The sequence below is a fragment of the Streptosporangium sp. NPDC049078 genome (assembly GCF_040648855.1).
Taxonomy (GTDB): domain Bacteria; phylum Actinomycetota; class Actinomycetes; order Streptosporangiales; family Streptosporangiaceae; genus Streptosporangium.
Genome location: NZ_JBEZEL010000010.1, coordinates 209,399 through 317,431 on the forward strand (window position 1 = coordinate 209,399; position 108,033 = coordinate 317,431).

At 70.8% G+C, this 108,033-nt stretch carries 97 protein-coding genes, 3 pseudogenes and 1 riboswitch; of the genes and pseudogenes, 50 read left to right on the plus strand and 50 right to left on the minus strand.

Annotated elements, in window-relative coordinates; translation table 11 throughout:
• The first annotated feature begins 116 nt into the window (after positions 1-116).
• The gene (locus AB0B90_RS18985; RefSeq protein WP_362923718.1) at positions 117-701 is read left to right on the plus strand and encodes a TetR/AcrR family transcriptional regulator; all 585 of its coding nucleotides are present in this window, start codon (positions 117-119) and stop codon (positions 699-701) included.
• A 177-nt stretch (positions 702-878) separates the two neighbouring features.
• Complete coding sequence (locus tag AB0B90_RS18990; RefSeq protein ID WP_350949957.1) at positions 879-1,190, plus strand: helix-turn-helix domain-containing protein; 312 nt, start codon at positions 879-881, stop codon at positions 1,188-1,190.
• Between the two features lie 153 nt (positions 1,191-1,343).
• Here AB0B90_RS18990 and AB0B90_RS18995 read toward each other — a convergent pair whose 3' ends face one another.
• The 4 genes from AB0B90_RS18995 to AB0B90_RS19010 form a co-directional block, all read right to left on the minus strand.
• The gene (locus tag AB0B90_RS18995; protein WP_350949919.1) at positions 1,344-2,111 is read right to left on the minus strand and encodes a class I SAM-dependent methyltransferase; all 768 of its coding nucleotides are present in this window, start codon (positions 2,109-2,111) and stop codon (positions 1,344-1,346) included.
• A 133-nt stretch (positions 2,112-2,244) separates the two neighbouring features.
• The gene (locus tag AB0B90_RS19000) at positions 2,245-2,988 is read right to left on the minus strand and encodes an ABC transporter ATP-binding protein (RefSeq protein WP_362923720.1); all 744 of its coding nucleotides are present in this window, start codon (positions 2,986-2,988) and stop codon (positions 2,245-2,247) included.
• Positions 2,985-4,034, minus strand: coding sequence for an iron ABC transporter permease (locus AB0B90_RS19005; protein WP_350949917.1), 1,050 nt, complete (start codon positions 4,032-4,034; stop codon positions 2,985-2,987). The genes AB0B90_RS19000 and AB0B90_RS19005 overlap by 4 nt, the downstream gene beginning before the upstream one ends.
• Positions 4,035-4,090: 56 nt before the next feature.
• Positions 4,091-5,179: an ABC transporter substrate-binding protein gene (locus AB0B90_RS19010; protein ID WP_362923722.1), complete on the minus strand. Its 1,089-nt coding sequence runs from the start codon at positions 5,177-5,179 to the stop codon at positions 4,091-4,093.
• A 168-nt stretch (positions 5,180-5,347) separates the two neighbouring features.
• On the opposite strand from AB0B90_RS19010, the gene AB0B90_RS19015 reads away from it, so the two are divergent.
• Complete coding sequence (locus AB0B90_RS19015; protein WP_362923853.1) at positions 5,348-5,572, plus strand: Fe-Mn family superoxide dismutase; 225 nt, start codon at positions 5,348-5,350, stop codon at positions 5,570-5,572.
• 256 nt (positions 5,573-5,828) lie between these two features.
• Positions 5,829-6,626, plus strand: coding sequence for a hemerythrin domain-containing protein (locus tag AB0B90_RS19020; protein WP_350949915.1), 798 nt, complete (start codon positions 5,829-5,831; stop codon positions 6,624-6,626).
• Positions 6,627-6,722: 96 nt separating this feature from the next.
• Here AB0B90_RS19020 and metE read toward each other — a convergent pair whose 3' ends face one another.
• The 3 genes from metE to AB0B90_RS19035 form a co-directional block, all read right to left on the minus strand.
• Entirely contained in the window at positions 6,723-8,957 is a 2,235-nt protein-coding gene (metE, locus tag AB0B90_RS19025) for a 5-methyltetrahydropteroyltriglutamate--homocysteine S-methyltransferase (protein WP_362923724.1), read from the minus strand.
• Positions 8,958-9,075: 118 nt separating this feature from the next.
• Positions 9,076-9,267: riboswitch (cobalamin riboswitch) on the minus strand.
• 70 nt (positions 9,268-9,337) lie between these two features.
• A complete protein-coding gene (locus AB0B90_RS19030; protein ID WP_362923726.1) occupies positions 9,338-10,159 on the minus strand; it encodes a hypothetical protein in 822 nt (273 codons plus the stop codon).
• Positions 10,160-10,428: 269 nt separating this feature from the next.
• Positions 10,429-11,388 carry a 2-dehydropantoate 2-reductase N-terminal domain-containing protein gene (locus AB0B90_RS19035; RefSeq protein ID WP_362923728.1) on the minus strand — a complete coding sequence of 320 codons (960 nt, stop codon included), beginning with the start codon at positions 11,386-11,388 and terminating at the stop codon, positions 10,429-10,431.
• A gap of 92 nt (positions 11,389-11,480) precedes the next feature.
• Here AB0B90_RS19035 and AB0B90_RS19040 point away from each other — a divergent pair, with 92 nt between their 5' ends.
• Complete coding sequence (locus AB0B90_RS19040; protein WP_362923730.1) at positions 11,481-12,098, plus strand: TetR/AcrR family transcriptional regulator; 618 nt, start codon at positions 11,481-11,483, stop codon at positions 12,096-12,098.
• 50 nt (positions 12,099-12,148) lie between these two features.
• Here the strand turns inward: AB0B90_RS19040 and AB0B90_RS19045 are convergent, their stop codons facing one another.
• From AB0B90_RS19045 to AB0B90_RS19070, 6 genes are all read right to left on the minus strand, one after another.
• Entirely contained in the window at positions 12,149-13,360 is a 1,212-nt protein-coding gene (locus AB0B90_RS19045) for an MFS transporter (RefSeq protein WP_362923732.1), read from the minus strand.
• Positions 13,357-14,148, minus strand: coding sequence for an ATP-binding cassette domain-containing protein (locus AB0B90_RS19050; protein WP_362923734.1), 792 nt, complete (start codon positions 14,146-14,148; stop codon positions 13,357-13,359). The genes AB0B90_RS19045 and AB0B90_RS19050 overlap by 4 nt, the downstream gene beginning before the upstream one ends.
• Entirely contained in the window at positions 14,142-16,127 is a 1,986-nt protein-coding gene (locus AB0B90_RS19055; protein ID WP_350949667.1) for a dipeptide/oligopeptide/nickel ABC transporter permease/ATP-binding protein, read from the minus strand. The genes AB0B90_RS19050 and AB0B90_RS19055 overlap by 7 nt, the downstream gene beginning before the upstream one ends.
• Positions 16,124-17,176: an ABC transporter permease gene (locus AB0B90_RS19060; protein WP_362923736.1), complete on the minus strand. Its 1,053-nt coding sequence runs from the start codon at positions 17,174-17,176 to the stop codon at positions 16,124-16,126. The genes AB0B90_RS19055 and AB0B90_RS19060 overlap by 4 nt, the downstream gene beginning before the upstream one ends.
• Entirely contained in the window at positions 17,173-18,735 is a 1,563-nt protein-coding gene (locus tag AB0B90_RS19065) for an ABC transporter substrate-binding protein (protein WP_362923738.1), read from the minus strand. The genes AB0B90_RS19060 and AB0B90_RS19065 overlap by 4 nt, the downstream gene beginning before the upstream one ends.
• A gap of 261 nt (positions 18,736-18,996) precedes the next feature.
• Complete coding sequence (locus AB0B90_RS19070; protein ID WP_350949664.1) at positions 18,997-19,299, minus strand: helix-turn-helix transcriptional regulator; 303 nt, start codon at positions 19,297-19,299, stop codon at positions 18,997-18,999.
• Between the two features lie 297 nt (positions 19,300-19,596).
• On the opposite strand from AB0B90_RS19070, the gene map reads away from it, so the two are divergent.
• Entirely contained in the window at positions 19,597-20,367 is a 771-nt protein-coding gene (map, locus tag AB0B90_RS19075; protein WP_362923740.1) for a type I methionyl aminopeptidase, read from the plus strand.
• 44 nt (positions 20,368-20,411) lie between these two features.
• Here map and AB0B90_RS19080 read toward each other — a convergent pair whose 3' ends face one another.
• Entirely contained in the window at positions 20,412-21,386 is a 975-nt protein-coding gene (locus AB0B90_RS19080; RefSeq protein ID WP_362923742.1) for a WYL domain-containing protein, read from the minus strand.
• A gap of 135 nt (positions 21,387-21,521) precedes the next feature.
• Between AB0B90_RS19080 and AB0B90_RS19085 the strand changes: the two are divergent.
• Positions 21,522-21,620, plus strand: a pseudogene (locus AB0B90_RS19085) (RidA family protein); the annotation flags it as partial.
• Here AB0B90_RS19085 and AB0B90_RS19090 read toward each other — a convergent pair.
• From AB0B90_RS19090 to AB0B90_RS19100, 3 genes and pseudogenes are all read right to left on the minus strand, one after another.
• A pseudogene (locus tag AB0B90_RS19090) lies at positions 21,617-21,783 on the minus strand (IS5/IS1182 family transposase); the annotation flags it as partial. The pseudogenes AB0B90_RS19085 and AB0B90_RS19090 overlap by 4 nt on opposite strands.
• A gap of 294 nt (positions 21,784-22,077) precedes the next feature.
• Positions 22,078-22,443 (minus strand): darcynin family protein, encoded by a 366-nt coding sequence (locus AB0B90_RS19095; protein WP_350949661.1) that lies wholly within the window; start codon positions 22,441-22,443, stop codon positions 22,078-22,080.
• Positions 22,433-23,350 (minus strand): NAD(P)H-binding protein, encoded by a 918-nt coding sequence (locus tag AB0B90_RS19100; protein ID WP_362923744.1) that lies wholly within the window; start codon positions 23,348-23,350, stop codon positions 22,433-22,435. Before AB0B90_RS19100 ends, AB0B90_RS19095 begins: the two co-directional genes overlap by 11 nt.
• Positions 23,351-23,465: 115 nt before the next feature.
• On the opposite strand from AB0B90_RS19100, the gene AB0B90_RS19105 reads away from it, so the two are divergent.
• From AB0B90_RS19105 to AB0B90_RS19120, 4 genes are all read left to right on the plus strand, one after another.
• Entirely contained in the window at positions 23,466-24,407 is a 942-nt protein-coding gene (locus AB0B90_RS19105) for a LysR family transcriptional regulator (RefSeq protein ID WP_362923746.1), read from the plus strand.
• Between the two features lie 201 nt (positions 24,408-24,608).
• The gene (locus AB0B90_RS19110) at positions 24,609-24,917 is read left to right on the plus strand and encodes a RidA family protein (protein WP_362923855.1); all 309 of its coding nucleotides are present in this window, start codon (positions 24,609-24,611) and stop codon (positions 24,915-24,917) included.
• Between the two features lie 243 nt (positions 24,918-25,160).
• Positions 25,161-25,754 (plus strand): WHG domain-containing protein, encoded by a 594-nt coding sequence (locus tag AB0B90_RS19115; RefSeq protein ID WP_362923748.1) that lies wholly within the window; start codon positions 25,161-25,163, stop codon positions 25,752-25,754.
• Complete coding sequence (locus AB0B90_RS19120) at positions 25,751-26,593, plus strand: alpha/beta hydrolase (RefSeq protein ID WP_350949657.1); 843 nt, start codon at positions 25,751-25,753, stop codon at positions 26,591-26,593. Before AB0B90_RS19115 ends, AB0B90_RS19120 begins: the two co-directional genes overlap by 4 nt.
• 88 nt (positions 26,594-26,681) lie before the next feature.
• Here the strand turns inward: AB0B90_RS19120 and AB0B90_RS19125 are convergent, their stop codons facing one another.
• From AB0B90_RS19125 to AB0B90_RS19190, 14 genes are all read right to left on the minus strand, one after another.
• Positions 26,682-27,485 (minus strand): SDR family oxidoreductase, encoded by an 804-nt coding sequence (locus tag AB0B90_RS19125; protein WP_362923750.1) that lies wholly within the window; start codon positions 27,483-27,485, stop codon positions 26,682-26,684.
• Positions 27,486-27,507: 22 nt separating this feature from the next.
• The gene (locus AB0B90_RS19130; protein WP_362923752.1) at positions 27,508-28,935 is read right to left on the minus strand and encodes an NAD-dependent succinate-semialdehyde dehydrogenase; all 1,428 of its coding nucleotides are present in this window, start codon (positions 28,933-28,935) and stop codon (positions 27,508-27,510) included.
• The gene (locus tag AB0B90_RS19135; protein WP_350949654.1) at positions 28,932-30,017 is read right to left on the minus strand and encodes an NADH:flavin oxidoreductase/NADH oxidase; all 1,086 of its coding nucleotides are present in this window, start codon (positions 30,015-30,017) and stop codon (positions 28,932-28,934) included. Before AB0B90_RS19135 ends, AB0B90_RS19130 begins: the two co-directional genes overlap by 4 nt.
• Positions 30,014-31,045, minus strand: coding sequence for a medium chain dehydrogenase/reductase family protein (locus tag AB0B90_RS19140; protein ID WP_362923754.1), 1,032 nt, complete (start codon positions 31,043-31,045; stop codon positions 30,014-30,016). Before AB0B90_RS19140 ends, AB0B90_RS19135 begins: the two co-directional genes overlap by 4 nt.
• A gap of 3 nt (positions 31,046-31,048) precedes the next feature.
• Positions 31,049-31,768 (minus strand): glucose 1-dehydrogenase, encoded by a 720-nt coding sequence (locus tag AB0B90_RS19145; RefSeq protein ID WP_362923756.1) that lies wholly within the window; start codon positions 31,766-31,768, stop codon positions 31,049-31,051.
• Positions 31,769-31,771: 3 nt separating this feature from the next.
• The gene (locus tag AB0B90_RS19150) at positions 31,772-32,635 is read right to left on the minus strand and encodes a TIM barrel protein (RefSeq protein WP_362923758.1); all 864 of its coding nucleotides are present in this window, start codon (positions 32,633-32,635) and stop codon (positions 31,772-31,774) included.
• Between the two features lie 24 nt (positions 32,636-32,659).
• Positions 32,660-33,907, minus strand: a complete 1,248-nt coding sequence (locus tag AB0B90_RS19155) for a Xaa-Pro peptidase family protein (RefSeq protein WP_350949650.1) — start codon at positions 33,905-33,907, stop codon at positions 32,660-32,662.
• Entirely contained in the window at positions 33,904-34,788 is an 885-nt protein-coding gene (locus tag AB0B90_RS19160; RefSeq protein ID WP_362923760.1) for an NAD(P)-dependent oxidoreductase, read from the minus strand. Before AB0B90_RS19160 ends, AB0B90_RS19155 begins: the two co-directional genes overlap by 4 nt.
• Positions 34,785-35,849: an alcohol dehydrogenase catalytic domain-containing protein gene (locus tag AB0B90_RS19165; protein ID WP_362923762.1), complete on the minus strand. Its 1,065-nt coding sequence runs from the start codon at positions 35,847-35,849 to the stop codon at positions 34,785-34,787. Before AB0B90_RS19165 ends, AB0B90_RS19160 begins: the two co-directional genes overlap by 4 nt.
• On the minus strand, positions 35,846-36,913 hold the full coding sequence (locus AB0B90_RS19170) for an ABC transporter permease (RefSeq protein ID WP_350949647.1): 1,068 nt from the start codon (positions 36,911-36,913) through the stop codon (positions 35,846-35,848). Before AB0B90_RS19170 ends, AB0B90_RS19165 begins: the two co-directional genes overlap by 4 nt.
• Complete coding sequence (locus tag AB0B90_RS19175) at positions 36,910-38,460, minus strand: sugar ABC transporter ATP-binding protein (protein WP_350949646.1); 1,551 nt, start codon at positions 38,458-38,460, stop codon at positions 36,910-36,912. Before AB0B90_RS19175 ends, AB0B90_RS19170 begins: the two co-directional genes overlap by 4 nt.
• An 85-nt stretch (positions 38,461-38,545) precedes the next feature.
• Positions 38,546-39,607, minus strand: a complete 1,062-nt coding sequence (locus AB0B90_RS19180) for a sugar ABC transporter substrate-binding protein (protein ID WP_350949645.1) — start codon at positions 39,605-39,607, stop codon at positions 38,546-38,548.
• A 153-nt stretch (positions 39,608-39,760) separates the two neighbouring features.
• Positions 39,761-40,462, minus strand: coding sequence for a GntR family transcriptional regulator (locus AB0B90_RS19185; protein WP_350949644.1), 702 nt, complete (start codon positions 40,460-40,462; stop codon positions 39,761-39,763).
• On the minus strand, positions 40,459-40,989 hold the full coding sequence (locus AB0B90_RS19190) for a VOC family protein (protein WP_350949643.1): 531 nt from the start codon (positions 40,987-40,989) through the stop codon (positions 40,459-40,461). The genes AB0B90_RS19185 and AB0B90_RS19190 overlap by 4 nt, the downstream gene beginning before the upstream one ends.
• A 321-nt stretch (positions 40,990-41,310) precedes the next feature.
• Here AB0B90_RS19190 and AB0B90_RS19195 point away from each other — a divergent pair, with 321 nt between their 5' ends.
• Positions 41,311-43,515 carry a thiamine pyrophosphate-dependent enzyme gene (locus AB0B90_RS19195; protein WP_362923765.1) on the plus strand — a complete coding sequence of 735 codons (2,205 nt, stop codon included), beginning with the start codon at positions 41,311-41,313 and terminating at the stop codon, positions 43,513-43,515.
• A gap of 63 nt (positions 43,516-43,578) precedes the next feature.
• Positions 43,579-44,832: a dihydrolipoamide acetyltransferase family protein gene (locus AB0B90_RS19200; RefSeq protein WP_362923767.1), complete on the plus strand. Its 1,254-nt coding sequence runs from the start codon at positions 43,579-43,581 to the stop codon at positions 44,830-44,832.
• A gap of 101 nt (positions 44,833-44,933) precedes the next feature.
• On the opposite strand, the gene AB0B90_RS19205 is transcribed toward AB0B90_RS19200, so the two are convergent.
• On the minus strand, positions 44,934-45,938 hold the full coding sequence (locus AB0B90_RS19205; RefSeq protein WP_362923769.1) for a DMT family transporter: 1,005 nt from the start codon (positions 45,936-45,938) through the stop codon (positions 44,934-44,936).
• Between the two features lie 73 nt (positions 45,939-46,011).
• Between AB0B90_RS19205 and AB0B90_RS19210 the strand changes: the two genes are divergently transcribed.
• Positions 46,012-46,962: a LysR substrate-binding domain-containing protein gene (locus AB0B90_RS19210; protein ID WP_350949639.1), complete on the plus strand. Its 951-nt coding sequence runs from the start codon at positions 46,012-46,014 to the stop codon at positions 46,960-46,962.
• Positions 46,963-46,972: 10 nt separating this feature from the next.
• Here the strand turns inward: AB0B90_RS19210 and AB0B90_RS19215 are convergent, their stop codons facing one another.
• The 4 genes from AB0B90_RS19215 to AB0B90_RS19230 all read right to left on the minus strand — a co-directional run bounded on the left by AB0B90_RS19215 (position 46,973) and on the right by AB0B90_RS19230 (position 50,796).
• The gene (locus AB0B90_RS19215; RefSeq protein ID WP_350949638.1) at positions 46,973-48,214 is read right to left on the minus strand and encodes an MFS transporter; all 1,242 of its coding nucleotides are present in this window, start codon (positions 48,212-48,214) and stop codon (positions 46,973-46,975) included.
• A 104-nt stretch (positions 48,215-48,318) separates the two neighbouring features.
• The gene (hisG, locus tag AB0B90_RS19220; RefSeq protein ID WP_350949637.1) at positions 48,319-49,209 is read right to left on the minus strand and encodes an ATP phosphoribosyltransferase; all 891 of its coding nucleotides are present in this window, start codon (positions 49,207-49,209) and stop codon (positions 48,319-48,321) included.
• A gap of 17 nt (positions 49,210-49,226) precedes the next feature.
• On the minus strand, positions 49,227-49,931 hold the full coding sequence (locus tag AB0B90_RS19225) for an SDR family NAD(P)-dependent oxidoreductase (protein ID WP_350949636.1): 705 nt from the start codon (positions 49,929-49,931) through the stop codon (positions 49,227-49,229).
• Positions 49,918-50,796, minus strand: a complete 879-nt coding sequence (locus AB0B90_RS19230; RefSeq protein ID WP_362923772.1) for a phosphoribosylaminoimidazolesuccinocarboxamide synthase — start codon at positions 50,794-50,796, stop codon at positions 49,918-49,920. Before AB0B90_RS19230 ends, AB0B90_RS19225 begins: the two co-directional genes overlap by 14 nt.
• Before the next feature lie 23 nt (positions 50,797-50,819).
• Here AB0B90_RS19230 and AB0B90_RS19235 point away from each other — a divergent pair, with 23 nt between their 5' ends.
• The 18 genes from AB0B90_RS19235 (at position 50,820) to AB0B90_RS19320 (ending at position 71,473) form a co-directional block, all read left to right on the plus strand.
• Positions 50,820-52,082 carry an aminotransferase class III-fold pyridoxal phosphate-dependent enzyme gene (locus AB0B90_RS19235; protein ID WP_350949634.1) on the plus strand — a complete coding sequence of 421 codons (1,263 nt, stop codon included), beginning with the start codon at positions 50,820-50,822 and terminating at the stop codon, positions 52,080-52,082.
• Entirely contained in the window at positions 52,075-53,106 is a 1,032-nt protein-coding gene (locus AB0B90_RS19240) for a Gfo/Idh/MocA family oxidoreductase (RefSeq protein ID WP_350949633.1), read from the plus strand. Before AB0B90_RS19235 ends, AB0B90_RS19240 begins: the two co-directional genes overlap by 8 nt.
• Positions 53,107-53,132: 26 nt before the next feature.
• Entirely contained in the window at positions 53,133-54,887 is a 1,755-nt protein-coding gene (locus AB0B90_RS19245; RefSeq protein ID WP_362923774.1) for an ABC transporter ATP-binding protein, read from the plus strand.
• Complete coding sequence (locus AB0B90_RS19250) at positions 54,880-56,658, plus strand: ABC transporter ATP-binding protein (protein WP_362923776.1); 1,779 nt, start codon at positions 54,880-54,882, stop codon at positions 56,656-56,658. The genes AB0B90_RS19245 and AB0B90_RS19250 overlap by 8 nt, the downstream gene beginning before the upstream one ends.
• The gene (locus tag AB0B90_RS19255; RefSeq protein WP_350949630.1) at positions 56,655-57,188 is read left to right on the plus strand and encodes an NUDIX domain-containing protein; all 534 of its coding nucleotides are present in this window, start codon (positions 56,655-56,657) and stop codon (positions 57,186-57,188) included. Before AB0B90_RS19250 ends, AB0B90_RS19255 begins: the two co-directional genes overlap by 4 nt.
• A 4-nt stretch (positions 57,189-57,192) precedes the next feature.
• A complete protein-coding gene (gene hisG / locus AB0B90_RS19260; protein WP_350949629.1) occupies positions 57,193-58,089 on the plus strand; it encodes an ATP phosphoribosyltransferase in 897 nt (298 codons plus the stop codon).
• Between the two features lie 14 nt (positions 58,090-58,103).
• A complete protein-coding gene (locus AB0B90_RS19265) occupies positions 58,104-58,949 on the plus strand; it encodes an HAD family hydrolase (RefSeq protein ID WP_362923778.1) in 846 nt (281 codons plus the stop codon).
• A gap of 53 nt (positions 58,950-59,002) precedes the next feature.
• Positions 59,003-60,052, plus strand: coding sequence for a BMP family ABC transporter substrate-binding protein (locus AB0B90_RS19270; protein WP_362923780.1), 1,050 nt, complete (start codon positions 59,003-59,005; stop codon positions 60,050-60,052).
• Entirely contained in the window at positions 60,049-61,560 is a 1,512-nt protein-coding gene (locus AB0B90_RS19275) for an ABC transporter ATP-binding protein (RefSeq protein WP_362923782.1), read from the plus strand. Before AB0B90_RS19270 ends, AB0B90_RS19275 begins: the two co-directional genes overlap by 4 nt.
• Entirely contained in the window at positions 61,557-62,693 is a 1,137-nt protein-coding gene (locus tag AB0B90_RS19280) for an ABC transporter permease (protein WP_350949625.1), read from the plus strand. Before AB0B90_RS19275 ends, AB0B90_RS19280 begins: the two co-directional genes overlap by 4 nt.
• Positions 62,690-63,907, plus strand: a complete 1,218-nt coding sequence (locus AB0B90_RS19285) for an ABC transporter permease (RefSeq protein WP_362923785.1) — start codon at positions 62,690-62,692, stop codon at positions 63,905-63,907. The genes AB0B90_RS19280 and AB0B90_RS19285 overlap by 4 nt, the downstream gene beginning before the upstream one ends.
• Positions 63,908-63,909: 2 nt before the next feature.
• Positions 63,910-66,075: a N,N-dimethylformamidase beta subunit family domain-containing protein gene (locus AB0B90_RS19290; protein WP_362923787.1), complete on the plus strand. Its 2,166-nt coding sequence runs from the start codon at positions 63,910-63,912 to the stop codon at positions 66,073-66,075.
• Entirely contained in the window at positions 66,072-66,983 is a 912-nt protein-coding gene (locus tag AB0B90_RS19295; RefSeq protein WP_350949622.1) for a hypothetical protein, read from the plus strand. Before AB0B90_RS19290 ends, AB0B90_RS19295 begins: the two co-directional genes overlap by 4 nt.
• Before the next feature lie 61 nt (positions 66,984-67,044).
• Positions 67,045-67,977 (plus strand): PfkB family carbohydrate kinase, encoded by a 933-nt coding sequence (locus AB0B90_RS19300; protein ID WP_362923789.1) that lies wholly within the window; start codon positions 67,045-67,047, stop codon positions 67,975-67,977.
• Entirely contained in the window at positions 67,974-68,699 is a 726-nt protein-coding gene (locus AB0B90_RS19305) for a GntR family transcriptional regulator (RefSeq protein ID WP_362923791.1), read from the plus strand. The genes AB0B90_RS19300 and AB0B90_RS19305 overlap by 4 nt, the downstream gene beginning before the upstream one ends.
• Positions 68,692-69,690, plus strand: a complete 999-nt coding sequence (locus tag AB0B90_RS19310; RefSeq protein WP_362923793.1) for a nucleoside hydrolase — start codon at positions 68,692-68,694, stop codon at positions 69,688-69,690. The genes AB0B90_RS19305 and AB0B90_RS19310 overlap by 8 nt, the downstream gene beginning before the upstream one ends.
• 25 nt (positions 69,691-69,715) lie before the next feature.
• Positions 69,716-70,456, plus strand: coding sequence for a LuxR C-terminal-related transcriptional regulator (locus tag AB0B90_RS19315; RefSeq protein ID WP_362923795.1), 741 nt, complete (start codon positions 69,716-69,718; stop codon positions 70,454-70,456).
• 75 nt (positions 70,457-70,531) lie between these two features.
• A complete protein-coding gene (locus AB0B90_RS19320) occupies positions 70,532-71,473 on the plus strand; it encodes a hypothetical protein (protein WP_350949617.1) in 942 nt (313 codons plus the stop codon).
• Positions 71,474-71,620: 147 nt separating this feature from the next.
• Here AB0B90_RS19320 and AB0B90_RS19325 read toward each other — a convergent pair whose 3' ends face one another.
• Complete coding sequence (locus AB0B90_RS19325) at positions 71,621-72,274, minus strand: TetR/AcrR family transcriptional regulator (protein ID WP_350949616.1); 654 nt, start codon at positions 72,272-72,274, stop codon at positions 71,621-71,623.
• Between the two features lie 103 nt (positions 72,275-72,377).
• Between AB0B90_RS19325 and AB0B90_RS19330 the strand changes: the two genes are divergently transcribed.
• Positions 72,378-73,940: an FAD-dependent oxidoreductase gene (locus AB0B90_RS19330; protein WP_350949615.1), complete on the plus strand. Its 1,563-nt coding sequence runs from the start codon at positions 72,378-72,380 to the stop codon at positions 73,938-73,940.
• Positions 73,941-74,169: 229 nt separating this feature from the next.
• Here the strand turns inward: AB0B90_RS19330 and AB0B90_RS19335 are convergent, their stop codons facing one another.
• Positions 74,170-75,291 carry an epoxide hydrolase family protein gene (locus tag AB0B90_RS19335; protein WP_362923797.1) on the minus strand — a complete coding sequence of 374 codons (1,122 nt, stop codon included), beginning with the start codon at positions 75,289-75,291 and terminating at the stop codon, positions 74,170-74,172.
• Between the two features lie 262 nt (positions 75,292-75,553).
• Between AB0B90_RS19335 and AB0B90_RS19340 the strand changes: the two genes are divergently transcribed.
• Together AB0B90_RS19340 and AB0B90_RS19345 are read left to right on the plus strand one after the other, a co-directional pair.
• Positions 75,554-75,994 (plus strand): MarR family transcriptional regulator, encoded by a 441-nt coding sequence (locus AB0B90_RS19340; RefSeq protein WP_350949613.1) that lies wholly within the window; start codon positions 75,554-75,556, stop codon positions 75,992-75,994.
• Between the two features lie 117 nt (positions 75,995-76,111).
• On the plus strand, positions 76,112-76,843 hold the full coding sequence (locus tag AB0B90_RS19345) for a sulfite exporter TauE/SafE family protein (protein ID WP_362923799.1): 732 nt from the start codon (positions 76,112-76,114) through the stop codon (positions 76,841-76,843).
• Between the two features lie 134 nt (positions 76,844-76,977).
• On the opposite strand, the gene AB0B90_RS19350 is transcribed toward AB0B90_RS19345, so the two are convergent.
• Complete coding sequence (locus AB0B90_RS19350; RefSeq protein ID WP_362923801.1) at positions 76,978-77,832, minus strand: DUF998 domain-containing protein; 855 nt, start codon at positions 77,830-77,832, stop codon at positions 76,978-76,980.
• A gap of 122 nt (positions 77,833-77,954) precedes the next feature.
• Between AB0B90_RS19350 and AB0B90_RS19355 the strand changes: the two genes are divergently transcribed.
• Complete coding sequence (locus AB0B90_RS19355; RefSeq protein WP_350949610.1) at positions 77,955-78,545, plus strand: helix-turn-helix domain-containing protein; 591 nt, start codon at positions 77,955-77,957, stop codon at positions 78,543-78,545.
• A 170-nt stretch (positions 78,546-78,715) separates the two neighbouring features.
• On the opposite strand, the gene AB0B90_RS19360 is transcribed toward AB0B90_RS19355, so the two are convergent.
• The 3 genes from AB0B90_RS19360 to AB0B90_RS19370 form a co-directional block, all read right to left on the minus strand.
• Complete coding sequence (locus tag AB0B90_RS19360) at positions 78,716-80,185, minus strand: long-chain fatty acid--CoA ligase (protein WP_362923803.1); 1,470 nt, start codon at positions 80,183-80,185, stop codon at positions 78,716-78,718.
• Between the two features lie 37 nt (positions 80,186-80,222).
• Complete coding sequence (locus AB0B90_RS19365; protein ID WP_362923805.1) at positions 80,223-81,554, minus strand: MFS transporter; 1,332 nt, start codon at positions 81,552-81,554, stop codon at positions 80,223-80,225.
• A gap of 91 nt (positions 81,555-81,645) precedes the next feature.
• On the minus strand, positions 81,646-82,512 hold the full coding sequence (locus AB0B90_RS19370) for an amidohydrolase family protein (RefSeq protein WP_350949607.1): 867 nt from the start codon (positions 82,510-82,512) through the stop codon (positions 81,646-81,648).
• Between the two features lie 72 nt (positions 82,513-82,584).
• Between AB0B90_RS19370 and AB0B90_RS19375 the strand changes: the two genes are divergently transcribed.
• On the plus strand, positions 82,585-83,418 hold the full coding sequence (locus AB0B90_RS19375) for a PaaX family transcriptional regulator C-terminal domain-containing protein (protein WP_350949606.1): 834 nt from the start codon (positions 82,585-82,587) through the stop codon (positions 83,416-83,418).
• On the opposite strand, the pseudogene AB0B90_RS19380 reads toward AB0B90_RS19375, so the two are convergent.
• Positions 83,408-83,707: pseudogene (locus AB0B90_RS19380) on the minus strand (cellulose binding domain-containing protein); the annotation flags it as partial. The gene AB0B90_RS19375 and the pseudogene AB0B90_RS19380 sit on opposite strands and share 11 nt — an antisense overlap.
• A 196-nt stretch (positions 83,708-83,903) precedes the next feature.
• On the opposite strand from AB0B90_RS19380, the gene AB0B90_RS19385 reads away from it, so the two are divergent.
• The 3 genes from AB0B90_RS19385 to AB0B90_RS19395 are packed head-to-tail and all read left to right on the plus strand — an operon-like array spanning position 83,904 to position 86,169.
• On the plus strand, positions 83,904-84,419 hold the full coding sequence (locus AB0B90_RS19385; RefSeq protein WP_350949604.1) for a MarR family transcriptional regulator: 516 nt from the start codon (positions 83,904-83,906) through the stop codon (positions 84,417-84,419).
• A 57-nt stretch (positions 84,420-84,476) separates the two neighbouring features.
• A complete protein-coding gene (locus AB0B90_RS19390; protein ID WP_362923807.1) occupies positions 84,477-85,157 on the plus strand; it encodes a HEAT repeat domain-containing protein in 681 nt (226 codons plus the stop codon).
• A gap of 7 nt (positions 85,158-85,164) precedes the next feature.
• Positions 85,165-86,169 carry a HEAT repeat domain-containing protein gene (locus AB0B90_RS19395; RefSeq protein WP_350949602.1) on the plus strand — a complete coding sequence of 335 codons (1,005 nt, stop codon included), beginning with the start codon at positions 85,165-85,167 and terminating at the stop codon, positions 86,167-86,169.
• 149 nt (positions 86,170-86,318) lie between these two features.
• On the opposite strand, the gene ligA is transcribed toward AB0B90_RS19395, so the two are convergent.
• Positions 86,319-88,439, minus strand: coding sequence for an NAD-dependent DNA ligase LigA (ligA, locus tag AB0B90_RS19400; protein WP_362923810.1), 2,121 nt, complete (start codon positions 88,437-88,439; stop codon positions 86,319-86,321).
• On the opposite strand from ligA, the gene AB0B90_RS19405 reads away from it, so the two are divergent.
• Both AB0B90_RS19405 and AB0B90_RS19410 read left to right on the plus strand, forming a co-directional pair.
• Entirely contained in the window at positions 88,438-88,635 is a 198-nt protein-coding gene (locus AB0B90_RS19405; RefSeq protein WP_362923812.1) for a hypothetical protein, read from the plus strand. The genes ligA and AB0B90_RS19405 overlap by 2 nt on opposite strands.
• Before the next feature lie 682 nt (positions 88,636-89,317).
• Positions 89,318-90,334 (plus strand): LacI family DNA-binding transcriptional regulator, encoded by a 1,017-nt coding sequence (locus tag AB0B90_RS19410; RefSeq protein WP_350949600.1) that lies wholly within the window; start codon positions 89,318-89,320, stop codon positions 90,332-90,334.
• A 107-nt stretch (positions 90,335-90,441) separates the two neighbouring features.
• Here the strand turns inward: AB0B90_RS19410 and AB0B90_RS19415 are convergent, their stop codons facing one another.
• The gene (locus AB0B90_RS19415; RefSeq protein WP_350949599.1) at positions 90,442-90,915 is read right to left on the minus strand and encodes a MarR family transcriptional regulator; all 474 of its coding nucleotides are present in this window, start codon (positions 90,913-90,915) and stop codon (positions 90,442-90,444) included.
• Positions 90,916-90,972: 57 nt separating this feature from the next.
• Between AB0B90_RS19415 and AB0B90_RS19420 the strand changes: the two genes are divergently transcribed.
• Positions 90,973-91,749: an alpha/beta hydrolase gene (locus tag AB0B90_RS19420; RefSeq protein WP_350949598.1), complete on the plus strand. Its 777-nt coding sequence runs from the start codon at positions 90,973-90,975 to the stop codon at positions 91,747-91,749.
• A gap of 48 nt (positions 91,750-91,797) precedes the next feature.
• Here AB0B90_RS19420 and AB0B90_RS19425 read toward each other — a convergent pair whose 3' ends face one another.
• The 4 genes from AB0B90_RS19425 to AB0B90_RS19440 all read right to left on the minus strand — a co-directional run bounded on the left by AB0B90_RS19425 (position 91,798) and on the right by AB0B90_RS19440 (position 96,746).
• On the minus strand, positions 91,798-93,555 hold the full coding sequence (locus AB0B90_RS19425) for a trehalase family glycosidase (RefSeq protein ID WP_362923815.1): 1,758 nt from the start codon (positions 93,553-93,555) through the stop codon (positions 91,798-91,800).
• Between the two features lie 104 nt (positions 93,556-93,659).
• Positions 93,660-94,478, minus strand: a complete 819-nt coding sequence (locus tag AB0B90_RS19430) for a carbohydrate ABC transporter permease (RefSeq protein WP_350949596.1) — start codon at positions 94,476-94,478, stop codon at positions 93,660-93,662.
• On the minus strand, positions 94,475-95,452 hold the full coding sequence (locus tag AB0B90_RS19435; RefSeq protein ID WP_362923817.1) for a sugar ABC transporter permease: 978 nt from the start codon (positions 95,450-95,452) through the stop codon (positions 94,475-94,477). The genes AB0B90_RS19430 and AB0B90_RS19435 overlap by 4 nt, the downstream gene beginning before the upstream one ends.
• A gap of 28 nt (positions 95,453-95,480) precedes the next feature.
• Positions 95,481-96,746: an extracellular solute-binding protein gene (locus AB0B90_RS19440; protein ID WP_350950114.1), complete on the minus strand. Its 1,266-nt coding sequence runs from the start codon at positions 96,744-96,746 to the stop codon at positions 95,481-95,483.
• 291 nt (positions 96,747-97,037) lie between these two features.
• On the opposite strand from AB0B90_RS19440, the gene AB0B90_RS19445 reads away from it, so the two are divergent.
• The 3 genes from AB0B90_RS19445 to AB0B90_RS19455 all read left to right on the plus strand — a co-directional run bounded on the left by AB0B90_RS19445 (position 97,038) and on the right by AB0B90_RS19455 (position 101,065).
• Positions 97,038-98,072, plus strand: coding sequence for a LacI family DNA-binding transcriptional regulator (locus AB0B90_RS19445; protein ID WP_362923820.1), 1,035 nt, complete (start codon positions 97,038-97,040; stop codon positions 98,070-98,072).
• Between the two features lie 518 nt (positions 98,073-98,590).
• Positions 98,591-100,015, plus strand: a complete 1,425-nt coding sequence (rox, locus tag AB0B90_RS19450; protein ID WP_362923822.1) for a rifampin monooxygenase — start codon at positions 98,591-98,593, stop codon at positions 100,013-100,015.
• A gap of 291 nt (positions 100,016-100,306) precedes the next feature.
• Positions 100,307-101,065: an AfsR/SARP family transcriptional regulator gene (locus AB0B90_RS19455; RefSeq protein WP_350950117.1), complete on the plus strand. Its 759-nt coding sequence runs from the start codon at positions 100,307-100,309 to the stop codon at positions 101,063-101,065.
• Positions 101,066-101,116: 51 nt separating this feature from the next.
• Here the strand turns inward: AB0B90_RS19455 and AB0B90_RS19460 are convergent, their stop codons facing one another.
• Positions 101,117-102,538: an MFS transporter gene (locus AB0B90_RS19460; protein ID WP_362923824.1), complete on the minus strand. Its 1,422-nt coding sequence runs from the start codon at positions 102,536-102,538 to the stop codon at positions 101,117-101,119.
• A gap of 136 nt (positions 102,539-102,674) precedes the next feature.
• Between AB0B90_RS19460 and AB0B90_RS19465 the strand changes: the two genes are divergently transcribed.
• The 4 genes from AB0B90_RS19465 (at position 102,675) to AB0B90_RS19480 (ending at position 107,956) form a co-directional block, all read left to right on the plus strand.
• Positions 102,675-103,271, plus strand: coding sequence for a TetR/AcrR family transcriptional regulator (locus AB0B90_RS19465; protein WP_350950119.1), 597 nt, complete (start codon positions 102,675-102,677; stop codon positions 103,269-103,271).
• Between the two features lie 249 nt (positions 103,272-103,520).
• Complete coding sequence (locus AB0B90_RS19470; protein WP_362923827.1) at positions 103,521-106,304, plus strand: LuxR C-terminal-related transcriptional regulator; 2,784 nt, start codon at positions 103,521-103,523, stop codon at positions 106,302-106,304.
• Between the two features lie 87 nt (positions 106,305-106,391).
• The gene (locus tag AB0B90_RS19475) at positions 106,392-106,940 is read left to right on the plus strand and encodes a hypothetical protein (protein WP_350950121.1); all 549 of its coding nucleotides are present in this window, start codon (positions 106,392-106,394) and stop codon (positions 106,938-106,940) included.
• Between the two features lie 17 nt (positions 106,941-106,957).
• The gene (locus AB0B90_RS19480) at positions 106,958-107,956 is read left to right on the plus strand and encodes an aldo/keto reductase (RefSeq protein WP_362923829.1); all 999 of its coding nucleotides are present in this window, start codon (positions 106,958-106,960) and stop codon (positions 107,954-107,956) included.
• Positions 107,957-108,033 lie beyond the last annotated feature (77 nt).

The following is a 108,033-nucleotide window of genomic DNA, read 5'->3' on the forward strand; positions in this document are numbered from 1 at the left end:
TCGAACTCCGGGGACTCACCGCAGGTCCGGTGAGCCCTGGAAACATCGGAGAACGTTCGTTCTCTCAACTACTTGCTAGAGTAGAGAACGTCGGTTCTCCGCGCAAGGGGGCACAGATGGTGGATCGGGAAGCGGCACGGGAACGGGTGCTCGACGCAGCCCAGGAGCTGTTCTACAGCCGGGGCATCCAGGCGGTCGGGATGGATGCGGTACGCAACGCCTCCGGGGTGTCTCTCAAGCGCCTCTACCAGCTGTTCCCCTCCAAGGAAGCGCTCGTGCTGGAATTCCTGCAGCAGCGGGATTCACGGTGGCAGCGGGCTCTCGCCGACTACGTCGAGGCGCAGCCGACGCCCGAGGAGCGGATCGCCGCGGTGTTCGACTGGCTGCACAAGTGGTTCTGTGAGCCGGATTACCGCGGATGCGCCTTCATCAACTCCTTCGGCGAGTTGGGCGCCGTCTCGCCCGAGGTCGCCGAGCAGGCCCAGCAGCACAAGAGGGCCTTCCACGACTACCTCGCCCGGCTCGTGAAGGCATCTGGGCGGCCCGCCAAACTGGCCGATCAGCTCGCGCTCCTCGCCGAAGGAGCGATCACCACCGCAGCGATCTTCGGCACACCCGAAATCGCACACCAGGCACGAGACGCTGCGTGCCTCCTGATGCACACGCATCCCGGCCCTGATCTCCCAGAACTACGGCGATGACAAGTAGCGACAGATGATCACAACATGCCTCGTTGTTCGCTGAATCGCAACCAAGCCAGCGCAAATGGTCACCGACCATGCATCGATAGGGCCTCTGACCTGTGGTCTGCCCCTTTCTGGCTTACTTGGTCTGCCCCCACGTAGGCTCTCTTCGTGAGACAGCCACTCGATCCAGACATGTTCGCGGGGTGCCGCGCCTCGGAGGTCCCTCTCATCCGAATCGGCGATAAATGGACGGGGCGAATAATCCGGTGCCTTGAATCCGGACCTCGGCGTTTCTCGGAATTGCAGATCCCACTGCGTGGAATTACACCGAAGGTGCTTACGGAGACGCTCCGCGCGATCGAACGCACCGTCTACCCTGAGATGCCCCCGCGAGTCGAATACGAGCTGACCTCACTCGGCCGGACGCTTCACGAACCCATGGCCGCCTGCTGCGCCTGGTCACAGGCACACATGCCGGAAATATTAGATGCACGTGAAGCCTGACGCGCCGCAGGGAGAACCGACCGAATTCGGTTCTCCCCATTGGCCTGGCACTTCAGCTTTTCAAGCTGGATGACGCATCACCTGCGGCTCCACCGGTTGTCCTCACCGCCGATCATGATCTCTGCGCTTGGAATCGATCACCTCAGACTCCGGCTACGGTTCGTAGCGGCGGCGTGCGAGGTGAACGGTGACGTCGGCGGTGATCTCGACCGTCTCCGGTAGAACCCTCCTGATCTGGCGAAACACCTGCTCGCGCTCCGCGTCCGGCAGGACGAGATAGGCCGAGACGGTCGAGAGGTGGCCGATGTAAGCGTCGGCGGTCAGCGTGAAGCGGCGTTCGATCACGGCTTGCCGGACATCGGTGAACCATTCGGACCGTTGAAGCTCGGTGCCCGGCCACTGCATCTCCGCCTCCGGAGGTGTCCCATCCGGGGACGGGACATCATCTCTCGCCAGGAACGGTGCCCGTGCCGCGCGGACGGTGCGCGCCACGGCCGGGTCGGCCGGCTCGATCGGCCCGCCGAACGAGGCGACCACTCCGCCCGGCTCCACCAGCGAAGCCATCCGTGACCACCGATCCTCCGGGCTCGTCCAATGCAATGCCGCGGCCGCGTAGACCAGGTCGTACCTCTCCCCCGGCCGCAGATCCTCGAACGCGGCTCGCACGGTCCTGACATGTGCCGGTACGTGCTTGCGCAGCTCGGTGAGCATGGCCTCATCGGGCTCGGTCGCGGTCACCGCGACCCCTCGCTCGGCGAACAGGCGGGTCGCCTTGCCCGTGCCGGCACCGATTTCGAGGGCGGTCCTCAACGGCCGGGCGGCGTACGCCGCTACCGTGTCGAAAAGCTCCTCGGGATATCCCGGCCGGAACCGTTCGTAGGCTTGCGCCATCATTCCGAAGCTCAGCGCGCGATCGGACACGCTGAGCACGATAGTCCCCCGACGGCGCTCAAGCGATGTTGCTGGAGAGTCCCACGTAGATGGCCGTGCTGAACGGCGGCAAGGACACGCGGCGCCACCCGGATGAACGGCGACAGGGGCGGCGGTCAGGGAATCACCGCTCCTCCTTGAGCCGCTCGAAGACGAGCTGGGTTCGGTGTACGGCGCGCACGCCGTACACCTGACAGATCAGGTCCGGGGTGAGGACCTGCTCGGGCGGCCCGCCGGTCACGATGCGGCCGGCGTTCATCACGTAGAGGCGGTCACAGAAGGCGGCGGCCTGGTTGAGGTCGTGCAGCACGGCGAGGGTGGCGATGCCCAGCTCGCGCACCAGATGCAGGATCTCCAGCTGGTGGCGGATGTCGAGGTGGGAGGTGGGCTCGTCCAGCAGCAGCAGGCGGGTCTGCTGGGCCAGGGCGCGGGCGAGCAGGACGCGTTGTTTCTCCCCGCCGGACAGGGTGGCGAAGATCCGCTCGGTGGCGCCGGCCAGGCCGACGCGCTCCAGCGCCCGCGCGCACAGCTCCTCGTCGCCGGCGGCGTCGGCCCTGTAGGGGGTGCGGCCCATGAAGACGATCTCGGCCACCGTGAAGTCGAGGTCGGACGGGGTCTCCTGGGCGACCACGGCGGTGCGACGGGCGGCCTGGCGGGCGGGCAGCCGGTGCACGTCGTCACCGTCGACGGTGATGAGCCCGGCGGCGGGGCGCAGCGCCCGGTAGATCGAACGCAGCAGGGTGGACTTGCCGCAACCGTTCGGCCCGACCAGGCCGACGAACTCGCCGTCGTCCACCACCAGGTCGGCCTCGTGCACGATCGGGTGGCCGTCCAGTGTGACGGACACGCCGCGCAGATCGAGTTTCACGTGACGCTCACCGCCCGGTCCACGGAGCGGCGGCGCAGCAGCCACAGGAAGAACGGCACGCCGAACAGGGCGGTGACGATACTGAGCGCCAGTTCCTGCGGCGCGTTGACGGTGCGCGCGGCGATGTCCACGAACTGCAGGAACACCGCTCCGAGCAGGGCACTGACGGGCAACACGCGGCGGTGGTCGGCGCCCACCAGCAGCCGGGCGGCGTGCGGCACGATCAGGCCGACGAACGCGATCGCGCCGCTGGTGGCCACCAGCACGCCGACCAGCAGTGAGGTCAGCACGAACAGAATCAGGCGGAAGCGGTGCACGTTCACGCCGAGCGAGACGGCCGTCTCCTCTCCGGCGGCGAGCGCGTTCAGCGGACGGTGCTGCAGCAGCAGGTACGTCACCCCGGCGGCGAGGACGACGGCCGGCAACGGCAGCATGTGCCAGCGGGCGCCGCCGAGGCTCCCCATCAGCCAGAACAGCACCTGCTGTGCGGCCCGGCCGCTCTGGGCCAGCTGCAGGACGAAGCTGTAGGCGGCCTGGAACAGGTAGGCCAGCGCCACCCCGGCCAGCACGAGCCGGGACGGGGACAGGCGGCCGGACCGCTGCGCCAGCGTGTACACCAGGGCGAGCGAGAGCAGGGATCCGGCGAAGGCCGCAGCCGACAGTGACAGCCCGCCCAGCGCCGAGGCGCCCAGAATCAGCACGAGCACCGCGCCGAACGAGGCGCCGGAGGAGATGCCGAGCAGGAACGGGTCGGCCAGCGGGTTGCGTACCAGGGCCTGCAGCACCGCGCCGACCACAGAGAGCCCGGCCCCGACCAGGAGTGCCAGCAGCGCGCGTGGCAGCCGGAACTCCCACACGATCTGCTCCTGCACCGGGGTCCAGGTGCGCGCTCCCCCATCGGTCAGGACGCCGGGCAGGAGACGGTCGGCGACGATGCCCCAGGCTTGGGGCAGCGCGACGTGCACCGCGCCGATGCTCACCGCCAGCCAGGTCGAGGCGACGACGGCGACGGCGAGCACGGCGATGAGCAGGAGAAACCCGCTCACGCGGCGCCTCTTCGGCACGAGCCCGGTCTGTGCCGGGCTCTGCCGGGTCGCGCCGGTCACCGGGTGAAGGCGTCGGGGTGCAGGAAGCGGGCGATGTCGGCGATGGCCAGGATGTTGCGGTAGCCGGGGTGCTGGGCCGCCACGGGGAGTGCGAGGTAGCGCTGCTCCTTGGCCGCGGGGCTGTTCTTGGCGATGGCGAAGGCCTCGGCGGCCTTGGCCGGTGAGCTTGGCATGTCCTCGCCGCGCAGGGTGGAGTAGTCGCTGATCAGGACGGCCTCGGGCTGGGCGGCGCTGACCTTCTCGGCGCTGACCTCGGTGTAGTCGCCCTTGACGTCGGCCAGCACGTTCGTCCCGCCGGCGGCGGTGATCATCTGGTGGGTGATGCCCGAGCCGCCGTAGGCGTTGACCGGGCCCTTGCCGCCGTCGGTGGCCAGCACCTTGACCGGGCTACGGCCGGCGACGCGCTTCGTGACATCGGCGAGCCTGCCCTGAAGTTCGGCGATCAGCGCGTCGGCGCGGTCGGGGACACCGAAGATGGCGCCGAGATTGCGCAGGTCGGTGTAGGTGTCGTCGATGGTGAACTCGAGCACCTCCTCGGGGCTGCACCAGCCGCCCAGGATGTACACCGGGGAGCCGGCCGCGTCCAGCTCCTCCACGGTGGCGTAACCGCCGGCGGCGTCGAAGCCGGCCATCGCGTTGTCCAGGACGAAGTCCGCGCCCTGGGAGAGCATGACCTCTTTCTGCGGCAGCATGATCGTGCCGGAGATCTCCGGGATCTTGGCGTACTGCTCCTGCTGCCCCGGCAGGAACGGGCTCTCGGAAAAGTTCGTGCGCCCGGCGACCTGATCGCCCAGACCGAGCGCGAACAGAGTCTCCAGAGAGGGGTGGTAGCCGGTCACCACCTTGGCGGGCGGCTTGTCGAACGTGAGCTCGCGCCCGCAGTTCTCCACCGTGACCGGGAAACCGGCCTGCGGCGCCGCCGCCTGTTCGGCCTTCTGGCCGGTCCCTTGAGTGGCGGGAGCCGGTGAGCAGGCGGTCAGCGTCAGAGCGACTGCCAGGACGAGCAGTCTTCTCATGATCGGGGTACCGCCTTCGGTGGCGCGTCGCCGCCAGATGGTCGGGGTGATGCGGGGCGGGCGGCTCATGTGGTGAGTCTCCGGAGGTTCGAGATCAAACGATCGTTGTGCATCAAAGCACCACATTCTGCACATAAGTTGCAATTGCCAGCAAGTCGCACTAGGTCGGCGATGATCGGAGGGGCCTTCCGTGCGAGGTGGAGAACACGGCACACCCACAGGTAATCGGGCTGGGGCATCCTGGCCTGGGAACCGCTGAGCCGACGCCTGGTGGTGGGGCAGGTGTACGACCATCACGGCAACGTCGGTGTGAACACCACCCCGCTGCTGGTCTTCGACGCCTGGGAGCACGCCTACTACCTGCAGTACCGCAACGTGCGCCCCGACTACGTCGAGCAGCTGTGGTCACTGATCAACTGGAACGACGTCATCGCCCGCTTCGACGCGGCCAAGGGCGCCTGACCTCATGACCGCGGCGCCCGACCGTCCGTCCTTCCTTGGTGAATGGTCCAACAGGACGGCCGGGCGCCGCCCCCTGCACATCCAGATAGTCGCCTCCCACGTCATCACCCGGTTTCCTGGGAGCGTCATGGGGGCCACGAGAACACCGAGATGATGCGCCCCTGGCAGATCGTCCCCTGATCGGGGCCTTGATCAGGCATTACCCGATTCGTCGTATCGGATCGCCTGAACCCGGGCATGCCCGTGATGCGCGGGCATGCGGCAGATGAATTGGGGGCTCGGGATGCGGCCGGTGGGACAGGACGACCAGACGTGCGCCGACAGGCCGCCTGTGCACCGGCGCGAGTTGCTCGGCCTGCCGGTCGTGGTGGTCTGCGGATCGGCGCTGACGGCTTGCGGGACGCATACCACCAACGTCTCCTACGCCACCTCGCCGACGCCTTCCGCCCCGGCCGAGCAGATCGAACCCGTTACCCCACCTGAGGATCTGATGCGCGAGCACGGTGTGCTCAAGCGCATCCTGCTCATCTACCGGGACGGGATCCGGCGCATCGACGGCGGCCAAACCGTACCGGCCCAGGCGCTGCACGCCTCGGCGGGTCTCATCCGCTCCTTCATCGAGGAGTACCACGAGCGCCTGGAAGAGAAGTACGTCTTCCCGCCGCTGGTCAAGGCCGGCAAGCTCACCGGCACCGTCACGGTGCTGCTCCAGCAACATCGGCGCGGACGCACGGTGACCGGCCGCATCCTGAACGCCACCGGCACCACCGGCGTCGCGACGCCGTCCGCCCAGGCCCGCCGCGCCCTGGTCGCCGACATGGCCGCCTTCGTCCGCATGTACGAACCGCACGAGGCGCGCGAGGACACCGTCGTCTTCCCCGCCCTGCGCGAAGTCGTCTCCGCCAAGCAGTTCGCCGAGTTGGGCGAGATCTTCGAAGACGAGGAACACCGCCGTTTCGGTACGGCCGGCTTCGCAGGCGTCGTCAACCAGGTGGCCGACATCGAGAAGAGCCTCGGCATCTACGACCTGGCCCAGTTCACTCCCCGGGGGTGAGCTGTCGATGACTTGAACGCGATCATGCGGTGTGTGGCCAGGAAGCTTCCTGAACGCCGGCCCGAAGCAGGGCTTCGGGCCGGGAAGCGGCACTGATCAGAGATCCGCTCGGACAGCTCGGGCGGCGGCGACCATGTTGGCCAGGGCTGCTCGCGTCTCGGGGTAGCCGCGGGTCTTCAGCCCGCAGTCGGGGTTGACCCACAGACGGTCGGCCGAAACGGCCTGGAGGGCGTTGCGCAGGTTGTCCTCGATCTCCTCGGCGGTCGGGACGCGCGGTGAGTGGATGTCGTAGACGCCGGGGCCGATGCCGTTGGCGTAGCCGACCTCGGTCAGGTAGGGCAACAGCTCCATGTGGGAGCGGGCGGCCTCGACGCTGGTGACGTCGGCGTCCAGGTCGGCGATCGGGCTGATGATCTCGCCGAACTCCGAGTAGCACATGTGGGTGTGGATCTGGGTGGAGTCGGCGGCGCCGGAGGTGGCCAGCCGGAACGCCCCGACCGCCCAGGCCAGATAGACCTCCTGGTCGTCCTTTCGGAGCGGCAGGAGCTCGCGCAGCGCCGGCTCGTCCACCTGGATGATCCCGATCCCGGCGGCCTCCAGATCCGTGATCTCGTCCCGGAGCGCGAGGGCCACCTGGCGGGCGGTCTGCGCCAAGGGCTGGTCGTCGCGGACGAACGACCAGGCCAGCATCGTCACCGGCCCGGTGAGCATGCCCTTGACCGGCCTGGACGTGAGCGACTGGGCGTAGGAGGCCCACTCCACCGTCATCGGCTCGGGGCGTGAGACGTCGCCGTGCAGGATCGGCGGGCGCACGCAGCGGGAACCGTACGACTGGACCCAGCCGTGGTCGGTGGCGGCGTAGCCGTCGAGTCGCTCGGCGAAGTACTGGACCATGTCGTTGCGCTCGGGCTCGCCGTGGACGAGCACGTCCAGGCCGAGCTCCTCCTGAAGCGTGATCACGCGGGCGATCTCGGTGCGCATCGCCTCGACGTAGGCGTTCTCGTCGATCCGTCCCGCCTTACGGTCCGCGCGGGCCTTGCGGATCTCCGCGGTCTGCGGGAACGAGCCGATCGTCGTCGTGGCCAGCTCGGGCAGTCCCAGTTTGGCCCGCTGCGCCGCGAACCGGACCGCCCGATCGGCCCGCCGCGCGTCACCAAGAGCCTCCAGCCGGGCCCGGACGTCGGGATCGGCCGGTACGACAGGGGGTTTCACGGCCGACGGGTTCTCGGAGCGCAGGTCGGCGGCGAGACCGACCAGCTCGGCGACCTTCTGCCGGGCGAACGCCAGCCGCGCCCGGACCGCCGGGTCCAGCGCCGCCTCACTGTCGAGGTCGATCGGGACGTGCAGCAGTGAACAGGAACTGCTCAGCTCCACCGTGTCGGCGAACCCGAGCAGGACCGCATACGTCGACTTCACCCGCGCCGGGTCGGCGCGCCACACGTTCCTGCCGTCGACCACCCCGGCGACCAAGGTCTTGCGGGCCAGCCCGCCGACCGAGGCCACCGCCTCCAGGTTGCCGGGTCCGGCGACGAAGTCGAGCCCGATCGCCTCGACCTCGGTGGAAGCGATCGTCCGCAGCGCCTGCGCACCGACGGCGCCGAAGTACGTGGCGAGCAGGATCTTCGGACGGCTGGGCAGGCCGCCAAGCCGCCGGTAGGCCCGCCCGAGCGCGTCGATCTCCCGGGCCCCGAGGTCGCGGGCCAGGACAGGCTCGTCGAACTGCACCCATTGCGCGCCCGCGCCCGCCAGCCGTTCCAGCAACTCGGCGTAGGTCTCCACCAGGGAGTCCAGCAGGTCGAGCGGGGTGAATCCCTCAGGTGAGTTCGGCGCGGCCTTGGCCAGCAGGAGATAGGTGAGCGGGCCGACGAGCACGGGCCGCGTCTCGATCCCCAGATTCCTGGCCTCCAGATACTCGGCCACGGGCTTGGCGGCCGAGCCTCCGGCGAGCTGGAACCGGGTGTCCAACGCCATCTCGGGGACGATGTAGTGGTAGTTGGTGTCAAACCATTTGGTCATCTCCAGGGGCGGAAGCTCGGCAGTGCCTCGCGCCATCGCGAAGTACCGGTCGAGCCCGGTGAGGTCGCGGTAACGCGTCGGCACGGCGTCGATCATGACCGTGGTGTCGAGCACCTGGTCGTAGAACGAGAACGTGTTCGACGGGATCGCATCAAGGCCCGCGTCACGCAGCTCGGTCCAGACCGAGCCGCGCAGCGACGCGGCGGTCGCCTCCAGCTCGTCGGCGCCGATCGTGCCGGCCCAGAAATCCTCGGTGGCGAATTTGAGCTCCCGATGCGCGCCGATGCGCGGGTAGCCCAAAACGGTCGTCCTCATGGCAACTTCCCTCGTCTCGCCAGTATGCGGCCAGGCAGGAGAGAGAAACGCAACGCGGAGCAGGCCCCCGGCGAGCGCGTCCCAGGCCCTCCCACGAGGCCGCGGACCACCGCGCGCCGAGCGGCACGCGGGCGGAGGCAGGTCTTCGGACTCGCGGGCACCATGCCTGAGGCATGACCTACTGGCCGTCGCTTCCCAGGCACGCGCCCAGTGCTTGTGACGGCGGTCGTTCCTGCTTACCGCTGCGGGGCAGTCCCGGATTCACACCGGGTTCCCTCTTACGACGCCCACCCCCGAAGGAGACGGGCGAACCATCCACACCGGAGAGCTTAACGGCCCGGCCACCGTTCGGGCCCAGTCGTGTGCGCGTCGGTGGCTCACTACGGGCGAACGGCGACCGATTCGGCGGAGAGCGTGACCTCGATGGTGATGTGCGGATTGTCCACTTGCGGGAGCTGAAGCCCACGCTTGAACTCCTCCGCATCGTCCGGCATCATCTTCGGCTGAACTGTGACCTTGACGTGGCCGGTCTCGTCATCTGGGTGCGTCGTCATCGTGGCCACCTCAGGACGGGATTGGAGCCAGGACACGACCGTGTCCTGGGCCTCCCGAAGCTCCGCGGCCGAGAATCCCTTGCCGCCGATCAGGGTGACCTCCACGGGGAGGGTCCTGGCCAACTCGATCGCGCGAGTCGGAATGGGCCCCTTGAAGCCGACGCGCAGCCCTCGCTGGTCGTCGACGTACCTGACGCCGGAGATCTCGTCGGGAAACTCCGTATTAAGTTTGTCGATCACCTGACTGTTGGACGACTGCGAACCGAAGCGGTCGATGGCCTCCTCGTAGGAGATGCCCTCCGATCTGGCGATGGTCCCAAGGTCGACCAACTCGGCGTAGGGAATGCCGTCGATCGTCACGCCCGGGTCGGTCACCGCGGGGTCGTAACCCTCGAAGTCCGTCGGCTTGGGCGACGAGGTAGCAGCCACCCGGGTCGCGTACCGCTTGACGACCTCCTCCAAAGGCCGACCCGACGACGCTGCCTCTCGCTTGAGCCGCTCCAGGGTGGGCCGATGCGCTTTGGGCTGATCGGCCCGCGGCAACACGATCGTCTCGCTTCCGGCCACAGTGAGTGCCGGACCGGCACCGGACTGGCCGCAGGCGCACAACGACGCAAGCACCGCAATGGTCAAAAGCAATTTCTTCACACCTAAGGGACGCTCCGCCGCCCTGAAGGGTTCATCCAGCCGCTCCCGGTGCGGCGAAGTCCGTTCGTCAAATAACTTGGGTCTCTTGGCGCACTCCGGAAGGCACGGTCCGGCGCCGTTACGCGGGCGGAGGACGGTTGTGACCGGGCTCTCGCCGTTGCGGAGCAGGCGTGGTGCCGATGCCGGCCCGTGTCCTGGTCGCCCCGGTTGCCTGCCGAAGTGAAGCGCGGCCGGTTGCCCGTACTCCGCTGTCATGGGTGGCCGTTCACTCAGTCCGTCATCGCGCGGGCGAAGTGCGGTTCCGCCGCTTCCAGTCGCGGTACCGAGATGCCCAACCGTCGTGCTTCGGCCAGGGTGTCCCGGCAGACCTCACGCGGCTCCTCGGCGTCGGGATCGGAGTGCGCCGCGAAATTCACGCGCGCGAGCGCGACATGAGCGGTCAGCCAGGCGAGCACGGGGGCCGTCAGCCAGGCGGGCGCACGCAACACCAGCACACCGCCCCGATGACGTCGCAGGTCGACACCGCGCGCCCGGAGGAGCGGCAGAAGCTCCCGGCCGGCCAGCAGCCCTTCGCGCAGGTCGCTCCTTGCCCCGGCCAGCTTGGACAACGAGCCCAGCCGCAAGCCTTGTGAGTGCAGGCCGGCACCCGACGCGAAATGGACCCACAGCCAGCCGCGGAAGTCAGGCCGCTCCTTGAGCCGGAGTCCGGCCTCGCGAAACGCCTGGCGTACGGCCCGCTCCCGGTCGGTCGGGGGCGGGCCGAGGGTGCCGAAGACGACCGACGGCAGCAGCGTCCCACGGAGCACGCCGTCTTCGCCGAAGCCGCCGCCGGAGCCGGGAAAGCCCCAGGCGACCTGATCGCAGGGGAGGTCGCCGATCGCGGCCGGCGGCTCGGTCCAGATGTTGCCGAAGACCAGCACCGTGGCCCGGCCGACGCGCGAGGCTAGGAAGGCCGCCGCCTCGGCGAGGCGGTGGTGCGACACGCTGAGCACGATCAGGTCGAAGTCGTGGTCGGGCTCCAGCGTCTCGCGCAGGCGTACCGGCCACCTCTCGACGACGCGTTCTCCCCACGGCCGCCGTCGTGCGTCGAGCAGGTCGAGGTCTATCGCTTCGCCGTACGTCGCCGCGCGTCCGGGCCGGACGTAGAACTCGACGTCGTGACCGGCCCTCTCCAGGGCCCAGCCGTAGATGGTGGCGATCACGCCTCGGCCGAACATCAGGATCTTCACGCCGCACCTCATGGGATACAATCGAATTGGAGGTCATCTCCACTTCTTTGAAGATATGGAGACAGTCTCCACTTGTCAACGCGAGGTAGCACATGACCGCCGACAAACCACTACGCGCCGACGCCCGGCGCAACCGCGAGGCCCTGATCGCCAAAGCCCGGGAGATCTTCGACACCGGCGACTTCTTCGACCTGCGCTTCGACGACTTCGCCCAACTGGCCGGCGTGGGCACCGGCACGCTGTACCGCCACTTCCCCACCCGGGAGGCACTGGCCGAGGCGGTCTACCACGGAGAAGTCGCCACGCTGTGCGACCGCGCCCGCCGACTACAGGCCACACTGCCCGCACCGGAGGCACTGGCCACCTTCCTGCGCGACACGGTCGGCTACCTGGACACCCACCACGGCCTCGCCCGGACACTGGCCACACTCATGGCCACCCGTTCGGGCGTACTCGCCGAAGGCAGCAAGGCACTGGAGCAGGCCGTCACCGACCTCGTGGCCACCGCCGCGAAAGACGGCGCCATCCGCGACGACGTGAATGCCGGCGCCGTCATGATGGCACTGCACGGCATCGGCGCGGCCCACGACCGCCCCCATTGGCGGGCCGAGGCCGACGGTGTCATCACCCTCCTGCTGGACGGGCTGCGCCGGTCGTACTCAGGCGACGGTCCGCGGGAGCGTGAACAGGAGAGCCCCGACGTGAAGTGAGGCCACCCCGCGATCGGCCGTCAGGTGCCGGCCCACGTCCGCCGGGTTCGTCATGAAGGCTCGGACACGGGGTGCCCGAGCCGACGGCACGCGAGCAGCAGGATCACCGGAAGGAGCAGGCACTGGGCGGCGATGGCCGGCCAGAATCCGGGAAGATGCCCCGCGCTCTCGAACAGCTGGTAGAGGCTCCCGCCGACGAGGCCACTCAAGGACGCGCCGACTCCTTCGGCCAGCCGCTGGTGACCGAAGACGACCGCCGGTGACCGCTTCGTACGGCTGAGCATCTCAAGGACGTTCTTGAGGAAGAGCACCGAGTTGCCCACGCCGATGACGAGGATCCCGGCGGCGACCGTTATCGCGTTCCCGCCGGTGAACGCGATCATGCCGACGGCGAGGCAGCAGAAACCGACCGCCATCGCGTGGGTGTAGCGCATCCGCTCGACCCGTCGCGTGAGGAGCGGTTGCAGTACGGCCAGCACCAGCGAGTAGCCCATCATCGCCGCACCGTAGAACACGGTGGGCAGCCTGCCCTCGGCGTAGGACGACAGGAACTGGTAGAAGTGCATGTACAGATAGAGGGTCATGGCGGTCACGACGAACGGCAGGACCGCGAGGCCGGCCAGTGCCCGGCGCAGTGGCTCGATCACCTCGCCCTCTTCCCGCCGCTCTCGCGGCAGGAGGGCGTGCCCGATCGCCATCGCCGCGTGCAGCACCGTGGCGGCGACGAACATCCCGCCCGGGTCGTGAATGAACAGCGCCCCCACCACCGGCCCGACCGCGATGCCGACGTTGCCCGTGGCGTAGCTCGCGGACATCAGCCGCGGCCGGTCGCCGGGACTCGCACCGTGCACGGTGTAACCCCGGACGCTGGGTGAGTAGAGCCCGGTGGCCGCCGATCGCAGGAACAGCGCGGCGACCGTCACCGCCGGCCAGGTGCCGCCGGCGAGGAACCCCAGCGACGCGATGGTCTGCAGAACCATCGCGATCACCAGGCTCCTCTGAAGTCCGATCCGTTCGGCGAGGGCCGCGCCGGGCACCCCTCCGGCGAACTGCACGAACGTCGCCACCCCGAGGATGAGGCCCACCTGATCCATGCCGAGGGCCATTCGGTCGCGGAGCAGGATCGCCAGGTAGGGGTACACGGAGAAGCTGATGAGATTGACGAGGAACCCGCTCCCGAACAGGGCGAGCTGCGTGCCGGTGAACGAGCGGACGCCGGATCGCGCGGGAGAGCCCGATGCCTCCCGGTCGGTGGGTGTCATACCGATCGCGCCTTGGTCTCGATGTCCATGGTGGGAGTGGCCGCGAGCAGGGTGCGGGTGTAGGGGTGGCGCGGGCGGGTGGTGACGTCCCCGGTCGGGCCCTGCTCGACGATCCGGCCGTGCCGCATGACGGCGACGCGGTCCGCGAGCTGGGAGATGACGGCGAGGTCGTGGGTGATGAACAGGCAGCCGAACTCGAGCCGGTCGCGCAGATCGCACAACAGGTTGAGCACCGTCGCCTGGACCGACACGTCGAGCGCGGTGACCGGCTCGTCGCAGATCAGCAGGCGCGGCTCCAGAGCCAGTGCCCGGGCGATCGCCACGCGCTGCTGCTGCCCTCCCGACAGCTGACCGGGACGGCGATCGCCGACCTGAGGGTCGAGCCCGACGAGGTCCATCAGCTCGCTCACCCGCGTGGACCGGGACCGGGTGTCGCCGATCCGGTGGATGTGCAGCGGCTCGGCGAGGGCCTGGCGTACCGTCTGCCGCGGGCTGAGCGTGAGGCAGGGGTCCTGGAAGATCATCTGGACCTGTCGCCGATGTGCCCGCAGGGCCCGGCCACGGAGCGCGTGCACGTCCACTTCCGCGACGCGTACCGCTCCCGCGCTGGGCCGGTGCAGCCCGGTCACGACCCGCGCCAGCGTCGTCTTGCCGCAGCCCGACTCGCCGACCAGTCCGACGATCTCACCCGCCGCCACGCGCAGCGTGACGTCCTCGATCACCGCCGTGACGTCCCGGCCGCGCTCCCGGCCACCGTAGCCCGCGCTCACCCCGACGATCTCTAACACGGGCCGGTGCTCCTCTCCCCCGCCTCCGCGGGGCGGCTGGGGTGGCGCAGGCAGGCCGACCGGTGTGCGTCGACGCGAGGCGGCGCGCCTGGGACCGGGGCCTCCAGGGCCGGTGGTTCGGACACACAGGCCGTCGCCACGAGCGGGCAGCGGGACGCGAACCCACATCCCTCGGTCTCGTCCGGGCCGGCGCCCGCCCGGCCTGGCATGGTGCGAAACCGGGTGCCCGGTGCGGCCCCGGGCCGTGGTACGGCGTCCAGCAGGCCCCGCGTGTAGGGGTGGTCGGGATCGGTGATCACCGTGGCGAGCGGGCCCGACTCCACGATCCGGCCGCCGTACACGACGGCCACGCTGTCGGCCAGGCGCGACACGACCGCCAGGTCGTGGCTGACGACGACCATGGCCATGCCCAGCTCGTCACGCAGACGCGCCAGCAGCACGAGCAACTGCGCCTGCACGGTCACGTCGAGGGCCGAGGTGGGTTCGTCGGCGACGAGCAACTCCGGCTCGCCCGCGAGGGCGATGGCGATCTGTGCCCGCTGGCGCATCCCGCCGGACAGCTGGTGGGGAAACTCGCGGGCGACCTTCGCCGGGTCCGGCAGACCGGCCAGGCGCAACAGTTCCTCGGTGACCCGGCGGGTCACGGCGCGGTGGCCGCCCCGGCCGGTGTTGCGGACCGCCTCGTCGACGTGCGCACCGATCGTCCGCAACGGGTTGAGTACGGAGGCGCTGTCCTGGAAGACGACGCCCACCCGATGCCCGTTGATCCGGCGCCGTTCGCCCGGGGAGAGGTCCACCAGCTGACGGGCGCCGGCACCGGTGCCCAGCACCGCCGATCCGGTGACCGCCGCGTTCGGGTCCAGCAGGCCGAAGGGGGCGAGCGCGGCCGTGGTCTTGCCGCTTCCGCTCTCGCCGACGAGGGCGAGGATCCGCCCGCGCCGCACCTCGTAGGACATCCCGGCGACGACGCGGCGGCGCCCGCCGCCGTCCGGGTAGGAGACGGACAGGTCCCGCACGCGCAGTACCGCGTCGTGCTCGGAGGAATCCCGCGCCGCCTCCGGCGGGGTGGGCGCCACAGGTTCCTTCGTGGTCGCGGCCGCGTGGGCGGGCCGTGGGGCCCGCGCCGGGAGACTCCACCGTGGACGGACCAGGCGCAGGATCGACGGCCGTTCCTCACCGGCCGCCAGGCGCTCACCGAGCAGGTTGGCGGCGAACACCACGGCCGTGATGGCGACGCCGGGCGGGTACGCCAGCCACCACGCCGAGTCCAGGAACGGCCGCCCTTCGATGAGCATCTGGCCCCACTCGGCGTGCGGCGGGGCGACCCCCAGGCCGAGGAAGCTCAGGGTGGCGACACTGAGGACGATCATGCCGACGTCCGTGCTGGCGTAGACCAGGCAGGGTGCGAGCGCCGGGGGCAGCAGGTGCTTACCGATGATGCGCCCGCGTCCCGCGCCCAGCAGGCGCAGGGCGTCCAGATGAGGGCTGCTTCGCATGCCGGCGACGCGGGCACGCGCGATCCGGGCGTACGGCGCCCACGACCACAGCGAGAGCGCGAGGACGAGGTTCTCCACCCCGGGTCCCCGCACACCGATCACCGCGAGCGCCACCAGCATCCCTGGCAGCGAGACGACGACGTCGATCACCCGGGAGACGAACCGGTCGACCCATCCGCCCAGGTAACCGGCGAGGGCGCCGATCGCGGTGCCGGCCGTCAGCGCGATCGCCAGCACGGCCGCGGTGACCGTGAGGGAGATCCGGGCACCGTAGAGCATCCGGCTGAGCTGGTCACGGCCGAGCTGGTCGGTGCCGAGCGGGTGCTCCGGCGACGGCGGCAGCAGTCCCGCCGTCAGGTCGCCCACGGTGGGATCGGCCGGGGCGATGACCGGCGCCAGCACCCCGACGACCGCGAAGAGGATCAAGGGCGTCGCGACCAGTGCCGTACGCGTCCACGCCCTGCCGCCCCGCCGGCCGGTCACGTCGTCCCCCGTCGCGACCGGGCGGTGAACCCGCCGACCCGCTCCCGGAGCGGCCTGCCCCGCCCGGAACGGCTCTTTCCCGGGGGGATCCGGTCTCGCCGGGAGCGGGGGTCGATGAGCCCCTGCAGGACATCGGCACAGCGGTTGGCCAGGATGAAGCCACCTCCCATGACGAGCGTGCCGGCCTGCAGCGCCGGAACGTCCCTGGCCCCGGCCGCGTGCACGAAGTAGGCCCCGATACCGGGCCAGCCGAAGATCTGCTCCACCACGACGGCACCCACCAGCAGACTCCCGATGCCGAACCCGGCGACCGACAGGATCGGCCCGGCGGCATTCGGCAGGCCGTCTCGCAGCACGATCGACAGCGGTCCGCTCCCCCTGGCCTGCGCCGCGCGCACGTACGGCCGGTCCAGGGCCTCGCGCAGCGTGACGGCCACCACCCGGCTGAGCACACCGGCGACCGGCAGCCCGAGCACCGCCATCGGCATCACCCACGTCGAGAAACCCGCCATCCCCGACGTCGGAACCACGCGCAGACGCAGGGCCAGGACCAACACCAGCAGGTAACTCAGCCAGAACGCCGGCACCGAGGTGATGAGCAGCGCCGCGAGTCGCAGGGTTCCGCGCAACAGGCCACGCCGGAGCACCGCCCCCGCGACGCCGACGCTCACCCCGATCACGAGGGCGACCACGGTGGAGCCGGCCACCAGCCCCAGCGTGACGCCCAGCCGGTCGGCGACCTCGGGACCGACCGGCGTGTTCGTCCGCAACGACAATCCGAAGTCGCCGGTGCACACGTCGGCGAGCCACCTCAGGTAGCGCACCGCCGCGGGATCGTCGAGGCCGAGCTCGACGCGGACGGCCTCGATCTGCTCGGGCGTGGCCGGCCGACCGGCACGGGTCGCCGCGAGCATCGCCGCGGCGTCACCACGGGCGAGCAGGACCAGCGCGAAGACACCGAGCGACATCGCGAGCAGCACGCCGAAGACGTCGACGGCCCACCGCAGGAGGTAACCGCCCGCGGTGACGAGCCGTCCGCGTGACCTCATTCGACGGTGACTCCGGTGAGTTCCAGATCGACGTCTGTGGGGGGCATCGTGAAGCCCTTCACCGCGGCGCGGGCGGCCCACATCCGTGGCCGGTAGGCCAGCGGCACGAAACCGGCGTCGGCGGCGACCGCGTCGTAGAGCTCCTGGTAGGCCGCGCTGCGGGCGGCGGGGTCGCGGGCGAACAGCGCCTTGTCGACCGCCTTCTCGGTGGCCGGGGTCGCCCAGAGGGGGGCGCGCGCTCCGGAGGTGAACAGGGACACGATCGAACTGGAGGGGTCGTACGGCGCGCCGAGCCCTTCGAAGAAGGTCAGGTCGTAGGTGCCCTCCGCCCGCTCGTCGTAGTACGCGGCGGCGTCGACCGGGGAGATCTCGACGGTGATCCCGACCGTCTTGAGGGAGCCGGCGATCGCCTCGGCCATCGTGCGGGGGTCGAGTTGGCCCGCGGCCGGTTTGGCCGGGACGAGCAGTTTGAGGGAGAGCTTCTTACCGTTCTTGACCCGGCTGTCGCCCTCAAGCGCGTATCCGGCGGCGTCCAGCGTGGCGCGGGCGCCGGCCTGGTCGAAGTACGGCGGCAGGTCGGTGCCCGAGTCGGGCACATTCGGCGGGAACACCCGCCGTGCCGGCTCGCCATAGCCCTGGAACAGTGCGCCGACCAGGGAGGTGGTGTCGATGGCCTGACGCACCGCCTCGCGGACGGCCCGGTCACCGGCCGGGCCGTCGGGGTTGAACCCGAGCATGATCGAGACGTCCGACGCGCCGGTGAGCAGGGTGACGTCGCCGCGCTCGCTCAGCGATTTGGCCTCCAGCGGTGTGATCGGGGCCAGGTAGGAGCCGCCGATGAGGTCGATCTCGCCGTTGGCGAGCGCGTCGACGCGCGCCTGGGAATCGGGGATGACCTTGAACTCCAGCCGCTCCAGCTGTGGCTTGGTCCCCCAGTGGTCGTCGTTGCGTGCCAGTGTCGCGCCGGTGGCGGAGTTCGACACCAGCTTCCACGGCCCGGTGCCGACGGGGGTGGTGAACTCGCCGCCGGTGGCGGACTTCGGGCTGAGCAGCCGCACCGGCCGCACGATCGACATCTCCTGCAGCAGCGGCTCGTACGGTTCCGACAGCGTCAGCCGGACGGTGTCGGAGTCGGGGGTGTCCACCGCGGAGATGACCTGCGAGGCCCGGAAGAAGGTGAACTTCTTGTTGCCCACCCACCGGTCGAAGTTCCACTTGACGGCGGCGGAGTCGAGCGGGGTCCCGTCGGTGAAGCGGACGCCGTCACGCAGGTCGAAGGTGACCTGCCGGCCGTCCTCGGCGACGGTCCACGACTCCGCGAGCCCCGGTGCCGGCTTGCCGCCCTCGGTGTAGATGACAAGCGGCTCGTAGATCGCGTCGAGGAGCAGGAAGTTACCGGTGAAGGCGTGGGGGTCCAGGGCGCCGGACTCCTCACTCAGGCCGATGCGCAGCACAGGGGCGGCGGGGGTTTTCTCGCCGGTATCGGAGGGATCGGAGGCGCACGCGCCGATCAGCATGATCGAGGCGACGAGGATGGTGACGAGGCGCGATCTGGACACGAACACTCCGGGCAGGTGACAACCGTCGACAAGAGGGCGATCGATCGCCCACCCTCAGGTAGTCGGTGGCATCGAGTGTCTGGTTCCCGGAGGTTTCGCGGAATTTGCCGCACATTACGATATGACGCCGGCCAGGAAAGTCACCGACGGCAAGGGGGCACCACGCCGTAATCGTCACTTTTCGTGGGCCGGCGTGTCGTGTTGATCGGATCTCAGGCGGCCGGTTGATCGAGTCGGAGAAGGCGGCTGCGGGCCTGGGACTTATGAGGCCAATCGCTCGCGCGCGTTGCGGCCTGATCTTGTGGGGTGGACCCCGTCGTCAGGCTGGTTGATCTCTGCCCACACCTCGTCGAGGGAAAGACCGAGGACATCGGCGATCGCCGCGATGGTCGGGAAGGCGGGTGTCGCCACGCGGCCTGACTCGATCTTCCGGAGAGTCTCCGGCGACACGCCCGCATCCAGTGCGGTGTCGAGCATCGAGCGCTCTCCCCTGGCGCGACGCAACAGGGCGCCGAGGCGCTGTCCGCGCTCGACCTCCGCGGGTGTGAGCGGCAACCTGACCATGGCTTCGATTCTAGGGCCTGCGCGAGCCGGAGAGCGGAGGGATTTGCCGCGCGGCGCCCGGGGTGGCCACCTGGCCGGCCGTGAACCGGCTCTCTTCGAGCGGCGCAACACGGCTGAGCGGCAGGTCGACCGGACCGGAGAACGGCGGGCGCCGGCCTCTCGCGCCTCTTCCTCCTCGGTGAGATCTCCGCGCGGAGCCGTCCCGCGGGGCCGAGCCTCAACCTGTTGAACCGCACGGACCTGGACATCGGGATAATATTGCCGGGATAGTTATTGGTTGCATGAGAAGGGCGTCGCATGATCGAGATCCTGAACCCCCCGGACCTGGCCCGAGCGAAGGAGACCGGTGCCCTGGTCGCTCACATCTTGCAGACGCTGAAGAGCCGCAGCGCAGTGGGCACGAATCTCCTGGACATCGATCGATGGACCCAGGACATGATCGTCGAGGCCGGAGCACGGTCCTGCTACGTCGACTACGAGCCCTCCTTCGGCCGCGGGCCGTTCGGTCACTACATCTGCACGTCCGTCAACGACGCGGTGCTGCACGGGCTGCCGTACGACTACACCCTTGCCGACGGCGACCTGCTCTCACTCGACCTCGCCGTCTCGAAGAACGGAGTCGCCGCGGACTCCGCCGTCAGCTTCATCGTGGGCGGCTCCAACCCTCCGGAGAGCGTCGCGATGATCAGCGCGACCGAACGCGCGTTGAACGCGGGCATCGCGGCCGCCGGGCCCGGAGCGCGCATCGGCGACATCTCCCACGCCATCGGCTCGGTCCTCAGCGAGGCGGGATATCCGATCAACACCGAGTTCGGAGGTCACGGCATCGGATCGACGATGCACCAGGAGCCGCACATCTCGAACACCGGGCGGCCCGGCCGTGGATACCGGCTGCGCCCGGGGCTGATGCTCGCACTCGAACCGTGGGTCATGGCCGACACCGCCAAACTCGTCACCGACGCCGACGGGTGGACGCTCAGGAGCGCGACAGGCTGCCGTACCGCACACAGTGAGCACACGATCGCCATCACCGACGACGGAGCCGAGATCCTCACCTTGCCGAAGTGAGCGGCCGGAATCAGGCGGGCGCGGACCACGGAAGGCGAGGGCTCTCAGGAGGGCGCCCCGTAGCGGGTGGCGGTCGCGGCGGCCCGGTCGTGCAAACGGTCGCGCAACCACTGCGGGGCCAGGGCCTCCGCGTTCGTGCCGAGCTGCCACAGCGCCCATTCGGCGTGCCTCGGATCCTGGAAGGTCACCTCCATCCGCAGCCGGCCGTCCGATTCGGCCTCTTCTGCGCGGACGGCCAGTGCGGTGCCGACCAGTTCCTCCCGCCGCTCGGGGTCCACCCGCACCAGCACGGTGACCTGGTCGCCGCCGGTCCGAAACCGGGTGCTGCGTTCCTGCCAGGCCCGGTCCAGATCGACCCGGTCCGGTCGCTGTGCGGGTTCGGGAAGTTCCTCGGCGGCCAGGATCCGGGACAGCCGGTAGGTGCGGTCCGCGCCGGACCTGGTGGCCGGCAGGTAACCCCGATCGCGTACGGTGACCAGGCCGATCGGGTCCACCGTGCGCCACGTCGGGCTCTGGTCCCCGGCGGCGTAGTGGATGCGCAGCCGGTGTCCGGAGAGCACCGCGCGCAGGACTTCGGCCACTGTCGCGTCGGGCGCCTCCTCGGTGACCAGGCGACGTGAGAGAAGGTCGGTCTCCGGGTCGATGAGCAATCGCTCGGCCGCGTCGGCCGCGGTGTCCCGATAGCTTTCCGGTAGCGCGTCGACCACCTTGAGCATCGCCGAGGCGAGCGCCGAGCCGAGGCCGAATGTCTGCGCGCCGCGCCGTGATCCGGCGATCAGGAGGGCGAGGGCCTCGTCAGGGGTCAGTCCGGTGAGTTCGGTCCGGAAACCGGGCAACAACGCGAAACCGCCGTGCCGGCCGCGTTCCGCGTAGACCGGGACGCCGGCTGCGGACAGCGCCTCGATGTCGCGCAGCACGGTGCGGGTGGAGACCTCCAGCTCGCGGGCGAGCGCGGTCGCGGACAGCCGGCCGTGCTGCCGCAGCAGGAGCACCAGCGAGACCAGCCGGTCGGCGCGCATGCGAAAACCCTACAGAAATACACGACACAAGATGTCGTGATTTGTCGGGAGGCTTATCACCACGGCGTCGAAGAAGGCGGCTACGAGCCGCTCGGCGGACGTGATGTCAACGAACCGAATGGAGTCGATGTGGCAATGGAGCGAACGGCGGTCAACCCGTGGGCGTGGTCGACGGGGCTGGGATACAACCAGGGTGAGATCGTCTCCGGGCACACCCGGACCCTGTACCTGACCGCCAGCGGGATGCCGTTCCCGTCGGTGATCACATGGTGTTTCGAGCCGGTCCTGCCTCGATCGACCGGGCTCGGGCCGGTTTTGGGCCGCCCTTGAGTGCTCGTACATGGGAGCTGTCGATCACCGCCTTGGACCAATCCAGCCGGTCAGCGGCATGCAACTTTATCGCAGGTCAGGAGCGGGTTCGTTGGATTTTCGGCCAAGACTACGGTGACCCCACCATCGAAGACGGCTCCCGTGGCGCACGGTTCGTGCTGCGCCTGCCCAGCCTGGCCACACCCTCCACGGATCACGCTGGCATGCCGACGGAGGAGTGATCTCGGGAATCGCCTGCATCGCGGTCTCGTTGTCGGATCTACTGGCGAGCGACAACGTGGGGCCACGTTGCCGTCTGCCCAGCTGAACCGATGGCCGGTGCCACCGCCCTGCGGAAGCACCGGCCGGTCAGGGAGAAGCGTCAGGTGGCGAGGGTGGCCGCCGGTTCCAGATCGTAGGTGCGGGCGTAGCCGTTCTCGGTACCCACAAGCAGGTCCACGACGTCGAAGTAGCGGTCCCAGAAGGGGGTTTCGCGCAACGCGTCGATGAGCAGCCGGTAGGCGTCGTGGTCATCTGCCTCCCAGACCCAGATGTCGGTGACCCGTGCCGAGTAGAACTCGGTGTCGTAGAAGCGGGAGCGGACACCGCGGGTGCGGGCCTCGATAACCGGGACGACTTGGGTGGTGAAGGCCTTGACGCGTTCGGCCACGGTCATCGCCAGCCACTCGGGCGTGGTCTTGACCAGAATGAACGCGGTGACCGGCGGCTTGGTTCGGTCAGCGGGCATCGACTGCCTCCGGTGTGGCGAGAACGGCGGGCTTGAGAGTCTGCGCGCACCACTGTGCGAATCCGGTGGCCGGGCCCGCCTGCGGCGAGCGGTCGACGCCTGAGTCCAGGCCCTGGTCCTTGGCGCGTTTCATGTCGACCATGCCCTCGACGAACGCCTCGTTGAGGCCGTAGCCGAGCAGGGTGGACCGCAGCTCGTCGAGCGGCTGGCGCCGGTAGCGGACCGGACGACCCAGCTCTTCGGTCATGATGCGGGCCAGGTCGTTGGGTGACAGGTTCTGCGGGCCGAGCACCGGGACACTGCCGACGCCGGTCCAGGAGCGGTCCAGCAGCAGCTCGGCCGCCGTCGCGGCGATGTCGGCGACGGCCACCAGCGGGGCCGGGCGGTCTGCGGCGACGGTGTCGGTGAAGACGCCGTTCTCGCGGATCGAGTCAGCCTCCTCCAGCAGGTTCTCGAAGAAGGACGGGTTGGCCAGGGCGCGGTAGGCGACGCCGGAGTCGGCGATCAGGTCGTCCATGGCCAGGGAGGCGGTGACCAGCCCGGCCTGGGCGGCCTGCGGGGTGCCGCGGCCGAGTGCCGAGACGCCGACGACATGGCCGACACCGTGGGCGGCGAACGCCCGCGCGGCCGGGCGGGTGAAGCCGCTGTACGCCTCGTCGGGCGTGGCCGAGGCGGCTGGCGGCACCAGCCAGAAAACGGCGTCGGCCCCGGTGAAGGCGCGCTCGACGGTCGCGGCGTCGCCGTGCGAGCCGGTGACCACCTCGACCTGTCCGCGTACGGACTCGGGAAGCCGGGCAGGATCGCGGACCACGACGCGCAACGCCTCTCCGCGTGCGGGCGCGGCCTCGACCAGCAGCGACAGCAGCCGTCGGCCGATGTTCCCGGTGGGGGCGGTGATGACGATCATGAAAACCTCGCGGTCTGTGTCGGATCGGTACGGTCCCTTGATCGTGCAGACCCGAGCCGCGTTGTCACAATGGGAACTTCAGCATCCGATCATTGCCCGAAACGGAATTATGCCGGTGAGCAGCCCAGCCCCGAACCTCGACGCCAACCTCGCCGTCGCCCTCGACGCCCTACTGACCGAGCAGAGCGTCACCCGTGCCGCCGCGCGGATGCGCACCTCCCCGGCGGCGATGAGCCGCACCCTGGCCCGGCTGCGCCGGGTGCTCCAGGACCCGCTGCTGGTACGGGCAGGACAGGCGATGGTGCCCACACCCCGCGCCGAGGCACTGCGGGGCGAGGCCGCCGCGGTGGTGCGCCGGTTGGAGGCACTGCTCACTCCGAGCGGCGGGGTCGACCCCGCCGCTCTGCGGCGCACCTTCACCGTCCAGGTCTCGGACCTGGTCGGTGCGGCACTGGCCCCGGGCCTGCTCGGGCTTGCCCGGCGCCGGGCGCCGGGCGTCTCGCTGCGGGTGCTGGCCGAGGAGTGGGAGGCGGGCCCCGCGCTGCGCGAGGGCCGGATCGATCTGGAGATCGGGGCCATCGACCACGTCGCCCCGGAGACCCGGGTCGAAGAGCTGGTCACGCTGAGGATGGCGGTCGGTGTCAGGGCCGGGCACCCGCTCGCCGAAGGAACCCTGACGCCCACCAGGTTGGCCTCGGCCGAGCACGTGGCGGTCAGCCGCCGTGGACGCTTCACCGGCCCGCTGGACGCGGCCTTGGCCGAGCAAGGACTCAGCCGGCGGGTCAGCGCCGTCCTGCCCGGACATCTGGCGGCGATGGTGCTGGCGGCAGTCGGCGACGTGGTCTGCCTGGTGCCGGCCGCGCTGCCGGGCGAGCCCCCTTCGCCACTCAGCGACGCGGCGCACGCGCTGGGACTACGCCTGCTGGAAATCCCGCTGCCGTTGCCACCACTGACGATCGGCATGGCCTGGCACCCGCGCCACACCACCGACGGGGCCCACCAGTGGCTGCGCGGCGCCGTGCGCCGGGTACTCCGTCCGGCCCCCCAGGAGAAATAACCCACGCCGCGGATCCGCGCATACCCCGGTGCCCGGACACAGGCTCGACCTCGATCATGGATGCGGCTGGGGGTGCGCAGGCCATCGTGTGCCGCGATTCCTGCACGGTCAGTCGACCGGAGCTTGAAGGCTCAGGCATGCGAGCACGTTCTCGCATACCGCGTGGCGGGGCAGGGAGGGGGCGAGTGACCCACCCGGACCCTGTACTGCTCCGGGCAGACCGCGATGAGCGACGAGGGCGAGCCCCAGCACGCCGACGACATGGCGGCGCAGTTGGCGCTGAGCCTCGACAACCTCCAGGCCGTGCTCGCCGAGGCCGGCATGTCCCTCGCGAACCTCGTCCGGCTCAACGTCTACACCACCGACGTCGATCGGCTCTTCGAGCACTACGGCGTGCTGGCGTCACGGCTGGGCGTCATCGGGGTGGCGCCGACCACCACGATGCTCGGGGTGACGCGGCTGGCGCTCCCCGGCCTGGTGGTCGAGCTTGAGGGGACCGCCGTCGCGTGACGCGTCCTCACCGCCTCCGGCGGGACCGCCGGAGGCGGCACGAGTGGTGTCGGTCGCCGCGGAGGCGCCGCCCGTAGCGCGGGGCCGACGGCGGGAAGGCGATGCGGCCCGTGCCCTCGCCGGTGGTCGGGGCGGCGAAGGCACGGACCTTTATGACGACATATCCGCTCACCTTCAAACCCAAGGAACATCCTAGGCATGTTAGGTTAAGCCTATGAACCATAAGGCGCTGGGGGTGGATGCATGGCGCGGGCCGGGTTGACGGCGGACCGGGTGACGCTCGCGGGTGCCGAGCTGGCGGACGAGGTCGGGATCGACCACGTGACCATGTCGGCGGTGGCGCGGCGGCTCGGGGTGAAGGACGCGAGCCTGTATGTGCACGTGCGCGGCCTGGAGGACCTGCGCGGGCGGATCGCGCTGCTGGCGGCGGACGAGAAGACCATCGGTATCGCCGAGGCCACCGCCGGGCGGGCCGGTAGGGACGCGCTGGTGGCGTTCGCGAACGCCTGGCGGGCGTACGCCCATGACCACCCGGGCCGGTACGCGGCGACGCAGATCCCGATACAGATCGATCCCGAGCTCGCGCTCCGAGCGCCCGGACCGCGTCGCGCGGTCGAACTGACCTACAGCATGCTGCGCGCCTACGCGCTGGACGAGCCCGACCTGACCGACGCGGTCCGGCTGGTGCGCAGCACGCTCCACGGCTTCGTCAGCCTGGAGGCCGCCGGCGGGTTCGCGCACGCGCGCCCGGCGGAGAGTTCCTGGGCCCGCTGCCTGGACGCCCTGCACGCGCTCCTGGAGCGCTGGCCCTCACCCGGCGAAGGAGACCTCCGTTGACCACCCCGACCATCGGACGCCTGCGCGTGGACGGTGCCACCTTGCACTACGAGGTGCGCGGAAGCGGCCCCCTCCTGCTGCTGATCCCCGGCGGCGCCGGCGACGCGGCCTCCTACGACGGCATCGCCGACGAACTGGCCGGCGATCATACGGTCGTCTCCTACGACCCACGCGGCCTGTCCCGCAGCCCGCTGGACGACCCACAGGTCGTTCAACGGGTCGATCAGCATGCCGACGACGCGTTCCGGCTGCTGGATCTGCTGTCTCCGGACGCACCCGTCCGCGTGGTCGGCTGCAGTTCGGGGGCGATCGTCGCGCTGCATCTGCTCTGCGCCCACTACGAGCGGATCGAACGCGTGGTCGCGCACGAGCCGCCGGTGGTGGAGGTGTTGCCGGACGCCGCCGAGCACCGCGCACTGCTCGCCCGCGTCCAGGAGACCTTCCGCCGAGACGGGTTGATGCCCGCGGTGGCCGAGTTCGCGGCGGGCCTGCGGCGGCCGGACGACGAGGGGCCCGTCGCCGCCGAGAAGGCCGTCGAGCTGCCACCGCGGGCCGCCGCGCGAGCCGAGCGGACGATGGCGAACATGCCCTACTTCCTCGGACGCGTCGTGCCGAGTTTCATGGCATACACCCCGGATGTGGATCGCCTGGCGGCCCTGTCGGACCGGCTCGTGCTCGCGGGCGGAGCAGACTCACGCGGCGAACTGCCCTACCGTCCCGCCGCCTTCCTGGCCGAGCGGTTCGGCACGGAGCTCGTTCACTTCCCCGGCGGGCACACGGGACTCAGCACGCACCCCACCGAGTTCGCCGAACTGCTCCGCAAGCTGCTGAGCGGCTGAAGCCGATGACGTACGGGCCGGTGCCTCTCGTGGCCGGACGGGACGAGAAGGGCGGCGCCCGGCCACGGAGACGGTGTGGTCGCGGAGGTTAGTAGAGGGCGCGGATGCTTCCACCGTCCACGCCCCAGACGGCGCCGGTGACGAAGGCGGCCAGCGGGCTGGCCAGGAAGAGGACGACGTTGGCGACCTCTTCGGGAGTGCCGAGGCGGGCCAGCGGCAGTTGACGGAGTTGCATCTCGTGCTCGACCGCGGCCATGGGCTCCTTGCCGTGCAGGATGGCGAGGTTGTCGGCGAAGCCGCCGGGCTTGGTCCAGAAGGGGGTCCAGATGGGGCCGGGGGCGACGGCGTTGACCCGGATGTGGGGGCCTTCCGCGCGAGACAGGCCCTTGGTGACGGCGAGGACGGCGGCCTTGGAGGCGGCGTAGTCGATGGGCTGGGTCTCCGGCTGGCGGGCCAGGTCGGAGGCGTTGTTGACGATGGCCGGTGAGTTCTGGGAGGCCCGCAGGTGGGGCAGGGCGGCGCGGCTGATCCGGACGTAGCTCATGAAGTTGAGGTTCATGGTCTGCAGCCACTCGTCGTCGGTGAGCTGCTCGAAGGTGCGGACGTTGCCGGTGCCGACGTTGTTGACGAGGATGTCCAGGCCGCCCAGGTGGTCGAGCGCGCCGGTGACGGCGTTCTCACAGCCGTCCAGGGTGGACAGGTCGGCGCGGACCGAGCGCAGCGTGCCGGTCAGATCCTTGGTGTCGGTCTCCAGTTGGTCGAGCAGGGCGGCGTCGTGGTCGGCCGCGACCACGTCGGCGCCTTCGGCGAGCATCGCGCGGACGGTCGCCGCGCCGATGCCGGACGCGCCACCGGTGATCAGGACTTTACGTCCCGCGAGGTGGGTTTGCATGAGTTACTCCGTTTCGTGTGGTTCAGATGTCGGCGGCGATGTACTTGGTCTCCAGGAACTCGTGGATCCCGTCGAACCCGCCCTCCCTGCCGAGCCCGCTCTGCTTGACGCCGCCGAACGGCGCCGCGGGGTCGGAGAGCACGCCCCGGTTGAGGGCGACCATGCCGGCGTCGAGCTGTTCCGCGACCCGGAGCCCTCGGCGCAGGTCGCCGGTGTAGACGTAGCTGATCAGCCCGTACGGTGTGGCGTTGGCCCTGGTCACCGCCTCTTCGTCGGAGTCGAACACGACGATGGGGGCGACCGGTCCGAAGATCTCCACATCGAGGATGGCGGCGTCCGGCTCGATGCCGGCCAGCACGGTGGGCGGGTAGAACGCCCCGGGTCCGTCCAGGATGGCCCCGCCGGTGACCGGGCGTGCGCCGGCACCGACCGCCTGGTCGACCAGTTCGGCGACCTTGCCGCGTTCGGTCGTGGAGACCAGGGAGCCGATGTGGTTGGCGGGGTCGAGCCCGGAGCCCACCTTCAGTCCGGCCATCGCGTGGGCGAACGCGGCGGTGAACTCCTTGGCGACGGCGCGGTGGACGTAGAAGCGGTTGGCCGCGGTGCACGCCGCGCCGCCGTTGCGGAGCTTGGCGATCATCGCGCCCTCCACCGCCGCCTGGACGTCGGCGTCGGCCAGCACCAGGAACGGCGCGTTGCCGCCCAGTTCCATCGAGGTGCGCACCACCTGGTCCGCGGCCTCGTGCAGGAGGACCCGGCCGACCTCGGTGGATCCGGTGAAGGAGAGGTTGACGACCCGGGGGTCGTGCAGCATCTCCCTGACCCGTTGCGCGGTGGGCGCGGCGACCACCACGTTGACCACACCGTCGGGGACCCCCGCGCGGGCCAGTACGTCGGCCACGGCCAGCGCGGTGAGCGGCGTCTCGGTGGCGGGCTTGAGCACCACCGAGCAGCCCGCCGCCAGCGCCGGGCCGATCTTGCGGGTCGCCATCGCGGCCGGGAAGTTCCACGGCGTGATGAGCAGCGACACCCCGATCGGCTGGTGGGTGACGATGATGCGCTTGTCACCGCCGGGGGCCAGCCGGTAGTCGCCGGTGACCCGGACGGCCTCCTCGGCGAACCAGCGGAAGAACTCGGCGGCGTAGACGACCTCGGCCTTGGCGTCGGCCAGCACCTTGCCGTTCTCCCTGACGATGAGCCGGGCGATGTCGTCGGCCTCCGCCGTCATCAGCTCGTACGCGCGGCGCAGGATCTCGGCGCGCTCCCTGGGGGCACGGGCGGCCCACGGTGCGAGGGCGGCGGCGGCCGCGTCGACCGCCTGGGCGCATTCGCGCTCGCCCGCCACGGCGACCTCGGTGATCGGCTCGCCCAGCGCGGGATCCAGGACCGGCAGCGTGTCGGTCCCGGGGACCCATTCGCCGCCGATGAACAGTTCGGATTTGATTTTCACGGGTTCTCCACGGGAGTGGGGCGGGGTTTGGCTCGCTCGTACCGGACCGGCCAGGGCAGGTCGGCGCCGACCTGCCCTGCGGCGGCCAGCGGCCAGCGCGGGTTGCGAAGCGCGGCCCGGCCGATGAACACGGCGTCGGCCTGGCCGGTGGCGAGCACTTCCTCGGCCTGCCGGGGGTCGGCGATCCGGCCGACGGCGGCGGTGCGTACGCCCGCGCCCGAGCGGATCGTCTCGGACAGGTCGGTCTGGTAGGTGCCGTCGGCCGGGATGGCGGCGTCGGGGAGCAGCCCGCCGGAGGAGCAGTCCACCAGGTCCACGCCGAGCGCGGCGAGTCGCCTGGCCAGCTCGACCGAGGACGGTGGATCCCATCCGCCGGGCGCCCAGTCGGTGACCGAGATGCGCACCAGCAGCGGGCGGTCGTGCGGCCACGCCTCGCGGACGGCGGCGACGACCTCCAGGGGGTAGCGCATCCGGTTCTCCAGCGAACCGCCGTAGCGGTCGGTGCGCCGGTTGGTCAGCGGGGAGAGGAACTCGTGCAGCAGGTAGCCGTGCGCGGCGTGGAGTTCGACCACGTCGAAACCGGCGCGCAGGGCGCGTTCCGCTCCGGCGGCGAAGGCGTCCCTCACCGCCGCCAGGTCCTTCTCGGTCATCTCCCTGGGGGCGGGCAGGTCCCCGTACGGGACCGGCGAGGGCCCGACGGTCGGCCAGCCGCCGTCGGCGTAGGGCACCCGGCGCTCGCCGGTCCATGGCGCGGAGGTGGACGCCTTGCGTCCGGCGTGCGCGAGCTGGAGGCCGATGAGCGTGCCCTGCTGGTGGACGAACCGGACGATCCGCGCCCACGCCTCGGTCTGCTCGTCGCTGTAGATGCCCGCGCAGTACGGGCTGATCCGGCCCTCGGGGGTGACCCCGGTGGACTCGGCCACGATCAACCCGGCCCCGCCGGTGGCCAGACCGCCCAGGTGGACCAGGTGCCAGTCGGACACGAGGCCGTCCTCGGCGGCGTACTGGCACATCGGGGAGATCCAGACGCGGTTGGGGAAGGTCAGGCCGCGCAGGGTGAGCGGTGTGAAGAGCGGGCTCACCGGTGCCCACCTCCGTCCGGGCTGAGCATGACCTTGGCGTGGCCGCCCGCGTCGCCGGCGGCCGCGACGGCGGCGGCGCAGTCCTCGAAGGCGAACACGTCGGAGACCATGGGTGACAGGTCCAGGCCGGTACGGTCGAGCAGCCGGAGCGTGGGCTCCCAGATCTGCGGCGGCGCGCCGGTGGAGGACGACAACCGCAGGTTGCGGTTCTGGATCTGGTGCAGCGACACCTGCTCGGAGCGCCGGTGCGCCAGGCCCATGAACAGCACCCTGGCGTCCTGGGCGGTGACGTCCAAGGCGGCGGCCTGCGCGGCGGGGGCGCCCGACCCCTCCACGACCAGGTCGGCGCCGCGCGGTCCGAGCACGTCCAGCACGGCGGCGGCCACGTCCACACCGGGGGCGGCCTCGACGCGGTGGTCGGCGCCCAGCCGCGCGGCCAGGTCCAGCCGGTACGGGCTGCGGTCCACGGCCACCACCCGCGCGCCGAGAGTGCGGGCCAGGCCGACCATGGACAGGCCGATGGCACCGCACCCGAAGACGGCCACGGTGTGACCGGCGTCGGCCCCGCCCGCCGTGCGCAGCGCCTGCAGGCAGCAGGCGAGCGGCTCGACCAGGGCGGCGCGCAGCGAGGAGACGGCGGGCGGGACGGCGAAGCACATCGCCTCGGGGACCAGGAAGGTGTCGGCCATCGCGCCGTCGGTGGACACCCCGAACCAGATGTTGCCGCCGAGCGCGCCGTGCCCTATCACCCGGTCCCCCGGGCGGAACCGGGAGGTGGCGGGGCCGGCCTCGACGACCACGCCGGACCATTCGTGGCCGAGCACGTGCGGGAAGCGGACCTCGAAGCCGGGGTCCATCCCGCCGGAGAGCTGCTCCAGGTCGGAGCCGCAGATGCCGACGTACTCGGGACGGACCCGCAGGGCGGCGTCCTCCATGGGCGGGACGGGCAGCAGGTCGCAGCTGACCGTCAGGCCGCCGTCCGACCGGTGGACCACCACGGCCCTGCGCGAGGTTTCTGAGATCGTCATGGCTCAGTGCACGATCAGGCCGCCGTCGACGACGAGTTGCGCCCCGGTGATGAAGGACGCCTCGTCGGAGGCGAGGAACAGGACGGCGGCGGCGACCTCGTCGGCCCGGCCTGCCCGGCCGAGCGGCGTCTGCTTTACCAGGTCGGCGGAGATCTCCGGATCCTGGGCGTCGGTCATCGGCGTGGTGATGAGCCCGGGGTGGACCGAGTTCACCCGGATGCCGTCGGTGGCGTAGGACATGGCGGCGTTCTTGGTCATCACCGTGACGGCCCCCTTGGCCGCCTGGTACGCGGCGACCCCCGCCGAGCCGATCAGCCCCCATGCCGAGGACATGTTGACGATCGCCCCGCCCCCGGCCTGCCGCATCGCCGGGATCACCGAGCGCATGCCGTAGAAGACGCCGGTCTGGTTGACGGCCACGATGCGGTGCCAGTCGTCCAGGTCGATCTCGGTCAGCGAGTCGTAGGAGCCGACGAACCCGGCGCAGTTGAACAGGACGTCGACGCGGCCGTGCCGGTCGGTGATCTCGGCGACGAGGGCGGCCCAGGAGTCCAGGTCGGCGACGTCCAGCCTGCGGTGGTGGGTGCTCCCCTCGTCCCTGGGCCGCGCGGCGATGTCGGCGGCGTAGACGACGGCGCCCTCGGCGGCGAACCGCTCGGCGGTGGCCGCGCCGATACCGCTGGCGGCGCCGGTGACGATGGAGATCTTGTCGGTGAGTGGCATGGCTCAGGCTCCTTCGACCAGCTCGAACTGCCGGGCCGCCGTCGTGTACGCCTCCGGCAGCGCCGACTCCAGCGGGCGCACCCGGTAGGTCTCGGAGAGGATCTCCACACCCCACGGCCCGCTCCAGCCGAGGCCCCGCAGCAGGCCGATGAACTCGGTGACCCGGAAGTCACCCTGGCCGCAGAGGCGCCGCCGCAGCACGGTGTCGGTGTAGCCGTCGCCGATCTGCTCGGCGGCCCCGTCGTCCAGCTCGACGCCCTTGATCAGGTCGATCGGCAGGCGGGCCAGCTCCTCGAAGGTGGCGGCCCCGCGCTCGACGTGCCACAGGTCGAGCATGAGACCTCCGGCCGGGTGGCCGGCGGTGGTCACCAGCTCGACCGCCCTGGCCAGGGTGTCGATGTTGGAGAACGGCATGAACTCCAGCGCCACGGTGGTCCCGGCCTGGGCGAACGCCTCGCTCACCCGATGGAACCCGGCGGCGGAACGTTCCAGCTCGTACGGGCCGCCGGTGATGTCCGGGCCGATCTTGACGTGGTGCGGGCCGAGGGCCTCGCTCGCCTTCACCAGCAGGTCCAGGACGCGGTCGGACTCGGCCCTCTCCTCCTCGTCCAGCCACCAGTCGGTCAGGAACTCCAGCTCCAGGTGGCGGATGCCGTTGTCGTCGAGGATCCGCCGCAGCGTCGGCAGGTCGGAGGTGCGGAGGAACTCCTCCAGGTCGACGTGCATCAGCCCGAAGCCGGCGAAACCCGCGTGGGCCGCCTGCTCGATCCGTACCGGCAGAGGGATGGGGCTGGCGTCTCGGCCGGGCAACGGGACGGCGTCTCCCGCGGTGGTCCAGCAGGTGGCCAGCAGGTCGGGGTGGGGCATGGGGTTTGACTCCTAACCGGTCCTTCAGTACGGGTTGGCGACGAAGAGGTCCTGCGCGGGGAAGAGGGTGATGACCTTCGCGCCCTCGCGGGTCACCACGACCTCCTCCTCGATGCGGGCGGCGGACCTGCCGTCGCTCGCCGGGCAGTAGGTCTCCAGCGCGAAGACCATGCCCTCCTCGATCTGGACCGGGTGCTCGATCGAGTTGAGGCGTGAGATGATCGGCCGCTCGTGCAGGCCGAGCCCGAGGCCGTGCCCGAACTGGAGGCCGAAGGCGTCCATCTCGGAGGCGAAGCCGAAGTCCTGCGCCCTCGGCCAGGCGCGGGCGATCTCGTCGGTCCAGGTGCCGGGTTTGACCAGCTCGATCGCGGCGTCGATCCACTCCCTGGCCTTGGTGTAGGCGTCCCGCTGGGCCGGGGTCGAGGAGCCGACGTTGAGCGTGCGGTAGTAGCAGGTCCGGTAGCCGTTGTAGGACTGGATGATGTCGAAGAAGCAGGTGTCGCCCGGCCGGATGATGCGGTCGGTGAAGTTGTGCGGGTGCGGGTTGCAGCGCTCGCCGGAGACCGCGTTGATCGCCTCGACGTCGTCGGAGCCCATCTCGTACAGGTAGGCGTTGGCCATCGCCACCAGGTCGTTCTCCCGGATGCCCGGCTTGAGCGCTTCGGCGATGCGCTGGTAGGCGCCGTCCACCATGGCCGCGGACTGGTTCAGCAGCAGGATCTCGTCGATGTTCTTGATCTGCCTGGCCTCCAGCATCACCTGCTGGCAGTCGGCCATGGTCAGGCCGGCCTGCTGCATGGCGAACAGCAGCGGCGGCTCGGCGATGTCCACGCCGACCGGCGCGTCCTGCTGACCCGCCTCCACCAGCAGGTCCTTGATCTCCTGAACGGCGCGGGTGAACAGGCCGACCTCGGGGGCGACCGCGCCGCGCAGGCCGACCATGCCGGCCCGGCAGTTGTCCGGCAGCAGCCACGGCGCGTACAGCTTGTGGTGCTTGGCGGCCGAGCCGAAGTCCCACAGGATGGGTTCGCGGCCCCGGATCAGCAGGGCGTACCTGGTCATCTTGTCCCGCGACCATTCGCCGATCACCGAACCGGTCAGGTAGCGGATGTTGTTGACGTCGAAGACGAGCATCGCGCCGAGGTCGGAGGCCTCCAGCGCGGCGCGGGCGCGGGCCAGCCGGTAGTCGCGGAGCCGGGTGAAGTCCACCCGGGTCTCGAAGTCCACGCCCATGTGGCCGGGCGCGCCGATGGCGTTCGGGTCCAAGGTCATGCGGTTACTCCTTTTCCGGCCGCTTTCTCCTGCACGGCCAGCAGCGACAGGAAGTCCTCCTCGCCGTGCCCCTGCGCGAGGGCGGCGACCAGCAGCGTGCGCACCATGGCGACGAGCGGCAACGGCACCTGCCCGGCGGTCGCCTCGGCCAGGCCGAGGTCGACGTCCTTGAGCAGCAGCCGGGAGGTGAAGGTGGGGGTGAGGTCCATCGTGCGGACGGCCTCGGTCTTGTAGCGGGTGAACGCCGAGCCGACCACGCTCTCGTTGAGGAACTCCATCAGCGTGCCCCGGTCGACGCCGAGTCGCTCGCAGAGCACGACGACCTCGGCCAGGCCCTGGGTGGTGATGGCGAGCAGCAGGTTGTGGCAGATCTTCAGCAGCCGGGACTCGTCGCCCGCGCCCGCGTAGGTGGCGGCCCGCCCGATCGCCTCCAGCACCCCCCGCGCCCGGTCGTAGGCCTCCGGCGAGCCCGAGCAGACGAACGACGCGGTGCCCGCCTCGATGGCCGACGGGTTGCCGCTGACCGGCGCGGACAGGAACGGCACCCCCGCCTCGGCCGCCGCCTCCCGCACCCGGCGGGAGGATTCCACCGACACGGTGGAGGTGTCCACCAGCACCGACGGGCGGTGCTCGGCGGCCAGCAGCGCGAGCGCCACGTCCTCCAGGTCGGCGGAGGTGGCCAGGCTGGTGACGGTCACCTGGGCGGTCGCCGTCTCCCCCGGCTCCGCGGCGAGCCGCGCCCCCGCCTCGCGCAGTGGCTCGGCCTTGGCCGGTGTGCGGTTCCAGACGGTCACCGGGTGACCGGCGAGCAGCAGCCGGCGGACCATCGCCGATCCCATCCGTCCCGCGCCGATCCAGCCGACGGTGGTCTTCTCACTCATCCGGGTTCCTCCCCCTGGAGTTCCGACAGATCGATGACGAGCTTGGGCCGGGCCCGGCCGGCCTCCCGCATCCGGTCGAACGCCTCGCGCGCCCCGGCCACCGGGAACACCCGCTCGATGAGCGCGGTGGGGGAAACCGCGCCGTCGGCGATCAGGTGCAGTGCCCGGGGCATCAGGTCGACGCCGCCGAGCACACCGGACAGGCGCAGGCCCTTGGTGACGAAGGCCGCCAGGTCCACCCCGTCCACCGGACGGCCCGGGATGCCGACCTGGAGCACGCGCCCGGCGATGCCGGCGACCCTGGTCAGCACCGGGCCGATCGCGGCGGACCCGGTGGCCTCGATCACCACCTGGTAGGCGTCGCTCGGCGCGTCCTGCGGCGTCCAGGCCGCCCGGGCGCCGAGCCGGAGCGCCATCTTCAGCCCTTCGGGGTCGATGCCGATGACGTCCACCGGGCTGCGCATGGCGGCGGCGACCTGCACCGCGAGCAGGCCGAGGGTGCCGGTGCCCAGCACGGCGACGGGCTCGCCCGGCTGGGCGGCGGCCTCCTCGAAGGCGCTGAGCACGGTCACCAGTGGCTCGGCCAGCAGCGCGTGCGCGCTCTCCACCCCGGCGGGCACCACGTGCACGTTGGCGGCCGGAATCCGCAGGTAGCGGGCCGCCGCGCCGGGCACCGCCCCGCGCACACCCAGCTCGTACCGGTCCGGGCAGAGGTTGTAGTGGCCGCCGCGGCAGGTCAGGCACTGGCCACAGGACAGGAACGGCTCACCCACCACCCGCTCGCCGACCAGGTCGGCGGGGACCGAGGGCCCGACCGCGACGACCTCGCCGGCCCACTCGTGGCCGAACCTGATCGGGAAGTGGGTCAGCCCGCTCGACACGTACGCGCTGCTGCCGTCGAGCAGGTGCACGTCGGTCCCGCAGATCCCGAGGTAGGCCACCCGTACCAGGACCTCGCCCGCGGCCGGCTCCGGCACGGGCACCCGTTCCACGGAGAGGACCCCCGGGGCGGTGAAGACCAGGGCGGGCATGGTGCCCGCGGGCCACTGTCCGGCGCTCATGCCGGTGTCCTTCGGCCCGAGAAGCGCTGGGTGGAGACCCAGCCGACCAGCAGCGCGGCCAGGATGATCGCCCCGTACGCGGCGTTGATCCAGAACGACGGCACGTTGGAGAGCGTGAGGATGTTCTGGATGACGCCGAGCAGGATCACGCCCAGAGCGGCGCCGATCAGGTTGCCCCGGCCGCCGTTGAGGCTGATCCCGCCGATGACGGCGGCGGCGAACACGGTGAAGATGAGGCCGTTGCCCTGGTTGGCGGTCACCGAGGCGATCCTGCCGGTCAGCATCAGCCCGGCCAGGGCGGCCAGCAGGCTGCCCGCCACGATCACGCCGATGGTGAGCCGGGTGGTCTTGATCCCGGCGGCCCTCGCCGCCTCCAGGTTGCCGCCCATCGCGTAGATGCTCCGGCCGGTCGGGGTGAGCTTCATGAACACGTACGCGCCGGCGAAGGCGAGCACGAAGATCCACGCCTGCACGGGCAGGCCCAGGATGACGCCGTCGCCCAGGTAGGTCATGGCATCGGGCAGCATCGCGTAGGTCTGTCCTCCGGACAGGCCGATGGTCAGTCCCTGCAGCAGGATCAGCATGGCCAGGGTCACGATGAACGCGTTGAGCCTCAGCTTGGCGATCATCAGCCCGTTGGCCAGGCCGATCAGCAACACCGCCGGGATCATGATCAGCAGGCCCGCCCAGAACGGCAGCCCGAACCCGCTGTCGGCCACGCCGGAGACCAGCACGGCCAGCAGCATCGGCGCGAAACCCACGGTGGCCTCAAGGGACAGGTCGAAGTAGCCACCGATCAGGATGAGGCTCTCCGCGATCACCAGCACGCCGAGCACGGCCGAGGTGGTGATGATGTTGTCGATGATGTTGGTGGTGGTGAGGAAGGCGGGGCTCACCACGGCGCCCACGATCACCGCCAGGATGATGATGGGCAGCAGGGTGAGCACGACGGGGTCGACGGACCTGCGCGCCCGCCGGGTGGCCGGCGGCGAAGGTGACGACGGCGACGACGGCGCGGCGGCCACCGACTCCGGCGCCGGTTTCTTCGGGGATAGTGCACTCACTGTGAATCTTCCTCTCCAGACGGCCGCCGGTCCGGCTCGGCGGTGCCGTCACCCTGCACGGCCGCGGCGATCATGCCTTCGGTGAAGGGGTGCCGCAGTTCCGTCGACACCTCCCCGTGGACCATGACGACGATGCGGTCGCAGATCTCCAGGTCCGCGTCGTCGGAGCTCACGATCAGCACGGCCCGTCCGTCCGCGCGGAGCTCCTCGATGGTGTCGTAGATCGACTTTTTGGCGGACACGTCCACCCCGGCGGTGGGGTTGACCAGGACCAGCACCTTGGGGTCGGCGGCCACCGAGCGGGCCAGCACGACCTTCTGCTGGTTGCCGCCGCTGAGTTCCTCGGTCGGCTGGGTGGCGCCGTAGGCCTTGATGTGCCACTCCCCGGCCAGCCGCGAGTAGAACTCGTCCCGCTTCCTGCCGTTGATCAGCCGGAACCTGTTGACGAATCGCGGCATGATGTTCAGGGTCGCGTTCTCGGCCACGCTCAGCCCGGGCACGTAGCCGCTGATGTGCCGGTCCTCCGGGGTGAAGCCGATGCCGGCCTGGATGCAGCCGCTGATGTCGCCGAGCGGCAGCGGCCTGCCGTCCAGGGTGACGGCGCCCGACTCGGCCGGGCGCTGGCCGGTGAGCACCTCGGCCAGTTGCATGTGCCCGGCGCCGTCCAGGCCGGTCAGGCCGACGCACTCGCCCGGCCGCAGGGCCAGATCCACGTCGCTCACCTTGGGTGCGGTGACGCCGGAGGCGACCAGGACGGGCGGCAGGGTCGGTTCGGCCCTGGCCGCGTGCGGGCCGTCGCCCGCACCGGCCGCCGCCTCGCCGACCATCGCGTCCACCAGGTCGGGCACGGTCATCCGGGAGAGCCGCTCGGTCAGCACCGTCCAGCCGTCGCGCAGCACGGTGACCGAGTCGCACACCTCGAAGACCTCGTGCAGGTGGTGGGAGACGTAGATGATCGTCACGCCCCGGGCGCGGGCCTTCTCGATGTGGTGGAACAGGCGCTGCGAGGCGCCTCGGTCCAGACCGGCGGTGGGTTCGTCCAAGAGCAGCACCCGCGGGCCCTGGGAGAGCACCCGGCAGATCTCGACGACCTTCCGTTCCAGCGGCTCCAGCTGTTCGACCGGGGTGTCGGCCAGGTGCGCGTACTCCCATTCGGCGAGCAGTTCGGTGGCCTGCCGCTGCACCTCGGACCAGCGGATGAAACCTGCCCGAGAGCGGGGGAACCTGGCCAGGGCGATGTTCTCCGCGGCGGTGGCGGCGGGGACCAGCGTGCTGCGCTGGTAGACGCATCCGACGCCGGCGGTTCCCGTGGCGTCGCCGTCGGCGAGCACCCGGACCGAGCCGCTGTCGGGCTGGGTGAGGCCGGTGAGGATCGACATCAGGGTGGACTTGCCCGCCCCGTTCTTGCCGATCAGCGCCCGTGACTCGCCCCGGTTGACGGTGAGGGACACCGCCGACAGCGCCTTGGTCGGCCCGAACGCCTTGGACACCTGGTCCATCACGATGGCCTGCTCCGCGCCGGCCTGTTCTGAAGGGGCCTGTGGCATTGCTCCGCGCCCTCCTTCCTTGGGTTCTGGATCGTCTCCGGCGACGGGCCCGCGGGCGCGCCACCGGAGATCACCGGGAGGGGGGTCAGCCGTTGCCCCACAGGCTGGGGTCGTCCACGTTCTCCTTGGTCACCGTGGGCGAGGGAAGCAGGTCCTGGAGGGACTCCCCCACCTCGACGATGGTGCTGTCGTGGTCGGTGGGGCCCGGCTGGTAGGTCTTGCCCGCGATCGCATCCTGGATGTACTGGATGCCGTACTTGGCGTACAGGTCCAGCGGCTGTGACACGACGGCGTCGAGGGTGCCTTCCCGCACCGCCTCCAGCGCCGCCTTGGAGCCGTCGATGCCGACGGTGACGATGTGGTCGGGGTCGCCGACCTTGGTGAGCTTGCCCTGCTTGCGCAGCGCCTGCTGGACTCCGGCCAGGCAGACCGACTCGCTGCCCATGAACAGGCCGGTCAGCTTCTCGGTGCTGAGCACCGTCTGCGCCTGGGTGGCGCACTCGTCCGGCTTCCAGTTCATCGGCTTGGAGATGACCTTGACGTTGGGGAACTTCTCGGCCATGCAGGTGGTGAAGCCCTTGCTGCGGTCCTGGCCGTTCTGGGTGGCCAGGTCGCCCTGGAGGTCGAGGACGGTACCCTCGCCGTTGATCTGCTTGCCCATGTACTCGCAGGCGGCCGTGCCCATGAAGACGTTGTCCGCGCGGACCACCATGTAGATCTTGCCCGAGTCGGCGCCCAGGTCGACGGTGACCACGGGGACGTTCTTGTCGTTGGCCCGGCCGATGGCGGGGGCGACCGCCTTGCTGTCCACCGGGACCACGATGAGGCCCTTGACGCCCCGGCCGAGCAGGGTGGTGATGTCGGCGTTCTGCTTGGCCGCGTCGCCGTCGGCGTTGACCGCGGGCAGCAGGTTGACGCCGGCCGCGGTGGCCTGCTCGCCGAGCTGCTTGACCAGCTGGACCTGGAAGGCGTCGGTGAGGAAGGACTCGGAGAAGCCGATCTCGCCGCTGTCGGCGGCGGCCGGTTCGCCGGAGGCCGCGCCGTCGCCGGTGGCCGTGGTGTCGCCGGAGGAGCATGCGGTGAGGGTGAGGGCTGCCGCGGCGAACAGGGTCAGTACACGCCTGCCCGTTGTGATGTGGTATGACATGAGACCTGCTTTGCTTGGGTGGTGATGTCGTTCTTCGTGTACTGACCGTTCGTTGCGGGACGGCCATGTGGAGGGCGCGTCCGGGAGTTCTGGTCCCGGAGTCACCTTTCGCCGCAGCGTGCCGGACGCGGGTGGAGCCGCGTCCGGTGTGGCTCAGCGGCCCGTGGAGTTGCGTTCGATGACCGGTAGGAGTGCGATCCGGGTCCTGCGGATGTGCCCTGCCAGCAGACGCTCCGCGTCCGTGGTGTCGGCGCGCCGGATCGCGTCGATGAGCAGTCGGTGTTCGGCGTTGATCACCCATTCCCGTTCGTGGCCCGCGCGTTCGACGTACGCGCGCCGGTACGGCTGGGTTATGTTCCACAGCCTTTCGATCATGTCCCGGAGCTCCTTGTAGGGGTTCCCCGAGTAGGACAGCAGGTGCAGTTCACGGTCGAGGTGGAGAAACCTGTCCAGGCTGGTGTTGGCCTCGATCTCGTCCTGGATCCGCTCCAGGCGCCGGATCGTCTCGGCCGGCAGGTGCGGGATGCTCTCGGTGAGCGCGAGCGGTTCCAGCCGTTCGCGGATCTTGTAGGTGACGTCGCACTCCGCCGCGTTCATCTCCGAGACCCAGGCGCCGCTGTTGGCCTTGAGGGTGACCAGGCCCTGGGAGTGCAGGATGCGCAGCGCCTCTCTCACCGGCAGGCGGCTGGCGCCGAAGTCCTTCGCGACCTCCTCCTGACGGATCCTGGCGCCCGGCTTGAGCGCCCCGGACAGGATCTGCTCGCGCAGGTGCTCGGCGATCTGGTGGCTCATCACGCTGGTGGCGGCGCCCGTTTTGTCGTCCGCGGATTCCAGGCCCGAGGTGAGGCCGGTCATCCGCCCACCGCCTGGCTCTGTTCCTCCCGCAGGTACCACGCCCGGCCGCGCGGGTAGGAGACCAGTTCGAACTGGGCACCCCAGGGGGCGAGGAAGTAGATCCAGCGCTGCCCGGCGTGCGGGCCGTCGCTGGCGGTGGGGCCGCCGAGCACGGTCACACCGCGGGAGCGCAGGTAGTCCGCCGCGGCGTCGATGTCCTCCACGTACAGGGCGAGGTGGTGACCGCCGACATCGCTGTTGCGCGGCGGGGTCTGCGCCTGGTCGGGGGCCTCGTACTCGAAGACCTCGAAGACCGGCTGGTTGCCGCAGCGGAAGAACCGCAGCTTGTCCACCCGGGCCCGGGGATGCACGTTGAGATGGGTGGTCATCCAGTCCCCGTCGTCGGACTTGGCGCCGAGCGGGTAGAGGTACTCGCACCCGAGCACGTCCACCAGGAACTCGGTGGCCTGGTCGATGTCGGGAACGGTCAGACCGACATGGTCCAGGCCGACGAGCCCCGGCAACCCAGGGGCACCCCCTTCAGCCATGTATCCCACCTCCGAATCCGTTGACGATCTGTTTCTTGGAAGTTTCCACTGCCGCACCTTCACCGAGTATGGATCCAATACGGCCTGGTGGATCGGTAGCTTGGTCGCCCAAAGTATGGAAAGTCAATGTTGAGAGCACATTCTTCCGTTACGAAGGCATAACGGTAGTGTGAGATCGGATCCAATCTGTGCGATGGTCGGTAACAACCGCGGATCGCGGAGGGGGTGCGGCCGACCGGTCCCGGTCGCCCGGCAGAGCGCCGGCGCCCCCGCGCCGGAACCTGCCCGGCCTCTGGCTTGTCCACCTGGAAGAGAACACACATGACCAAACACCAGGACCTCGCCGCGCCCACCCCCTGGCTGGAGTTGACCACCACGGAGGCGGACTGGGACGCGGCCGACCCCGACCTGCTGCGCGCGATGTTCGGGCAACTCGTGCTGATCCGCGCCTTCGAGGAGTACGTCCTCGAACTCGCCGGGTCCGGACTGGTCCACGGGCCCGCCCACTCCAGCGTCGGTCAGGAGGCCGGGGCGGTCGGGTCGATCCTCTCCCTCACCTCGGCCGACACCATCACCGGATCCCACCGGGGCCACCACCAGTTCCTGTCCAAGGCGCTGGGACATGTGCTGCCCGGCGGCTGGGACCCGCGCGGCGACCTGCCCGCCCCGGTCACCGACCTGCTCACCCGGACGCTGGCCGAGATCTGCGGGCTGGCCCGCGGTTTCTGCCGGGGCCGGGGTGGATCCATGCACCTGCAGTGGCCGGAAGCCGGAGCGATGGGCACCAACGCCATCGTCGGCGGCGGCGTCCCGCAGGCGGCCGGCTTCGCGTGGGCACACCGGCGGGCCGGCACCGACGCGGTCTCGGTCGCCTACTTCGGTGACGGCGCCGCCAACATCGGCTCGGTGCTGGAGAGCTTCAACCTCGCCGCCGCCTGGTCCCTGCCGATCTGCTTCTTCATCGAGAACAACCAGTACGCGGTCTCCACCCACGTCCGCGAGGTCACCGCGGAACCTCGGCTCTCGGTGCGCGGTCTCGGCTTCGCCATCCCCAGCTGGCGGGTGGACGGCATGGATCCACTCGCCGTCCACCTGGCGATGGGCGAGGCGCTGGCCCACATGCGGGCGGGCAACGGGCCGGTCATCATCGAGGCCGACCTGTACCGGTACTACCACCAGAACGGCCCCTTCCCCGGCAGCGCGTTCGGCTACCGCTCCAAGGAGGAGGAGCGGCAGTGGCGGCAGCGCGACCCCATCACGCTGATGACCGGCCACCTGCTCCGGCGCGGCGCGCTCACCGACCAGGAGGCGGGCAGGGCCGTCGACCAGGCCGCCGCCATGATGCGGGCGATCGGCGACCGACTGCTCGAACCTCTCCCCGGCGGCAAGCCCGGCCAGCGCCGTATCCGCCCGTCGGAGTGGCCCGAGCCCGGTTTTCGTGACGTCGGCGTACGCGGCGACCTGTCGGAGTTCGGCTCCGAGGTGCGCTACGAGGAGGAGGCCACATTCTCTGGCCGGCTCGACGAGCGCGAGTTCGTCGACGTGGTCGCCGAGGTGATGGCCCGCCGGATGGAGACCGACCCCGCCGTCGTCGTCATGGGCGAGGACGTGCACCGCCTCAAGGGCGGCACCAACGGAGCCACCAAGGGACTGGCCGACGCCTTCCCCGACCGGGTTCTCGGCACCCCGATCAGCGAGAACGCGTTCGCCGGACTGGCCGGCGGACTGGCCATGGACGGCCGCTACCGCCCGGTCGTGGAGTTCATGTACGCCGACTTCCTCTGGGTGGCGGCCGACCAGCTGTTCAACCAGATCGGCAAGGCCAGGCACATGTTCGGCGGCGACCACCCGGTACCGCTGGTGCTGCGCAGCAAGGTGGGCACCGGCACCGGCTACGGCTCGCAGCACTCGATGGACCCGGCCGGAATCTTCGCCACCGCGCCGGGGTGGCGGATCGTCGCGCCCAGCACCCCCTTCGACTACGTGGGCCTGATGAACACCGCGCTCCGCTGCGACGACCCCGTGGTGGTCATCGAGCACGTCGACCTGTACACCAGCACCGGCACCGGGCCGATGGACGACCTCGACTACCACATCCCGGTCGGCCGCGCCGCGGTGCGCCGTGCGGGCCGGGACGTGACCGTGCTCTCCTACCTGTCGATGGTCGCCCACTGCCTGGAGGCGGCCGAGCAGGTCGGTGAGATCGACCCCGAGATCATCGACCTGCGCTGGCTGGACAGGGCCAGCATCGACTGGGACACCATCGGCGCCAGCGTGATGAAGACCGGCACCGTGCTCATCGTCGAGCAGGGGGCGGTCGGCACCTCCTACGGGGGCTGGCTCGCCGACGAGATCCAGCGCCGCTACTTCGACTGGCTCGACCACCCGGTACAGCGGGTGACCGGCGGCGAGGCGTCGCCGAGCATCAGCAAGGTCCTCGAACGGGCGGCCATCGCCCGCACCGAGGAGGTCGCCGCCGCCTTCCGCCGCATGACCACCGACGGCACGCTCGCGCCCCGGCACTGAGCCCACCTTCCGATCTCCCGCACCACGAACCAGGGACCAGGACCAATGGCCACTCTTCTTCGCATGCCAGAACCGGCGGCCGGTGCCACCAGCGCCGTCGTGTCGGAATGGCCGATCGCCGAGAACTCCCCCTACTCCGTCAGCACCGCCATCGTCGTCATCGAGACGGCGAAGGCGTCCATCGAGATCGAGGCGGAGAGCGACGGCGTCCTGCTCAAGCGACTCGTCCCCGCCGGGACCGAGGTCGACGTCGGCACGCCCATCGCCCTGCTCGGCGCGCCCGGGGAACCGCCGGAGAACATCGAGGACCTCCTCGCCGGACTCGGCGTCACCAAACCCACCGCAGAGCCCGCCACGGAGCCCGCCACGGAATCCGCCGCAGAACCGGACGCCCCCCCGGCGCAGCCCACCGCCGTGAACGGGCACCCCGTACCGGAGGAACCGGGCACGCCGCAGCGGGTCTACGCCAGCCCGCTCGCCCGGCGGCTGGCCCGCCAGGGCGGTCTGGCGATCGACCGGATTCCCGGAACCGGACCGGCCGGCCGGATCCTGCGGCGAGACGTCGAGGAGGCACTGGCCCGCGCGAGCGAGCCCACCCCCACCCCCGCCCCCGCGCCTGTCGCGGCTCCGGAGGCCGGGGACCACGAGGACATCCCGCACAGCAGGATCCGCCGCGCCATCGCCACCCGCCTGGTGGAGAGCAAGCAGACCACGCCGCACTTCTACGTCAGGGGAACCGCCCGCGCCGAAGGGCTGCTGGCCGTCCGGGCGCAGCTCAACCAGCCGGGATCACCCAAGATCTCGGTCAACGACCTGGTGGTCAAGGCGGTCGCCCGTGCCCACAGGCTCGTCCCCGAGATGAACGTGATCTGGACCCCGGAGGCCGTCCGCCGCTTCACGCAGGTGGACGTGGCGGTCGCCGTGGCCACCGACACCGGCCTGGTGACCCCGGTGCTCCGCGCGGTCGACACCATGCCGATCAGCGTGGTCGCGGAGACCACCCGCCGCCACGCCGACAGCGCCCGTACCGGCCGCCTGCGCCAGGGTGACCTGGAAGGCGGCACCGTCGCCGTCACCAACCTGGGCATGTACGGCACCGAGGAGTTCACCGCGATCATCAACCCGCCGCACTCCTCGATCCTGTCGGTCGGTGCCGTCCGCACCGAGCCCGTCGTGGAGAACGACGTGGTCGTCCCCGGCGCCACGATCCGTTTCGTCCTCTCGATCGACCATCGCCCGATCGACGGCACGGTCGCGGCCCGTTGGATGGGCGAATTCCTGTCCTTGATCGAGAATCCGGTCCGCATCCTCGCCTGAAGGGGCCGGGATGCGAGTGGCGATTTTTCGCGCCGCCCCGTCCCGGCCCAGCCGCCACCTGCCGACGAGGATTCAGCGCCGTGAACCCATGAGGTCACGCTTCACGGCGCCAGGCCGACCGGCTCGGTGCGGTCCTCTCGTGCGGAATCCAAGCCCCGGCGGTTTTCCGGGCCGGGCCGGTCGGGCGCCGGGCGCGGGCCCCGGTCCTGGCGTCGGAGTTGCAGGACGACGACGCAGGACAGCACAAGCGCGCCGCCGGCGAGCTGCACCGGGGTCAGGGATTCGCCGAGGACGAGCGCGGCCAGTGCGGCGGTGACCACGGGCTCGAAGGTGGACAGGATGGCGGCGGCCGACGGGCCGATGCGCTTGAGCCCGGCGAAGAAGGTCAGCATCGCCACGACGGTGGAGACCACGGCGATGGCGGCGAGCCAGAACCATCCCGACGCCCCGAAGCCGAGGTCGACGCCGCCGGTGAGCAGGGTACGGGCGGTGAGGGTGCCGGCCGCGCCGGTCATCACCAGCGCGGACAGCACCACGGGCGCCAGCCGGTGCACAACGGTGTCGGCGACGAGGATGTAGACGGTGTACGTGACCGCGGAGGCGAAGGCGAGCAGCGCCCCGAGCGGGTGGAAGCTCATGCCGCCGGCGCCGAGCAGGACCAGCAGTGTTCCGCCCGAGGCGGCCGCGAGCGCGGCTGCGCGCGCGAGGGTGAGCCGGTCACGGCCGAGCAGCACCGCCGTCACGGTGACCATGACCGGGTAGGTGTAGAGGATCAGGGCCAGCAGCGAGGCGTCCATCAGCCGCAGCGCGGAGAAGAACAGGCTCGCCTGCGTGGCGTACCCGATGGCGCCCAGGCCGACGGCGATCAACAGTACCCGGCCGCGCGTCATCGCCGGCCGGCCGCTCGCCCGCTGCCGGGGAGGACCGGAGGCGGCGCGGCGCAGTCCCGGCCGCACCAGCACGACGATCCCGAGCAGGACGGCGGCGAGGGTGAAGCGCACCAGCAGCAGCGCCTCGGGCGAGACGCCGGCGTCGTAGGCGAGTTTGCCGAAAATCGCCATCGCGCCGAAGCAGGCCGCGGACAGAAGACATAGTGCTGCACCCATGCGTACCAGGATCGAGGTCCCGACTCATTGGGTCCAGCGATGATTTCTGGAGGTGAATCGTTAGGATTCTCGCATGATCGAGCTGGATCTTCGGCGGTTGCGCTTCCTGCGGGAGTTCGAGGAGCGCGGCACCCTGGCCGCGGTCGCGGCGGCTCTGGGCTACAGCCCGTCCACGGTCTCCCAGCAGCTCGCCCTGCTGGAGAAGGAGGTCGGTGCCCGGCTGCTCGACAAAGCCGGTCGGGGTGTGCGGCTCACCGACGCCGGACAGCTGCTCGTCCAGCACGCACGGGTGCTGCTGTCGGCCGCCGAAGCGGCGGAAGCGGACCTGGCCGGCCTCGGCGGCGACATCCGGGGCACCGTCCGCGCCGGCGGTCTGCAGTCGGCCGCCCGCCGTCTCCTCATCCCGGCACTGGCCCGTATGAAGGCCGGCCACCCGCGGGTCCGTGTGGAGATCTTCGAGCTGGAACTCGAACAGTCCCTGCCGGGCCTGCGCCTCGGCACGGTCGACCTCGTCATCGGCGACGAGTACGACAGCCACCCCCGCCCGCGCCCGGCCGGCCTGCGCTTCACGCCCCTGCTCGAAGAGCCGCTGAAAATCGTGCTCCCGGCCGCGCACCCACTCGCCCTGCCCGGCGGACCCGTCCCGGTCACCGGCCTGCGATCCGACATCTGGACCGCCTCCGCCGAGGGCACCGGCCACCACGCCATGGTCATCGGGACCTGCCGCACCCTCGGTGGCTACGAACCGGACCTGCGCCACCGCTCCAACGACGCCGACGTCCAGCTCGAACTCGTCCGCGCCGCGGCGGCCGTCGCCCTGCTGCCGGCCCTGACCCTGCCCGGCCACGACCCCGCGCTCGCGTTCAGGGACATCGCAGAAACCACCCTCGAACGCCGCCTGGTCGCCGCCACCCGGGACACGCCCCCCGCTCCCGCACTCAGCGCCCTCCTGACAGCCGTGACGGACCAGGTGCACAGGCTCGACCTGTGGCAGCCTTCCAGACCACCCGCCCGGCGTTCCTGACGATCGACCTTCAGCCCGCGACGCCTTTCTCCCCTGCTCCGGCCACCCACCGTTGACGCCCCGCGGCGCGGCCGCCGGCCAGCAGCAGTGCGGCGACGGCGGCGACGAGCCCGACGGCGATGACCGGCGCGAGCGCCGCGAAGCCGAAGGCGGCCGCGACCTCGCCGAACATCGGCGGGCCGAGCAGCGAGCCGAGGCTGCCCGCCTGGGCGACCAGGCCGCTGCCGACGTCGGCGTGGTCGAGCCGCTCCAGGATCAGTGGCAGGGCGGCGAAGACGAGGGCGGCGAGGAACCCGTTGGCGAGCGAGAGCGTCCCGGCGCCCGCGAGCACGCCGGCGAGCGGGCCGCCGCCGTAGACGAGCCAGGCGGCGGGCACGGCGAGCAGGCCGAACAGCGCGAGGACGCCGACCCGGGTGCCGCGACGCAGCAGCATGCCGACGAGCAGCCCGCCGACCGCGCTGAGCAGCGAGATCACCGAGGTGCTCGCGCCGGCGGCGGCGGCCGAGTTGTCGTGCTGCTCGATGAGGAGCGTGGGAAGCAGCACGATCACCGGGATGGTCACCAGCGCGGTCAGGCAGAACGAGAAGGCCAGCACGCCCGGCCATCGCAGCGCACGCAGCCGGGGGACGGGCCCGGCGGCGGCTCGCGGACCCGCCCCGGTGCGGGGCAGCCGCAGTTGCAGGACCACCGCCATGAGAAGGGTGAGAGCGGCGAGCAGGCCGATCCAGCCGCGCCAGCCGAAGGCGTCGCCGGCCGCGCCGCCGACGAGCGTGCTGGCGAACAGGCCCACGGACACGAACGTGGCCCAGACCGACAGGGCGGCGCTGCGGTCGCGTTCGTCGGCCAGGCGCAGGACGAGCACCGGCCCGGCGATGGTGACCAGCAGGTAGCCGAAGCCCTCGGCGACGCGGGCGACGAGCAGCCAGGCGAAGTCGCCGGCCAGGACGCTCGCCGCGCCCGCCACGGCGATCAGCGCAAGGCCGTACACCAGCGCCCCCCGCGCGCCGACGCGGCGCATCAGGTAGCCGCCGGGCAGGCCGAAGGCTGCGCCGACGCCGACGACCGCCGAGATGACCCAGCCCAGCTGGGACAACGACAGCGACAGCTGGCCGGTCACCGCCGGCCCGACGGGGGCGAACTTGCCCAGGCTCATCGCGGCGACGACGCCGCCGAGGTAGACGACGCCGATGGTCGCCCACGTCGAGCGCCGCCCGGGCTGCACGGGCGCGTCCGGGGCCGGCTCAGACTTCACACGCTCTCTCCTTCACACGACGTCGCGGCGGCTCAATGCTCGTCGTGCCCTCGTGTGCTGGTCAACTCGGCGCGGCCTGTACGGCGACGCGGCACGGGCCGGCGTCACGGCCGCGTCGCGTTCGTGGCGAGGATGCCGATTCCGGTCTCGGTGACGTTGACGGCGCCGGCCGACAGCAGGACGTCGATCGTCTCGGGCACGTCCCGGCTCGGCAGCACGCCCTGCAGGACGACCATGTTCTCGTCGCCCAGCTCCGCCCCGGCCCGCCACGAGCGCCCCGGCATGGCCGAGGTGACCTGCGGCAGGCACTCGGCGGGGGCGCGGACGGTGAGCAGCACGTTCGCCGGGCCGACCCAGGCGCCGCGCAGCAGCCGGGCGACCTTCCCGATGACGGCGCGTCGCCTCTCGTCGGCGTAGGCGGCGGGGTTGGCGACGAGCTGGGCGCCGCAGGTGCGGATCGTCTCGATGACGCGCAGGTTGTTCTGCCGCAGGGAGTGTCCCGTCTCCACGACGTCGATCATCACGTCGGCCAGCTCGGGGATCTTGGCCTCGGTGGCGCCGTAGGAGACGACCACCTCGGCGCGCCGTCCGGCGTGCTGGAAGAATCGGCGGCCGATGTTGGGGTACTCGGTGGCGACGCGGACACCGTCGGCGAGGTCGGCCACGCTGGTCGCCGGGTGGTCGGCGGGCACGGCGAGGACGAGCCGCCATGGCCTCTCGGTGTTGCGGGAGTAGTCGAACGACTCGACCACCTCGACCTCGGCGCCGGTCTCCTCGACCCAGTCCGCGCCGGTGAGCCCCACGTCGAACGAGCCGTTCTGGACGACGAGCGGGATCTCGCGCGGCTTGTAGAACGCGACCTGCGCGGTGCCCGCGTACTCGATGGTGCCCCGGTAGGAGCGCTCAAAGGGTCGTCGTACGTCGAGACCGGCGGCCGCGAAGAGTTCCAGCGCCCGCCGTTCCAGGGATCCCGTCGGCAGAGCAAGCGAGATCATGCTTCCTCCTCCGCGCGTCAGATGTGTAACAGCCGGTCGATACCGGTGATCGGCGGCGTCGCCAGGTCGGCGGGGCGCACCTCGATCTCGCCGACGACGAGGTCGGTGGGCCAGGAGTCGACGATGCTGCCGACGCAGCGGGCGATCGAGCGGGTGCTCATCTTGTAGGGGTCGGTGTCGCCGTCGAGGTTGGCGATGGCGCCGGGCGAGACGAGACAGGCGCGTACGCCGTTGCGCCGCTCCTCCAGCAGCAGCGTCTCCACCAGCGCCTTCAGCCCGGCCTTGGTCGCGCTGTAGGCGGCCCCGCCCTCGAAGTAGCGGGTGCCCGCGTGGCTGCCCATCGCGACGAAGACGCCGCGGCGGGCTCGCAGCGCCGGCAGCGCGGCCTGAACGAGGTGGAAGCAGGCGCTGAGGTTGATCGCCACCAGGCGTTCCCAGTCGGCCTCGCGCAGGTCGGCGATCGGGTCCAGGACCCGGTCGACGGCGTTGGACACGCAGACGTCCAGCCGTCCGGTCGCGGCCAGGACGTCGGCGACGGCCCATCTGATCTCCGCGGGCCGCGACACGTCGCAGCGCCGTTCGCCGAGCCAGTCCGCGCCGGCGAGGGAGCGGTTCAGGGAGAAGACGCGAAACCCGCGCCCGCGCAACTCCTCGGCGATGGCCCGGCCGCTGCCCCGGTTGGTGCCGGTGATCAGCGCCACCCGGCCGTCATCTGATGACATCGAGGATGCGACTCCACTGGTTGACGATCTCGTCGGCGTCGACGCCGTCACGGAACAGGTCCTTGTCCAGCGGGGACCCGTCCTCGTGCCGCAGGCGCATGCAGTCCTGTGAGATCTCGGAGATGACGGTGAGGCCGCCTTCGGCGGTGACGCCGAAGATGAGGCACATGTCCCAGAGGTCCACGGGGTGCAGCCAGGAGCGCAGTGTCTCGTTGACGGCCAGGGCGCGCTCGCGCATCTCCTCGACGGGCAGTCCGAGGACGCGCAGGTAGTCCTCGCCGATCGGCTGGTCCTCGGGGTCGATTCGGTAGTCGAACTTCACGACCGGGCGCGGCAGTGGCGCACCGTCCTCGAACAGGCCGGGGTACTTGCGGGTGGTTGACCCGGTGGCCCGGTTCTTCACGATGACCTCGAAGGGCGGGGCCGGGCAGTAGTCGGCGAGGTAGGAGTCGGGGCCGACCCGCTCACGGAACGCGCACGCCACCCCCGCCGCCTCGATCCGGGCCGCAGCTTTTTCATAAAAAGCCAGCCGTAACGGCCCGGTACGCTCCACCATTTCGTCGCGCTGGTATGTGAAACTGCGCAGGCTGGGGACTATCTGCACCAGACATCGGCCCTCGGGCAGCCGCCACAGCCGTTTACTGCGCCCGACGATATCCGGCTGTACCGTTCCGGGTATTTCGGAGATCGGAATTCGCCGACTCGATCCGTGGTCCACATCGCCTCCATATCGGAGTTCGGCTCGACCCACCGCTTCGACCGTCGCACCCTTATCCAGGCGTTGTAAACCTAGAAGAAGGTTCACTTGACCCTGCTCGCAGGCCGCCGCTACGGTCTCGGAAATTAAGCCCTCGATCTTATTCACGGTTTCCGGAGAGGAGGAAGATCTTGTCGAAAAACGAGCGAATAGCTCACTCGAAGATCACTCGTAAGTTTCGGTCCGAAGGACGCCAACTCCTGTTCACGCAGGGGCAGGGCGGTGAGGTTTCGGATGCGAACGGGATGACGTACATCGACTTCGTCATGGGATACGGACCGGTGATAATCGGCCACTCGGACGAACTCTTCAATGAAATTCTGTGCGGCTATCTCGGTAACGGCGTGATGATGCCGGGCTACACGACCTTCCACGCGGAGTACTTGGAACGGCTGCTCGGCGAGCGGACCGGGGACCGCGGCGCGTTCTTCAAAACCGCCTCCGAGGCCGTCACCGCGACCCTGCGGCTGGCCGCGATGCGCAACGGCCGGCTGGGAGTGCTGCGCAGCGGTTACATCGGCTGGCATGACGCGCAGATCGCCAACTCCCTGAAGTGGCACGAGCCGCTGCACTCGCCGCTGCGCGGGAAACCGCGCTACACCGAGGCGATGCGCGGCATCGGCGAGAGCGAGCCCGCGGTGAACTGGGTGGACCTGCGGCTGGAGTCGCTGGCGGAGATCCTGGAGCGCTACCGGGACCGGCTGGGCTGTTTCGTCTTCGACGCCTACCTGGCCTCGTTCACCACCCCCGAGGTGCTGCGGCAGGCCGTCGCGATGTGCCGGGACGCCGGTCTGCTCACCGTCTTCGACGAGACCAAGACCGGTGGCCGTATCTCGCCGCTCGGCTACGACCACGACCACGCCATCGGCTCGGACCTCATCGTGATCGGCAAGGCGCTGGCCAACGGGGCGCCGCTGAGCCTGGTGGTGGGTGAGGCCGAACTGCTGGCCGACGCCGAACGGGCCCGGCTCAGCGGTACGTTCTCCAAGGAGATGATCGCCGTGTACGCGGCGCTGGCGACCCGCGACATCTTGGACAAGCCCATCGGTGACGCGCCGGACGGCTGGGCCGAGATCGGCCGGATCGGCACACGGGTGGCGGCCGTCCTGACCGCGGCGGCCGAGGACGCCGGTGTGGCGGCCCTGGTCGGTGCACGCCCCGTTCTCGGCGGCGGGATGTTCGAGCTGGTCTACCACGATGAGGCGCTGCTGGGTGACAAGGTGCGGCGTGAGGCGCTGCTCGCCGCGCTCACCGGCGCCGGCATCCTGCTCCTCGAAGGGCACCCGTCGTTCGTCAGCCTGGCACACCGGCAGATCGACCCCGATGAGCTGCGCGGCCGGGCGCGCCGAGCCTTCGAGCGGTGGAGCACGAACGTGGAGGCCGGCCGTGACTGACCGCCCGCGCCTCGCCCTGGTCGGCTGCGGCCGGCAGATGAGCCAGAATCTCCTGCCGTTCCTCCAGCGCGTACGCGGTCACCGGATCGTGGCCTGCGTCGACCCCGACCTGTCCTTGGCCAAGGAACTGCAGCAGGAGTCCGGGGCCGCGCTCTGCGCCGACTCGATCGAGGCGCTCGACCTGGACACCGTGGACGCGGCCGTCATCGCGGTGCCGCCCGAGCCGTCGTACCGGCTGACCCGCCGGCTGGTGGAGGGCGGCGTCGACTGCTTCGTGGAGAAGCCCGCCGGGCCCTCGACGCCCGCGTTGCAGGATCTGCACCACGTCGTGGACCGCAGCGGCCGCAACGTCCAGGTGGGCTTCAACTTCCGCTACGCCGAGACGCTGCGGCGGCTGCACGAACTGAGCCGCGACGCCCGGGCGACCTCGTGCTCGGTGACGATCGACTTCTACAGCCGCCATCCCTCGGCCCCGCAGTGGGGGGTGGACACCACGCTGGAGGCGTGGATCCGGCACAACGGGGTGCACGCCCTGGACCTGGCCCGCTGGTTCACCCCCTCCCCCGTCGTCCAGGTCAACGCGCACGTCATCCCGGGCGAGGACGACCGCTTCCAGGTGAACGTGTTCCTCCGGCACCGCGACGGGTCCCTGTCGACGTTGCGGATGGGCAACCACGTCAAGCGGTTCCTGGTGGGCGTCATGGTGCAGGGGATGGACGGCAGCCGCTACAGCGCGCCGTCCCTGGAGCGGGTGACCCTCGATCTGGCCGACGGCCTGCCGCTGGGCCAGGAGCTGTACGGCACGAAGAACCTCGATCACGGCTGGGACCGGAGCGGCTTCGGGCCGGAACTGGAGGCGTTCGTGGCATCCTGCGGGAACGACGCCCCCCGTGCGGGTGACACGCCGTCGATCGCCGACGCGCTCGCCGCCTCCGTGCTGGCCGACCAGGTGATGGAGGAGATCGACCGGGACGGTAAGAACGGCCTGGGACACCTGCCGGACGCGGCCCGCGCCTCGGTGTAGGTGAGCCGTTGACCAGGGAGGGGGCCATGGACCGGACGCGACCGGCGGGCCGGGCCGGGCGAGCACGGCAGGTCGCGTCGCCGGCCGTACTCGGGTGGATCGCCACCCGGCTGCGCGTGCACCGGCCGCTGCTGGTGGTGTTCACCGTGGCGGCGGTGGCGGCGAACGTGTGCACGACGCTGGTGCCGGTCCAGATCGGCGCGGCGTTCGCCGAGGCGACCGGCGAGCGTGCCGACCCCGGCGTGCTGGCCGCCGCGGCGGTCGCCACCGCGCTGCTGGCGGCCGGCCGGTTCGCCGCCGACCTGCTCTCGCACGGCTCGATGGAGGTCCTCGCCCAGCGGGTCAAACGCGACGTGCGCGACGAGCTGTACCGCAGTCTGCTGGCCAAGCGCATGTCCTTTCACGACCAGCAGCGCATCGGCGACATCCTGGCCCGCGCCATCAACGACGCGCGGCTCGTCGACTACATGTTCAGCCCAGGGGTGTCCACCGCGTTCAACGCGCTGCTCGCCCTGGTGGTGCCGATCGTGTTCATCGCCTCGCTGAACCCCCAGCTCCTGCTCGCCCCCGGCGCACTGGTCGTGGTGTTCGCGGTCGCGCTGCGCCGGCACCTGCGGCGGCTGCAACCACTGACGATGCGCATCCGGGAGACGTTCGCCGACCTGAACGAGCGCTTCTCCACCACGTTGACCGGCATCGCCACCGTGAAGGCGGCCACCCAGGAGGAGCACGAGCGGCTCGCGTTCCGGCGGGCCGCCGCCGCCTACCGGGACGCCTTCGTGCGGCGCGGCCGGGCGCAGGCCGTCTACCTGCCCGCGCTCAGCTTCGCCGTCGCGATGGCCGTCGGCGCCCTGCACTCCCTGTACCTGTACGGCCAGGGCGAGCTGGCGCTCGCGCAGGTCGTCACCTACCTGGGCTGGCTGGTGGCGCTGGCGCAGCCGGTCACCTTGTCGGAGCAGGCCGTGCCGGTCGTCCAGGAGGGGCTGGCCGCCGCCGCCCGGATGCGGCAGATCATCGACGGGCCCGGCGACCTCGAGGAGACCACCGGCGTCACGACGGCCGTCGGGGGCGCGATCACCTTCGACCGGGTGACCCTGCGCCACGACGGCAAGGACGTCCTGAGCGAGGTGTCCTTCCACCTGCCCGCCGGGCGCACGCTCGCCGTCGTCGGCCCCACCGGCAGCGGCAAGAGCATGCTGCTGAAACTCGTCGCGCGCATGTACGACGCCGACGAGGGGCGGGTGCTGATCGACGGCCGGGACGTACGCGACTGGGAGCCGGGCGCGCTGCGCCGTCAGATCGGCCACGTGGACCAGGAGATCTTCCTGTTCTCCAAGAGCGTGCTGGACAACGTCGCCTTCGGCGCACCCGCGGGGGCCGCGGAAGAGGACGTCAAGCGCGTCGCCAAACTGGCCTGCGCCGACGACTTCGTCCAGGAGATGGAGCACGGCTACGCCACCGTCCTGAACGAGGGCGGCACGACGCTGTCCGGTGGTCAGCGGCAAAGGCTGGCCATCGCCCGGGCGCTGCTCACCGACCCGCGTGTCCTCACCCTGGACGACGCGACGAGTGCGATCGACGCGCGTACGGAGGCGACCATCACCGAGGCGATCGAGCGGGCGACCGCCGGCCGCACCACCGTGCTGGTCTCGCACCGTCCGGGCCAGATCCGGCGCGCGGACCTCATCGTGCTGCTGGACGCCGGGCGCGTCGTCGACCTCGGCGGGCACGACGAGCTGATGGCACGCTGCGCGCTCTACCGGGAGATCTACAGTGACTGACCTGTTCGCGGGCCTGCACGCCGACGCCTACGACCGCGTGTACGGCAACCGCCGGCTCCTGGTGCGCATCCTGGCCTATCTGCGCGCCCGGCGCGGCACGATGCTGGGCTGCGCGGTCCTTGTCGTGGGGTCGGCCCTGCTGACCGCCTCGGTGCCCGTCGTCATCGCGCGGCTGATCGACGAGGTCGGCGGCGGGGCGGGGCTGGGCCTGTGGCTGGGTCTGTTCGTCGTCGCCGCCGCGGTGCTGGCGTGGGCGATGAACTGGGCGCGCCAGGCAGTCACCGCCCGGCTGGTCGGCGACGTGGTCTACCGGCTGCAGTGCGAGGCCGCCGACGCCGCGCTGGACAAGGACGTCGCCTTCCACGACGACAACTCCGTCGGGCGGGTGCTCAGCCGGGTCACCGGCGACACCGAGGGCTTCGGCTCGGTGATGACGCTCACCTTGAACCTGCTCAGCCAGTCGCTGCTGGTCCTGCTGCTCGGCGGCGTGGTGTTCTGGACCGACCCGGGCCTGGGGCTGATCATCGTGGCCGCGTTGCCGTTCCTGCTGGGGGCGGCGCTGGCCTTCCGCCGGATCGCCCGCACGGCGGCGGCCGCCACCCGGCGGGTGATGGCGAAGGTCAACGCCAACGTCCACGAGTCGATGATGGGCATCGCCGTCGCCAAGAGCTTCGGCCGCGAACAGACCGTCTACGACGACTTCGACGACGTCAACCGGCTGTCGTACCGGGTGTACGTGCGCCAGGGGCTCATCTACGCGGTCATCCTGCCGGTGCTGACCCTGCTGGCGGGGCTGGCGACGGCCGTCGTGCTCTACCAGGGCGGGCGTTTCGCGATGCTCGGCCGGCTCTCGCCCGGCGAGTGGTACTTCGCGCTGCAGGCGCTCGGCATGCTGTGGCAGCCGGTCACCCAGGCGGCGGCGTTCTGGAGCCTGTTCCAGCAGGGGCTGGCCGCCGCGGAACGGGTGTTCGCGCTGATCGACGAGCGGGGATCGGTCGTGCGGGGAGGGAGCGAGCCGGTGTCGCGCCTGAACGGTGAGATCGAGGCGCGCGGCCTGCGTTTCGGCTACGGCTCCGGCGGCCCCGTCTTCGACGGGCTGGACCTGCGGATCGCCGCGCGCGAGACGGTGGCGATCGTCGGGCGCACCGGGGGCGGCAAGTCCACCCTCGTCAAGATCATCGCCCGTGCGTACGACTTCCAGGGCGGCGAGCTGCTCGTCGACGGCCGCGACGTCCGCGCCCTGGACCTGACGGCCTACCGGCGGCGCGTCGGCGTCGTCCCGCAGCACCCGTTCGTGTTCGCCGGCACGCTGGCGGAGAACATCGCCTACGGCCGTCCCGGAGCCGGTCCGGCCGACGTCGAGCGCGCCGTCGACCGGATCGGGCGCCGGGTGTGGAGGCGCAGCATGCCGATGGCGCCGCACGAGCGGCTCGCCGACGGCGGCCGGGGGGTGTCGGTCGGGCAGCGGCAGCTCATCGCCGTGGCGCGGATGTTCGTGCGCGAGCCCGACATCGTGCTCCTGGACGAGCCGACCGCCAGTGTCGACCCCCTCACCGAGAGGGGCATCCAGAACGCGCTGGCGCGGCTGTTCGCCGGCCGGACCGTCCTGGTCATCGCGCACCGGCTGTCGACCATCCGGCGGGCCGACCGGATCCTCGTCCTGGACGAGGGCAGGATCGTCGAGGACGGCTCCTTCGACGAGCTGCTGCGCCGTGACGGGCCGTTCGCCGCCTTGTACGCCACCTACTACGCCCACCAGGAGACGGCATGAGCAGCCCGCCGCCGGAACGCTGCGCGCCGCACCCGCGGGAGTTCGACACGATCCAGCGGAGGGCCTCGGCCGAGGGCGTGCGCTGTGTGGTGGGAGCCGTCCTGGTCAACCCGCGCGGCGAGGTGTTCCTGCAGCGCCGCGCCCCGCATGTGCGGCTGTTCCCCGGCTGCTGGGACATCGTCGGCGGGCACGTGGAGGCCGGCGAGACGCTGTGCGCGGCGCTCGCCCGCGAGATCGCCGAGGAGACCGGCTGGCATCTTGAGCGGGTCGGCGACCTGGTCAAGGTGTTCGACTGGGAGGGCGGCGACGGCACCCGGCGGCGCGAGATCGACGTGCTCGCCACCGTCACCGGAGACCTGGAACGGCCCCGCGTCGAACACGACAAATTCGTCGAGGCCGGCTGGCTGGACGCGGCGCGGCTGCGCGTCCTGGCCGCCGGCGGCGAGGAGACCGGCATGGTCGATCTGGCTCTGCGCGCCCTCGCCATGCGCTCCCCCGCCGGCAACACCCCGCCTACCTGGAGACGCTGATCACATGATCTCGCTCGCGCTGCCCAAGGGGTCCGCTCTGGAGCGGCCGGTCCTGGACCTGTTCACCGCGGCCGGGCTCGGCGTGCGCCGGACGTCTGGACGCAGCTACCGGGCGAGCATCGAGTACGGCGGCCCGATCCAGGTCGTCTTCTTCAAGCCGCGGGAGATCCCGCTGGTCCTGCAGGACGGGGCCTTCGACGTCGGCGTCGCCGGCACCGACTGGATCGAGGAGACCGGCGCCAAGGTCGAGGTCGTCGAGGCGGTGGCGGCGGGCCGTCCGTGGCGCATGGTGCTGGCCGTACCGGCCGAGACATCGGCGGGGCCCGCGGGCCTGCCACCCGGCGCCCGGGTGGCCACCGAGTTCCCCGGCATCGGCCGGCGCTATCTGCGCGGCCGGGGGTCGGCGGCCGAGGTGGTGCACTCCTACGGCGCCAGCCAGGCCAAGATCCCCGAGCTCGCGGACGCCGTCATCGAGGTGCTCGAACCGGGCGCGTCCCTCGCGCCGGGCCTGCGGGTCCTCGACACGGTGCGCACCTGCGCGCCGCGGCTCATCGCCGGGCCGCACGCGTGGCGGGACGCCGGCAAACGCGCCCGGATCGAGAAGGTGGCGCTGCTTTTGGGCTCGGTGCGGGCGGGGGCGGCGCACGTGCTGCTGACGGTGCGCACGTCGGCGCGCGAGTTGCCGCGCGTCGCGCCCGCGCTGCCGCCGCGCTCATGGCGCGTCGGTGACCTGTCCGAGGAGGGGGCTGTGGTGGTGCAGGGGCTGGCGGCACGGCGTGGCGTGGCCGAGACCATCGACGCCATCCTGGCCGCGGGCGCGGCCGACGTCGTGGTGTCCGCGGTCGGCCGGGTCGTGACCCGTCGGCAGCGGTCTTCGTCGCGGGAGCCGTGCCGGCCGTGAGCAGCGTGCCGCCCGTGGAACGCCGAATGATCGTCTGCGACCTGGACGGCACGCTGCTCGACTCGCGCGGCGAGCTGTCCGAGCGCACCCGGGCGGCCGTGCGCCGCGTCCGGGCGGCCGGGCATGTGTTCGTCATCGCGACGGCGCGGCCGGTCCGCGACACCCGGCACGTGGCCGCGGCCCTCAACGACAGCGGCGACAGCGGCGACAGCGGCGACAGCGGCGACAGCGGCGACACAGCCGGCGCGAACAGCGCGGTCTGCGGCAACGGCTCCGTCGTCTACGACTTCGCCCGGGACGAGGTGGTCGATCACCACCCGTTCGCCGAGGCGGACGTGACCAGGGCGCTGACGGCGCTGCGCGACCGCTTTCCCGGCATCCGGCTGGGCGCCGAGTGTCATCTGGAGCTGTTGCTGGAGGACGCCTTCGAGCTGGCCCCCGCGCTGGCCCGCGACGCCCGTCGGGTGGCGAGGCTGGAGGAGGCGATCGACTGGCACGGCGTCGGCAAGATCGTGGTCCAGCTGGAGGGGGCGGCCCGCGGGTACTACGAGAGCGTGGGCACGCTGCTGCCCGGGTGCGAGGTCACCGTGTCGGCGGACGTGTTCTGCGAGGTGACCCGCGCCGGAGTGACGAAGGCGGCCGCCCTGGAGGCGATGGCCGACCGGCTCGGCTTCGGCCGCGCGGGGGTGATCGCCTTTGGCGACATGCCCAACGACCTGCCGATGCTGACCTGGTCGGGGACGGCGGTCGCGGTCGCCAACGCCCATCCGGCGGTGCTCGCCGCGGCCCATGAGATGACCGCGTCCAACGACGAGGACGGCGTCGCCGTATGGCTGGAGCGGTTATCAGAGAAGCATTGACACTTGTCTGATGAGTGCTCATTCTGGTCAAAGCCCCGGTTTGGGAGGTACTTGTGTCCCGCCTGTTCACCCGGTCGTCGATCGCCCTTTGCTTTCTGTTCACCCTCGTCGCCTGCGGAGGCTCACAGGGCACCGCCCAGAACGCGGGGGCGAACGAGGCCGCCCCGGCTGCAGGCGCCGCCGGCCTGCGCGTGGGGGTCGCCTACAGCCGGGGCGGGCGCGGCGACAAGTCCTTCAACGACTCCGCGGGGGCGGGCGTCGATCAGGCCAAGGCCGCGCTGGGCATCGAGGTCAAGGAGCTGAGCCCGAACGCGGCCGGCTCCGACCTGGAGGAGATCCTGCGCCTCCTGGCCGAGACGGGCCACAACCCCGTCCTGGCCGTCGGCTTCTTCTACGCCCAGCCGCTCACGAAGGTCGCGCCCGCCTACCCGGGAACGCACTTCGTCATCATCGACGACGCGACGGTGAAGCTGCCCAACGTCACCAACGTGGTGTTCCGCGAGGAGCAGGCCAGTTACCTGGTCGGGGCCGCGGCGGCGCTGAAGTCCGCCACCGGGCGGATCGGCTTCGTCGGCGGCGTGCAGACGCCGCCCCAGGAGAAGTTCCTGGCCGGGTACGCGGCCGGCGCCCGCGCGATCGACCCGAAGATCCGGCTGTCGAGCGTCTTCATGACGCAGCCGCCCGACTTCAGCGGATTCTCCTCCCCCGACAAGGCGCGGGAGGCCGCCCGCGGCATGTACGACGGCGGCGCCGACATCGTCTACCACGCGGCCGGCGCCTCAGGGCTCGGCGTCTTCCAGGCGGCCAAGGCGGCACACAAGTGGGCCATCGGCGTCGACGTCGACCAGCGCCGCACCGTCGCCCCCGACCTGTCGGAGGTGATCCTCACCAGCGCCACCAAGCAGATCGACGTCGCGGTGCGGCGCGTCATCGAGGAGCAGGCGGCGGGCAAGGCGGTCTACGGGCTGCGCGAGTTCGGCCTGGACGAGGACGGCGTCGGCTACGCCACCACCGGCTCCGACCTCGCCGACATCCGCCCCCGGCTGGACGAGATCAGAAAGCGGATCATCGCCGGCGAGATCGACGTGCCGGTCACCCCGTGAGGCGGCCTTCGACGACCTCCCCGGGCGTGCCGCTCGTCGAGCTTCGCCGCATCACCAAGCGCTACCCCGGCGTCACCGCCAACCGCGACATGAACCTCCTGGTGCGGCCGGGCCGGGTGCACGCCGTGGTCGGCGAGAACGGCGCCGGCAAGTCGACCCTCATGCGCGTCCTGTACGGCGAGGAGCGCCCCGACTCCGGCGACCTGCTGCTCGACGGCGTCCCCGTGCGGTTCCGGTCGCCCGCCGACGCCATCGCGGCCGGCATCGGCATGGTGCACCAGCACTTCCTGCTCGCCGAGAACCTGACCGTGCTGGAGAACGTGATCCTGGGCGCCGAGACCTCGCGCCGCGGGCTGCTCGACCGCCGCACGAGCGCCCGCGCGCTGCGCGACCTCGGCGAGCGCTACGGCCTGGCCGTCGACCCCGGCGCCCGGATCGAGCACCTGGGCCTGGGCGAACGGCAGCGGGTGGAGATCCTCAAGGCCCTGTACCGGGGCGCGCGTCTGCTCATCCTCGACGAGCCCACCACGGTGCTGGCGCCCGGCGAGGTGGGGCGCCTGTTCACCAGCCTCGCCGAACTGCGCGCCCAGGGCCTGGCCGTGCTGTTCATCTCGCACAAGCTCGACGAGGTGCTCAGCGTCTCCGATCACATCACCGTCATCCGCGCCGGAACCGCGGTGGGCGAGTTCGCCGTCGGCGACGCCGACCCGGGCGTCCTCACCCGGCTCATCGCCGGCGGCGACCTGCCGCCCACCGTCCGCGGCGGGCGCACGGAAAAGGGCCCCGTCGTGCTGCGTCTGGACGGCGTGCGCACCGACGCCGTCCAGGCGGCCACCCTGGAGCTGGCCAAGGGCGAGATCCTGGGCATCGCCGGCGTCCAGGGCAACGGGCAGTCCGAGCTGATCGACGCGCTGGTGGGCACCCGCCAGATCACGGCCGGCACCGTGCGCCTCGGCGACCGTGACGCCACCCGGCTGGGCGTGCGCGGGCGCCGCCGCCTGGGACTGGCGTGCATCCCCGAGGACCGCCACCGCCACGCGCTGGCGCTGCCCGCCACGCTGTGGGAGAACGTCATGCTGGGCAGCGAGGACCTGCGCCGCCGCAGCCGGTGGCGCCTGGACCGCGCGGCCGCCCGGGAGGCCGCCGGGCGGATCGGCACCCGCCTCGGCGTCGGCGCGCCCTCCCCCGACGTCCCCGCCGCCGCGCTGTCGGGCGGCAACCAGCAAAAACTCGTCGTCGGCCGGGTGCTGCGCGGCCGTCCCCAGGTGCTGCTCGCCGCCCACCCCACCCTCGGCGTGGACGTCGGCGCTCAGGCCGTCATCTGGGATCTGCTGCGCGAGGCCCGCGACGCCGGCCTGGCCGTCCTGCTGGTCAGCGCCGACCTCGACGAGGTGCTCGGCCTGAGCGACCGCGTACAGGTGATGTTGCGCGGCCGGCTGACACCCGCCCTGCCGGTCGCCGAACTCACCCGGCCGCGCCTGGTCCGGCTGATGACGGGCACCGGATGAACACGATCATCACCCGGGCCGGGAAGGTGCCGCGCGTGCTCGCCGCGCCGGCGCTCGCGCTGCTGCTGGCCCTCGTCGTGGCCACGGCGTTGCTGACCGCGGCGGGCGCGTCGCCGGGCAGGACATATGTGACGATGCTGGAGTTCGGCGCGCGGCCGGACTCGCTCGTCTCGGCCGTGAACCGCTCGGTCGTCTACTTCCTCGCGGGCCTCGCGGTGGCCGTCACGTTCCGCATGAACCTGTTCAACATCGGCGTGGAGGGCCAGTACCGCCTCGCCGCGCTGCTGGCCGCGGCCACCGGCGCGCACCTGGACCTGCCGGCGCCCCTGCACGTGGCCGTCATGTGCGCGGTGGCCATGCTCGCCGGGGCCGCGTGGGCCGCGCTCGCCGCGCTGCTCAAGGTCTGGCGCGGTGTGTCGGAGGTGTTGTCGACGCTGCTGCTGAACTATGTCGCCACCGGGGTCGTGGCGTACCTGCTGGCCGAGGTGTTCGCCGCCGGCAGCACGACGGGGTCGACCGCGGACCTGCCGCCCTCGGCCCGCCTGCCCGAGCTGAACGGCCTGCTCGCCGCGGCCGGGGTAACGCTCCCGGGCGGCGCGAGCCTGGGCGGGGCCGTGCTCGGCGCCGCGCTCCTGGGGGTGGCCCTGCACCTGCTGCTCACCCGGACGCTGTTCGGGCACGACCTGCGGATGAGCGGGCTGAACGCCGCGGCGACCCGCGTCCACGGCGTCGATCCCCGCCGCATGATCGTCGTGACGATGCTCGTCTCGGGCGCGATCGCCGGACTGGCCGGGCTGCCCCACCTGCTGGGCACCGCCTACCACTTCGGCCTGGACTTTCCCGCCGGGGCGGGCTTCACCGGCATCGCGGTGGCCCTGCTCGGCCGCAACACCCCGCTCGGCATCGCGCTCGCCGCCCTGCTCTTCGGCTTCCTGGAGCGCTCGGCGCTCATCCTCGACATCGAGGGCGTGCCCAAGGAGATCGTCACGATCATGCAGGGCGTCATCGTGATCAGTGTCGTGGTCGCGCACGAGGTGGTGCGTCGCGCCGAACGCCGGCGCGCCGCACGGCTGGTGCGGGCGCGCACCGAGCCCGAGGCCACCCCGGCCCCGGCGCCGGGCGGGGTCTCGTGAACGCGCTGACGCGGCGGCCGCTGCTGATCGTCCTGCTCGTGCTGCTCGCGGTGGCGGGCGTCCGCGCCCTCACCGGCGAGGCGCTCACCGACTCCGGCATGGTCGGCGCCGCACTGCGCCTCGCGGTGCCGATCGGGCTGGCCGCCCTGAGCGGGTTGTGGAGCGAACGCTCGGGCGTCGCCAACCTCGGCATCGAGGGCATGATGATCATCGGGACGGTGTGCGGGGCGTGGGCGGGCCACTTCCACGGCGTCTGGGCCGGGGTGGTGGCCGGAGTGCTGGGCGGCGTCGCCGCCGGACTGCTGCACGCCGTCGTCACCGTCACCTTCGGCGTCGACCAGGTGGTGTGCGGCATCGCCGTCAACATCCTGGCGGCGGGGGTGGCGCGTTTTCTGTGCGTCGTCGTGTTCGCCGGCCTGCCCGGCGCCGGGGCCACCCAGTCGCCTCCCGTCACGGGCGAGGTCGGCACCGTGAGCGTGCCGCTGCTGGCGGGCGGCGCGGGCGGCGGCGACCTGCTGGGCGACCTGGAACGCGGCGGCGTCTTCCTCCTCGCGGACGCCGCCGGCCTGCTGCGAGGGCTGCTGCACGAGGTGTCGTGGCTCACCGTGGCCGCCGTCGTGCTCGTCCCGGTCAGCGTCGTGCTCCTGTGGCACACCGCGTTCGGGCTGCGGCTGCGCTCGGCCGGGGAGCACCCGGCCGCGGCCGACTCGCTCGGCGTGCCGGTCCAGCGGATGCGCTACTGCGGCGTGCTGGTCTCCGGCGCTCTGGCCGGTCTGGCCGGCGCCTACCTCGTCACCGTCTCCTCCGGCCTCTACCAGGAGGGCCAGACCGGCGGGCGCGGCTTCATCGGCCTCGCCGCAATGATCTTCGGTAACTGGCGGCCGGTCGGCACGGCGGGCGGGGCGCTGCTGTTCGGCTACGCCGACGCCGTGCAGCTGCGCCAGGCGAGCGCGGTGCACACCCTGCTGCTTTTGGGCGCGATGCTGGCGTGGGCGGCGGCGATCGTCGTCGCGCGGCGGCGGCCCCGCCTGGCGGCGGGCGCGGCCCTGCTCGGCGCGGCCGCCTTCGCGCTCTTCCAGAGCACCGGCTCGGTGCCCACCCAGCTCATCTACGTCACGCCGTACCTGACCACGCTGCTGGTGCTGGCCACGGTCGCCCAGCGGCTGCGCATGCCCGCCTACGTCGGCCTGCCCTACCGGCGGGGAGATGCCTGACCATGACACACGTGCCGCGCCCCCGGATGCTGGCCTACCTGGACCGCTGGTCCGCCTCCCCCGGACAGCGCGTGAACGTGCACGCGAGCGGGCCCGCCGGAGCCGCGCGGGTCGAGGTGGTCGACCTGGTGAGCCAGGCCGTGCTCGGCCAGGCGATGCCGGTCACCGTCGAGCCGCGGCGCCTGCTGACCGGCTCCCACCTGGAGGCCACCGGCGTGCCGGCCCCCGCCCGGGGCAGCGTCGCGCTGTGGCTGCGCCCGCACGGGGCCGGCGCCCGGCAGGTCGCGGCGGAGCTGGACACCGGCGACCGGCGGCTGCTGATCACCCTGGACGAGGCCGGACGTCCCGAGACCGTCATCGAGACCGGATCCGGCGTCCTGCGCGCGGGAGCGGGTTCGGCCCTCCCTCAGGGGGCGTGGTCGTTGCTGGTGGCCGCCTGGACGGCGGAGCCGTCCGGCACCCGGCTGCGCCTGAGCATCCGAGGGGCGGTGCGCGACGACGCCGCCGCGTACCGGGCGGACCTGCCGCTGGAGCCGGCGACCGCGACCCTGCGCTTCGGCGCGGGCTCCGGCCACCGCGACCCGTACGCCGGGCGCCTGGCGCTGCCCCTGCTGACCGGCGACGCGCTCACCTCCGGCGACTGCGACACCATGACGGGCCTGACCGGCGGCCCGGCCCTGGCCGGGCACCTGGGCGCCGGCCTTCTCGCCCTGTGGGACCCGGCCGCCGATCCGGGCGGCCCCGTCGTCCTCGACATCAGCGGAAACGCCCGGCACACCCGCGCCGTCAACCGGCCGCTCGCCGGGCTCGTCGGCCCCGGCGAGGACGGCACCCGCACCGCCCTGCAGCTCAGCCCCGAAGACCTGGACGACGCCCGCTGGCCGCGAACCTGCGCGGTGACCGTACCCGCCGACGCCGGCTCGACCGTGCTCGGCGTGCGAGTGCGCGCCCACGGTGACTCTCACAGTGACTCCCACGGTGACTCCCACGGTGACTCCCACGGTGACTGCCATGTTGTCCCGCTCGTCGTCCCCCCGGCCGGCCCGGCGCGCCCGATCGCGGTCGTCCTGCCGACGTTCACCTACCTGGCCTACGCCAACCACCGCCAGTCCAGCGAGGCCGAGTACTTCGGCGACTACTCGCACGTGACCGACCGGCGCATCGAGCTGTCGGACACCGACGTCCACCTCAACGCCCACCGCGACCTGGGCCTGTCCCTGTACGACCAGCGACGCGAGGGCGGCCCCGTCTACCACTCCTGTGGTCGGCGCCCGGTGCTCAACCACACGCCGGACTACCGGTGGTGGATGACCGGGGCGCCCCGGCACTTCGCCGCCGACCTGCTGCTGCTGCGCTGGCTGCACGCCGAGGGCTTCGCCTTCGACGTCCTGGCCGACGAGGACGTGCACACCGGCGGGGCCGCCCTGCTGGCGCGCTACCGCGTCGTGCTGACCGGCAGCCACCCCGAGTACGTCAGCGCACCGGAGCGCGAGGCCGTCGCGGCGTACGTGTCCGGCGGCGGACGGCTCATGTACCTGGGCGGCAACGGCTTCTACTGGGTGACCGGCGTCGATCCGCGCCACCCGAACGCGATCGAGGTACGCCGCGGCCACACCGGCGCCTGGTGGGACAACGAGCCGGGAGAGGACGTCCTCACCTCGACCGGGGAGCCCGGCGGACTGTGGCGCGAGCGCGGCCTGGCGCCCCAGGAGTTGCTGGGCGTCGGCTTCACCGCCCAGGGCTGGGGTCCGGCGCCCGGCTTCACCCGCCTGCCCGACGGTTACCGTGCCGAGGCGGCCTGGGTGTTCGCCGGGATCTCCGATCCGGTCATCGGCCGCCACGGGCTCGCTCTCGGCGGCGCCGCCGGAGACGAGATCGACCGCGCCGACCCCGGCCTCGGCACCCCGCCGGGCACCTTGTTGCTCGCCACGTCCGCGGGCGGGCACAGCGGCCACTACCAGAACGCGCCGGAGGAGGCCAGTCTCGGCGCGGACGCCGTCCGCGCCGACATGACGCTGCGCCTGACCGGGGCGGGCGGCGCCGTCTTCGCCACCGGATCCGTCAACTGGGTGGCCAGCCTCGCCTGCTGCGACGGCGACGTCCGGCGCGTCACTCGAAACGTCCTGTCCCGGTTCCTTATCCCGAAACCCTTCAAAGGAGTGACGTGACCTTCGTCAGGACAAAGGCGCACGCCTACCCCTATCCCCGCACCTCCGGTGAGCTCACCGAGGAGCACCTGAGTATGCCCGCCGCGACGCTCACGGCGATCGCGCGGCACCCGGTGACCGTGTATCCCGACACAGGCGCCCTCTACCACCGGCTGGCCCGTGAGATGGCCGACGAGCTGCGCGACAACAACCTGCGTGGCGAGCCCACCCGCTGGATCCTGCCCGTGGGCCCCAAGGCGCACTATCCGCTGCTGGCGCGCATCTGCAACCAGGAGCGCATCAGCTGGGCCGAGGTGCACGCCTTCCACATGGACGAGTTCCTCGACTGGCAGGGCCGCCCCGTCGAGCCGTCACACCCGTTCAGCTTCCGCGGCTACTGCGACCGCAACCTCTACCAGCTGCTGGACCCCGCGCTGCGCCCTCACCCCGGCAACGTCGTCTACCCCGACGTCCTCGACCCCGACGCCTACGGCGCCCGCCTGCGCGAGGTCGGCGGGGCCGACACGTGTTTCGCGGGCTTCGGCTACCGGGGGCACCTCGCCTTCAACGAGCCGCCCTCGAACCGCTGGCACCGGTACACCGTCGAGGAGTTCGCCGCCTCCACCACGCGGATCGTCACCCTGCTCGACGACACGCTCGTGGCCCTTTCGCACCGGCTGACCGGCGGCTACACCCAGCCCATCCCGCCGATGGCCATCACGCTGGGCATGGCGGAGATCCTTTCCGCCCGGCGGCTGCACCTCATCACCGACGGCGGCGCGTGGAAGCGGTACATCGTCCGCGTGCTGCTGCTGACGACCGAACCGGAGGTGTCGCTCCCGGTCACGCTGGCGCACCGGCACCCCGACGTGCGCGTCTCGGTGGACGCCGACAGCATCGCCCCGTGCGCGGTGGGGCTGGGCGCATGACCCCGCCTTTGGCCCGGTCCCCTCACCAAGCACCGGCGCCCCCGGGAAAGGCGGTGCCCCGGTGACCGTGCTCGCGCTCGGCGCCTACACCCTGGACCTCTACATGTTCGGCGGCCGCCTGCCGTCCGCCGGTGAGAGCGTCAACGCCGCCGAGTACGCCACCGCGCACGGCGGCAAGGCGGCGAACGTGGCGGTCGCGGCGGCCCGGCTCGGCGCGCCCGCGCGTTTCGCCGGCTGCCTGGGCGAGGACGCCGACCGTTCGGCGGCGCTGGCGGCGCTGCGGGCCGACGGCGTCGAGGTGGGCGACTGCGCGATCGCCAAGGGCGTGGCCACCGGGCGCAGCTTCGTCTACGTCGACGACCAGGGGCGGCAGATCGTGATGACCTGGCCGGGGGCGGCCGGCCTGCTGGCCCCGGAGCGGGCGGCCGCGGCGGCCGCGCGTCTGCCGGCCGGGTCGGTTCTCGTCCTGCAGGGCGAGATCCCGGTGGCCACCTCGTGCGCGGCCGCGGCGGCCGTCTCGCCGGGAGTGCGCCTCCTGGTCAACCCCAGCCCGGCCGAGGCGTTCCTGGGGGCCGACGGGGCGGACCTGCTGAGCAGGGCCGACGTGGTGGTGCTCAACGAGGCAGAACTGGGCGTGCTGACCGGCGGCCGCACCGCGGACTCCTCGCGGTCCCTGGGCCTTCGTACCAAAGGAGGGGCCGTGGTCGTCACCCGGGGCGAGCGGGGGGCCGAGGTGAGCGACGATCACGGCACTATGCTGGTCGACGCACCCCGCGTGGACGCTGTCGACACGACCGGAGCGGGCGACGCCTTCACCGGTACGCTGGCCGCCACCCTGCGCGCCGGGCTGAGCCTGGCGGCCGGGGTCCGACTCGCCTGCAGGGTGGCCGCAGTCTCGGTCACGCGCCGTTTCTGCGTGCCCAGTTACCCGTCCGCCGGAGAGCTCGGTCTCGCCCCTCTCCACGGTCCACCGGCGCAGGAGATATCCGCATGACACCACGACCGCACACCCTGGCCGTCAGGATCCGCGACCGGCTCCGCCTCCTCATCGTCGAGCAGGGCCTGCGCCCGGGCGACAAGCTGCCGTCGGAGAACGAGCTGATGAACCTCTTCGACGCGGGCCGCACCAGCATCCGCGAGGCGTTCAAGCTCCTGGAGCAGGAGGGCGTCATCCAGGCGCGTCACGGTGACGGCCGCTACCTCACCGCGCAGCCGAGCCTGGATCGTCCGCTGACCCGCCTGGAAGGGGTGACGGAGATGCTCGCCAGCCGCGGTTTCACCGCCGACGACACCGTCTTGGACGTCGCCTCGGTCGAGCCGGACCGCCACCAGCGCGAGGTGTTGCGGCTGGCGCCCGGTGAGACGATCGTGCGCCTGGAGCGGCTGCGCCGGCACCGGGACGACGCGTTGCTCTACTCGATCGACCTGTTCCCGCGCCGGCTCGTCCGTCTCCCGCTGGACGAGGTCGACTGGTCCGGGTCGCTGTTTCAGCTCCTCACCGAGCACGGTCACACGATCGCGTACGCGGTCACCCAGGTCCGTGCCGTCACCCTGGATTCGGTGCAGGCCGAGCGCATCGGCGGCGCCGAGGCCGGCGGCGCGTGGCTGCTGCTCATCCAGACCCACCACGACAGCGCGGGTCGGCCCCTGCTGTTCTCGCAGGACTACCACCGCGGCACCGACTTCTCCTTCCACCTGGTGAGGCGCCGTGACTGACCCCCCGACAACCGGCACCGAAACCGGCACTGAAACCGGCGCCGCACCCGGTGCGCGCCGCCGCCACGTCGTGTTCGACCACGACGGCGCGCCCGACGACCTGCTGGCGCTGCTGCTGCTGACCCGCTACGAGAACGTCGATCTGCGCGGTGTCGCCGTCACCCCGGCCGACTGCCTGCCCGCGCCCGGACTGTCGGCCACCCGCAAGATCCTCGCCTTGGTGGGCCGGGACGTACCGACGGCGCTGGGCGTGCTGCCCGGCCGCAACCCTTTTCCGCTCGCCTGGCGGATCGACGCCCTGCGGGCGGACGCGCTGCCCGTGCTCAACCAGCGCGGCCGCACCGTCCCCGCCGCTCAGGCGCCCCCGGCGCACGAGCAGCTCGCCACCTGGCTGGCGCAGGCGCCGGGACCGGTCACCGTGCTGGCCACCGGCCCGCTGACCAACATCGCCTGGTGCCTGAAGCACCATCCTCGGCTCGCGGCACGCATCGAGGAGATCGTGTTCATGGGCGGCGCCCTGGATGTGGCGGGCAACGTCCACCAGCCGGGCCACGACGGCACCGGCGAGTGGAACGTCTACTGGGATCCCGACGCCGTCAAGTGCGTGTTCGACTCCGATGTGCCGATCACCATGTTCCCGCTGGATGTGACCAACCGGGTGCCGGTGACCGCCGACTTCGTGGAGATCTTCGGCCGTGCGTACGGCGAGCACGTGAGCGACCTGGCCGGGTCGCTGCTCGCGCTCACCTTCGGCACGCTGGAGACCACCGGGCTGCCCTACTGCTGCTGGGACAGCCTCACCGCCTCCTACCTCGCCGACCAGGACATCTGCACCTTCGAGACGGTGCGCTGCGATGTCGTGACCCGGAGCGCGAGCCAGGGACGAATCGTGCGAAGTGCCGGCGGGCGCGCGGTCCGCTGTGCCCGGTCGGTCGACGCCGACCGGTTCTACCGGCACTTCGTCACCACCCTCGCCCCGCGCGGGCGATGACCTCAACGACAGAAAGGATCATGCGATGAGCACGAGAACGATGGATGCGGGCGAGCGGATCGCCGCGCCTCTTTTCGGCCGCCGCCGGATCCTGTCCGTCTTCTGGCTGGCCGAGGACGAGATCTCCTTCTACGGGCTGCCGCTGCTGCTGTGCCGGGTACCGCACGTGGTCAGGGCGACGGTCGGCCGAAGCGTGGCGGAGGCCGGCCAGGCGCTGGGCGGAGGGGATTTCGACGTGGTGGTGCTGCCGGTCGCGACGGTGCCGCAGGTGGTGGCCGCCGCCGGTACGCCCTGTGGCCGCACCAGGGTGCTGGCACTGATGCGAACCGAGGAGGCGCGCCACCTGTCCCCTGTCGCCGGCGATCACGGTGTCGACGGCTGCCTGCTGTGGGACGTGGTCAACGTCGCCGGATTGTCCGACGCCTTCGCGCACCTGCTCAGCGGCGACCTGCCCACCCTGCCGGTCGCGCCGTCCGTGTCGCCGTCCGTGTCGCCGGTCGGGCCCTCCCCCCAGGGCGCCGGCGCCGAGCTGACCGACCGGCTGACCGAGCGCGAGCACACGGCGCTCGCCCTGCTGCTGCGCGGAATGAGCAACAACCAGATCGCCCGCGCCATGGGCATCTCGATCCACGGCGTCAAACGGCACGTCTCGAACCTGCTGGTGAAATTCGACTGCTCCAACCGGACGGAGGTGGCGCTGGTCGCGCAGCGGCTGGGACTCAGCTCCGCCACCGGCGGCCCCCGCGTCAACCCGGCGGTCAGGTGAAGGGCGGCACCGCCGCCCTTCACGGATTCGCATATCGCCCGCACCCCGTAGTGACCGAAGAGAAGTGGAGCGACAATGGACGTCCCCCCCATGGAACTCAGTGGTCGCGTTCCCCTCGTGCGCGCCGACGATCTCGACGCCGACATGGAGAAGGCGACGCAGGCCATCAGGACCCAGCTGACCGACTGGGGCTTCATGGCCGCCGAGGTCCCCGGCATCGGCGCACGCGTCCGCACCATGATGGAGGAGTTCGCCTCGGCGTGCCGATCGCCGGAGCCGCGGCTGGCCGACTACGCGCAGTCGTCGGTGCCCCAGCTGTCGGTCGGCGGCACGCACGGGTTCTTCCCCTACAACTCCGAGATCCCGCGCCTGGCCAACGGCGTGCCCGACCCCAAGGAGTTCATTCACATCAGCGGGGCGCTGCTGGCCGACCAGCCGCCCGGCGCCGGTGACGTGCTGCGCGCCTTCCCGGCGTTCGGGGCGGCGGCGGCCGGTGTGTTCGACACCGCGTTCCGGCTGATCTCCCTGTTCGGAGAGGTCGTCCGCGGCATGATGGCGCCCGGCACCCCCGAGCTGGACCTGTCGCGGGAGGCCACGAACCTGCGGGTGATCCGCTACCGGGACGTGGGCGATCGCGAGGTGCTGGCGCACGAGCACTCGGGCATCCAGATGCTCGGCCTGCAGTTGCCGCCTTCCGACCAGGGGCTGCAGTACGTGCTGCACGACGGCACCTGGGTGGAGCCGGTGATCGCCGGCACCGACGTGGTCCTGTGCAACATCGGCCGGATGCTCACGAGCGCCTCCGACGGGCGGTTCCGGCCGTCGACGCACCGGGTGCACACCAAACCCATGCCGCCCGGCTACGAACGCCTGTCGTCGGTGCTGTTCGCCTACCCGCCGCACAAGGCGCCCCAGTGGAAGATGGTCGACGGTGAGATGGTGACGCTCGACGCGACCTGGGGCGACTTCATCGAGAGCCGGTTCCAGGGCCTGGGTGAGCGGCAGCCGGAGTCCTGACGAAGAGGGGGCCTTTCGGCCCGGTGCGGCTCGCGATCCGCGCCGGCGGCCCGAAAGGCCCCCTCCTGCCGGTGGTGTTCGGCCGTCTCCCACGCCGGCGACGATTCAGCGGCAGATGCCGGGGCGCCGTTTCCTTCGGCAGGCGGTTCACTGACGCCGGTGGCGGAGTGCTCGTTGCTCGGCGGCGTCGAGTGCGGGCGCGAGGGGCGCGAGCGCGGCGCGAAGGAGGTCCGGCAGCGAGCCGGACGGCACGACGAGCCCGCCGGCCGTGGCGGACGAGACGGTCGCCTGCAGCCATTGCTCGAGCGCCACGCGAACCGCGGCGGCCACGCTCGCCGCGAGCACCCGTGCGGTGTGCGGGTCGCCGTCGCCGAGACGTCCGGCGATCGCATCGGTGAGGGGGTGCTCGATCGCGGTGGTGGTTTCGACGAACGCCTCGCGCAGCGCCGGGCGGGTGACGATCAGCAGTAGCGCGTCCCGGGCGGATTCGTCCGGGGCGGTGTACTGATCCACGATCGCCTCGATGACGGCGTCGGCGAGGCCGACGCCGCGGGGCCGGCCGGCCACCGCCGCCGCGACCCGCGCCTCCCGTTCGCCGGCGACGGCGGCGACGATCGCCTGTTCGCGGCTGGAGAAGTAGTTGTTGTACGTCCTGGGTGAGACGCCGGCGGCCTCGGCGATGTCGTCGACGCGCACGTTGTCGGGTCCACGCTCAAGAGCCAGCCGCAGGGCCGCGGTGCGCAGGGCCTCTCGGGTGGCCTGCTTCTTCTGCTCGCGCAGCCCTGCCGGTCTCGTCGTCACCGTCTCAGCCTCCCAGATTCAATGCGCGTACGCAAACTTGCCTACACGCAACTTTTTTCCTAGCCTGGGCGTCCTCTCACCTCGGGCGAACAAGGGAACGCACATGATCACAGATGTCGTCATCGTCGGCGGCGGCCCGAACGGGCTGATGCTGGCCTGCGAGCTGAGCCTGGCGGGGGTCCGGCCACTCGTGCTGGAGCGGCTGCCGGAGCCGAGCGAGGAACCGAAGGCGAACGGGCTGCTCGGCCAGGTCGTCAAGCTGCTCGACCGCCGGGGGCTGCACGAACGTCTCAGTGGCAGCCCGGAGCCGCCGCGGCCGAACTCCGCCTACTTCATGTTCGGCGCGATGGGCCTGGACCTGAGTGTGCTGGACGACAGCCCCGTCTACGCCCTGCCGGTGCCGCAGCGGCGCATCGTGCAGGTTCTGCAGGAGCGCGCCGTCGAGCTGGGCGTGGAGATCCGGCGCGGACATGAGGTCGTGGGCCTGTCGCAGGACGACGAGGCGGTCACCGTCGACGTCGCGAGCCCGGGCGGGGCCTACCACCTGCGGGCCCGGTACCTTGTCGGCGCCGATGGAGCCCACAGCGTCACCCGCAAACTCTCCGGCATCGGATTCCCCGGAGTCACCTACGACCGGATGACCGTGCGCTCGGCGCATGTGACGGTCCCGGCGGACCGGGTCGATCCTGCGACCGGTGCGCTGAACGTGCCCGGCTACGGCGCCGTTTCGCCGTTCCTGCCCCACCGCACCGAGCACGGGGGGTTCTCCTACGCGCCGATGCCCGGCCATCCGCCGCTGGTCAGCACCACGGAGTGGGACCAGCCTGCGACCGACGCGGTGATGAGCCTGGAGGAGTTACGGGCGAGCGTCCGCCGCGTGCTCGGCGTCGAGGTGCCGCTCGGCCCGCCCGACGGCCAGGGACCGCACGTGCTGCGCCGGCTGAGTGGCGGTAACACCCGGGTCGCCGAGCGGTTCGCCGACGGCCGGGTGTTCCTGATCGGTGACGCCGCTCATGTGTACGCCGCCACGGGGGGCGGTCCAGGGCTCAACCTCGGCCTGCAGGACGCGGTCAATCTCGGCTGGAAACTCGCCGCCGAGATCCGGGCAGGAGCCCCGTCCGGGCTGCTGGGCACCTACGAGACGGAGCGGAGATCGGCCGCCCGGCGCATGGTGCTGAACGCGCAGGCACAGGCGGCCCTGATCGCCCCCGGCGACGATGTCACCGGACTGCGCGAGGTGTTCGCCGAACTGCTCCGCGACCCCGGCACCGTGCGGCGCCTGGCCGAGCTCACCGCGGGCGCCGACGTCCGCTACGACATGGGTGCGGGCGAGGCGCATCCGCTGACCGGCCGGTTCGCCCCGGACCTGGACCTGCGCACCCCGGCCGGTCCGGTCCGGCTGGCCGAGCTGACCAGGACCGCACGCCCCTTGCTGCTCGACCTGACCGAGGAGGCGTCCCTGGCGAAGACCCTCGCCCTGCGGCACGACCAGGTCGATGTCGTCACGGCGCGCTCCCAGGCCGCCGCGCCCACCGCCCTGCTCCTTCGACCGGACTGCTACGTGGCCTGGGCGTCTTCGTCACCCCGGCCCGATCCAACGGAGATCGCGGCACTCCAGGCGGCCTTGCGGCGGTGGTTCGGAGTCATCACGCCCGCTCGCACCTGAGGTCGCCGGTACCGGTCCGTCATCGGTGACCGCGATCGGACGGATCGCGGAGGCGCACGCGTGCGCCGAGTGCGGACAGGCGAGCTCGTGGCCCGCGTCCGAGCTCGTCGTTCCCCCGTTCGGGGCCTCCCGCCGTGGCCGCGGGAGGCCCGCCCCCTCCGATCACCGCGCCCGGAGCGATCCGGCCACCTTTCCGCTCGCGAAATGACGCGATCGCGACCCGGAACATTCAAGGGGTGTGACGCCGGGCTCGGCTCGTCGGCCCCTCCTGCTCGACATGAGGGAGGAAGAAGTCCCGGACGTCCCCGGCGAGCAGCTCCGGCACCTCCATCGCGGCGAAGTGGCCGCCGCGCTCGAACTCCGACCAGTGCCTGATGTCGTACAGCCGCTCGGCCAGCGGCCGCACCGACTGCGTGATGTCGTGCGCGAACACCGCCACGCCGACCGGTACCGGGCACGGCTCGACCCGCCGCGGAGCCTCACGTGCCAGCCGCGCCGAGGAGGCCGCGGTGGCGGTCAGCCAGTACAGCGAGATGTCGGTGAGCATCCGCTCGTCGTCGATCTGCGAGCGCGGGTCCGTCCACTGCGCGAAGCGCTCGGCGATCCAGGCCAGCTGGCCGACCGGCGAGTCGGTGAGCGCGTATCCGAGGGTCTGCGGGGTGGTGGCCTGCAGAGCCTGGTACGGCGGGCGGTTCGCCATCAGCCGCCTGACCTTCTCCAGCCGGGCCTCGTCGGCTTGCGACAGCTCGAGGCCGGCGTCGGGGTCCGGCCGGGTCGGCAGGTAGTTGACGTGCACCCCGGCGACCTGCTCGGGGGCCACCGCGCCGAGCGCCAACGAGATGCCCGAGCCGAAGTCGCCGCCGTGCGCGCCGTAGCGCTCGTACCCCAGGCGGCGCATCAGCTCGGCCCAGGCCCGGGCGACCCGGACGATGTCCCAGCCGCGCTCGTGGGTCGGCCCGGAAAAACCGAAGCCCGGGATGGAGGGGATCACCAGGTGGAAGTCGCGCGACAGGGGCTCGATCACGTCGAGGAACTCCAGGAACGACCCTGGCCAGCCGTGGGTGAGGACGAGCGCGAGTGCGTCCGGTCTTGGAGAGCGGACGTGGACGAAGTGGATGTTCTGCCCGTCGATCTCGGTGGTGAAGTGCGCGAGCTCGTTCAGCCTGGCCTCGTGCGCCCGCCAGTCGTAGCCGGTGCGCCAGTGTTCGGCGAGCTCCTTCAGCCGCGCCAGCGGGAAGCCGTAGTCCCATCCGGCGCCGGTGATCTCGTTGGGCCAGCGGGTGCGCGAGAGCCGGTCGGTGAGGTCGTCGAGGTCCGCCTGGGGGATCTCGATGCGGAACGGCTTGATCATGGTCTTGGCTCCAGGGGGTTCGTCCGGCGCCCGGATGTTCGGACGAGCGGGTGTCGATGAGGTCGGTGCGGACGGCGACGGGGACAGCGGGTGCCGGTTTCGGAACCACGCTCGCGCGGGTGTCCATGGCGCGCCCGAACGTGATCGGTGCTCGCGTGTTCGGGCGGTCACGGCCCGCGCCGTTTCCGTTGGCTCCACCAACGTTGGCGACGCCCACTATATACAGATTTATTGGTCATACCAACGATGTATGGTGGCTGATGTGGAAAAAACACCCGCACGTCTGACCGCGAAGCCGAGTTGGCTGCTCACCCAGCTGGCGGTGCACGCCCACCGCCTGGCCTCCGACGGCTTCGGGCAGGTGGGGGCGCGTGGATACCACTACCGGATCCTGGCCGCGCTGGAGGAGTTCGGGGTGGCCAGTCAGGCCGAGCTCGGCCGCCGGTGCAACATGGACCGCAGTGACGTCGTGGCGGCGATCAACGAGCTGGCCGGGCAGGGCCTGGTCGAGCGGACGCCGGACCCCGAGGACCGAAGGCGCAACCTGGTGACCCTCACCGCGGCGGGTGATCGGCAGCTGCGGCGCCTGGACCGGGCGCTCGACGAGGCGCAGGAGGAGCTGCTCGGACCGCTCGCGGCCGAGGACCGGCAGGCCCTGACCCGCCTGCTCACCCAGCTGCTCGCACACCACCAGCGGGGGTGAGCGGCGCCCGGATCGCGCCGGGGCCGGCCGAGGCGGGGAAAAGCTGTTGATCGCTCCGGCCGCGCGGGGGAAGGCTGTGGCGAATCACCGGTGAAAAGCATCCGCGAGGAGCCGTCCGTGGCGAGTGAGTGGGGGGTCTTCCTCGTACTGGGCGTGATCATGGTGGTGGGAGCCTCGGTGCAGCGGCTGGCGGGGATCGGGTTCGCGCTCGTGTCGGTGCCCGCCCTGGTGCTGCTGCTGGGCCCGGCCGAGGGCGTGGTGCTCGCCAACTGCGCGGCCGGCGCCATCAGCGCGGTCGGCCTCGCCGGCACCTGGCGCCAGGTGCGCCTGGCCGCGATGGTCCCGCTGGTCGCCGCGGCCGCCTGCACGGTACCGGCCGGGGCCTGGGTGGCCGCCCGCCTGCCCGAGCCGGTGCTGCTGGCCGGGATGGGGGTGCTGGTGAGCGTGGCCGTGGCGCTGGTGATGTGGGGTGCTCGGGTGCCGGCCCTGCGCGGCGTCAAAGGCGCGGTGGCCGCCGGGGCCGCCAGCGGGTTCATGAACTCCTCCGCCGGGGTGGGCGGCCCCGCGGTCTCCCTGTACGCGGTGAACGCGGGCTGGACGGTACGGGAGTTCGTGCCGAACGCCCAGTTGTACGGGGTGGTGGTGAACGCCTTCTCCGTGACGGCCAAAGGCGTGCCGCAGCTGCCCGCGCCGGTCTGGCTGCTGGTCGCGGCCTCCATCGCGGCGGGCTCGGCGATCGGCGCGGCACTGGCGCGGCGGGTTCCGGAAAGGCCGGCCCGGCTGATGGTGCTGCTGCTCGCGCTGGGCGGCGGGCTCACCACGCTGGGCAAAGGGCTGTGGGAGCTGTGAGCGAGGGATTTTCCGGGGTCGATCTGCCGGTGAGCATCGTGCACACCGTGCGAGGCCGGCGTCGACGACGCCGCCGGCCTCGCACGGACCCGAGCGTAGGGCCTGGCGGCTGGTGGTGATCGCGGGGTTCTGCGTCACCCGGCCTTGACCTCGGCGGCGGGGTGCGCGTCCGGCATGTCGAGGGTTCGGCGACTCCAGACCGATGCTCCCGCGCAGAGAAGCCCGATCAGGAACGGATGGGTGGCACCGCGTTCGACGAGGCCGATGACGCCGCTCGCGGAGTCGCCGGCGGAAGAGATGATCATCAGGAGGTAGGCCGTCGTCGAGAGCAGGCCGACCACTCCGGTCGTGACCAGCGCCCTCCCGATCCCGGGCGAGAACCCGACACGCCGGCGCATCCTCCCGAGCACGACCGCGAGCATGTTCGCGCCGATAAAGCCCGCGAAGGCTCCCATGCTGTGGTAGGCGCCGGTGCCGTCTTCCAAAGCCTCGCCGGAGCCCGGGAACAAGCCGAGCAGAACACCGCCGACGGCCAGCAGTGTCGCGGGCACGAGCGTCGTCCAGCGGCGCCAGCCCGACAGGCCGCGCAGCAGCGCGATACCGGCGAGGATCGTGATCCCGAACAGGATGAAACCGGTGTTCATCACCCAGGCAAGAGGTGAGTACATGTACTGCCCGAACAGGGTCGAAGGTCCGTGGACTCCGAGATCGCTGATGAAGTGGTACGTGTAGCTGTAGGGCGGATCCGTCCACGCTGCGGCAGCGACGAACTCCGCGAGCAGGAAGATCACAGGGCCGGCGACGAGCAACGCTCCCGCGGCTCGTCGCCGCGAAAGCCGAAGCACATCGGGGCCGGGCGTGTCGGGTCGCGAGTCGTTCCCGGGCTTTTCTTGCTCGATGCCGGAACGCGAGTGGGTGTACCCGGTCATGGCTGTAGTCCTTTCAGGCGTTGCTGCGGCGCTGACACCAGGGCCGGTGGAGGTTCTCACGGGTTCGGTCCTGCCGCCCGAATCGTCTTCCGCCGCCGACCTTACTTCACTCACACACTAAGTACATCGAGATTACTTTTATTGTCAATATACTTAGAGGCCGGTACCAGTAAGATCGAGCCATGGTGAATGGAACGGCCGTGGGGCGACGAGAGCGCAAGAAGGCCGCGACGCGGGCGGCGATCCTGGACGCGGCGACGACGCTCTTCCTCCAACGTGGCTTCGATGCGGTCACTGTTCGCGAGATCGCGGACAAGGCGGACGTGTCGCCCAAGACGGTCTTCACGCACTTCCCCCACAAGGAGGCACTCGTCTTCAGCGACGAGGACGACCGACATGAACACCTCTTGGCCGCGGTCAGCGCCCGGGCGCCCGGCACCACGATCTCCGACGCGCTGAAAGCCCACTACCTCCTCGAAATCGCCGCACTCACATCCGAACCCCAGCGCCAGATCCTCGCCCTCATGGAGCAGACACCGGCCCTCGTGGACTACGCGGAGAAAATGTGGTTCCGCCACGAAGACGCCCTCGTCGCCACGATCACCGAGGAGTTCGGGCTCTCCGAGCCGAGCGACGAGATCCGCTTCTACGTCCGGTTCGCCCTGCACATCCAGCTCAGCGCCACCCGCGAGGCCGATCCGGAACGGACCATCGACGCAGGATTCCGACTCCTGGATGCGGGCTGGACGCGCTACCTCGAGGCCGGAGGTTAGAGCGCAGCCGTGCAGGCTCGCGGGGCAACCTCATCGCTTCGGCTCGACGCCGATCGCATACACGTCGCGGCGGCGCAGCGCCGACCACAGCGCCTCTTGTCGTTGCGGCCCGCCCGCGACGGCGGCTTCATCGCCGTCAGCACGTCGAACAGCAACAGCGCGTCATCGGCTCATTCGGGCAGGGGGCGGCCGCGGAGCTCGGATTTGCGGATCTTGCCCGAGCCCGTCTTCGGCAGCGCGCCGACGATCTCGAAACGGACGGGGATCTTGTACTTGGCGAGCCGGGAACGCAGGAAGTCCGCCAGTTCGCCGGGGGCGACGCCGGCGCCGGGACGAAGCACGACGAAAGCGCGGCCCACCTCGCCCCACCGGCGGTCGGCCATCCCCACCACGGCGGCCTCCGCCACGGCCGGATGCGCGAAGAGCGCCTCCTCGACCTCCGCCGGGTAGACGTTCTCCCCGCCGGAGATGTACATGTCCTTGATGCGGTCGACGACGCTCAGATGACCCTCCTCATCCATGATCGCGATGTCGCCGGAGCGGAACCAGCCGTCCTCGGTCAGCGCGGCGGCACTGGCCTGCGGGTCCCGCCAGTAGCCGGGGGTGACGTTCGGCCCCTGGATGAGCACCTCGCCCGGCTCCCCGGCCGGTGCCGTCGTGAGGTCGGGGCGCGCCACCCGCACCCTGGAGAAGAAGACCGGCACCCCGGCCGAGCCCACCTTGCGCACGCTCTCGCCCGCCTCCAGGAAGGTCGCGCCGGGGGCGGTCTCGGTCAGTCCGTAGCCCTGACAGAAGACCAGGCCCCTTTCCTGGTAGGTGCGGATCAGCGCCACGGGGATGGCCGCGCCGCCGGCCATGAGGGTACGCAGCGACGACAGGTCGGCCTCGGCCCAGCGCGGCGACCTGGCGAAGTCGGCGAACATCGTGGTGACGCCGAACATCCACGTCACCCGGTGCTCCTCGATGAGGTCGTAGCACACCTCCGCGTCCCAGGACGGCATGATCACCGAGGTGCCGCCCTTGAGGAAGGTCGGCAGCAGCGTCTGGTTCAGCGCCGCGACGTGGAAGAGCGGCGCGCTGATCAGCGTCACCTCCGAACTCGTCACATCCACGCCGACCATCATGTTGAAGCAGTTCCACACCAGGTTGGCGTGGCTGAGCATCGCCCCCTTGGGAGCGCCGGTCGTGCCGGAGGTGTAGAGGATGAGGGCGAGGTCGTCGAGTGCCACCGGCACGTCGATGGGACCGGGATCGCCCCGCGCCACCCAGGTCTCGAAGTCGTGCTCCCCCGGCGCGGGCGATTCCAGGGCCACGAGCGTGTACGGCCCGGACAGGGCGTGTACGGTCTGCGCGCAGCCGGGGTCGTACACCAGCAGTGCGGCGCCCGAGTGGCCAAGCATGTAGCCGATCTCGGGCGCGGTCAGCCGGAAGTTCAGCGGGACGAAGACGGCCCCCAGCATGTGGGTGGCGAACATGGTCTCGGCGAAGGCGACGTGGTTGGGGCCGAGATAGGCGACCCGCTCCCCCGCCCCGATCCCCGCCTGGCGCATCCGTGAGGCCAGGCGGGTCGCCCGCTCGCAGACGTCGGCGTAGCTGACCGATCGGCCCGCGAAGACGAACGCGGTGCGCTGAGGGCTCATCTGGGCTCGGCGTGCGGGCCAGCCGCCGAGCCCGGCGTTACGCATCGGTGGCGGCACGGATCGCCGGGGCGCCGGAGGTGAGGTCGTCGCCGCTGGTCTCCCGCAGGGCCAGCACGCAGACCACGGTCAGCAGGCAGCAGACGGCGATGATCACCGAGATCGTCGTCGTGCTGCCGCCCCCGGAGGAGGCGTCCAGCTGGGCGAACAGCAGCGGGCCCAGGCCGGCGCCGAGTCCAGCGAGCTGGTAGCCGAGCGAGGCGCCGGTGTAGCGGTTCCTGGTGGGGAACAACTCGGCGTACAGCGCCCCCAGCGGGCCGTACATCATCGGGTGGATGAGCGCCTGGCCCAGCACCAGCGCGATGACGAGCAGCGCGACGCTGCCGGCGTTCACCATCGGGAACAGCGCGAAGCCGAACCCGGCCATGAGCAGCGCGCCCGCCAGCACGATCGGGCGGCGTCCGACCCGGTCCGAGAGCGCCGACCAGGCGATGATGCTCACCACGGCGAGCGCGGAGGAGAGCGTGAGGCCGTTCAGCACGGCCTGGCGGGTGAAACCGGTCCGGACGCCGTAGGCGATGAGATAGGTGGTCAGGGTGCCCTGGGCCACGAACGCCGACAGGCCGACCCCCACCCCCAGAAGCAGGGTCCTGGGGTGGTTGCGCAACACCTCCAGCAGCGGCATCCGGGTGGCGCGGCCGCCGGCGCCGGCCGCCTCGAACACCGGCGTCTCCTCCACCCGCAGCCGGACGAACAGGCCGACTCCCAGCAGGAGGATGCTGAGCAGGAACGGCACCCGCCAGCCCCAGCTCAAGAAGGCCTGCTCGCCCACGACGGCCGCGGTGCCGCTGAGCACGCCGGTGGACAGCACCATGCCGAACGGGGCTCCGGCGTTGGTGAAGCTCGCCCACAGGCCGCGGCGGCTGCTGGCGTGTTCCGCCGACATCAGTACGGCGCCTCCCCATTCGCCGCCGATGGCCACGCCCTGCAGGACGCGAAGGAGGACCAGGGTGACGGGGGCCAGGGCGCCGATCTGCTCGTAGGTGGGCAGCACGCCGATGAGGAAGCTGGCGACACCCATCAGGGTCATGGTCAAGACCAGCATGCGCTTGCGGCCGAGCCGGTCGCCGAAGTGGCCGAAGATCACTCCGCCGAGCGGCCTGGCGAGGTACCCCGTGGCGAAGGTGCCGAAACTGGCGACCGTGGCCGTGAGCGGGTCGAGCGAGGAGAAGAAGATCTTGCTGAAGACCACCGCCGAGGCCGTGGCGTACAGCAGGAAGTCGTAGTACTCGATCACGCTGCCCAGGAAGCTGGAGGCCACCGCGCGGCGTAGCTGAACCTGGTTGGGGGGAAAGACCGACGGGTTCGTCATGACTGAGCTCCTCAGTCCGAGAGCGAGCTACTGCGCTTGCTTGCCCGGAGGTTAGGCATTTTTGTGACGGACGTCAATCCTTTGCCCAGCATTAAACGGTGCCGAGCCCGAGCAGGCGCACGGCGTTGTCCTTGAGGATCTTCGGGCGGACCTCGGGCTTGATGTCGAGGGCGTCGAAGTCGGCGAGCCACCGATCCGGCGTGATCATCGGGTAGTCGGATCCGAAGAGCACCTTGTCCTTCAGCAGCGTGTTGGCGTACCGGACGAGCTGCGGCGGAAAGTACTTCGGCGACCACCCCGACAGGTCGATGTAGACCTGCGGCTTGTGCGTGGCCACCGCCAGAGCCTCGTCCTGCCAGGGAAAGGACGGATGGGCCAGGATGATCCGCAACTCGGGGAAGTCCACGGCGACGTCGTCGACCAGCATGGGGTTGGAGTACTTCAGCCGGATCCCGCCCCCGCCGGGCAGACCTGCACCGATACCGGTCTGCCCGGTGTGAAACAGCGCCGGCACCCCCATCTCCTCGATCGCCTCGTAAAGCGGGTAGGCCACCCGGTCGTCGGGCGCGATGCCCTGGACACTCGGATGGAACTTGAAGCCGCGCACCCCGTGCTCGGCCACCAGCCGGCGCGCCTCGCGGACCCCGGCCCTGCCCTTCCACGGATCGACGCTGGCGAAGGGGATCAGCACGTCGGCGTGCGCGGCGCAACTCGCCGCGACCTCCTCGTTCGAGATGCGCCGATGCCCGGTGGCGTGCTCGGCGTCGACGGTGAACACCACCGCCGCCATCCTGCGCTCACGGTAGTAGGCGGCCATCTCGGCGACGGTGGGCCGAGAGCGCCCCTTGAAGTACTTCGCCGAGGCCGCGGCCAGCTCGTCGCCGAGCGAGGCGTGCCCGTCCGCGGAGACCTCCGCGTGCGTGTGCACGTCGATGGCGACCAGTTCGTCGACGTTCATAAACTCTCCTTGTGCACATATTTGACTTCCGTCAATTATGTGCCTGACATCTGGCCCGTCTACGCTTTCGGTGTGAGCATCGGCGGCGAAGACGAACCGGCGGCGCCGTCCGCGCGCCCGCAGTCCCTGATTTTCAGCTTCCTCGGCATCCACGCCCTGGACCGCGGCACCGCCATCTCCACGGGCAGCATCATCGAGGTGTTCGCCCGCCTCGGCGTCTCGGAGGAGGCCGTCCGCTCCACGCTCGCCCGCATGGTCAAACGCGACCTGCTGACCCGCCACCGGGTAGGGCGCAGGGTCTATGTCGGGCTCACCCCGCACGCCGAGGCGGTGCTGCGCGACGGCCGCCGGCGAATCTGGGAGACCGGCGCGGTGAACCGCGACTGGGACGGCACCTGGACGGTCGTCGGGTTCTCCCTGCCCGACAGCCGCCGCAGCACCCGCCACGACCTGCGCTCCCGGCTCATCTGGGCCGGATTCGGCCCGCTGCAGAGCGGACTGTGGATCGCTCCCGGCGCGAGGGAGGTCTGCGGGGTGCTGGAGTCGCTGGAGGTCGACGATCACGTCACGGTGCTGACCGCGAGGGCGTTCAAACCCACCGAGGCCGCCGACCTGGTGGCCAAGGCCTTCGACATCGAGCAGATCGCCCGGCGCTATCGGGCCTTCCTCACCAGGTGGGACCTCACCCGGCCGCTGCCCGACGCGCCGGACGACCTCGTACGGCAACTGGTGCTGCACACCGACTGGCTGCAACTCGTCCGCCAGGACCCTCACCTGCCGGCCGAGCACCTGCCCGGCGACTGGCCGGCGATCCGGGCCGAGCAGGTCTTCCGCGCGCGGGCCGAACAGTACGAACGGCCCGCGCTGAAGGTGGCCGGCGGCCTGCTGGACGAACTCACCCTATGACGCAGGCGGTCCCGTTCAGCGCGAACGCCGCCGGAGCCGAGTTCGTGCCGCTGTAGGTGCCCTGGAACCCGAAACTGCTGCGGGCCTGCGGGGCGATGGTGGCGTTGTAGGAGACGTTGCGCGCGCTGACCTGGGAGCCCGACTGGGTCACCGTGGCGTTCCAGGCACTGGTGACCTGCTGGTTACCCGGCCACGTCCAGGTCACGGTCCAGCCGTTGACGGGGGCCGACCCGGTGTTGGTCACGGTGACATCGGCGGTGAAGCCGTTGTTCCAGGTGTTGGGAAGGTAGGTGACCCTGCACCCGCCCCCCGGGCCGGGGGTCGGAGTCGGCGACGGGGTGTCGCTGCTGGTGGGCGTCTGGCTCGTACCGGATCATGGTCCCCAAGCGACGAAAAAAGCTGCTTGCGCTGGTTATCAAGCGATTTGTTATCAAGTAGCTTGATATTTGAGGCGCGAAACTTATATCGCCCGTTATCGTCATCCGGTGACCTCACGCCGCGACCCCACAGCCGACCAACCGCCCAAACCGGCACCTCACCTGAGCTACCTGGTCTACCGGCTGGAGCGTCGCATCCGCGCCCGACTCGACGAGGCACTCGTGCACTACGGCGTCACCACGACCGAATACATGGCACTCAGCGAACTGCGCATGCGCACCGGACTGTCCTCGGCCGAACTCGCCCGCATCGCCTTCGTCACCCCACAGGCCATGAACCTGGTCGTACGCGACCTGGAACAACGCGGCCTGATCCACCGCGACGCACACCCCGACGGCGGCCGGGTGCTTCGCACCCACCTCACCCGCGAAGGACAGGCCGCCCTACGACACTGCGACCGCGCACTCGACCGCATCGAAAAAGACATGCTCGCCGACGTCGACGACCACACCCGCACCACACTGATGGAGGGCCTCACCCTCTGCACCCGAGCCCTGCGCCCCCCTGAGCCCACCAATGCCGGACTCCGGCGGACGAAGACCCCTGACGACCTCACGGCATGATCCAGCTTGACCTTGACACAGTGACAAGGTCTTCACTGAGGGCCAGGAGGTGGCCCCATGACCATGCCGAAACAGGACACCAACCCGAACACCAACCCGATCCCAGCCCTCCAAGCACTGCAGGACGACGACCCGTCGGTGCGGCTACGGGCGGCGCTGGCGCTCGGCACGAACCCCGACCCGCGCTTCATCGACAAACTCATCGAACGATGCGCGATCGAAGACGAATTCCCGGTACGCGACACGCTCACCTGGGCACTCACCCGCCACCCCGCGTCGATGACCCTCCCCATACTCCTCGACGAGGTCCGCTCACCACGCGCCCAGGCACGCAGCCAGGCGCTGCACACCCTGTCCAAGATCGGGGATCGGCGAGCGTGGCCCGCGATCACCCAAGCTCTGCTGTCCGACGCCGACGACGAGGTCGCCCGCAGCGCCTGGCGGGCGGCCGTCGTGCTCGTCCCCGAAGGGGAGAAACCCGAACTCGCCGCGGCACTGTCGACACAACTCGGCCGCGGCGAACGGGAGACCCAACTCAGCCTCAGCCGGGCGCTCATCGCGCTCGGCGAGGTGATCTCGCCGATCCTGCACGCCGCCCAGACACGAGCAGACCCCCGCGTGCGCGCGCACGCGATCGCCACCGAGCAACTCCTACGCGACCCCGAGACCGGATTCGAGTTCGCGATCGAACAGGCCAAGCGCGTCGTGGCCCTCGGCGAAACCGAAAGGCAGGGATGATGAGACGGTGTTGATCGGTGAGGTGGCACGACGCTCCGGAGTCAGCGCCCGCATGCTCAGGCACTACGACGCACTCGGCCTGGTGCGGCCAACAGGCCGCACCGACGCCGGCTACCGCGAATACTCCGCGGAAGACATCCAGCGGATCTTCCACATCGAGAGCCTGCGGTCGCTCGGACTGTCACTGCACGACGTCGGGCGCGCCCTCGAAGACCCCGCCTTCACCCCCGCACAACTCGTCGAACACCTCATCGACCAAACCCAGGAACGCATCGCGCGGCAGACCGAACTACTCACGCGACTTCGCCGCATCGGCGCCGCGCAACCCACCGACTGGAAGGAGGTCCTCCACACCGTCGAACTCCTGCAGGCACTGGGATCAAAGAACGCCGGCAAGCGCCAGCACGCGGCCCTGTCCTGGACCGAAGACGTCTCGATGCCGGTGGAAGCACTGGTCGAGGCGGCACTCAGCGAAAAGGACCCGAACGTCGCCGGAGCCCTTCGATGGGCCCTGGCGCGATCGGCCGACAGCGGAACCGCGTTGCTGGCCAAAGGCCTCGGCTCACCCGTGGCCGAAGTACGCGAACGCGCCGTCCAGTCCATCGCCGAAATCCCGGACGCCCAGGCGACCGCACTGCTGCGCAACGCCCTCGCCCACCCCGACCTCGTCGTCCGCCGGCACGCGGCCCTGGCACTGGGGACACGCGGCGCGACCGAGGCGATCCCGACCCTCATCGACATGGTCGTCGAGGGAACGAACGACGTCGACGCGGCCGACGCGCTGAGCACCCTGGCGAGCACCCCCGCCCTGGCCGACCAGATCGCCACCGGCCTCGTCGACCGCCTCGCCCCCGGCACCACCGAACCACCGGCACGCCGACGCCTCGCGCAGGCACTCGCGGACATCCCGGCAACCATCGCCTCCCGCGCCCTCGCCGACCTCTCACACGACGAAGACCGCGCCGTCGCGCTCACCGCGGCCTACATCCTCAAAATGCGCGACACCCGATAGCCGGCCCTTCGCCCGGCACACCAAGTCCTACACCGAAAAACACGACACCGAACAACTCGTGACCGCAGCCACACAGATCAGGAGAGGACGGTGAACCAGGAGATCGCCCGCGATCGCATGACGACGTCACCACCCCGTTCCGATCCCGATCAAAGGAACGGGCCGACGAGACCGGCGAACTCCTCGGGGCCGACGATCCGCACCCCCAAACTCTCGGCCTTGGCCCGCTTGGAACCCGCCTTCTCCCCGGCCACCAACAAGGACGTCTTCGCCGAGACACCAGAAGAGGACCTACCCCCGGCACGCTCGATCAGCTCATTCATCTGGTTACGGGTCAAGGACTCCAAAGCCCCGCTCATGGAACCGGTCACCACGACCGACATCCCGGCCAGCGGCAACCCGGACGCGTCACCCGACGTCGCGGGGGCCTCGCCCCCGTCGCCCCCGTCGACACCGGTGACGACGGTGACGACGGGGGCGGCAGGAGGCGTCCAGCCGGGCTCGGTCATGGTGACCCCGGCCGCCACCAGCTTGTCGATCAACGGCGCGAGCTCGGCGAGCTCGGCCACCACCGCCGGCGACTTCTTCGGGCCGATGCCCTCGACCGCCTCGATCGCCCCGGCGTCGGCCGCACGAATGGCGTCCATACTGCCGAAATGCCGGGCGATGCGACGACTCATGGACCGGCCGGTGCCACGCACACCCAGCGCGCAGAACACCCTGCTGAGCGGCTGTGCCTTGGCCCGCTCGATCGCGGCCAGCAGATTGTCGGTGCTCGTCTCCCCCATCCGCTCCAGACCCAGCACCTGCTCGCGAGTCAGGAAGAACAGGTCGGCGAAGTCGGCGATCAACCCCGCGTTCAACAACTGCAGAATACGATTCTCCGCCAAACCCTCGATGTCGAGCTGGTCACGACCCGCGGCATAACCGATGGAGGCGATCGTCCGGCAGGCACGACCACGCACGCACCGCCACCGCTCCTGAGAGGCGTCGATCGCATCACCACAGGTAGGACAGACCTTCGGAATCTCGATCGGCCGCTCATCACCGGTGCGCAGATGCACCACCGGCGCCTCCACACGAGGAATCACATCACCCGCCTTGTAGACGGTCACACTGTCACCCAGCATCAAACCCCGACGCGCAATGTCGGAGGCGTTGTGAAGCGTGGCATAGGTGACGACACTGCCATCGAGCTCGACCGGCTCCAACACCGCACGCGGGGCGATGACGCCGGTACGGCCGGTGTTCCACTCCACACCGACCAACTTGGTGATCTTCTCGGTCGCGGGCAGCTTGTAGGCGACGGCCCACCGCGGAGCACGCGAACTGAACCCGGCCTGCGCCTGATCACCGGCGAGATCACACTTGATCACGATCCCGTCGATACCGAACGGCAACTCCGGCCGCACCGCGGCGATCTCCTCGACCCGCTCCCGCACCCCCTCCAACGTCTCAGCGACGATCCCGGCCACCGAGGTGGCCGCGGTGGTCTGCACCCCCTGCCCGGCAACCCACGCCATGACCTCGCTGTGCGGCAGCCCACGCAACCACTCAGCCGTCTCGGAGACATCATCGGGATACGGCAGCGCCCCATAGCCGAAGAAGGTCAACTCGCACACATACGGCCGGTCCTGGGCACGCAGCGTCCCGGCGGCGGCGCTACGCGGATTGGCGAACGTGGTGCCGTCATGCGCCCGCCGCTTGGCACACGCCTCCTCGAACTGCGACGCCGTCATGAGCACCTCACCGCGCAACTCAACGGTCACCGGCTCGGCCAACCTGGAAGGCAGCCCCACAACGGTGCCGATCGCGTGAGAGACGTCCTCACCGGCGGCGCCGTCGCCACGGGTCACAAGCCGCACCAGACGGCCGTGACGATAACGGGCCGAAATGGCCAGCCCGTCGAGCTTGGGCTCGACGCTCCACGCCGCGACCGGGCGCCCAAGCCTGCGCTCCAGCGAGGCGGCCCAGTCGGCCAGCTGCCCGGCACCGAAGACGTTGTCCAAGCTGAGCATCGGCACCGCGTGCGGCACATCACCGACCACCGCACCCCCGGCCACCTTGCCCGTCGGCGAAGTCGGCAACACCTCCTCGGGATGCTCGTCCTCATAAGCCTCGATGCCCCGGACCAACCGGTCGTAGGCGTCGTCGTCCAACGTGGAGGTGCCGTCACCGTAGTAGGCCGCGGCGGCGTCCAAGGCGAGCTGAACGGCTTCGGCGTAGGCGGTCTGATCAGCGAGAAGAGTGCTGGGGGGCGCGTCGGTCATGATCCCATCATCTCTCCCGGCACCGACAGTTTCCGGCCACCGAATCGGACGCCTGGAGTTCACCGACGTCGCAGGCCTGCGCATGCTGACCGACCTGTGCCGCGACGGCACGGCCCACCTGATCAACGCACCGATCGACATACGCCGCCTACTCGGCCTGCTGAACCGGACGGACATTCTCGACAAGTGCGCATGACGCCCCCAACCACCCCCCACCCGACGACCTGCCACCCTGCCTGCCACCCTGCGCGGCCAACCGCCACTGACGACCCGAACCCACTCGGCCACCCGAAAACGACCGCGACCTTCGAGGACCCGGTGGCGGACGGCGAGTGGCGTCACCTCCTGGAAGCAGGGCGACGCGATACGCGCGGTGAACCCGGCAGCCGTCCCTCAACCGTAAGAGGTATCGACAAGTGAGCAGCGGGCGGAACCGGGCGCGTTGCGCTCTCCTCTGGCAGGTGGTCGGTTTTTGATCATTGGAATGGTTTTCAATCAACCGACCCCCTTTACAATGTAGATTTATAACTGCTCCGGAAGCCGTCAACCCCGTGACAGGAGTTGACGCCCGGTAGTCCCGCGGGGCACGTTATCTGTCGGCCGGCTCAACGAATCGATTCGGGGTATCTACCCCCTCCACGAGGTGGTGCCCCAGGCCGGATGACCGACCGGCCAATGGCGAGACGCGTTTGACAGAGAGCCCAGGTCGCCGACGACGCACTACCCCACTCCCCCTCCCTCCCAGAGGCGGCACATCCTCGCCGCAGCACGCTGAGCTGCTTTGACACCCCCCTTCCAGGCCCATAGCCTCGCATCGAATCGATTCGAACCAGGTGTCACAAGGCGCGGGCTCGATCCGGTGCCACGGGGAGGCCACAGTGAACATCGGGGAGATCGCCAGGCGCGCCGGCGTGTCACGTAGCACGGTCTCGTACGCGCTGAGCGGCAAGCGGGCGGTGTCCGAGGCGACCCGTCGGCGGATCGAGCAAGTGATCGCGGAGGCGCGCTACCGTCCCAACGCCAGCGCCCGGGCACTGGCGGAGGGGCGCACTCGTACGCTCGGGCTGGTGGTCCCGCCCGCCGGCCGGAACCTCACCTTCATGCAGTTGGGCTTCGTCGCGAGCGTGGTGGAGGCCGCGGGCCGTCACGGACTCGACGTGCTGCTCTCACCCAGTGGTGACGAGCACGACAGGTCGTTCGAACGGATGGTGAGCAGCCGCCGGGTCGACGGCGTCGTCTTGATGGAGGTCCGACTGGAGGATCCGCGAGCGCACCGGCTGCGCCGGTCCGGCCTGCCGTTCGTGACGATCGGCCATACCGCGGACTCCCAGGCCGACTGCTGGGTGGACGTGGACTACGAGGCGTTGACCTCCCGCTGTGTCCACCACCTGGCCGACCTCGGACACCGCGCCGTCGCGCTCCTCAACCGGCCGCAGGAGTTGCTGGCCGCCGGTTACGGTCCCGCCCGCCGGGCTCTTGACGGTTTCACCGCGGCGGCGACCGAACGCGGCCTGAGCGCCACCGCGGTGTGCTGCCCGGACGAGGCGACGACCGGCGAGGAACGCGTCGAGGACCTTCTTCGCCTGAATCCGGCCGTCAGCGCCGTCGTCACGCTCAACGAAGCCGCCCTGCCAGGTGTGGATCGGGCTCTGCGAGGCAGGCGACTCGCGGTGCCCGACGACTTCTCGATCACCGGCGTGGTGGCCCGGCAATGGGCGGAGGACTTCCACCCGCCGCTGACCTCAGCCGACGTGCCTGTCGCGACCATGGCCACCCAGGCCGTGGAGCTTCTCGTGGAACGGATCTCGTCACCGGACGCTCCCCCGCGCCAGGTTCTGCTGCAGCCGTCGATCTCGCTGCGGGCCAGCACCGGCCCCGCTCCGGTACGCCCTTAGACGCGACGGGCACCGTGCGGACGGAAAATCGAGTGCTTCGAACCGGCCGCCGAAGTGACCGGCACCTTCGATCGGACGGCTTCGACGCGACCGCATCTCGTACAGGCTTAGTCCACCTCGACGTGGTCGAGGAAGCGGAGGAGGTGTGAGAGCACCCGGATGCAGGCGGCGACCTCGGCATCGCTCAGATCTCCGCCCGCCTGGCGGAGAAGCGCGCGCTCGCGGTCGATCAGGGCGGTGACGGCGACCCGCCCCTCCTCGGTCAGCCGGATGAGAGAGGACCTCTTGTGCGCCGGGTTGGGGACGGACTCAACCAGGTTCCGGGCGGCGGCGTCGTTGATCATGCGCTGTACGAACTGGCGGCTCAGCGCCTGAGCCCGGCCCATCTGGGGGACGGTCATCGGCCCGTGCTCGCGGAGCATGGTGAGCACCGCCCGTACTCCGACGGACAACCCCTCGATGGGTGCGTCCTGCTCCACCTTTCGATGGGCGCGCCGGTACAACGGCCCCACCAGGTCGAACACCTCGGCGAGCCGGTCGGCCCGTTCATCGGACGCGGGGGTGCGGTCTTTTTCCTTCACCCCACCATCATGACACCTAGGTTGTCATGAGTGACCAATAATGACAACCTAGGTGTCATGAGTGATCTGTTCTGGCTCGACACCGGCACCGGCCGGCCCCTCGTCCTGCTGCACGGCGGCTTCCTGGACCACGGCATGTGGGAGGAGCAGATTCCGTTCCTCGCCTCTCGCTACCGCGTCATAGCACCCGATGCCCGCGGTCACGGCCGGTCCGCCAACGCCACCGAACCGTTCCGGCCCACCGACGACCTGGCCGGCCTGCTGCGCCGTCTGGGCACCGGCCCCGCGATCCTGGTGGGGGTCTCCATGGGGGCGGGCATCGCGGTCGACACAGCGCTTGAGCACCCGGAACTGGTCAGCGCCGTGGTCGTCAGCGGCGCCGGAACCAGCGAGCCGTACTTCACCGACCCCTGGACCCTCCAGACCATGACCGCGTGGCACTCGGCGATGGCGGCCGGCGACCTGGACACCTCGATCGAGGCGTTCACGCTCTTCGCCGCCGGCCCGTACCGCACCCTCGACAATCTCGACTCCGATGTCGTCGCCCGTCTGCGCCGGATGACCGGGGACACCATGTCCAAGCACACCGCCGACGAACCCAACCTGCTCGTCCAGGTACGCGACACCTGGGAACGCGCCGCCACGATCGACGTCCCCCTGCTGGCGGTGAACGGCACCGTCGACTCACCCGACCACATCGGCATGGCCGAACGCCTCGCCCACACCGTCGCCAACGGCCGGGTGATCCCGGTCGAAGGGACCGCCCACTACCCCAACATGGAGCGCCCCGACGTCTTCAACGAGATCCTCGAAGGCTTCCTGCGTGCCCTGTGACCCCAGCGGCCGTCGTGGGCAGCCGGAGCGGGACGGCGCGCCCCAGGGCTACCCGGAGGCCGGGGGCACGTCCGGGAGCAGAGCGCCCGACCGGCGTCGTTCGTGTGCGGCGGCCAGGATCAGGTAGCCGCTCGCCGTCCAGGTGTAGGCACGGTCGCGCAGCCCGGCGCCGCTTCGGGCGTCGAAGTTCTCCGCGAAGCCGGACTTCTCGCACAGCGCGCGGAACCGCGTGCTGATCTTGTCGGCCAGTTCGGCGAAACCGGCGCGGCGCAGGCCGTCCTCGATCAGGACGGTCGAGGGCGCCCAGATCGGTCCCCGCCAGTAGCCGTCGTCTCGATAGTGCTCCGAGGTCGGCAGCTCGGTGGCGGGCCCGTAAGCGGTGAGGTGCGTCTCGATCCTCCTGGCCAGCGTGGTGCGCACCGGCTCCGGCAGCTCCGCTCCCAGCACGATCGGCATCAGGTCCAGCAGGCTGCCGCTGGACCAGGTCCGCCTGGAGTGCGCGCCGCGCGAGACGAACCGGTCGCCGGCCCAGAGCTCTTCGAGGAGCGCCTCACGGATCCGATCGGCGGCCCGGGACCACGCGGCGGACTTCTCGGCGAGCCCGAGTTCTCCCGCGAGGTGGGCGACTTCCCGCATCTGGAGCACGAGGAAGGCCGCCAGGTCGGCGGTCTCGACGACCCGCTCCGGGTCGAAGGTGGTCGCGTTGTCCCAGCCGCTGTCGTTGCCGTGCTGGTAGTGCGGCAACTCCTGCCCGGGAACACGGCGCGCGGTCAGCCAGAACCCGGTCCAGCTCTCCAGCTTCCGGTACGTCTCGGCCAGCTCGGCCGCGGGCAGCGGGGGCATGCGCTCTCGCAGGTGGCGCAGCGCCCAGCCGTGGATGGGCGGCTTGACGAAGTTGTAGAGCACCTCGGAGTGGGTGATGGAGTCGGGCAGCGCACCGCCCTCGTCCTGATGGTCGAAGACGAGCCGGAACTGGTCCCACGCCAGGTCGGGCACCCCTTCGGCCAGCGCGATCGCGTTGAAGCAGTGGTCCCAGCTCCAGACCTTGTCCATCCAGTGCTTGGACATCAACACCGCGGGACGGGTGATGAACCCGGTCGGCCGCACCGTGGCCGACCACAGCACGTAGGCCGCCAGATCCGCGGCGGGCGTCCCGGCGCCGCGCCACGGTGCGAGCGCCTCGGCGAAGGACTCGAAATCGGCCCTCGCCGACTTGACCGCCTGCTCGAAGGTGCCCGCCGGCAGGTACGGCGGACGGGAGGTCCCGTACTCCTCGATCGCGATCTCCCACGGCTCGCCGTCACCGGACAGCACGACGCCGCGCTCCCCCGACCCCAGCGCCTGCACCCCCGGGCAGTCGGTCATGTCACCGCGCAACACGGTGACCCGGTAGCGCCGCCCGGTCTCGTAGACCGTGAAGACATGGGCCCCGTCGACCGGATCCCGATAGAGGTACGGCCCGCTGAACGGGGTCAGGTCGGCATTCGCCGCGATGAGACGCAGACCGAGCCCTCGCCCTCGCAGCCGCGCCGTGTCCGGCCGCTCGTAGGCGAGTTCCATCTGCCCGCTGTCATGGGTCCAGGTGAGCCGGTACGGCGTGGCCGCGACGGTCGTCTCGGCGCGCACTCCCCCGACGGTGGGTATCAGCCGCAGGATCGGGTGCAGTCCCGTCTGGTGCGACACGAGATGCACGTCATCCGCGTAGGTCTTCTCCGCTATAACGGGTGAGAAGTTGAACCAGGACCCTCGGAAACTGAAGGGGATCTCCTGGACGGAGAACTCCGGGCCTGGCGCGGCGACGGTCATAACTCAGCTCTCTTTCTCGATGGGGGTTCCGCGTGGCGGCGACGCCTGCGGCCCGTGTCGGTCGGCCGGGTCTGGTGGTCCCTGCGGGAAAGGGCGAGGAGCGGTCAGTCCTTCACCGCTCCGGCGGTGACACCCGCGGCGACATAGCGTTGCGCGATGATCAACAGCACCGTGGCGGGCAGGGAGGCCACGACCGCGGTCGCCATGATGGCGTTCCACTGCTGGTTGTTGTTGCCGATGTAGTGGTAGATGCCCAGGGTGATCGGGCGCAGGGTGCCACCGCCGTCGAGCGTGCCGGCGAACACGAAGTCCGACCACGCCCAGAGGAAGGCGAACAGGGAGACCGTGACGACGGCGTTGCGGCTGACCGGCAGGACGATCGACCAGAAGACACGCACCGGCCCCGCCCCGTCGGCCGTGGCCGCCTGGAGCATCTCCCGGGGTATTCCGGACATGAACGCGGTGAAGACCAGCACGGCGAACGGGACGGCGATCGTGGTGTCGGCGACGACGAGGCCGGGCAGCGAGTTGAGGACACCCAGGTTCAGATAGATCGCGTAGAAGCCCATCGCCATGATGATTCCGGGGATCATCTGCGCGATCAGCAGCGCGAAGCTCAGCGCGCCGCCGCCCCTGGGACGCAGCTTCGCCAGCGAGTAGCCCGCGGGCGCGGCGACGGCCACGGTCAGCACCACCGTGGCCAGGCCCACGATCAGGCTGGTCGCCAGGTAGGGCATCTGCTGGTCGAGGACCGCCCGGTAGCCGTCCAGCGTGCCGTCGAACGGGAACCAGGGCGGCGGGCTCTTGCGCATGTCCCGGTCTTGGGTGAAGGAGACATTGACCATCCAGTAGACCGGGAACAGCATCAGCCCGGTCAGGACCACTCCCAGGACGCTCTTCCACCACACCCTCTTGCCGGTCATGATTGCGACTGCCTTCGCTGTACGCGGATGTAGATCAGGCCGAAGACGAGGGCCATCAGGATGAGCAGGTTGCCCACCGCCGCGCCCGGCCCGAAGGCGGGCAGCAGGTTGCCGAACCCGAGCCGGTAGGACCAGGTGGCGAAGGTCGTCGAGGAGTCCGCCGGCCCTCCCTTGGTCATGATCCAGATGATGTCGAACACCTTCAGCGTGTAGACCAGGCCCAGCAGCAGCGTGATCGCCGACACCGGCCGCAGCAGAGGGAAGGTCACCCGCCAGAACTTCTGCCAGCCACCTGCTCCGTCCAGTTCGGCGGCCTCGTGGACGTCGCGCGAGATCGCCTGCAGGCCGCTGTAGAGCACGACCAGGTTGAAGGGGATACCGATCCAGATGTTCGCGATGGTCACCGAGACCAGCGACCAGTCGGGGGAGGTGAGCCAGTTGACCGGTCCCAGGCCCACGTAGCCCAGGGCCGCGTTCACGATGCCCGAGTCGCTGTTGAGCATCCACGACCAGGTCGAGGCGGACACGATCAGGGGCAGCAGCCACGGCACCAGGAACAGCGCGCGCAGTGTGGCCGAGAGCTTGAAGTTCTGGCTGAAGAACACCGCCAGGGCCAGGCCGATGGCGAACTGGAAGGCCAGCGACACCAGGGTGAACACCACGGTGTGGGTCAGTGCGGGCCCGAAGGTCGGGTCGTCGAGCACTTCGCGCAGGTTGTCCAGGCCACTGAACTCCGCCCCGCCCTGCACGAACGAGCGGACCGTGTAGTCGCGGAGGCTGAGGTCGATGTTGCGGTAGAGCGGATAGAGGTAGAAGGCGATCAGATAGGTGGTCACCGGGGCGAGGAACGCCCAGGCCGCCCACTGGGTGGAGGGTGGCCGCCGGTCACGCCAGCGTGGCGGGGCGGCGACGCGCGCCGCCCCGCCACGCTCGGGCACAGAGCGGGAGGCCGCGGTCTGTGTGGGGTTGTTCATGACGTCCTTCGCCGAGTCTCCGACACGGTCAGTTCGTGGCGGCGGACGCTGCCTTCTGGGCCTCCGCGAACGCCTCCTGCGGGGTCTTCGAACCGCTGAGGGCGCTCTGCACCCCGGTCCACATCGGCTGCGAGATCTTGGGGTACTTGGTGCCGAGGTCGTCGCTCGTGCGGCCCTTCGCCGCCTTCACCGCGTCGACCCACACCTTCAGGTCGGCCGTCGCGGCCACCTGCTTGGCCTGAACCTCCGCCGTGGGGGCGATGTAGGACAGCGTGGTGGTCGTGGTGAGCGAGTTGTCGGCGCTGGTCAGGCAGCTCACCAGCTTCTGGGAGACGACGTAGCGTCCGGCGTCCTTCTGCACCGGCACGCTGACGAACTCGCCACCGGTCGGTGCGGGCGCGGTGGCGCCGTCGGCGGCCGGGATCGGGATGATGCCGTACTCGAAGCCGGCCTCCTTGGCGTTGGCCAGCTGCCAGGTACCGTTCTCGGCGAAGGCGTAGTCCCCGGTCGCGAACTCCTGCCAGCTGGTGGTCTGGGTGTTGTTGATGACCGAGTTGGGGGCGTAGCCCTTCTTCAGCCAGTCGGTCCACAGCGCCAGGGCGGAGACGGCCTGCGGGGAGTCGAGCTGGGTGAGGTTCGCGCCGGAGCCCCAGAACCAGGGCAGGAACTGGAAGCTGCCCTCCTCGGTGCCGATGGCGGAGAAGGTGATGCCCTTCTTGCCGGCGTCCTTCACCTTGGCCAGCGCGGCGGTGAGCGAGGCCCAGTCCTTCACGGTGTCGATGTCGACGTCGGCCTCTTTCAGCACCGCCTTGTTGTAGTAGAGCGCGAGGGTGTTCGCCCCGATGGGGATCCCGTAGGTCTTGCCGCCGCTCTGGCCCGCCGCGAGGAGGTTGGGGTCGATCGCCGAGGTGTCGATCTTCGCCTCCTCGGTCGTGCTGAGCACTCCGGCCTCGGCCAGCGTCGAGACCACCGGGTTGTCCACGATCAGCACGTCCGGGGAGTTGCCCTGCTGGGCGGCGAGGAGGGCCTTGTTCGTCAGGTCGCTGGTGTCGTAACCGGTCCTGGTGACCGAGACTCCCGCGTCGGTGCCGCACTTGGTGAGCAGTTTCACCCACTCGGAGGTGCCGTCGAACTGCGGATACGGATCCCAGATCGTGTAGGTGCCACCGGAGGCGTCGGCGGAGGTTCCGCCGGAAGGGTCGTCGGAGGACGAACACGCGGCCAGACCGCTCGTGAGCACGAAGATCACCAGGCTCATTCCGGCGCCGCGCCGCCCCCATTCCGCTGATCTCATCGGGTCTTCCTTCCGCCAACGGACTTTTCCGGATTGTTTCGATCTCGTGTCGAATCGATTTGTCGAACCGATTCGATGAACATAGGCCCCACCGGGACGAAGGTCAATGGGGTGCCTGGACCGACATGCATGGCCCCCGAGGGTTTCTGCCCGCCTCCACCCGCCCCTCAGGGCGGGACCTCGGAGGCCCGTACGCCACGTCGTTCACATGGCGTGTCCGGCCGCTTTCCCCGGGTGAACCGATTCGACCTATCATGTGTCTGTGTCGACCCGGATTTTTGAGGAGTCTCGATGAACATCGGGGAGATCGCCCGGCGGGCAGGGGTATCGCGGAGCACGGTGTCCTACGCGCTCAGCGGCAAACGCTCGCTGTCGGAACAGACCCGGCGACGCATCCAGGACGTCATCGACGAGCTCGGTTACCGGCCCAACGCCAGCGCCCGGGCGCTGAAGGAGGGCCGCACCCGCACGCTGGGCCTGGTCATCCCGCCGGCCAGCCAGCGGCTCACCGACATGCAGCTGGGATTCGTGGCCAGCGTGGTCGACGCCGCGGCCCGGGCCGACCTCGACGTCCTGCTCTCGCCGTCCGGCGGCGAGCACGACCGCTCCTTCGAGCGGGTCGTCACCGGCAGCCGGGTGGACGGGATCATCCTGATGGAGATCCGGTTGCGGGACGACAGGGTCACCCGGCTCCAGCAGACCGGCCTGCCGTTCGTCGGCATCGGCCGTACCGCCGAGCCCGAGGACATGTGCTGGGTGGACGTCGACTACGAGACGCTGATCTCCCGATGCGTGCAGCATCTGGCCGATCTCGGGCACCGGCACATCGCGCTGGTCAACCGCTCCGCCGAACTCGTCGCCGCCGGTTACGGGCCGGGCCACCGCGCCCAGGCGGGCTTCGCCAGGACCATCGCCGAACGTGGCCTGACAGGCGTCGAACTGTGCTGCGCCGACGACGCCTCAGCGGGGCACACGTGCGTGGAGCGGCTTTTGGCCGACCACCCCGAGGTGACCGCTCTGGCCACCATCAACGAGGCCGCGCTCCCCGGCGTCTACCGGGCCCTGCGTCACGCCGGTCTGGAGATCCCCCGGGACTTCTCCGTCACCGGCGTCGCGGCCCAGCACTGGGCCGAGAACCTCCACCCGCCCCTCACCGCGGCCGACGTCCCCGCCGACCAGCTCGGCGCCCACGCCGTCGACCTGCTCATCCAGCGCATCGCCAACCCCGAAACCCCGGTCCGGCACCTTCTCCTCGCTCCCCCGATCTCCCTGCGCTTCACGACCGCCCCCGCCCCGCGCCGCTCCGCCGACGGGGCCGCATCCTGAGGACTCTCTGACGACACCGCCGTGAATCTCGCGGCGCCCGGTTCGGCGCCCGGCCGGATCGGCGGGTTCCGGCAACGGGCGGGAGACGAGGTCGGAGGACGACAGCGTCCACGACCTGGGCGAACGGGCTCGGCTGGACGGACGCCGTACGTGACGCGTCATCGCTTCGGGGAAGACCGCGCGGCCGCGACGAACGACGACCGGTGAAATCGACAAACGGCGAAGTTCGGGAAATCACCCACTACCTGCCACTCTCAACGTATAGCGCACCGGGGGGCTTGCGGCAAGACCCGGGTCTTGCCGCAGAATCATGGCCCGAGGCCGGAACCCGGGGAGATCAGGGGTCCGCGAAGTACGCGTTCTTCGCCGATCGACGTACAGGTCATGCGAGACGCCGGACCACCGGTGGAACTCGCGGTGCGGTCGCGGGCACCCGGCGCGAGGACGCGGGTGTGCGCGCCGCCGGACCACGCGGAGCAGCCGGCCGAAAAGCGAACTCTGTCGAATGGGGGATCTTCATGATCGACGTGACCATCGCCGGTGGCGGGCCGACCGGCCTGATGCTCGCCGCCGAGTTGCGGCTGCACGGGGTGCGCGTGCTCGTGCTGGAGAAGGAGGCGGAGCCGGCCGGGTATGTCCGCGCGCTCGGCCTGCACGTGCGCAGCATCGAGGTGATGGACCAGCGTGGCCTGCTGGAGAGGTTCCTCGCGCACGGCAGGAAGCACCCGCTCGGCGGTTTCTTCGCCGGCCTCGCCAAGCCCGCGCCCGACCGGCTGGACACCACGCATCCCTACGTCCTCGGCATCCCGCAGCCCGTCACCGATCGCCTGCTGGCCGAGCGTGCCACCGAGCTCGGCGCGGAGATCCGGCGCGGCCACGAGCTGGTCGGGCTGAGCCAGGACGAGGACGGGGTGACCGCCGAGCTGGCCGACGGCACGCGGCTGCGCTCGCGCTACCTCGTCGGCTGCGACGGTGGCCGCAGCACGGTGCGCAGGCTGCTCGGTGTCGCCTTCCCCGGCGAGCCCTCCAGGAACGACACGCTGCTGGGCGAGATGGAGGTGGGCGTGCCGCCGGAGACGGTCGCCGCCGTGGTCACCGAGGTCCGCAGGACCAACCTGCGGTTCGGCCTCGGCCCCTTCGGGGAAGGCGTGTACCGCGTCGTCGTTCCGGCCGAGGGGGTGGTCGAGGACCGCTCGGCCCCGCCGTCGCTGGAGGAGTTCAGGCGACAGCTGCGGGTCTTCTCCGGCACCGACTTCGGCGTGCACTCACCGCGCTGGCTGTCTCGCTTCGGTGACGCCACCCGGCAGGCGGAGCGTTACCGGACCGGCCGGGTGCTGCTGGCCGGTGACGCGGCGCACATCCACCCCCCGGTCGGCGGACAGGGGCTCAACCTCGGCATCCAGGACGCGTTCAACCTCGGCTGGAAGCTGGCCGCCGAGGTCGGCGGCTGGGCACCGGAAGGACTGCTGGACAGCTACCACACCGAACGGCACCCGGTGGCCGCCGACGTGCTGGACAACACCCGCGCCCAGATGGAGCTGTTGTCCACCGAGCCCGGCCCTCGCTCCGTACGCCGCCTGTTGTCGGAACTGATGGACTTCGAGGAGGTGAACCGGTATCTCATCGAAAAAATCGTCGCGATCGGGGTCCGCTACGACTTCGGCGGGGGGCACGAACTGCTCGGCCGGCGGATGCGGGACGTGGCGCTGAAGAACGGTCGTCTCTACGAGTTGACGCACGAAGGTCGCGGGTTGCTGCTCGACCAGACCGGCCGGCTCTCGGTGGCGGGCTGGGAGGGCCGGGTCGACCACGTCGTCGACGGCGGCGAGGAGCTGGACGTGCCCGCCGTGCTGCTGCGGCCGGACGGCCACGTGGCGTGGGTCGGCGAGGACCAGCAGGAACTGCTCGGCGGGCTGTCCAGGTGGTTCGGCGCCGCCGGCTGAGCGCGCGGTCCCGGCGCCCGGGACAACCGGCTCGGCCCCCGAGTTCCGTTCTCACCGGGAGTCGGCCACGGCGTCGCGCCCGGCTCCCGCCCCGGGTGGCCGATCTCCCGCACCGGTCACCCGGGGCGGGAGCCGGGCGTGTTCCGGCGGGGGCGGTGACTACGCACTCGCCGGTGGGTTCGTACGCACTTCCGCTGATGGCAACCCGCTCATCCGTCGCAAGAATGGCGCTACCCGGCAAAAAAGGGTCGATCACCACTTGATGCCAGGCTCAAGCCACTCGGGAGACAGATGAGATACGAACTGCTCGGGCCGCTGCAACTGGTGGACGAGAGAACGCGCACGGTCAACGCGCCCAAGGTGGAGACCTTGCTGGCCACCCTGCTGATCCGCGCGAACCAGCCGGTCTCGACGGATGAGCTGATCGACGAGTTGTGGGGGAACGAGCCGCCCCGGCGGGCTCGTGCCGCGCTGCACGTCTACATCTCCCACCTGCGCAAGAATTTCGTCCAGCCGGCGGTCGAGGGCGCGACGATCCGGACCCACGCGCAGGGATACCTGCTGGAGGTCGAGAGGTCGTCGGTCGACGTGTTCCTCCTGCGGGCCCTGCACGCCGAGGCGCGGGCCGTACCGGAGAGCGAGCCCGAGCGGGCGCTGGAGGTCTCCGCCGCAGCGGCCGGCCTGTTTCGCGGGCCGGTCCTGGCGGGGATCAACAACGGGCTCATCGTGGGTACCTTCGCCCGGTGGGCGGAGGAGGTGCGACTGGAGTGCCTGGAGACGGTCGCGCGCTGCTCGCTGCGGCTCGGCAGGCACCGGGAGCTGATCGGTGACCTGTCGGCGTGGGTCGAGGAGTACCCGCTGAACGAGAACCTCCGCGAGCACCTCATGCTGGCCCTCTACCGCTCCGGCCGGAGGGCAGAGGCGCTGGAGGTCTTCCAGTCCGCCCGGCAGGCGCTGCGGGAGGAACTCGGCCTCGATCCGCGCAGGACGATGCGCAGGCTGCAGTTCGCGATCCTCGAGGCGGACACCGACTACGCGATCGCGGGCTGATGCCTCCGGCACCGTCCCCCTCGCGGGACGGTGCCGGAGCTCACCTCCCGCTCAGCCCCGGGCCGCGGCCCGGCGCGCCCCGGGACCGAACCAGAAGAGCAGCGCCACCGCCAGTGCCAGCACGATCGCCGCGCAGGCCCAGACGAACACCGACGAGATGTTCGCCGCGATGCCACCGCCTCCTTCGGTGAACGGGATCAGCAGGGCCGCCAGGCCCAGTGACCCTCCGACGGTCAGTGCCGTCTGCAGCAGGCCCGCGGTGACGCCCGCGTACTCGGGCGGGGCGGTGGTCAGAATGATCATGTTGAACGGGATGATGGCGACTCCGACGCCGAGTCCCATGACGACGAGCGCCGGGAGCACACCGGTCAGGTAGGTGCTGCCGGCGTCGAGGCGGGTCAGCCAGGCCACCCCGGCCAGCACCACGACCAGGCCGAGCACCGCTCGGGTCTGCAGGCTCACGCTCGCGATGTGCTTGGTGAGCAGCTGGGTGACGACGAGCAGCGCCAGGCCGAAGGGGAGGATGGCCAGCCCACTGCGCAGCGCGTCCAGCCCGAGCACACCCTGCAGGTACTGGACCAGATAGATCAGGAAACCGGTGAGCACCGCCGCGAGCAGCAGCAGGCACAGCAGGGCTCCGGCCCTCTGCCTGCCGGCGAAGACCACCAGCGGCAGAAGCGGCTCCTCGGTGCGCCGGTCCCATATCAGCAGCGCCGCCGCCAGCAGGACCGCCGCCGCGAGTGAGCTCAGCGCGCCGGTGTCGCCCCAGCCGCTCTCGGCGGCGCGCACCAGCCCGTAGACGGCGGCGGTGACGGCTGCGGTACCCAGCAGGGCGCTCGGCAGGCCGAGCGGGCGCGGCCGGGTGGCCTCGTCACGCAGACCCAGCACCTTGACGGAGACGGCGATGATGAGCAGGCCGATGGGCACGTTGACCAGCAGGCTCCAGCGCCAGTCCCCCGCCCAGGTCAGCACACCGCCCAGGACCATGCCGGCGGAGGCCCCCAGGCCGGTGACGGTGGAGTACAGGCCGAAGGCGCGCTGGCGGCGCTCTCCTTCGAAGACGATCGCGAGCAGCGCCAGGCCGGTCGGGCCGGCGATCGCCGCGCCGGCCCCCTGCAGGACCCGGCCGACCAGCAGGACCTCCAGGTTGGGCGCGAGACCGGCGAGCAGCGAGGCCACGACGACCAGCCCGATTCCGGCGAGGAAGACCCGGCGGTGGCCGAGCACGTCACCGAGCCGGCCCGCGAGCAACAGGAGACCTCCGAAGGCGAGGAGGAAACCGTTCGGCACCCACGACCCACCGGTGATCGAGAGTCCCAGGTCGGACTGCAGGGTCGGCAGCGCGACGTTCACGATGGTGCCGTCGAGCTGCAACATGAACTCCGCGCCGACGATCGCGGTGAGCGTGAGCGCCCACGGCCGGGCAGGGGCCTCCCTGGCCGGAATCCCGTCGGAGACGCTGTCGGTACTCATGGAACCTCCAATACCGATCGTCCGGACACATGCTGAGGCATCCTCAGGTTAGAGGCCGGAACTATACTGAGGACGTCTCAGCTTGGATGAGAAGAGTCAAGCTGAGGCTGCCTCAGGATGTCAAGCGGGAGGTTCGATGACGACCGGCACGCCCCACATCGCCCAGCGCCCCAAACGCGCCGACGGCCGGCGCAACTACGACGCGATCCTGGCCGCGGCCCGCAAGGCGTTCGAGGCCGACGGCTCCGAGGCGTCCCTGGAGAACATCGCCGCCCAGGCCGGCGTGGCGATCGGCACGCTGTACCGGCACTTCCCCGTCCGCGCCTCCCTGGTGGAGGCCGCCACCAGGGACGGGCTGGCCGATCTCGTCGCCCACGCCGAGCGACTGCTCTCCTCCCCCGACCCGCTGGGGGCCCTGGCGGAGTGGATGGAGCGGGCGGTGCGGCACTTCAGCACCTTCCGAGGACTGGTCGGCATCCTCGCGCAGAGCATGTACGACGAGGGGACCCCCTCGTACGCCATGTGCAACGCGATGCATCACGGCGGCGCGGACCTGCTTCGCGCCGCACAGGCCGCCGGCCTGGTACGCGCCGATCTGACCCCCGGCGAACTGTTCGACCTGCTCAGCGGTGCCGCCTGGGTGCGCGAGCAGTCCCTGCCGGACAGGGACGACAGCCCTCGCCTCCTGCGCCTCGTCCTGGAGGGGATCACCACACGCGACCACCGGTCCTGAGCGGGCCCGCAACCGGACCACCCATCCCCTCGACGGCGGGCGACCGGCCTCCCGCACGCCCCATCGGCGACAGGTGGTGATAAAAACCAACTAATTAGGTAGGCTAATAGTGGTTATCGCCGGATCAGGGGACCGGCAGCAGAACCTCGCAAACCGTCACCACAGGAAACACCGGCCCGTACGCACAAGGAAGCGCGGCCAGGGCCACCCGCCGTCTTTCCTTCACGAACGCCTGGGGTCTTCACAGAGATGAGTTCGCACGAAGAGAGCCTCTCCGACACCGCTTCCGTCGCCGTGGTACGCACCGCCGAACTGGACAGACTGCAGCACCTGACCTGGGAACCAGGAGGCGAGGGGCGCCTCGTCGCCGTGTTCGGCGAACCGGGGGCCGGCAAGACGCACCTGCTCTCCGCACTCGTGCGGGACCGGCAGTGGACCGTCCTGCCCGCCGCCGTCTACCGCTGCTCGCGCGGCGACAGAGAGGGCACGATGAACAGCGTCAGGAGGATGCTGCGGCGTGCCCGGCTGTCCGCAGAACGCCATCAACCGCCGGGGGTGGCCGGCCTGTCACGGCACCGGCGGCAGCCGGACCGCGAGCTGGTGGTGATCGAGGACGCCCACCTCGCCGACGAGCGAACCATCCACGAACTGGCCGGGATCGCCGAAGGCGCCTCCCCGCCGCTGGTGGACGTGGTCGTGTCGCTGCGTCCCCGGCAGACGCCCGAGGCGCTGGCCGAGGCCGTCTCCCTCGGCGTGGCCTTCGGCCGCACCGCGCGCATCGAGCTGGCGCCGCTCGGCGACGAGCAGATGCTCGCCATGACGCCCGTCCCCGCTCCGTACGATCTTCGCCGTCGTAGCCGCGGCAACCCGTTCAGCCTCCGCGCCCTGCAGGCCCTCGACCACAGCACGTGGTCCGGAAGTGACACCGCCGTCGCCCCGTTCGAGTTCACCGTGCTCACCGAGGTCCGGGGCCTCACGCTGAACGAGCGCTACGTGCTGAACGCCGCGGCGATCCTGCGCTCGCGGTTCGACGTCGAACTGCTCGCCGAGATCGCCGAACTGGACGCGCTGGTGGTCTCCGCCGCCCTGCGCGGCCTGGTCCGGCGTGACCTGGTGCGGGTCGAGCCGATCGGCACACTGTTCTCCATCCGCGACGAGGTCTTCGGCACGCTGCTGCGCAGGACGATCGACCCCTGCTGGGCCACCCGCGCCCACCAGCGCGCCCTGGGCCTGCTCTCCGCCCGTGGCCAGGCCGGCAAGCAGCTCGGCTTCCACCTGGTCAGCTCGCTGTCACGGGTCCGCGCGAGCGAACTGGCGCGGATCGTGGACGCGTCCTACGAGATCATGGAGACGGACGTCGCCGAGTGCGTCTCCTGGCTCACACCGGTGATCGCCGAGGCACCCGTCTCCAGCGAGATCGGGATGCGCGCCCGGCTGGCACTGAGCACCGCGTTCGGGCGGATCGGGCGGATGACCGAGAGCCGGGACCTGCTCTTCCTGGTGCACGAGTCCGGTGGCTCGGTGGACCCGCTCACGCTGGCCGGGCAGGTCGCCTCCGTGTCGATGGTCGAGGCCGTGCTGAGCCAGGACGCGCAGACACTCGGCCTGCTCAACGAGCATCTCGCCCGGCAGGACCTGCGACGCTCACCGGTCTGGCCGCGGCTGGTGTTCGCGCGGGGTTTCCGCACGACCATGCTCGGCCGGATACCGGGCAGGGCCGAGCTGGAACAGGCCCTTCAGGTCGCCCGTACCGGCCGCGACGACCTCACCGCCGCGGGCCTGCTCGGTCTCCGGGCGCTGGAGGCGACCTTCTCCGGTGAGGTGGACCGGGCACTGGCCGACGCGACCGCCGCGGGCGAGACGCTGGACCGCGCCCCGGAGCACCTGGTGGCGTGTCACCTGGAGAGCCTGTTCGTGGTCGTCCTCGCCCATCTCTATCTGGGCCGCTACGTGGAGGCCCAGCGGCAGGTGCGGCGGGGCGTCGACGTCGCCCGCCAGCGCCAGCGGATCTTCCTGCTCCCGGCGCTCCTGGTCCTGCTCAGTGAGGCCGAGCGCCACCTCGGGCAGCTCGAACAGGCCCGCGAGGCCGCCAACGCCGCCATCATCGAGTCCGGCCCTGACAACTCCCTGCGGCACACCCAGGCGGTCGCGCTCAAGTCCGCGGCCGAGGTCTGGATGCAGCCGGTGGGCAGCGGGAAGGCCAGGTCCCTCGCCCAGCAGGCACTGGCCAGGCAGTCACCGTCGCAGGCCAACGTCAACGGCAGCGCCTCGATCGCCGCGCTGACCCTCGCCAGATGCGCGTGGCTCGACGACGACCCCGCGCACTGCGTCGCCCTCCTGCTCAACGAGGGCAAGGGGTCCGAGCTGCGGACCATTCCGATGGCCTACCGCAACACCGCCTGGGAGATGCTGTGCGCCGCCGGAATGGACGCCGGCATGCCCCTGGACGGCTGGGTGCGCAACAGCCAGGAACACGCCCGTGCCGTTCCGATGCCGCACAACCTCGCCTACGCGGACCTCACCCGAGGGCATCTGCACCGCGTGCGGGGCTCGCTCGCCGAGGCGGCGAGGTGCTACCAGGACGCGGCCGATCGCTTCGCGTCGGCGGGAATGGGAATCGAGCAGTGCTACGCGCTGGGACAGGCCGCACGCGCGCTCGGCGAGCTGGGACACGCCGAACGGTCGTCCCGCACGGCCAGGCTCGCCGCCGAGATGGCACGCCGGTCAGGGGCGGCGACCATGCTCGACTGGCTCGGCAGGCAGACGAGCGGGCCGTCCGCCGCGGAACTCGAACCCGAGACCGGCCCCGTGGAGATGTTCGGCCGGCTCACGCACCGCGAGCGTGAGATCGCGCTGCTCATCTGCACGGGCATGAAGCGCCGCGAGATCGCCGACCGGCTCACCATCAGCATGCGGACCGTCGACGTTCACCTGACCCGGATCTACCGGAAGACCGGTGTCAGCTCCCGGATGGAACTCGCCCTGGCGACCCGGCGGAAAGCGGCCGGCCGCGACTACGCCACGCGCTTTTAGGACCACTTGAGCCGTTCTTTCTAATGTCGGTTCCTGCGAGCCTCCGCGTTCCGGACGGCGGCTCGGAATTCCGCCCAGGAGGCGACCATGGATTTCCGCGTGCTTTCCGCTCGGATCTCACCGGTGCTCGACACCGTGAACTCCTGGGCCCTGCCACTCGTGGCGGCGCCACCGGAAACCACCTCGGAAAGGGTCGGCGCCCTCGGCCGGCCGGGCCGGTCGCTGATTCTGCGCGATCTCACCGAGAAGGTCGTCGAATACCACTCCAGTAATCCCGACCCCACCGGGACGACGCCCACGGAGAAGGATTTCGCCACCGTGCGGCTTGAGATATTCGGCTCGGACGGCGAGCCGCTCGGCCACACCAGAGGGGCGGGCCGCATGCTCTACCGCCAGGAGCACGACGGCCATTTCATCGCCTACTTCGGGGAGGAGATCCGGCTGAACGACGGCAACGTCATCCGCTCGGGCGGCCTGGTCGACGACGCCCGGCTGACCGCCGGCGAGGCCGCCACCTTCCCCGCCGTCGTCGTCGCGGGGCCGCTGCGCGGCGCCATCGGGTTTCGCCAGTTCCGGCCGCTGGTCAAGGACGCCCACGACACCTACGAGTCGTCGATCGTCGTCTACCTGCGGTAACGGGACGGAGAACGCAGATGACCCTGACACGACTTCCCACGCGCAGGATCGGATCCCTCACCGTGGGCGCGCAGGGCCTCGGCTGCCTCGGCATGTCGGAGTTCTACGGCGCCACGGTGGAGGCCGAGTCGATCGCGACCATCCGGCGTGCCCTCGATCTCGGGGCGACACTGCTGGACACCGCCGACGTCTACGGCCACGGCGCCGGTGAGGAGCTCGTCGGCAAGGCCGTCGCCGGGCGGCGGGAGACGGCGATCGTGGCGACCAAGTTCGGCGTGGTGCGCCCCGGACCGGGCGTCGGCGCCGCCGTCCGAGGGGACGCCCGCTACGTCCGGCGCAGCTGTGAGGCCTCGCTGCGGCGGCTCGGCGTCGACCACATCGACCTGTTCTACCTCACCCGCGTCGACACCGAGGTCGGTGTCGAGGAGACCGTCGGCGCGATGGCCGAACTCGCCGCCGCGGGCAAGATCCGCGAGATCGGACTGTGCGAGGCGGGGCCAGAGACCATCCGGCGCGCCCACGCGGTGGCCCCGATCGCCGCGCTGCAGACCGAATGGTCGCTGTGGTCGCGAGACATCGAGCGCCGGATCGTGGCGACGTGCCGGGAGCTGGGCATCGCGCTGGTGCCGTACTCCCCGCTGGGCCGGGGCTTCCTCAGCGGCGCCATCCGTTCCTCCGAGCAGCTGGAGGAGGGCGACTTCCGGCGCTTCGGGCTGCCCAGGTTCGCCCCGGACAACCTGCCGCGCAACCTCGCCCTGGCCGACCGTCTCGTCGAGCTCGCCGCCTCGCTGCGGGTCACGGCGGCGCAACTGGCGCTGGCGTGGTTGCACCACCGGGGGCCGGACGTGATCCCCATTCCGGGAACGAGGCGTCGCGCCCATCTGGAGGAGAACATCGACGCCGCCTTCCTGAGCCTCACCCCGGCCGACCTGGCCGCCGTGGAGGCGGCCGTTCCCTCCGATGAGGTCTACGGGGAGCGCTGGAACGAGCAGAGCATGCGGTTCGTCGACCGCTGAGGGACGGGACCGGTGTGGGGCGGGGGGGGGGGCGGCTCGGGGGGGGGGCCGCGCGCCCCGCCCCCCCCCAGCCCCCC

Excerpts from the sequence above, each read along its gene's own strand:
- AB0B90_RS18985 (WP_362923718.1), top strand. The coding sequence starts at position 117 with ATGGTGGATCGGGAAGCGGCACGGGAACGGGTGCTCGACGCAGCCCAG.
- AB0B90_RS18990 (WP_350949957.1), top strand. The coding sequence starts at position 879 with ATGTTCGCGGGGTGCCGCGCCTCGGAGGTCCCTCTCATCCGAATCGGC.
- AB0B90_RS19010 (WP_362923722.1), bottom strand. The coding sequence starts at position 5,179 with ATGAGCCGCCCGCCCCGCATCACCCCGACCATCTGGCGGCGACGCGCC.
- AB0B90_RS19020 (WP_350949915.1), top strand. The coding sequence starts at position 5,829 with ATGCGGCAGATGAATTGGGGGCTCGGGATGCGGCCGGTGGGACAGGAC.
- metE (WP_362923724.1), bottom strand. The coding sequence starts at position 8,957 with ATGAGGACGACCGTTTTGGGCTACCCGCGCATCGGCGCGCATCGGGAG.
- AB0B90_RS19040 (WP_362923730.1), top strand. The coding sequence starts at position 11,481 with ATGACCGCCGACAAACCACTACGCGCCGACGCCCGGCGCAACCGCGAG.
- AB0B90_RS19045 (WP_362923732.1), bottom strand. The coding sequence starts at position 13,360 with ATGACACCCACCGACCGGGAGGCATCGGGCTCTCCCGCGCGATCCGGC.
- AB0B90_RS19060 (WP_362923736.1), bottom strand. The coding sequence starts at position 17,176 with ATGAGGTCACGCGGACGGCTCGTCACCGCGGGCGGTTACCTCCTGCGG.
- AB0B90_RS19070 (WP_350949664.1), bottom strand. The coding sequence starts at position 19,299 with ATGGTCAGGTTGCCGCTCACACCCGCGGAGGTCGAGCGCGGACAGCGC.
- map (WP_362923740.1), top strand. The coding sequence starts at position 19,597 with ATGATCGAGATCCTGAACCCCCCGGACCTGGCCCGAGCGAAGGAGACC.
- AB0B90_RS19080 (WP_362923742.1), bottom strand. The coding sequence starts at position 21,386 with ATGCGCGCCGACCGGCTGGTCTCGCTGGTGCTCCTGCTGCGGCAGCAC.
- AB0B90_RS19095 (WP_350949661.1), bottom strand. The coding sequence starts at position 22,443 with ATGCCCGCTGACCGAACCAAGCCGCCGGTCACCGCGTTCATTCTGGTC.
- AB0B90_RS19100 (WP_362923744.1), bottom strand. The coding sequence starts at position 23,350 with ATGATCGTCATCACCGCCCCCACCGGGAACATCGGCCGACGGCTGCTG.
- AB0B90_RS19115 (WP_362923748.1), top strand. The coding sequence starts at position 25,161 with ATGGCGCGGGCCGGGTTGACGGCGGACCGGGTGACGCTCGCGGGTGCC.
- AB0B90_RS19125 (WP_362923750.1), bottom strand. The coding sequence starts at position 27,485 with ATGCAAACCCACCTCGCGGGACGTAAAGTCCTGATCACCGGTGGCGCG.
- AB0B90_RS19140 (WP_362923754.1), bottom strand. The coding sequence starts at position 31,045 with ATGACGATCTCAGAAACCTCGCGCAGGGCCGTGGTGGTCCACCGGTCG.
- AB0B90_RS19145 (WP_362923756.1), bottom strand. The coding sequence starts at position 31,768 with ATGCCACTCACCGACAAGATCTCCATCGTCACCGGCGCCGCCAGCGGT.
- AB0B90_RS19150 (WP_362923758.1), bottom strand. The coding sequence starts at position 32,635 with ATGCCCCACCCCGACCTGCTGGCCACCTGCTGGACCACCGCGGGAGAC.
- AB0B90_RS19155 (WP_350949650.1), bottom strand. The coding sequence starts at position 33,907 with ATGACCTTGGACCCGAACGCCATCGGCGCGCCCGGCCACATGGGCGTG.
- AB0B90_RS19160 (WP_362923760.1), bottom strand. The coding sequence starts at position 34,788 with ATGAGTGAGAAGACCACCGTCGGCTGGATCGGCGCGGGACGGATGGGA.
- AB0B90_RS19165 (WP_362923762.1), bottom strand. The coding sequence starts at position 35,849 with ATGAGCGCCGGACAGTGGCCCGCGGGCACCATGCCCGCCCTGGTCTTC.
- AB0B90_RS19175 (WP_350949646.1), bottom strand. The coding sequence starts at position 38,460 with ATGCCACAGGCCCCTTCAGAACAGGCCGGCGCGGAGCAGGCCATCGTG.
- AB0B90_RS19180 (WP_350949645.1), bottom strand. The coding sequence starts at position 39,607 with ATGTCATACCACATCACAACGGGCAGGCGTGTACTGACCCTGTTCGCC.
- AB0B90_RS19185 (WP_350949644.1), bottom strand. The coding sequence starts at position 40,462 with ATGACCGGCCTCACCTCGGGCCTGGAATCCGCGGACGACAAAACGGGC.
- AB0B90_RS19190 (WP_350949643.1), bottom strand. The coding sequence starts at position 40,989 with ATGGCTGAAGGGGGTGCCCCTGGGTTGCCGGGGCTCGTCGGCCTGGAC.
- AB0B90_RS19195 (WP_362923765.1), top strand. The coding sequence starts at position 41,311 with ATGACCAAACACCAGGACCTCGCCGCGCCCACCCCCTGGCTGGAGTTG.
- AB0B90_RS19200 (WP_362923767.1), top strand. The coding sequence starts at position 43,579 with ATGCCAGAACCGGCGGCCGGTGCCACCAGCGCCGTCGTGTCGGAATGG.
- AB0B90_RS19205 (WP_362923769.1), bottom strand. The coding sequence starts at position 45,938 with ATGGGTGCAGCACTATGTCTTCTGTCCGCGGCCTGCTTCGGCGCGATG.
- AB0B90_RS19210 (WP_350949639.1), top strand. The coding sequence starts at position 46,012 with ATGATCGAGCTGGATCTTCGGCGGTTGCGCTTCCTGCGGGAGTTCGAG.
- hisG (WP_350949637.1), bottom strand. The coding sequence starts at position 49,209 with ATGATCTCGCTTGCTCTGCCGACGGGATCCCTGGAACGGCGGGCGCTG.
- AB0B90_RS19225 (WP_350949636.1), bottom strand. The coding sequence starts at position 49,931 with ATGTCATCAGATGACGGCCGGGTGGCGCTGATCACCGGCACCAACCGG.
- AB0B90_RS19245 (WP_362923774.1), top strand. The coding sequence starts at position 53,133 with ATGGACCGGACGCGACCGGCGGGCCGGGCCGGGCGAGCACGGCAGGTC.
- AB0B90_RS19255 (WP_350949630.1), top strand. The coding sequence starts at position 56,655 with ATGAGCAGCCCGCCGCCGGAACGCTGCGCGCCGCACCCGCGGGAGTTC.
- hisG (WP_350949629.1), top strand. The coding sequence starts at position 57,193 with ATGATCTCGCTCGCGCTGCCCAAGGGGTCCGCTCTGGAGCGGCCGGTC.
- AB0B90_RS19280 (WP_350949625.1), top strand. The coding sequence starts at position 61,557 with ATGAACACGATCATCACCCGGGCCGGGAAGGTGCCGCGCGTGCTCGCC.
- AB0B90_RS19290 (WP_362923787.1), top strand. The coding sequence starts at position 63,910 with ATGACACACGTGCCGCGCCCCCGGATGCTGGCCTACCTGGACCGCTGG.
- AB0B90_RS19305 (WP_362923791.1), top strand. The coding sequence starts at position 67,974 with ATGACACCACGACCGCACACCCTGGCCGTCAGGATCCGCGACCGGCTC.
- AB0B90_RS19315 (WP_362923795.1), top strand. The coding sequence starts at position 69,716 with ATGAGCACGAGAACGATGGATGCGGGCGAGCGGATCGCCGCGCCTCTT.
- AB0B90_RS19320 (WP_350949617.1), top strand. The coding sequence starts at position 70,532 with ATGGACGTCCCCCCCATGGAACTCAGTGGTCGCGTTCCCCTCGTGCGC.
- AB0B90_RS19330 (WP_350949615.1), top strand. The coding sequence starts at position 72,378 with ATGATCACAGATGTCGTCATCGTCGGCGGCGGCCCGAACGGGCTGATG.
- AB0B90_RS19335 (WP_362923797.1), bottom strand. The coding sequence starts at position 75,291 with ATGATCAAGCCGTTCCGCATCGAGATCCCCCAGGCGGACCTCGACGAC.
- AB0B90_RS19355 (WP_350949610.1), top strand. The coding sequence starts at position 77,955 with ATGGTGAATGGAACGGCCGTGGGGCGACGAGAGCGCAAGAAGGCCGCG.
- AB0B90_RS19360 (WP_362923803.1), bottom strand. The coding sequence starts at position 80,185 with ATGAGCCCTCAGCGCACCGCGTTCGTCTTCGCGGGCCGATCGGTCAGC.
- AB0B90_RS19365 (WP_362923805.1), bottom strand. The coding sequence starts at position 81,554 with ATGACGAACCCGTCGGTCTTTCCCCCCAACCAGGTTCAGCTACGCCGC.
- AB0B90_RS19370 (WP_350949607.1), bottom strand. The coding sequence starts at position 82,512 with ATGAACGTCGACGAACTGGTCGCCATCGACGTGCACACGCACGCGGAG.
- AB0B90_RS19390 (WP_362923807.1), top strand. The coding sequence starts at position 84,477 with ATGACCATGCCGAAACAGGACACCAACCCGAACACCAACCCGATCCCA.
- AB0B90_RS19405 (WP_362923812.1), top strand. The coding sequence starts at position 88,438 with ATGATCCCATCATCTCTCCCGGCACCGACAGTTTCCGGCCACCGAATC.
- ligA (WP_362923810.1), bottom strand. The coding sequence starts at position 88,439 with ATGACCGACGCGCCCCCCAGCACTCTTCTCGCTGATCAGACCGCCTAC.
- AB0B90_RS19420 (WP_350949598.1), top strand. The coding sequence starts at position 90,973 with ATGAGTGATCTGTTCTGGCTCGACACCGGCACCGGCCGGCCCCTCGTC.
- AB0B90_RS19425 (WP_362923815.1), bottom strand. The coding sequence starts at position 93,555 with ATGACCGTCGCCGCGCCAGGCCCGGAGTTCTCCGTCCAGGAGATCCCC.
- AB0B90_RS19430 (WP_350949596.1), bottom strand. The coding sequence starts at position 94,478 with ATGACCGGCAAGAGGGTGTGGTGGAAGAGCGTCCTGGGAGTGGTCCTG.
- AB0B90_RS19435 (WP_362923817.1), bottom strand. The coding sequence starts at position 95,452 with ATGAACAACCCCACACAGACCGCGGCCTCCCGCTCTGTGCCCGAGCGT.
- AB0B90_RS19440 (WP_350950114.1), bottom strand. The coding sequence starts at position 96,746 with ATGAGATCAGCGGAATGGGGGCGGCGCGGCGCCGGAATGAGCCTGGTG.
- AB0B90_RS19445 (WP_362923820.1), top strand. The coding sequence starts at position 97,038 with ATGAACATCGGGGAGATCGCCCGGCGGGCAGGGGTATCGCGGAGCACG.
- rox (WP_362923822.1), top strand. The coding sequence starts at position 98,591 with ATGATCGACGTGACCATCGCCGGTGGCGGGCCGACCGGCCTGATGCTC.
- AB0B90_RS19455 (WP_350950117.1), top strand. The coding sequence starts at position 100,307 with ATGAGATACGAACTGCTCGGGCCGCTGCAACTGGTGGACGAGAGAACG.
- AB0B90_RS19460 (WP_362923824.1), bottom strand. The coding sequence starts at position 102,538 with ATGAGTACCGACAGCGTCTCCGACGGGATTCCGGCCAGGGAGGCCCCT.
- AB0B90_RS19465 (WP_350950119.1), top strand. The coding sequence starts at position 102,675 with ATGACGACCGGCACGCCCCACATCGCCCAGCGCCCCAAACGCGCCGAC.
- AB0B90_RS19470 (WP_362923827.1), top strand. The coding sequence starts at position 103,521 with ATGAGTTCGCACGAAGAGAGCCTCTCCGACACCGCTTCCGTCGCCGTG.
- AB0B90_RS19475 (WP_350950121.1), top strand. The coding sequence starts at position 106,392 with ATGGATTTCCGCGTGCTTTCCGCTCGGATCTCACCGGTGCTCGACACC.
- AB0B90_RS19480 (WP_362923829.1), top strand. The coding sequence starts at position 106,958 with ATGACCCTGACACGACTTCCCACGCGCAGGATCGGATCCCTCACCGTG.